90 protein-coding genes and 1 riboswitch (1 of these 91 running past the window's edge) are annotated in these 115343 nt (G+C 52.0%); of the genes, 67 read left to right on the plus strand and 23 right to left on the minus strand.

The features are described from left to right. The first annotated feature begins 541 nt into the window (after window positions 1–541). Window positions 542–1846, plus strand: coding sequence for an Nramp family divalent metal transporter (locus IEY53_RS18640; protein WP_189027624.1), 1305 nt, complete (start codon window positions 542–544; stop codon window positions 1844–1846). Between the two features lie 122 nt (window positions 1847–1968). Here the strand turns inward: IEY53_RS18640 and IEY53_RS18645 are convergent, their stop codons facing one another. The 3 genes from IEY53_RS18645 to IEY53_RS18655 form a co-directional block, all read right to left on the minus strand. After that, entirely contained in the window at window positions 1969–3276 is a 1308-nt protein-coding gene (locus IEY53_RS18645; RefSeq protein ID WP_189027626.1) for an ABC transporter substrate-binding protein, read from the minus strand. Between the two features lie 105 nt (window positions 3277–3381). After that, window positions 3382–4218, minus strand: coding sequence for a carbohydrate ABC transporter permease (locus IEY53_RS18650; protein ID WP_189027628.1), 837 nt, complete (start codon window positions 4216–4218; stop codon window positions 3382–3384). Beyond that, window positions 4218–5108: a carbohydrate ABC transporter permease gene (locus tag IEY53_RS18655; RefSeq protein WP_189027630.1), complete on the minus strand. Its 891-nt coding sequence runs from the start codon at window positions 5106–5108 to the stop codon at window positions 4218–4220. The genes IEY53_RS18650 and IEY53_RS18655 overlap by 1 nt, the downstream gene beginning before the upstream one ends. 79 nt (window positions 5109–5187) lie before the next feature. Here IEY53_RS18655 and IEY53_RS18660 point away from each other — a divergent pair, with 79 nt between their 5' ends. From IEY53_RS18660 to IEY53_RS18690, 7 genes are all read left to right on the plus strand, one after another. Beyond that, window positions 5188–7095, plus strand: a complete 1908-nt coding sequence (locus IEY53_RS18660; protein ID WP_229696228.1) for a sensor histidine kinase — start codon at window positions 5188–5190, stop codon at window positions 7093–7095. Then, complete coding sequence (locus IEY53_RS18665) at window positions 7092–8666, plus strand: response regulator (RefSeq protein WP_189027632.1); 1575 nt, start codon at window positions 7092–7094, stop codon at window positions 8664–8666. The genes IEY53_RS18660 and IEY53_RS18665 overlap by 4 nt, the downstream gene beginning before the upstream one ends. Window positions 8667–8770: 104 nt before the next feature. Continuing rightward, complete coding sequence (locus IEY53_RS18670; RefSeq protein ID WP_229696233.1) at window positions 8771–9511, plus strand: ABC transporter ATP-binding protein; 741 nt, start codon at window positions 8771–8773, stop codon at window positions 9509–9511. Further along, window positions 9508–10350 (plus strand): DUF2705 family protein, encoded by an 843-nt coding sequence (locus tag IEY53_RS18675; RefSeq protein ID WP_189027634.1) that lies wholly within the window; start codon window positions 9508–9510, stop codon window positions 10348–10350. Before IEY53_RS18670 ends, IEY53_RS18675 begins: the two co-directional genes overlap by 4 nt. A gap of 15 nt (window positions 10351–10365) precedes the next feature. Beyond that, window positions 10366–11136: an ABC transporter permease gene (locus tag IEY53_RS18680; protein ID WP_189027636.1), complete on the plus strand. Its 771-nt coding sequence runs from the start codon at window positions 10366–10368 to the stop codon at window positions 11134–11136. Window positions 11137–11156: 20 nt separating this feature from the next. Beyond that, window positions 11157–11864, plus strand: coding sequence for a response regulator transcription factor (locus tag IEY53_RS18685; RefSeq protein ID WP_308424234.1), 708 nt, complete (start codon window positions 11157–11159; stop codon window positions 11862–11864). Further along, the gene (locus IEY53_RS18690; protein ID WP_189027638.1) at window positions 11843–13321 is read left to right on the plus strand and encodes a HAMP domain-containing sensor histidine kinase; all 1479 of its coding nucleotides are present in this window, start codon (window positions 11843–11845) and stop codon (window positions 13319–13321) included. Before IEY53_RS18685 ends, IEY53_RS18690 begins: the two co-directional genes overlap by 22 nt. On the opposite strand, the gene IEY53_RS18695 is transcribed toward IEY53_RS18690, so the two are convergent. The 4 genes from IEY53_RS18695 to IEY53_RS18710 all read right to left on the minus strand — a co-directional run bounded on the left by IEY53_RS18695 (window position 13291) and on the right by IEY53_RS18710 (window position 18171). Beyond that, on the minus strand, window positions 13291–14706 hold the full coding sequence (locus IEY53_RS18695; protein WP_189027640.1) for a sensor histidine kinase: 1416 nt from the start codon (window positions 14704–14706) through the stop codon (window positions 13291–13293). The two genes, IEY53_RS18690 and IEY53_RS18695, sit on opposite strands and share 31 nt — an antisense overlap. Next, window positions 14703–15395: a response regulator transcription factor gene (locus IEY53_RS18700; protein WP_189027642.1), complete on the minus strand. Its 693-nt coding sequence runs from the start codon at window positions 15393–15395 to the stop codon at window positions 14703–14705. Before IEY53_RS18700 ends, IEY53_RS18695 begins: the two co-directional genes overlap by 4 nt. Before the next feature lie 15 nt (window positions 15396–15410). After that, on the minus strand, window positions 15411–16880 hold the full coding sequence (locus tag IEY53_RS18705) for an FG-GAP repeat domain-containing protein (RefSeq protein WP_189027644.1): 1470 nt from the start codon (window positions 16878–16880) through the stop codon (window positions 15411–15413). 160 nt (window positions 16881–17040) lie between these two features. Next, a complete protein-coding gene (locus IEY53_RS18710; RefSeq protein ID WP_189027646.1) occupies window positions 17041–18171 on the minus strand; it encodes an N-acetylmuramoyl-L-alanine amidase family protein in 1131 nt (376 codons plus the stop codon). A gap of 256 nt (window positions 18172–18427) precedes the next feature. Here IEY53_RS18710 and IEY53_RS18715 point away from each other — a divergent pair, with 256 nt between their 5' ends. Together IEY53_RS18715 and IEY53_RS18720 are read left to right on the plus strand one after the other, a co-directional pair. Further along, complete coding sequence (locus IEY53_RS18715; RefSeq protein ID WP_189027648.1) at window positions 18428–19435, plus strand: TIR domain-containing protein; 1008 nt, start codon at window positions 18428–18430, stop codon at window positions 19433–19435. Then, window positions 19432–19668 (plus strand): hypothetical protein, encoded by a 237-nt coding sequence (locus IEY53_RS18720; RefSeq protein ID WP_189027649.1) that lies wholly within the window; start codon window positions 19432–19434, stop codon window positions 19666–19668. The genes IEY53_RS18715 and IEY53_RS18720 overlap by 4 nt, the downstream gene beginning before the upstream one ends. Before the next feature lie 69 nt (window positions 19669–19737). On the opposite strand, the gene IEY53_RS18725 is transcribed toward IEY53_RS18720, so the two are convergent. Further along, window positions 19738–20838, minus strand: coding sequence for an LLM class flavin-dependent oxidoreductase (locus IEY53_RS18725; protein ID WP_189027651.1), 1101 nt, complete (start codon window positions 20836–20838; stop codon window positions 19738–19740). Between the two features lie 172 nt (window positions 20839–21010). Between IEY53_RS18725 and IEY53_RS18730 the strand changes: the two genes are divergently transcribed. Beyond that, a complete protein-coding gene (locus IEY53_RS18730) occupies window positions 21011–21949 on the plus strand; it encodes a DoxX-like family protein (RefSeq protein WP_189027653.1) in 939 nt (312 codons plus the stop codon). Continuing rightward, entirely contained in the window at window positions 21946–22626 is a 681-nt protein-coding gene (locus IEY53_RS18735; RefSeq protein ID WP_189027655.1) for a DUF4166 domain-containing protein, read from the plus strand. Before IEY53_RS18730 ends, IEY53_RS18735 begins: the two co-directional genes overlap by 4 nt. Before the next feature lie 117 nt (window positions 22627–22743). On the opposite strand, the gene IEY53_RS18740 is transcribed toward IEY53_RS18735, so the two are convergent. Both IEY53_RS18740 and IEY53_RS18745 read right to left on the minus strand, forming a co-directional pair. Then, window positions 22744–23142: a hypothetical protein gene (locus tag IEY53_RS18740; protein WP_189027657.1), complete on the minus strand. Its 399-nt coding sequence runs from the start codon at window positions 23140–23142 to the stop codon at window positions 22744–22746. A 35-nt stretch (window positions 23143–23177) separates the two neighbouring features. Then, window positions 23178–23852 carry a hypothetical protein gene (locus IEY53_RS18745; RefSeq protein ID WP_189027659.1) on the minus strand — a complete coding sequence of 225 codons (675 nt, stop codon included), beginning with the start codon at window positions 23850–23852 and terminating at the stop codon, window positions 23178–23180. 552 nt (window positions 23853–24404) lie between these two features. Here IEY53_RS18745 and IEY53_RS18750 point away from each other — a divergent pair. The 7 genes from IEY53_RS18750 (at window position 24405) to deoC (ending at window position 33350) form a co-directional block, all read left to right on the plus strand. Beyond that, window positions 24405–25079: a Na-translocating system protein MpsC family protein gene (locus IEY53_RS18750; RefSeq protein WP_189027661.1), complete on the plus strand. Its 675-nt coding sequence runs from the start codon at window positions 24405–24407 to the stop codon at window positions 25077–25079. Window positions 25080–25223: 144 nt separating this feature from the next. Continuing rightward, window positions 25224–25607 (plus strand): response regulator, encoded by a 384-nt coding sequence (locus IEY53_RS18755; protein WP_189027663.1) that lies wholly within the window; start codon window positions 25224–25226, stop codon window positions 25605–25607. Window positions 25608–25828: 221 nt separating this feature from the next. Beyond that, complete coding sequence (locus tag IEY53_RS18760; protein ID WP_268240794.1) at window positions 25829–28111, plus strand: PAS domain-containing hybrid sensor histidine kinase/response regulator; 2283 nt, start codon at window positions 25829–25831, stop codon at window positions 28109–28111. Between the two features lie 445 nt (window positions 28112–28556). After that, window positions 28557–29633, plus strand: a complete 1077-nt coding sequence (locus IEY53_RS18765; RefSeq protein ID WP_189027667.1) for a bifunctional 3-deoxy-7-phosphoheptulonate synthase/chorismate mutase — start codon at window positions 28557–28559, stop codon at window positions 29631–29633. Window positions 29634–29828: 195 nt separating this feature from the next. After that, the gene (locus IEY53_RS18770; RefSeq protein WP_268240795.1) at window positions 29829–31280 is read left to right on the plus strand and encodes a SulP family inorganic anion transporter; all 1452 of its coding nucleotides are present in this window, start codon (window positions 29829–29831) and stop codon (window positions 31278–31280) included. A gap of 234 nt (window positions 31281–31514) precedes the next feature. After that, a complete protein-coding gene (locus IEY53_RS35915) occupies window positions 31515–32510 on the plus strand; it encodes a GNAT family N-acetyltransferase (RefSeq protein ID WP_308424235.1) in 996 nt (331 codons plus the stop codon). Window positions 32511–32672: 162 nt separating this feature from the next. Then, complete coding sequence (gene deoC, locus IEY53_RS18780; protein WP_189027669.1) at window positions 32673–33350, plus strand: deoxyribose-phosphate aldolase; 678 nt, start codon at window positions 32673–32675, stop codon at window positions 33348–33350. A 106-nt stretch (window positions 33351–33456) separates the two neighbouring features. Here the strand turns inward: deoC and IEY53_RS18785 are convergent, their stop codons facing one another. From IEY53_RS18785 to IEY53_RS18795, 3 genes are read right to left on the minus strand one after another with little or no spacing between them, the layout of a single operon-like run. Further along, window positions 33457–34737, minus strand: a complete 1281-nt coding sequence (locus IEY53_RS18785; protein ID WP_189027671.1) for a glycoside hydrolase family 125 protein — start codon at window positions 34735–34737, stop codon at window positions 33457–33459. A 29-nt stretch (window positions 34738–34766) separates the two neighbouring features. Then, window positions 34767–35822: a glycosyl hydrolase-related protein gene (locus tag IEY53_RS18790; protein WP_189027673.1), complete on the minus strand. Its 1056-nt coding sequence runs from the start codon at window positions 35820–35822 to the stop codon at window positions 34767–34769. 32 nt (window positions 35823–35854) lie between these two features. Next, on the minus strand, window positions 35855–36085 hold the full coding sequence (locus IEY53_RS18795; RefSeq protein WP_189027675.1) for a glycoside hydrolase family 38 N-terminal domain-containing protein: 231 nt from the start codon (window positions 36083–36085) through the stop codon (window positions 35855–35857). Between the two features lie 313 nt (window positions 36086–36398). On the opposite strand from IEY53_RS18795, the gene IEY53_RS18800 reads away from it, so the two are divergent. The 5 genes from IEY53_RS18800 to IEY53_RS18820 are packed head-to-tail and all read left to right on the plus strand — an operon-like array spanning window position 36399 to window position 41177. After that, window positions 36399–37352, plus strand: coding sequence for an ABC transporter permease (locus IEY53_RS18800; RefSeq protein ID WP_189027677.1), 954 nt, complete (start codon window positions 36399–36401; stop codon window positions 37350–37352). A 16-nt stretch (window positions 37353–37368) separates the two neighbouring features. Further along, window positions 37369–38280 carry a carbohydrate ABC transporter permease gene (locus tag IEY53_RS18805; protein ID WP_189027679.1) on the plus strand — a complete coding sequence of 304 codons (912 nt, stop codon included), beginning with the start codon at window positions 37369–37371 and terminating at the stop codon, window positions 38278–38280. 38 nt (window positions 38281–38318) lie between these two features. Next, on the plus strand, window positions 38319–39935 hold the full coding sequence (locus IEY53_RS18810; RefSeq protein WP_189027681.1) for an extracellular solute-binding protein: 1617 nt from the start codon (window positions 38319–38321) through the stop codon (window positions 39933–39935). 15 nt (window positions 39936–39950) lie between these two features. After that, window positions 39951–40157: a glycosyl hydrolase-related protein gene (locus IEY53_RS18815; protein ID WP_189027816.1), complete on the plus strand. Its 207-nt coding sequence runs from the start codon at window positions 39951–39953 to the stop codon at window positions 40155–40157. A 3-nt stretch (window positions 40158–40160) separates the two neighbouring features. Then, window positions 40161–41177, plus strand: a complete 1017-nt coding sequence (locus tag IEY53_RS18820) for a glycoside hydrolase family 130 protein (RefSeq protein WP_189027683.1) — start codon at window positions 40161–40163, stop codon at window positions 41175–41177. Window positions 41178–41208: 31 nt separating this feature from the next. Here IEY53_RS18820 and IEY53_RS18825 read toward each other — a convergent pair whose 3' ends face one another. Further along, window positions 41209–43536 (minus strand): helix-turn-helix domain-containing protein, encoded by a 2328-nt coding sequence (locus IEY53_RS18825; RefSeq protein WP_189027685.1) that lies wholly within the window; start codon window positions 43534–43536, stop codon window positions 41209–41211. Between the two features lie 158 nt (window positions 43537–43694). Here IEY53_RS18825 and IEY53_RS18830 point away from each other — a divergent pair, with 158 nt between their 5' ends. The 6 genes from IEY53_RS18830 (at window position 43695) to IEY53_RS18855 (ending at window position 50208) form a co-directional block, all read left to right on the plus strand. Beyond that, window positions 43695–44795 carry an amidohydrolase/deacetylase family metallohydrolase gene (locus IEY53_RS18830; RefSeq protein WP_189027687.1) on the plus strand — a complete coding sequence of 367 codons (1101 nt, stop codon included), beginning with the start codon at window positions 43695–43697 and terminating at the stop codon, window positions 44793–44795. Further along, a complete protein-coding gene (locus tag IEY53_RS18835) occupies window positions 44773–45885 on the plus strand; it encodes a DgaE family pyridoxal phosphate-dependent ammonia lyase (protein ID WP_189027689.1) in 1113 nt (370 codons plus the stop codon). Before IEY53_RS18830 ends, IEY53_RS18835 begins: the two co-directional genes overlap by 23 nt. After that, on the plus strand, window positions 45878–46633 hold the full coding sequence (gene dagF, locus IEY53_RS18840) for a 2-dehydro-3-deoxy-phosphogluconate aldolase (RefSeq protein ID WP_189027691.1): 756 nt from the start codon (window positions 45878–45880) through the stop codon (window positions 46631–46633). The genes IEY53_RS18835 and dagF overlap by 8 nt, the downstream gene beginning before the upstream one ends. After that, window positions 46626–47639: a sugar kinase gene (locus tag IEY53_RS18845; protein WP_189027693.1), complete on the plus strand. Its 1014-nt coding sequence runs from the start codon at window positions 46626–46628 to the stop codon at window positions 47637–47639. The genes dagF and IEY53_RS18845 overlap by 8 nt, the downstream gene beginning before the upstream one ends. Next, the gene (locus IEY53_RS18850) at window positions 47626–48372 is read left to right on the plus strand and encodes a GntR family transcriptional regulator (RefSeq protein ID WP_189027695.1); all 747 of its coding nucleotides are present in this window, start codon (window positions 47626–47628) and stop codon (window positions 48370–48372) included. The genes IEY53_RS18845 and IEY53_RS18850 overlap by 14 nt, the downstream gene beginning before the upstream one ends. Before the next feature lie 543 nt (window positions 48373–48915). Further along, window positions 48916–50208 (plus strand): homocysteine synthase, encoded by a 1293-nt coding sequence (locus IEY53_RS18855; RefSeq protein WP_189027697.1) that lies wholly within the window; start codon window positions 48916–48918, stop codon window positions 50206–50208. A gap of 184 nt (window positions 50209–50392) precedes the next feature. Here the strand turns inward: IEY53_RS18855 and IEY53_RS18860 are convergent, their stop codons facing one another. Further along, window positions 50393–51805, minus strand: a complete 1413-nt coding sequence (locus IEY53_RS18860; RefSeq protein ID WP_189027699.1) for an alpha/beta hydrolase family protein — start codon at window positions 51803–51805, stop codon at window positions 50393–50395. A 165-nt stretch (window positions 51806–51970) separates the two neighbouring features. Between IEY53_RS18860 and IEY53_RS18865 the strand changes: the two genes are divergently transcribed. The 4 genes from IEY53_RS18865 to IEY53_RS18880 all read left to right on the plus strand — a co-directional run bounded on the left by IEY53_RS18865 (window position 51971) and on the right by IEY53_RS18880 (window position 57149). Further along, window positions 51971–53002 carry a hypothetical protein gene (locus IEY53_RS18865; protein ID WP_189027701.1) on the plus strand — a complete coding sequence of 344 codons (1032 nt, stop codon included), beginning with the start codon at window positions 51971–51973 and terminating at the stop codon, window positions 53000–53002. A 767-nt stretch (window positions 53003–53769) separates the two neighbouring features. Continuing rightward, window positions 53770–55740 (plus strand): heavy metal translocating P-type ATPase, encoded by a 1971-nt coding sequence (locus IEY53_RS18870; RefSeq protein WP_189027703.1) that lies wholly within the window; start codon window positions 53770–53772, stop codon window positions 55738–55740. A 156-nt stretch (window positions 55741–55896) separates the two neighbouring features. Further along, window positions 55897–56838 (plus strand): thioredoxin-disulfide reductase, encoded by a 942-nt coding sequence (gene trxB / locus IEY53_RS18875; protein ID WP_189027705.1) that lies wholly within the window; start codon window positions 55897–55899, stop codon window positions 56836–56838. A 77-nt stretch (window positions 56839–56915) separates the two neighbouring features. Next, window positions 56916–57149: a glutaredoxin family protein gene (locus tag IEY53_RS18880; RefSeq protein ID WP_189027707.1), complete on the plus strand. Its 234-nt coding sequence runs from the start codon at window positions 56916–56918 to the stop codon at window positions 57147–57149. Window positions 57150–57971: 822 nt separating this feature from the next. Here the strand turns inward: IEY53_RS18880 and IEY53_RS18885 are convergent. Then, window positions 57972–61073, minus strand: a complete 3102-nt coding sequence (locus IEY53_RS18885; RefSeq protein ID WP_189027709.1) for a hybrid sensor histidine kinase/response regulator — start codon at window positions 61071–61073, stop codon at window positions 57972–57974. A gap of 155 nt (window positions 61074–61228) precedes the next feature. Here IEY53_RS18885 and IEY53_RS18890 point away from each other — a divergent pair, with 155 nt between their 5' ends. After that, window positions 61229–62281, plus strand: coding sequence for a C40 family peptidase (locus IEY53_RS18890; protein WP_189027711.1), 1053 nt, complete (start codon window positions 61229–61231; stop codon window positions 62279–62281). Window positions 62282–62434: 153 nt separating this feature from the next. Here IEY53_RS18890 and IEY53_RS18895 read toward each other — a convergent pair whose 3' ends face one another. Then, complete coding sequence (locus tag IEY53_RS18895; RefSeq protein WP_189027713.1) at window positions 62435–62629, minus strand: hypothetical protein; 195 nt, start codon at window positions 62627–62629, stop codon at window positions 62435–62437. Window positions 62630–63061: 432 nt separating this feature from the next. Here IEY53_RS18895 and IEY53_RS18900 point away from each other — a divergent pair, with 432 nt between their 5' ends. Further along, on the plus strand, window positions 63062–63520 hold the full coding sequence (locus IEY53_RS18900; protein ID WP_189027715.1) for a hypothetical protein: 459 nt from the start codon (window positions 63062–63064) through the stop codon (window positions 63518–63520). 65 nt (window positions 63521–63585) lie between these two features. Here the strand turns inward: IEY53_RS18900 and IEY53_RS18905 are convergent, their stop codons facing one another. Then, entirely contained in the window at window positions 63586–64746 is a 1161-nt protein-coding gene (locus IEY53_RS18905) for an ROK family transcriptional regulator (protein ID WP_189027717.1), read from the minus strand. Window positions 64747–65017: 271 nt separating this feature from the next. Between IEY53_RS18905 and xylA the strand changes: the two genes are divergently transcribed. The 17 genes from xylA (at window position 65018) to IEY53_RS18990 (ending at window position 94493) form a co-directional block, all read left to right on the plus strand. Further along, window positions 65018–66334, plus strand: a complete 1317-nt coding sequence (gene xylA, locus IEY53_RS18910; protein ID WP_189027718.1) for a xylose isomerase — start codon at window positions 65018–65020, stop codon at window positions 66332–66334. Between the two features lie 139 nt (window positions 66335–66473). Beyond that, window positions 66474–67970, plus strand: a complete 1497-nt coding sequence (xylB, locus tag IEY53_RS18915; protein WP_189027720.1) for a xylulokinase — start codon at window positions 66474–66476, stop codon at window positions 67968–67970. Between the two features lie 162 nt (window positions 67971–68132). Continuing rightward, window positions 68133–69920, plus strand: a complete 1788-nt coding sequence (locus IEY53_RS18920; protein ID WP_189027722.1) for a sensor histidine kinase — start codon at window positions 68133–68135, stop codon at window positions 69918–69920. After that, entirely contained in the window at window positions 69917–71467 is a 1551-nt protein-coding gene (locus IEY53_RS18925; RefSeq protein ID WP_189027724.1) for a response regulator transcription factor, read from the plus strand. Before IEY53_RS18920 ends, IEY53_RS18925 begins: the two co-directional genes overlap by 4 nt. Before the next feature lie 126 nt (window positions 71468–71593). Next, window positions 71594–72175 (plus strand): TetR/AcrR family transcriptional regulator, encoded by a 582-nt coding sequence (locus IEY53_RS18930; RefSeq protein ID WP_189027726.1) that lies wholly within the window; start codon window positions 71594–71596, stop codon window positions 72173–72175. Window positions 72176–72196: 21 nt separating this feature from the next. After that, entirely contained in the window at window positions 72197–72619 is a 423-nt protein-coding gene (locus tag IEY53_RS18935; RefSeq protein ID WP_189027728.1) for a GNAT family N-acetyltransferase, read from the plus strand. Between the two features lie 558 nt (window positions 72620–73177). Further along, window positions 73178–74158, plus strand: coding sequence for an ABC transporter permease (locus IEY53_RS18940; protein WP_189027730.1), 981 nt, complete (start codon window positions 73178–73180; stop codon window positions 74156–74158). Window positions 74159–74227: 69 nt separating this feature from the next. Then, the gene (locus tag IEY53_RS18945) at window positions 74228–75133 is read left to right on the plus strand and encodes a carbohydrate ABC transporter permease (RefSeq protein WP_189027732.1); all 906 of its coding nucleotides are present in this window, start codon (window positions 74228–74230) and stop codon (window positions 75131–75133) included. A 147-nt stretch (window positions 75134–75280) separates the two neighbouring features. Beyond that, window positions 75281–77026, plus strand: coding sequence for an ABC transporter substrate-binding protein (locus IEY53_RS18950; RefSeq protein WP_189027734.1), 1746 nt, complete (start codon window positions 75281–75283; stop codon window positions 77024–77026). Between the two features lie 146 nt (window positions 77027–77172). Then, the gene (locus tag IEY53_RS18955; RefSeq protein ID WP_189027736.1) at window positions 77173–79536 is read left to right on the plus strand and encodes a glycoside hydrolase family 95 protein; all 2364 of its coding nucleotides are present in this window, start codon (window positions 77173–77175) and stop codon (window positions 79534–79536) included. A 278-nt stretch (window positions 79537–79814) separates the two neighbouring features. After that, window positions 79815–80954 (plus strand): transglutaminase domain-containing protein, encoded by a 1140-nt coding sequence (locus IEY53_RS18960; RefSeq protein WP_189027738.1) that lies wholly within the window; start codon window positions 79815–79817, stop codon window positions 80952–80954. A 186-nt stretch (window positions 80955–81140) separates the two neighbouring features. Further along, window positions 81141–82181, plus strand: a complete 1041-nt coding sequence (locus IEY53_RS18965; RefSeq protein ID WP_189027740.1) for a LacI family DNA-binding transcriptional regulator — start codon at window positions 81141–81143, stop codon at window positions 82179–82181. Window positions 82182–82259: 78 nt separating this feature from the next. Next, window positions 82260–84674, plus strand: coding sequence for a hypothetical protein (locus IEY53_RS18970; RefSeq protein WP_189027741.1), 2415 nt, complete (start codon window positions 82260–82262; stop codon window positions 84672–84674). Window positions 84675–84799: 125 nt separating this feature from the next. Continuing rightward, on the plus strand, window positions 84800–86200 hold the full coding sequence (locus tag IEY53_RS18975) for an extracellular solute-binding protein (protein WP_189027743.1): 1401 nt from the start codon (window positions 84800–84802) through the stop codon (window positions 86198–86200). A 33-nt stretch (window positions 86201–86233) separates the two neighbouring features. Continuing rightward, a complete protein-coding gene (locus IEY53_RS18980; RefSeq protein ID WP_189027745.1) occupies window positions 86234–87211 on the plus strand; it encodes a carbohydrate ABC transporter permease in 978 nt (325 codons plus the stop codon). Next, window positions 87212–88090, plus strand: coding sequence for a carbohydrate ABC transporter permease (locus IEY53_RS18985; protein ID WP_189027747.1), 879 nt, complete (start codon window positions 87212–87214; stop codon window positions 88088–88090). It abuts the gene before it with no gap. A 19-nt stretch (window positions 88091–88109) separates the two neighbouring features. After that, the gene (locus IEY53_RS18990; protein ID WP_189027749.1) at window positions 88110–94493 is read left to right on the plus strand and encodes an S-layer homology domain-containing protein; all 6384 of its coding nucleotides are present in this window, start codon (window positions 88110–88112) and stop codon (window positions 94491–94493) included. A 417-nt stretch (window positions 94494–94910) separates the two neighbouring features. On the opposite strand, the gene IEY53_RS18995 is transcribed toward IEY53_RS18990, so the two are convergent. Beyond that, the gene (locus IEY53_RS18995) at window positions 94911–96389 is read right to left on the minus strand and encodes an amino acid permease (RefSeq protein WP_189027751.1); all 1479 of its coding nucleotides are present in this window, start codon (window positions 96387–96389) and stop codon (window positions 94911–94913) included. 148 nt (window positions 96390–96537) lie between these two features. After that, a riboswitch (Lysine riboswitch) is annotated at window positions 96538–96745 on the minus strand. Window positions 96746–96855: 110 nt separating this feature from the next. Beyond that, window positions 96856–97992, minus strand: coding sequence for a conserved virulence factor C family protein (locus IEY53_RS19000; RefSeq protein ID WP_189027753.1), 1137 nt, complete (start codon window positions 97990–97992; stop codon window positions 96856–96858). 241 nt (window positions 97993–98233) lie between these two features. Here IEY53_RS19000 and IEY53_RS19005 point away from each other — a divergent pair, with 241 nt between their 5' ends. Then, entirely contained in the window at window positions 98234–99229 is a 996-nt protein-coding gene (locus IEY53_RS19005; protein WP_189027755.1) for an MBL fold metallo-hydrolase, read from the plus strand. Window positions 99230–99336: 107 nt separating this feature from the next. Beyond that, window positions 99337–100962: an ABC-F family ATP-binding cassette domain-containing protein gene (locus tag IEY53_RS19010; RefSeq protein WP_189027757.1), complete on the plus strand. Its 1626-nt coding sequence runs from the start codon at window positions 99337–99339 to the stop codon at window positions 100960–100962. Between the two features lie 90 nt (window positions 100963–101052). On the opposite strand, the gene IEY53_RS19015 is transcribed toward IEY53_RS19010, so the two are convergent. After that, complete coding sequence (locus IEY53_RS19015; RefSeq protein ID WP_189027759.1) at window positions 101053–101238, minus strand: hypothetical protein; 186 nt, start codon at window positions 101236–101238, stop codon at window positions 101053–101055. Window positions 101239–101388: 150 nt separating this feature from the next. Here IEY53_RS19015 and IEY53_RS19020 point away from each other — a divergent pair, with 150 nt between their 5' ends. Both IEY53_RS19020 and IEY53_RS19025 read left to right on the plus strand, forming a co-directional pair. Beyond that, window positions 101389–102258, plus strand: coding sequence for a cation diffusion facilitator family transporter (locus IEY53_RS19020; RefSeq protein ID WP_189027761.1), 870 nt, complete (start codon window positions 101389–101391; stop codon window positions 102256–102258). A 214-nt stretch (window positions 102259–102472) separates the two neighbouring features. Further along, a complete protein-coding gene (locus IEY53_RS19025) occupies window positions 102473–103303 on the plus strand; it encodes a C40 family peptidase (protein ID WP_189027763.1) in 831 nt (276 codons plus the stop codon). A 240-nt stretch (window positions 103304–103543) separates the two neighbouring features. Here IEY53_RS19025 and IEY53_RS19030 read toward each other — a convergent pair whose 3' ends face one another. Beyond that, window positions 103544–103957: a hypothetical protein gene (locus IEY53_RS19030; RefSeq protein ID WP_189027764.1), complete on the minus strand. Its 414-nt coding sequence runs from the start codon at window positions 103955–103957 to the stop codon at window positions 103544–103546. A gap of 339 nt (window positions 103958–104296) precedes the next feature. After that, on the minus strand, window positions 104297–104464 hold the full coding sequence (locus tag IEY53_RS19035) for a DUF1328 domain-containing protein (protein WP_189027766.1): 168 nt from the start codon (window positions 104462–104464) through the stop codon (window positions 104297–104299). Window positions 104465–104654: 190 nt separating this feature from the next. Here IEY53_RS19035 and IEY53_RS19040 point away from each other — a divergent pair, with 190 nt between their 5' ends. From IEY53_RS19040 to IEY53_RS19085, 10 genes are all read left to right on the plus strand, one after another. Further along, window positions 104655–105161, plus strand: coding sequence for a DUF948 domain-containing protein (locus IEY53_RS19040; RefSeq protein ID WP_189027768.1), 507 nt, complete (start codon window positions 104655–104657; stop codon window positions 105159–105161). A gap of 65 nt (window positions 105162–105226) precedes the next feature. Then, complete coding sequence (locus tag IEY53_RS19045) at window positions 105227–105760, plus strand: hypothetical protein (protein WP_189027770.1); 534 nt, start codon at window positions 105227–105229, stop codon at window positions 105758–105760. Window positions 105761–105853: 93 nt separating this feature from the next. After that, window positions 105854–106201 (plus strand): YflT domain-containing protein, encoded by a 348-nt coding sequence (locus tag IEY53_RS19050; RefSeq protein WP_189027771.1) that lies wholly within the window; start codon window positions 105854–105856, stop codon window positions 106199–106201. A gap of 213 nt (window positions 106202–106414) precedes the next feature. Next, window positions 106415–107587, plus strand: a complete 1173-nt coding sequence (locus IEY53_RS19055) for a SpoIIE family protein phosphatase (protein WP_189027773.1) — start codon at window positions 106415–106417, stop codon at window positions 107585–107587. Next, window positions 107584–111258: a response regulator gene (locus tag IEY53_RS19060; RefSeq protein WP_189027775.1), complete on the plus strand. Its 3675-nt coding sequence runs from the start codon at window positions 107584–107586 to the stop codon at window positions 111256–111258. Before IEY53_RS19055 ends, IEY53_RS19060 begins: the two co-directional genes overlap by 4 nt. 83 nt (window positions 111259–111341) lie before the next feature. Beyond that, the gene (locus IEY53_RS19065; RefSeq protein ID WP_189027777.1) at window positions 111342–112211 is read left to right on the plus strand and encodes a CheR family methyltransferase; all 870 of its coding nucleotides are present in this window, start codon (window positions 111342–111344) and stop codon (window positions 112209–112211) included. Window positions 112212–112228: 17 nt separating this feature from the next. Beyond that, window positions 112229–113899 carry a hybrid sensor histidine kinase/response regulator gene (locus tag IEY53_RS19070; RefSeq protein ID WP_189027779.1) on the plus strand — a complete coding sequence of 557 codons (1671 nt, stop codon included), beginning with the start codon at window positions 112229–112231 and terminating at the stop codon, window positions 113897–113899. 97 nt (window positions 113900–113996) lie between these two features. Further along, window positions 113997–114335, plus strand: coding sequence for an STAS domain-containing protein (locus IEY53_RS19075; protein ID WP_189027780.1), 339 nt, complete (start codon window positions 113997–113999; stop codon window positions 114333–114335). A gap of 18 nt (window positions 114336–114353) precedes the next feature. After that, entirely contained in the window at window positions 114354–114806 is a 453-nt protein-coding gene (gene rsbW / locus IEY53_RS19080) for an anti-sigma B factor RsbW (RefSeq protein WP_189027782.1), read from the plus strand. Beyond that, window positions 114803–115343 carry the 5' portion of a sigma-70 family RNA polymerase sigma factor gene (locus tag IEY53_RS19085; RefSeq protein WP_189027784.1) on the plus strand. The gene runs 230 nt beyond the window's last position, so only the first 541 of its 771 coding nucleotides appear in the window; its start codon is at window positions 114803–114805; its stop codon lies beyond the right edge, outside the window. Before rsbW ends, IEY53_RS19085 begins: the two co-directional genes overlap by 4 nt.

The raw sequence follows: 115343 nt of genomic DNA on the forward strand, positions 1-115343 counted from the left end.
TTTTGCAAGAATGAATGTGGTTGTGTCCAAATTTAGGGGGTTAATCCGAAAATGCCTTAGAATGAAGCGATCCCGGGGAATCGAGCCTCATGGAAGGCAAAAATGCCTTAGAATGAAGCGATCCCGGGGAATCGAGCCTCCTGGAAGGCAAAAATGCCTTAGAATGACGCGATCCCGGGGAATCGAGCCTCCTGGAAGGCAAGAAAATGCCTCAGAATCGCGCGATCCCGGGGAATCGAGCCTCCTGGAAGGCAAAAATGCCTTAAAATTGCGCGATCCCGGGGAATCGAGCCTCCTGGAAGGCAAAAATGCCTTAGAATCGCGCGATCCCGGGGAATCGAGCCAGCCATCGGCAGAGCTATCCCCAAATGGGTTAATTCATCGGGGGGATCTGCCCGGCAATCCATCCTGAAAGTGAAATGAAAATAATGAAAACATATTTACATTCTACATTAGAAGGATTATAATCAATTTATAAAAGTTGCACTAGGGAAACTTTCGTGTGTATAGACAACTTTTCCCGGCAAGAGGAGGGATTAACATGCTGGAACAAAATGCAGCAGAATCGAAAATAATCAATACGCATCATAAAGCACATAAAAATACAATATCGGCACAAGCCGTGCTGAATGGGGACATCAAAGGCCTCAAAAGGCTGCTTCCTTTCCTGGGCCCGGCCTTTATCGCCGCAGTGGCGTATTTGGACCCCGGCAACTTTGGCACTAATATAACCGCAGGGTCAAAATATGGCTACCTTCTGTTATGGGTCATTGCCGCTTCCAATTTAATGGCTGTGCTTATACAGTCATTGTCTGCCAAGCTGGGGATTGCCACCGGCAAAAATTTGCCGGAGGTTGCCCGGGAGCGATTCCCGAAGAGCGTATCCATCTTTCTGTGGATTCAGAGTGAGCTCGTCATCATCGCCACGGATCTGGCCGAGTTTATCGGGGCGGCCTTGGGGCTGTATCTGCTGTTCGATATCCCGATGCTACCGGCTGCACTGATTACGGCTGTGGGGTCATTTGCCATTCTGGAGCTTCAGCGGCGGGGGTACCGTTCATTGGAGGCTGGAATTGCCGCTATGGTGCTGATCGTCGTTTTGGCCTTTGCTTTTCAGGTCATTGTAGCCAAGCCTGATCTCGGCGCGGTAGCGGCGGGGATATTTACTCCAAGCTTCGAGGGTGTAGACAGCATTATGCTGGCGGCCGGAATCCTGGGCGCAACGGTGATGCCGCATGCGATCTATCTCCATTCGTCCCTTACCCAAAACCGGGTGGTCGGCAAAGACGAGGCAGAGAAGAAACAGATCTTTAAGCTGGAATTCATTGATATTCTTATCGCCATGCTGATTGCGGGTGCAGTCAATATGGCAATGATTGTCGTATCCGCTGCTTTATTTTTTAAAAATGGTCTGGTCGTTGAAGATCTCGATGTAGCCTTTCACCAGTTCAGTCAGCTGGCAGGTCCGGTAACGGCGATTGCGTTCGGACTGGGGTTGCTGATCGCCGGACTGTCGAGTTCTTCCGTAGGAACGATGGCGGGTGATGTGGTCATGCAGGGCTTCATTAATAAAAGAATCAATCTGTACCTCCGGCGGGCGATTACAACCATACCACCGCTTGTGATTATCTTTTTGGGGGTCAATGCGACGGATGCGCTCGTTATGAGCCAGGTGGTGTTGTCTTTCGGGATCGCCTTTGCACTGATTCCTTTGGTTATATTTACAAGCAACCGCCAGATTATGGGCGGCCTGGTCAATCACCGGGTGACCTCTTTTCTGGGCTGGATGATTTCCGGCCTGGTGGTGACCTTGAATTTATTCCTGGTGTACGAAATGCTGGTATAAGTCTAACCAGGATAACCATTGAAAGTCCGGCACAAAGGAATTATTCCAATTAATCTAATCATTTGAATAAAAATGAAGCCGTCCCGCAGCCATGAATAGCTGCCGGGACGGCTTTTTGTCTATTATTGCTTCACAATATCCTGTACGGCTTGATCCAACTCCTCCAGAAGTTGATCGCGCTTGATCTGGCCGCCGAGATACTCCTGCATGGCTGCGCCGAAGCCTTGCGTTACACCGTCGGGGAACATATCCCAGTTCCAGCCGAGGGCAGTGGAGGATTTCTCCTGGACGGCACTGGCGACTTGGCCGATGTCTTCCGTCTGGGTTTCAATGTTGGTTTCGGCGGGAATGAATTTGAATTCCTTCGTCAGATAGGTCTGGCCGGTTTCTGAAGTGACCATCCAGTTCAGGAAGGCTTTGGCTTCTTCGGGATGTTCGGATTTGCTGTTGACGATATAGTTATTCGGCACACCGACGAGAATTGAACCTTCTTTATCGCTGATCGGGAGGGGGAGGATGCCCAGCTCCAATGCCGGATCAATCTTGTCGATATCTCCTTGGGTCCAGTTGCCTTGGAGCATCATCGCCGCTTTGCCGGAAGCAAAGTCCGCGATTTGAGTGGCATAGTCGGTGGTCATCTTGCTGTCTTGGGCATTGTCAAAAATAACATCAACCAAATCCAGCCATTGCTTGAAAACGGCATCGTCCTTGATTGTTTGTGTTCCGGCCTTGACATTGTCAATGAATTGCTTCGGATCAGGCTGATTGGCCAGCGCCACGTTGACCAGATGCATCCCCATGGACCACCACTCATTGGTAGCTTCAAAAGGGGTGATTCCGGCCGCCTTTAGCTTCTCCACAGTATCTTTCAACTGAGGCAGCGTCTTGGGTTCTTCGGTAATCCCGGCTTGTTCGAATAAGGCTTTGTTATAGATTAAGCCATAACCCTCTACATTCATCGGCATGCCGTACAGCTTGCCGTCTACGGTTGCGGGAACTTTGGCACTGGCAATCAGGTCCTTGGCCCATGGCTCATCCGATAAATCGGTGGCCCGGTCCAAATAAGGAACGAGTGCCGTGAAGCCGCCGTTGTTAAAAATCTCGGGCTCCGAGCCGGAGGCAATCTCCGCTTTGAGCAAGGCACCGTAATCCTCGCCCCCGCCATGGGTTTCCACTTCGACTTTGATGCCGGTCTCCTCCTCATATTCCTCGGCGAGCGCATTCAGCTGCTCGGCGATCTCCACCTTGAACTGGAACATTTTGATCGTTACATCTTTAGCCGGGGCCGCAGTTGCTTCCACCGCCGCCGATTTCTTTGATGTGTTGTCAGCGCTCTCATTTGCTGCGGAATTCGTATTGCCACCGTTTCCGCATCCTGCGATAATAAGAGTGCAAACGATTGCAGATAAAAATGAAAGTTTTCTCTTCATAGAATAACCTCCCTGTTTTTTCTTTTTTTGTACTCTGTCATCGTAAAGCAAACCACCGTGGACTTACACTTAAATTTTTGCTGGAAAAGGTGGATATTATTGCGGTCATCCTTTAATGGATCCGGCCGTCACTCCTTCTACAATGTAGTTTTGCAGCGACAGGAAGAAGAGCAGTATGGGAGTAATGGCCATGACCAGACCCGCCAGTGCCAAGTCCCATTTCTTCGTGTATTGACCAAAAAATTTGGTCACAGCTACAGGCAACGTGGTCAGATCCTTATTCCCGCCAATGACCAGCACCGGCAGCAGATAGTCATTCCAGATCCATAAAGTATTCAGGATGATTACGGTAACAATGATGGGCAGCAGCAGCGGGAAGACAATCCGGAAAAAAACGCCATAGGGGTTGGAGCCATCCACACGGGCCGCCTCCTCCAGCTCATAGGGGACTGTCTTGATAAAGCCGTGGAACAGAAACACCGACAGCGGCATCCCGAAGCCGAGATAGCAGGCCACGATTCCATACAGCTCGCCGCGCAGCTCCAGCATACTAATGACCCGTACCAATTGCAGCATCAGGGACTGGAACGGAATAATCATTGCCGAGATCAGCAGCATGAATACGAATGCGTTGAAGCGCGACGGCTTGCGGACAATCTGATACGCGGCCATGGAGCTGAACAGGACAATAAAAATGACACTCAAGATGGTGATTTGCAGTGAGTTCCAGAAGGCTTGCGGAAAATCAATGGCTGCCCACACCTTCGAATAATTCTCCCACTGAACAGCTTTCGGAAAGGAAGCTGCATCCACCAGGATCTCCTTAAGCCCCTTCACCGAATTCGTCAATACGAGGTAAAAAGGGGAGAGAAAGACCAGGGCCAGAAGGACGGCGGCGATTTCCAGAATAAAGGTGCTTGGGCGGTATCTGCTGCTGTTCATTAGGCTGACACCTCTTTTCTTTTGGTAATCCAGACTTGGGTGACGGTAATCAGAGAGACTGCGAAGAAGAAAAGCAACGCTTTGGCTGTTCCAAGACCGTAGCGGTTGTTAATAAGCGCTTCCGCATAGATGTTGTAGGCGAGCGATTGGGTGGAGGTTCCCGGACCGCCTTTCGTGAGCGACAGATTAAGGTCGAACATTTTAAAGGCGTTCGAGGTGGTCAGGAACAGGCAGATGGTAATCGCCGGCATGATTAAAGGGACATACACGCTTTTGAACAATTGGGGAGCGCGTGCACCGTCAATTTTTGCCGCTTCAATCAGATCCTTGGGAATACCGGCAAGAGCGGCAATGTAAATAACCATCATGTAGCCTGCGGTCTGCCAGACAAAAACTATGACAAGACCCCAGAATCCGGTACCTGGTGTACCCAGCCATGGCAGCTCAAAGAAATGGATGCCCGTCATTTCGCCGATGGTGGCGAAGCCTTTGGTGAAGATAAACTGCCAGATGTAGCCCAGCAGGATACCGCCGATCACATTGGGCATAAAAAATATCGTCCGCAGCAGCTTCTTGGTCTTCAGGGCCGTCATCAGCACAAAAGCGAGCAGAAGCGCCAGGATATTGGCGGCAAGCACCGATACAGCTGTGAAACGGAGTGTGAAATACAGCGATTCCCAGAACTTGTCATCCTTCGTGAAGATCCGTCTCCAGTTGGCTGAGCCGGTCCAGACCGCTTTGTCGAGATCCAGGCCATTCCAGTCAGTGGAAGAATAGTAGAAGCCGAGAATGAATGGTGCGACCACAATGGTCAGAAAAAAGATCAGGCAGGGTCCCAGAAAGACGATTTGCTGTCCCCAGCCTTTAGGCATGTGCAGAGCTTTTCTCATAAGGAATCTCCTTTTTTAGAATTTGGCGGGTTCTCATGTTAATTATAAAAAGGCAGCCATGACACCAACACTCAATTTGATGTTCATAAAAGTGGATTATATTGCAGCTCCAAGCGGGCGGCAGGAAATTGAAGGGAGGACCGAAATGTTCCGAAACAGTATCCGGACCCGGCTGATGGCCCTTGTGCTTCTGGCCACGGTCATTCCGTCAGGTATTTCTGTCACGTTCTCGTATCTGTATACCAAGGAGTCGGTAACCGAACAGGCCGTGAAGCAAAATAGGAAGCTGCTGACGCTTGGGGAGGCCAATCTCAGCAGCTACTTCAGTGGCATTAACGAGAGGGCCTTGTCACTGTACAGCGGCATCAATGTCCCGGGTTCGTTCTACACGGCTCTTTTAACCGCCAAAGATCCGGACGACCCGGCAGCAGCGGCTCTTCCTGACAACCGGGGAGTGATGTCGACCCAGCTGTACAATCTGTTCCTCTCTGACCGGAACATCTATCAGATCCATTTGTTTGTCCGGGTTGGGGAGCAGTCCAATTTGCTGTTGGGAGGATTGTTCCGCCGGGAGCGAAATGACTTGTATCGACCTATGCCCGGTCCCGGCAATTCCAACCGGCCTTTCGTGGAGCGGACGCATTTGGATCATCAATACGGGGTGAAGTCCGGTTTTCCGAATCTGAAATCAGGTACGGTTCCAGTCTTCACAGCACATTTCCCCATCTACAGGACACCAAGCGACGAGGTGCTGGCTGATCTGTCCATCGACTACCGGCTCAGCGGCCTGGAGGACATCGCGAAGTCAATGTATGGTCCGGACACAGAGCGCCTGTATGTGCTGAATGAGCAAGGGGAAGCTCTGTATGCTTCAGACCCGGATTGGATCGGGAAGGAGGTCACGGCAGGCTGGAGTAATCTTCCGCCTGGAGTGGAGAGTGGACATCTGGCCTGGAACGAGGATGATTTTCAGGGGATTGTCATGTTCAGGCATATGGACTCTCCGCTGTTCAAAGGTGATATTATCAAGCTCGTACCCTACGGGGACCTGTACAGTGATGCCAGAACGATCACCCGGGTCAGCACCGGCATCGGTATTGTGTTCCTTATTCTCGGCGGAATTACGGCGGTGCTGATTTCCATCGGTTTCACAAGACCGATCAAGAAGCTGATTTCTTTTACCCAGAAGGTTCAGATCGGGCAGCTAGACGCCTATATGGATGCCGAACGGGAGGATGAATTCGGGCTGCTGACCCGCAAAATCACCGGAATGACACAGACCATCAACAATCTGATCGTGAAGGAGTACCGTCTGGAGATTGCCAATAAGACTAATCAGCTTAAAGCTCTCCAAGCCCAGGTTCATCCGCATTTTCTGTATAATGCGCTGCAATCCATCGCAAGTTTATCCTTGCGTTACAATGCGCCTAAGGTGTACGATCTCATCTATTCACTGGGCAGCATGATGCGCTATTCGATGAATACCGAACGGACCCGGGTACCGCTGCGGGATGAACTGGAGCATGTGGAGCATTACATCATGCTGCAGCAGGAAAGATTCGGCGAGGAGAATGTGCGGCTTGACATGGAGATTGCGGAAGAGGCGCTTTGTATTCATGTTCCCAAAATGATGCTGCAGCCGATTGTCGAGAATATCTTCAAGCACGGGTTCGCAGACGGAATACGCCACGGAGTGATCTTTGTAAGCTGCATACTGGATGCGGAAGGAAGACTTGCGGTTACCGTCAGGGACAACGGCAAGGGAATTACGCCGGAGCGGCTGGAAGAGATTGAAGCCGGGCTGATGATTCTTGGCAGAACGGAGGTTGAAGAAATTGGACTGCGCAATGTGCTGGCCAGAATCCGGCTGCAAATGAACGAAGAGGCAAAGATGCTGCTGCAGGGAGACAGCGGGAATGGGGTCACGGTTCGATTGCTTATTCCGCTGGACAAGGATAACGGAGAACAAAGGAGCGGGGAATCATGAAGGTGCTGATTGTAGACGATGAGAAGCATGTGCGGGAAGCGGTCCGCTATTTTGTCCCCTGGGAGAAGCACGGGATTAAAGACATCTATGAAGCAACCAATGGGCAGGAGGCGATAGCCATCATTCTTGAGCAGCAGCCGGCCATCGTCTTTACGGATATGCGGATGCCGCTGGTGGATGGGGCAGAGCTGCTGGAATGGCTGCATGGGCATGCTCCGCACACCAAAACCATTGTGATCAGCGGGTATCAGGATTTCAATTATGTAAAGCCGGCCATTGTTTACGGAGGGATGGATTATTTGCTCAAGCCTTTGAACAGCAGGCAGTTGATTGAAGCCGCCGAGCGTGCTTTTCAGTTGTGGCAGGAGGAGAAGCGGGAACGGGAACGGGTCTGCCGCCAAAATATTCAGCTCAATGTGCTGCGTCCTTTGTATTGGGACAAGGTACTGTCCGATCTGGTTTCCGGAAATGCCTCATTCCCAGAGCTTGAAGTATCATTGTCCGCTGAATTTGGCATGAGCAGGAAGGCAGACCGCTGTCGGGTGGCAGTTTGTTCTCTTCAGGCCGGGGGCTGCCGGCTCCTGCAAAGATTTCAAGGCGATGTACAACTGGCATCTTTTGTACTGGCCAATGTCTGCAACGAGATTATGGCTCCGCATAGAAGCGGATATGCCTTTCGCTGCTGGCAAACCGGCGTTGATATCGCCATTCTGAGCTGGGATGGAGTGGATAAAATAGAGCAGCAGCTGCATCAGATGAACGAATCCTTCCAGCGGGTCTACGGCGTCCAGATGGAATTTGGGCTCAGCCGGGTTCATGCTTTTCCGCAAGGGCTGCAAGCGGCGTTTGAACAAGCCCGGCAAGGTCTTAGTGAACGTAATCTCCTGCACAAAGAAGGGCGGATTCATCTCTTCAGGGAAGCAGCCCGGGCGAGTGGATCTGAGAAGGACTGCGCCTTTCAAGCTCCACTGGAACCGTTAAGAATTGCTTTGTTATCCGGTGATCCTGAACGTATGGGACGGACTGTTGATGAATGGGCACAGCACCTCTCCGCGAGAACAACGCTGACGGAGGCAGGGTTTAACCGCCTGCATGAAGATCTCCGTTCTGTGTTTCTTCGCCGGAATCCGGAAGAAGAGGTTCATTTCGAGTTGTGCTACGATGAGCAAGGATGGTTCTCACTGGAGGGCTGGCGGGAACAGCTCAAGGCGCAACTGCTGAGGTTAACCAAAGAGAGCAGGCTCACCCAGACACCGGACAGCAGGCTGGTGCTGGAGATCCGCGATTATCTGGATCAGAATTACCATCAGGAGATGACGCTGCAGCATATCGCCGAACGCTTTTTTGTCAGCAGGGAGAATATCTCGCGCAAGTACAAGCAGGTAACCGAAGAGAACCTGTCCGACTACTTAACCCGGCTTAGAATCAGTAAGGCCAAGCTCCTGCTGCAAAATACGGAGTTGCGGCTGGCGCAAATTGCTGAACTGGTTGGTTATGAGGATGAGAAGTATTTTAGCCGCGTCTTCAAGAAAGCTACCGGTCAGACGCCAAGAGACTCCCGCAAGGGCTGACCCGGGAGAATTTAAGAGCAGGATGAGATTGGAATGTTTCTGTGCCCATTTTATAAAATCTTTATAAATCCCCTCTAAGCTGTTCTCAGGAGGGGATTTTTGTGATGAGACAAGAGATGATTCTTGAAGTTGGCGGTGTAACCAAAACAGCCGGACGCAGAACCTTGGTGAAGGAGCTGTCATTTGGCGTTAGGCCCGGAGAGGTCTGCGGGTTCGTCGGGCCCAACGGAGCAGGCAAAACAACGCTGATCCGCATGATTACCGGCTTGATTAAGCCGGACAGCGGACAGATCAGGATAGATGGGGTGGATGTCCGTCAAGACCGGATAGCGGCCTTGTCCCGGGTAGGGGCGATTGTGGAATCGCCAATCTTTTTTCCATATATGTCAGGAAGGGGTAATCTGCTGAATCTGGCCCGGCTGCATGGGAACTTGCACACTTCCGCGCAGCGAAAAGCACGTGTAGAGGAAGTGCTGGCCATTGTTGACTTGAGCGGACGGGGGAGTGACAAGGTGAAGACCTATTCACTGGGCATGAAGCAGCGGCTGGGCATCGCGCAAGCCCTGCTTGGCTCGCCCAAGCTGATTATTCTGGATGAGCCTGCGAACGGTCTCGATCCGATGGGCATCCGGGATTTGCGCAATCTGATTCTGAAGCTGCGCGACGAACAAGGGATCAGCTTCTTCATCTCCAGTCATCTTCTGGATGAGCTGCAGCGGATATGCAGCCGGTTCGTCATCATCAAAGAGGGCGGTATGGTCTGGCAGGGAACCAGCGGGGAATGGGTGGATATCGCCGGCACACGCGGACTGGAAGAGCATTTTGTGGAGTTGATGACCCGGTGAGAGCCCTATTCATTAGTGAACTTGAACGCTTGTGGAAACGCAAGCTCATCTGGATGATGTTTGCTGCCATCCCGCTGATCGTATATGCAACCGCCAGATATTACGCCGTACATAATCTGCAGGTACCGTTAGACAGTCCGGAGTTTGTCACATCCGGCAACTTTCCGGTGATGGCGCTGATTGAGCAGTTGATCGTCGTCTTTAATTTGGTGTCGCTGGTGCTGCTGACCTTATCCTTTACCGAAGAATATCGTACCGGCCAGCTGCGGATGGTTCTGCTGCGGGCGTTCACCGTTGGCCAGCTGTTCCGAGCCAAGGCGGCGGCGTATCTTGTGACGATCAGTTTATTTTTTGCCGCTTATCTGGGCGTGTCGGTGGCTGTGGGCTTTCAGATGTTTGACAGCTCCGAAACGACCCGGCTGTTCCATCATGTTTCACCGGCAGGTCCGGGCGAGGTTATGGGTTACACCTTGAAATATTACGGGATTTCGCTGCTGACGGTTGTGGGCATGGGCAGTGCCATGCTGGCCCTTGCGGTAATATGTCACACTACGACGGCGGCTATTGGCTTTGGCGTAGGAATTCTTTTGCTGTCGATAGGGTATCCGCTGGTGTATTTGACCTTCAATACAGTCCTGAATTTGCAGCTTCCGGCACAGCTGGCCTTTTTGTCCCTAACACAAATTCAATATGAGGGGATTGCCTACCTATTGGCTGACAGCTCCATGGGGCCCGGGCCGTATTTCCCGCTTTTTGCCCTGGCCGTTGTGGCCGGTTATGTTCTGCTGTGTGCCGGGGGCGCCTGCCTGGCATTTACCCGAAGAGACCGCTGGATCTAGAAAGGATGCGAAACAATGAACTCATTAATCCAAAGTGAATGGCAGCGGATGTGGAAACGCAAAAAAACGCTGATCAGCCTGATTCTGTTCACCGCTATCGTCTTGTTTGACTGCCTGTTTCTGGGGGTGCAGCGTTTTGGCGCCTTCGATAATATTCATACGGCTCCATTAACAGCCCAGAATTTCTCCGTATTTTTGCTGAAAGAGGTCTCATTTCTGCTGACGCTGATTGTAGCGCCGCTGCTGATTGTGGACAGCATCAACGGAGAATATACGGCTGGCCAGCTGCGCCTGGTGTTGATCCGGCCGATTTCCTTTGCCCGGCTGTTTGCCGCCAAATGGCTGAATCTGGCATTCATGCTGCTGCTGTTTACAGCCATAACATTTATGATCGGGGAGTTTGCCGGACATCTGCTGAAGCCGGCTGCGGATTCCGTCCGTTATTTAAATCCGGCTCAGGTATATGACCGTTCCGAAGCTTTTATCTACGCGCTGCAGAGCTATGGGCTTTTTTATCTGATTGTACTGGCTGAGCTAAGTCTGGTAGGTCTGGTCAGCAGCTTGATGCCGAATGCATTAGTCTCCTTTTTTGTATCCCTGGGCGTGCTGATCGGGGCGCTGTATATCTCGGATACGCTTGGATTTTTCCTGATGAGTGCTTCAGTGATTTTCCAATTAATGGCCGGAAGTTATGCGGCTCCTTTCTATGGGCCAGTCCTGGTCTGCACAGGTATCGGTTTCCTTGCTACAATGGGAGTATGGCAGCGAAGAAGCTGGACCCGATAATCCAGCGAGTCCGGAAGGGAATGAGAGTAATGAAAGGCAACACTATTCTGGTTGTTGATGATGAGGCGGAGATTGTCTCGATGATCAAGCAATCGCTGGAGAACGAAGGCAGTGAAGTGATTACGGCAGGCGATGGCCGGCAGGCTCTGGAGCAGCTGCACCGTAACCCGGATCTGATTATTCTGGATGTCATGATGCCGGCCTTAAATGGATTCGAGCTGTGCCAGATGATCCGGGACGAAGTGAGTTGTCCGATCCTGTTTGTCAGCGCGAAGCAAAAAGAGGCCGACCGTATCCAGGGCCTGTCCATCGGCGGCGATGATTATATCACCAAACCGTTCAGCCTGCGGGAACTGAAGGCCCGGGTTGCCGCACATTTGCGGCAGAACCAGCGGCTTTTGGCCGGGAATGTCCATCGGCGTGTTCTCCGTTACGGGTTCCTCCAGCTTGACCTGCAAGGCCGCGAAGTCAGAATCCGCCAGCAGTCCATCCCTTTCACCGCCAGGGAGTTTGATATTATGGAGCTGCTCGCTCTGCATCCGGGGCAGGTATTCTCCAAGGACCAGCTTTATGAGAAAATCTGGGGACTCGAAGCCGTGGGGGATTCGAATACCATTACGGAGCATGTGAAGAAAATCCGGGCCAAGCTTGGTGTGGCAGACCCGCAGAGCAATTATATTACAACAGTATGGGGAGTCGGTTACAAGTGGGAAGCAATTCCTTCATAGAACGGTACACGATCAAGAAGCAGCTGATCCTCACTTTCCTGATGATTTTGGGCTCCAGTCTGGTGATGACTGTGATCACGATACTCGCCGGTGTATCCTGGCTGATCTCGAACGATGGGATGCAGCCTGCAAATTATTATGAGCGGCAAATTCCGGCCATCATCCGCTATGTGCAGCAGCAGCAGGGCGCCTTGCTTTTGCCGCAGGCCCGTACGGGTCTGGAGCAGATCATTCCGCTCAGCGGCATCCGGTACCAGGTGCTTAATGCGGATGGTGAGGTGCAGTACGGCACCGTTTCGGAGCAGTTAATTAAAGGCAAACAAGAGCTGCTCCGTTCGCTGAATACAACCGAGCTGCTCGATTCCACAGTGGGGTTTGGCGGGAGTTACGCCAGAATGATTCCGGTGGCGACAGCGGAAGGAGATTTGAAAGGGGCGCTGGTGCTGCTGTATAAGCTGCAGATGTCTGCCGACAGCCCATCCGCCCATTTGCTGCAGCTTGTGGGTGCTGGTGTGCTGGTGTGTTCGCCTTTTATCTACATTGCTTTGTTCACCACCCTGTTTGCTTCCCGTCTGGGCAGACGGATTCTCCGGCCTGTCCAGGAGCTGATCCAAGCCTCGGAGCGCATCCGCAGGCAGGATCTGGATGTGCCGATCACCTATAATGCCAATAATGAGATCGGCAGGCTGTCACAGGCCTTTGAAGCGATGCGCCGGGAATTGAAGGATTCCCTCCTGCGCGAATGGAGGCTGGAGCAGGAGCGGCGTGACCTGATGGATGCGATTGCCCACGATTTCCGTACGCCGATGACCATTATACAGGGGAATGTGGAGCTGCTCGAAGAAGCGGGGGCGCTCCCGGAGGAGAAACGGATGTCCCATTTGAACATCATCGAGCATAATGTGAAGCGGGTCAACCGGCTGATTCAGGACATTCTCGCGGTTTCGGAGAAGGAGCTGGATTATTTTCCGCTCATGCTTGCCGAAGTGGATGTTAAGACTTTTCTGGAAATGAAGGAGAGGGAGATTCAATATTTGGGCAAGCCGCGGCAAATTGTCTGCACAGTGACCCTTGAAGAGCGGCGCAGACATCCGGGCAGCCCGGCTCTGCTGGACGTCCAAAGAATTGCTCAGGTGCTCGACAATATTGTGGCCAACAGTCTCCGCTTCCTGCCGGACGGGGGAGAGCTGGCTTTGCGGGCCATCCTTGAAGAGGAGCGGCTCACCCTGCAGATTAGAGACTCCGGGCCCGGCTTCGCGGTGGAGGACATCCCGTTTCTCTTTGATAAATTCTATAAAGGCGTCCAGGGTCAGACGGGCCTTGGGCTCTACACCGCCCGGATGATTGTCCGCAAGCACGGCGGTACCATTCAGGCAGAGAACCTGCCGGATGGCGGTGCCTGTGTTACGTTTACGGTCAGTATCGGTCAGGACGAGGACTCGGGCTGTGGTCCCTGATGCAGCGGAAGCTCGACTGTAACCACGGTTCCTTTCATAGGCTCGCTGCGGATGGAGAGCCGTCCCCCGTGCAATTCTATAATTTCTTTACAGATAGCAAGGCCCAGTCCGCTGCCGGACTGGCGCGATTTGCCTTTATAGAATTTGGTGCCGAGCTTCGCCAGATCCTCCGGCTGAATGCCCTCGCCGTTATCGGCTACGGTCACGGCAACCTGGCCGCCGCTGAAAGAGGCGGTGATGCGGACAAAGCCCTGGACTGGCGTGAATTTGAAAGCATTATCCAGCAGATTGACGAAAACCTGCTTCAACCGGTTGAAATCCCCATACACCGGGAGCGGCTGCTCCGGGATTTCGGCATAGAGGTGGATCTGTTTGGGTTGTCCGCGATAGCGGAATTGCAGATGCAGCTCCTCAAGCAGTTTGCGCAGATCATAGATCAGCGGCTCCAGCTGCATTTCACCAGCCTGGAATTTGGAGAAATCCAGCAAATCTTCAACGAGGCCGATCAGCCGGTCGGTTTCCCCGGTCATCACTTCAAGCCCCTGCAAAGTCTCTTCCTTATCAGACAAGTCACCAACCAGCAGCGTTTCGCCCCAGCCTTTAATAGAGGTGAGGGGGGTGCGCAGCTCATGGGTGACTGAGGAAATAAAGTCATATTTCATTTTTTCACTTTTGCCCAATTCTTCGGACATGTAGTTCAACGTGACAGCCAGCGTGCCGATCTCATCGTCATACCGCTTCTGCGCCCTGACATTGAAATTGCCGGTAGCCATTTTTTGGGCGATCTCGGTTAATTGCTGAATCGGCCCGACAATCCGTTTGGCAATCAGCAGGCTGAGCACGAACCCAAAGGCGATCACACCCAGTCCGACCCACGCAGCATTGATGGCAATCTTGAGAATCACTTCGTATAAAGGCTCGGCAGAAACAGAGAAGCGCAATATGCCTATGGTGGTATCGTATTCCCTCAAGGGAACCGATACGGCCAGAATACGTTCACCCTGAACGGGTGTTATGCTCCGGAACGTTCCGATATGGTTGTCCTGTGCGGACGTTACATCGGGCGTTTCAATATGCTCTTTGCTGGCGAACCCGAATGAATTGATGATGACGGCACCCGACGGATCCAGCACCTCAACCTTGCTGCTCTCTTCACGGGACAGATTCTCCAGGATATACCTGGCTCTTTCATTGATGGAGTACCCCTCCAGATACTTGTTGAAAAAAGTGGCGGAGGTCGAGGCCCGGGAGGTCAGGGTGTCCATGGCGGTGCCTAAATAATAGGAATGAATACCGAAAATAAAGATGCCTTCCAGGAGCAGGACAATCAGGAGCAGGACGATGGTGATGTAGCTGACAAGTCTTACCTTAATCCCTTTCTTCAACGCTCCGCCCTCCACAGATAGCCATAACCCCACACGGTTTCCAAATATTGCGGACTGGCGGAATCCTGGCCGATTTTTTGGCGGATCCGGCTAATATTGACGTCTACTATCTTGAGCTCACCGATGAAGTATTGACCCCAAACCGAGGTGAGGATATCATCGCGGTTCACCGCTTTGTTGGGCTGTTCGATCAGCAGCTTCACAATCGAGAACTCTGTAGGCGTAAGCGGGATTTCCTTCCCGTTCTTCAACAGCCGCCGCTCCTCCAGCCGCAACGTGAAAGGAGGGAGCTCCAAAAAGTTCTCCTGCCGGGGAGCATCCAGCGGATAGATCCGGCGAAAAAGAGATCTCACCCGGGCCACCAGCTCTACCGGACTAAAAGGTTTAACCACATAGTCATCAGCCCCCGATTCAAGACCCATGACCTTATCTACTTCCTGGCTTTTGGCGGTCAGCATGATGATGCCGAGCCGGGGATTGTCCTGACGGAGCTGCTGGCATACATCGAAGCCGCTGATACCGGGGAGCATGAGATCCAGGATGGCAATATCCAGGTCTTGCTGCACCTTGGCGACGACCAGCGCGTCCTCGCCCGTAGCAGCTTCAACCACCTCGAACCCTTCACGCTTCAGATTGATGCGAATAAAATCGCGGATTGGTTTCTCATCCTCCAGTATCAGCACTTTCATGATGTGCCCTCCTTGTTATTCTGTGTCCTTGCCAGGGGTTCCGGCCAGCTTCATTACTTCATCCATCGTAAGCTTGCGCTGTTGATATTCCTGAAGAGCGGTGCCTGACAGCTTGCCGGTTTCGCTGGCCGAAGGCAATACGGCTACAATGATGTCCGATGCTGCAGGATCCTCGGCATTCGGGATTTCGTACAGCATCTTATAGGAAGCCTGCTCGGCCTGCAGCTTGACCTCGGCGGCAGCCCAGTCTTTCTTGGGAAGCAGCCGCAAGCTTAAGAGCGGGGCGGTCTTTCCGGTCTTCGCATCACGGTAGCTGAATTGCAGATTCTCCCAAGGCATCGGGGATTCTACAGGGGTTTCCAGCGTGTATAGTCCGGCCCAGTTTTTTGGAATATGGAAGTTGAATCCCCATCTGTCGAATTGCTCCTGAATAAAGATCAGCTTCGACTGTCCGTCCCATTGATAATATTTGCTGATAAAAGGCGTTGCGAGCGGTGCGAAGCTCTCCATGCCTGCAGGAGCAATCAGAAATCCTACCTCATTAATTCCGTCAGCGTTAATGTCCTTGCTGTACAGGGGATAGTCTTTTATTGCCATATTATTCTCCCCGAGCACTCTGGCCTGTGTAGGCTTCAAGGGCGTCAGCACGACATCCTTGCTCTCTGCAAGCTCCGTCCGGTGATAATCTTCTGATGACAGTATATCAGTAAACAGCCCTTTTTCCCATGCAAGCAGTGCTGTGTAGGAGGAGTGGGCACCGACGGCCACATCCACATACAACCCTGTACCTGTCTTAGAGACCTTCCCGAACTGCACCTGGATCACCGTTCCGTCGATACTTTGGTTGGATAAGACCTGTAATTGTCCGTTGCCAAGACGCAGCAGCTGTACACTGGCCCCGGGCTGGGTATCACTGGAGAACGTATTCTGAAACAAAGCGATTTCGGTCTGGCCTTCTCCCGTGATATCCCCGACAAAGAGGTAGTCGTACGGTTGTTTCGTAATTTCGGTCAGCTTCTCCTGGTTCATACTGTATACCTGCAGCTCATTGCTGAGGGCCTCGCCTCCACTGAAGCCAAGCAGCAGATCTGCCTTGCCGTCCCCGGTCACATCGGCAAACTGCACATCTGCAAGCTCGCTGCCGACTCCGGCTATAGTTTCCACCAGGGTCCATTTATTCTGTTTTTGAGTCAGCACTACGGTTTTGATCTCATAATCGGTTTTGTCTGTTTTGTAAAAAGCGATGATCTCATCCTGCCCATCCTGGTCCAGATCCTGCAGTTGAATAGCACTGCCCGATGCGGAGTTGACCGGTACCGTCAGGTGGGAATTTGCGGGGAGAAAGGGTTTGACAATTTCGGTGATATTTCCATCGGAGTTTCCTTGTGAAGGGGCCCGCAGCAGGTCGCTGGGGGTTTCTGAAACATTGCAGCCTGTAGCCAGAACCGCCAATAATAAAAGGGTAGTTAACCTGGAAGTTTTCATAAGTATAATCTCCTTTGTTTCATCTTTTGCTAGTATATCCCAAAAGGGTCCGCAAAGTAGTTTCAAAAAGGTAAAGGCATCGTATCCTTTGTCATTAGGATCGATGCCCTCCAGGTTTGGAAGCTATTCATAGATGGATGTTTTTGTGGAATGATTGTCCCTAACGGCTAAAGTAGTCGGCCAGTCCGTCAGCAATAGCCCGGGCGGCCTTTCGCTGATAAGCGCGTTTGCGGACCACCGATTCATCGTGCGGATTGGAGAGAAAACCGAGCTCCACCAAGGTGGAAGGGATCTGATTCTCCCTGAGAATATGGTAATCGCCAAAGGAAATGCCGTTGCTCCTCAGGCCGATGCCTTGTCCCAATTGGGTCTCAATAGCCCGCGCCAGCCGCATATCCTTCCCCTCCGAATAAAAAAACGTCAAGATTCCCGACACCCGTTTGGGCGAGGAGTTATAGTGGATGCTTACAAAAGCATCAGCTCCCAGGCTTTCACTGACCTGCACACGCCGGGAAAGCGATGGCTTCTGGTCCCCGGTCCGGGTCATCTCCACCCGCGCGCCCGCCGCCTGGAGATAGTCACGGACATAAAAGGCCGTTTGCAGATTCAAATCCTTCTCCATAGTGTTATAGGTGGTACCGAGCATTCCCGGATCGCTGCCGCCATGGCCGGGATCAAGAACAATCAGCTTCCCGCGCAGACCGCCGGTGCTCTTGGCCGAACTCTTGACGGAGCTGCTTGAAGAAGATCCGCTATTGAGGTATTGTGCCGCGACCCAGCCAGTCTCGCCGCTAGCCGTACGGATTTTGGCCCAGCCGCTCTGATGCCGCAGAACCGTCACCTTATCGGCTGCCTGCAAAGAACCAAGTACCGCGTAGCTGGTCCCCGGACCGCCACGGATGCGGAGGGAACCGGCGGCAACTGTGGCTTTAGCTGTGCCACCCCCGGCTGTGGAGACCTTTACAGCAGTTGTAGATGACGAAGAGGCCGCCGCACCTGAGGTCTTGGCGGAGCCGCTCACCGGCTTCAGATAGTATCCCGCCACCCAACCCGTTGTTGTCCGGGAGTTAATCTTCGCCCAGCCGTGTTGTTCATCGGTGACGGTAACCAGCTCACCGCTTTTGATGGAACCTTTCACAGGGGCATCCTTGGCCGGTTCGCTGCGTACATTTAAAGAGTCTGCATATACTTTGGCTGTGTAGCTTCCTGCTGCAGCCGCCTGGGCAGGCAACAGCCCTGTTATCATAAATAGGCACAAGGCGAGTGCAGCGATGTTTAGGATGTTTTTCATGGCAACCTCGCTTCCGGGAGTATTCTAGGAATGATCCTATAAAAAGACCAACCGTAGCTCTTTTACCCATTATCGCAGATTAAGAACAAAATTTACTTCAAATTCGTACTACTGGCTCAAATTGTTAGGCAGGTTGACAGGCTTGCCCTTACCGCTAAAATGTGGTATTGCCGCGGCGGGATATATTGCCCTTTGCCGGAAGGTCAAATGGATGTATAATTATTCCATATTGGAAAGAGGATAAAGGAGCACTGCAGTGACTAAACCTAAGCTATTCATTGGATCTTCCAGAGAATCCATCCGTTATGCCAGAGCCATACACGAACAGCTGAAATGGGATGCTGAGGTGCATCCCTGGTACGCAGGCGCTTTTCACGCGAATGAATATACGATGGAGGCGCTGGAGCGGAATCTGGATGAAAGTGATTTTGCCGTATTTGTGTTCTCGCCGGATGATGTGGCCAGGATTCGCGGCAAATATTACTATGTAACCCGGGATAATACCCAATTCGAAATGGGCTTGTTCTGGGGCAGATTGCGCCGCAGCCGGGTATTCTGTCTGCTGCCGGATCAAGTGACGGTCCGGGACGACCTGATTCCCGGCGAGAACATCGAAGCGTATCATCTGTTATCCGATTTGACGGGGCTTACTCCGCTTACCTATGAACTGTCCCATAATAATAAGACGGCGGCTGTGGATGTCAGCTGTGGCAAGATTATTGACAGCATTCATGAGCACGGCAGCTTCCGTGACCCGGTCAGGGAGATCGGACAGCTGAAGCAGGAACTTAGGCGCAAAGAAAGTATCCTTCATTTTTTTTGGCAATATAATAGTTATATCACGGTGCCGCAAGATAAGGAACGGTACGGCGCGCTCAGCGAAGCCATCCGGAATTCATTTCTGCCTCCCGAACACTGCCGCGTGATAGGTGCAGCCCTTTGGCAGGCGCAGGAGGATGAAGGTCTGGTGCACGTAGGAGGCAATGTCGGGCGCGGCCATTCCTACCCGTTTGCCATGAAGGGCAATCCCGGCAAACGGCCCAGTGTGGTGGAGGCATTTCTAACGAGTGAATGGACTTTTTTTCAGCGCACCGAAGTTGCCGAGGTATATATCCTGTGCTATCCTTTAGGTAAGAGGCATGTCCTGTCGGTCCACTTTTCGGGAACTGACGGATTGTCACTGGAGGATCTGGCGGCGGTTGTCGAGCATAACCGGGACTTATTCCGTACCATCAATCATTTGGTAGGAGGGGATTCAGCATGAAGAATATCAAAGGCGTTATTCATCTATCCGGTGCTGTTCGCCGAGCTGCAGGTGGTCATGGCGGAGGAAGCAACGAGGACAGAAGCCGATCCAAACGCAAGGCCGGCACCAGCCATCCGGCCCAGCCATCAGGGGCGAAGGTCTACACGGCACCATCGCTGGAAGGCGGAGACGAAGAATACAAGAAATTAATCAGCGGGAAGGTAGACAACAACAAACCTTCTTTTGCCTAAATAGACAAGGGGTCCTCCAAGCCGATGGCTGAAGGACCCCTTTTTTTGCAAGCGGGTAAAGATAAGAGCTTATTGCGGGATAGAGGTGCTGCCGGTTCTGGCGGCAATCTCCCGCCGCACCACGGGCGCGACCTCCGTTGCCAGCAATTCAATCGCGGCTGCCACCTTCGAGAAGGGCAGGCCTCCGATGTCCAGTTGGATCATGAAGCGGCTATGGCCAAACAACTCGTATTGGTACAGGATCTTCTCGATAATCTGCTCCGGGCTGCCGACGGCCAAGGTGTTATCCGGCGCAGCAGCTCCCGCAAATTCGCTGCGGGTGACCCGGTATTCCTGTCCGGGCTTTGGACTGATCGAATTGCGGTAGCTGCAGTAATAAGGATAGTATTCATCGAGCGCCTGCTGCGGAGTTTTGGCGATATAGCCGTGACTTGTGACGGCGATCTTCAGCGCGTCGGCGGAATGGCCTGCTTCAAGGCCTGCACGCCGATAGGTTTCGGCAAGTGCCCGGAAGGGCCACGGGTCGCCGTTCAGAATAGCGATGGCCATACCGGTGCCAAGGGTTCCGGCTTTCTCGGCGCTTTCGGGTGAACCGCCTACGCCGATCCAGAGCGGAAGCTTGTGCTGGAGGGGCCGCGGTGCAATCTCGGCGTTCTTCAAGGCAGAGCGGAACGACCCGCTCCAGTTCATGACCTCATGCTGGTTCAGCTCCAGCAGCAAATGGATATTCTCCTCGAAAAGGCGGTGATAGTCCTCCAGTTCATACCCGAATAAAGGAAAAGACTCCACAAAAGCGCCGCGTCCGGACATGATCTCGGCTCGTCCATCCGACAACAGATCCAGGGTGGCGAAATCCTCAAAGACCCGCACGGGATCAATTGTGCTCAGTACGGTTGTGGCGCTGGTCAGCTTGATCCTGCGGGTGACCTGTGAGATTGCCGCCAGGACAACCGGTACCGAAGAGATCACAAAATCGAGCCGGTGATGTTCACCGACGCCGAACACATCCAGCCCGGCTTCATCCGCCAGCTTGGCTGCAGCAATGACTTCATCCAGACGCTGCTTGGGACTGATCTTTTGCCCGGTATGGCAATCGGGTACGATGTCTCCAAGTGTATAGATCCCGAATTCAAATTCTGGTGTTGCGCCTTGATTGACTTCCTTATTCATCTACATAACTCCTCATTATTTATATTGTTCATGTATTCATACGGCAGGGCCGTCGTGTTAGAATTAGGACATTAGTATAGCATATCAACTTACAAAATGTAAGTTCATGAGCAAATGTTTATATTTTGTCACTTGTATACTGCCAGGTGTGCGGCGAAGGGAGCTTATCACTATGTCATCTTCGAGCAGTAAACCTATCTATGTAGAAATCTTGATAAAGGCCGGGATGCAGGAGCTGTGGGACAAAACCCAGGACCCCCGGCAGCATGAGCAGTGGGATCTGAGATTCTCCCGCATAGAATATCTTCCCCGCACCGGGGCCGATGCGCCCCAGCGTTTCCGCTACAGCACCAAGATCGGCTTTGGGCTGAGTATCTCCGGGGAGGGGGAAACCTCCGGCCGGCTTTTGAACGAACAGGAACGGATCTCTTCGCTGAAATTTGGCTCAGAGCAGCAGATTTCACTGATTAGCGTCGGCAGCGGGTACTGGAAATATGTACAGGAGACGGAAGGGGTCCGCTTTCTGACGCTGTACAACTACAAAACACGGTTTGGCCGGGCAGGCCAATGGCTGGATCGGGTCTGTTTCCGGCCCTTGATGGGCTGGGCTACCGCCTGGAGCTTCGACTGCCTGCGGCTGTGGCTGGAACGTCAGATTCCTCCTGCGGAGTCGCTGCGCAAAAGCCTGACCCATGCCCTGTCCACCTTGCTGCTGGCTATGATCTGGATCTACCAGGGGCTGGTGCCGAAGCTGCTCGTGCCGGATAGCGGAGAGATGGAGATGCTGCGCGGCATACCGGTTCTGCAAGGTTATGAGCAGATAGTGCTGACGGGAATTGGGGTGGGCGAGATCCTGTTCGGTTTAGCTCACCTGTTATGGAACAGGCACAAGTGGCTATACCTGCTGAACATCATCGGGCTGCTGGTGCTGGGGTTTGGGGCGATAAGCAACGCCAGTGTGTATGTAGCCCCCTTTAATCCCGTTTCCCTGAACCTGGCGATGATCGGGCTGGCAGTAACTGCTATGCTGTCGCTGCAGAATCTGCCAAGCGCGCGGGCCTGCATCCGGGTGAAAGGCTCTTCAGCAGCTGAAAGGAGGGAATCCACATGACTTCAATCTATAAGCGGGTATTAGGCGCAGATTTCTCCAGGCTACATCCCATGATCCAGCAGAGGTTCGGTTTTGACAGCACGGACGGCGTGGCTTCGGTCGGCACCGGTATCATGGAACGGGTGTGGTACGGCAGAGCGTACACACTTCCGTTTCTGTACCTCGGGACCTGGCGGAATATCATGTTTCCCGAACGTGGAGAGAATGTGCCGTTCACCATCCATAACTATGCTTACCGGGATCATTTGAACCGGGAGACCGTGACCTGGATTCGCGAATACCATTTTGGTGGACGAAAAAGACGTTTCGATGCCACGATGATCTACAGTGAGCAGCGGCAGAAGATTGTGGATTACTTGGGTACCCACCAGCATCTGGCTGTGGACATTGATATGTCCGTAACCGGCCAAGGCGGTATCCGGCTGCGGTCAGGCGAGCAGCGTTTCTATGAAGGCCGGGTAGCATTCCGCTTTCCGATGGCCTTTTCCGGCATTGCCGATGTTCACGAATGGTATGATGAGAAGCTGCAAATGTTCCGAATCCAAGTAGCCGTCACCAACACATTCTGGGGCCCCCTGTTTGGGTATGAGGGGCGTTTCCATGCCGCTTATCCAGAGGTTCAGGCCGGAGATATCCCGGCTTATGTGAAGCCGGTTCGCGAGGAGCGGCGGGAATAAGCCGGTGGACTTGGACACTCAAAGTGGAGCTTCGCGAACGAAACGTTGTTTGGGTCGCTCTTGTCCCCAGATTTTATTTATTCTCCTTAGCGTGAAAATCCGGGAGGGAGGCGACCGCTACCGCTTTTCCGCGGGTCGTTCCGTCCTCCTCTTCATTGTAGATACCCTAGAAGTCAGTAAAGCTCTTGGCGGCTTGCCTTCCAACTGGGCTTTTTTCGCAAGAACCGGATATCCAAAGGCAATTTTGCCTTCCAACCGGGCTTTTTTCGCTAGAACCGCGTATTCAAAGGCAATTTTGCCTTTCAACCGGGCTTTTGCCACTATAGTGACATATTCAAAGGCAATTTTGCCTTTCAATCGGGCTTTTATCACTATAGTGGCATATTCAAAGGCATAGTCCTGATAGAGTTTTTTGAGGTGGGTTTGCATATAAGTTGAAGTACCAAGCGCTATACTTAATAAGTATGAATGTGAAACATGATTACTCTTCTGACCACGCACAATTCTATAACCCATTTACTCCTTTAATCTCGCGTAGAGGTAACCACGCCTTACAATACACCGTTCATTCCACCAAATATCCGGCCAAAAACATTAAAACCTATCATGATAAGAGATAATATAATGGCTATTGGTAGAATAACTATAAATTGCATTTTGTTTTTCGGAATGGTAAGCAACAAAACAACGGTCATGATTAGATATATCCCCATAAGCAATGGAACTAAATAGTAATGATGGTGAATGGGTAAGTAAGCGTTACGTAATTCAAACCCTTCTGACAGCAATACTGTGACTGGAAGGGCCGAAACCATACTAGAAAACAATCCGCTGCCACGCGCATACCACATAATATAAGCACAAACAGGAGAAACCGCCGCGCATATACTCCAAAACACAATTTCTCTTTCCGGGAAAAAATGTAGCACAAACGTTGTGTAAAGATAATAAACGGTAAGCATCGACCCAAAAAAGGCGAATATTTTTGCAGCCGCTAATTTGGGGGAATAGCTGAAAACAGATAAAAGTGTTGCAACAAATACCCATATCCCCAGCCGTCCACCGATGTCGTCCAAGATGGGGTTGATATTCGGATTATCCACAAGTTTTGCTGCTAAACCCAAAATAACTCCGGTAATCATTGCATTTACTATTGAAAAAACTTTTTGATTGGTAGTTGATTTGTTCTCAACTCTAATCTGATTTAATTTGTTATATATCCCCATTGTACCCCTCCAATAAGTTCAGCTGGGTTCGCTTCGAAGCCTGCGTTGCAGGTGATTATGCCAAAGTTTATACCACCTACCGCACAGGTTTCAAGGAAATGTTCACGGTAAGCAAAGTATTATCCCCAGCCATAGCCGCTGAACATGTTGCCTTGTCGGTCAGGAAAACGCTGCTCCAGCCGGCATGACCACCGTTTCGATGAAAATTAATAGCATGAAACTGAATATTAATGGAATCATAACTACTATGGATACATCACCCTTCATCCGGACGGTATGACTTACATCCCGCTGCGTTACCTGGGAGAACACTTGTAGCTTGAGCATGGAATATGGGAATATATCCATAGCATCGAAGGATTGGGACACCGGTGGGAATGAAGCCGGAGGGCCCCAATCTTTTGTTCATATTTAACAAATGGATGAAATTTTGTGTGTACGAAGTCTGTAGAAGATATTATACTAAGTTAACGAACCGTTATTTCAGCAGGCGGAGCGTCTCCCCTAGTTAGTAGTATATAGAACAGTGAATATAATGCTGGAGGAAGATGAATGAGCACTACTGAACTTACAAGCCAGCTTTCCAGTTACACGGGAAGACTGCTACGGGAACGTTTTGGGAAAGGTCCTGAGTCGATCTATGCTTCGATTGGACAGCAATGTATCGCTCTGCACATCCGTAATTTTATCGGACCTGTGGAGAGATTCCTGTTGAATAAAGAAGAAGAGCAGGCCTTCCGCTACACGCGCGAGCTGCTGATGAAGTCGCTGCTTCCCGAGTTGTCAGCCTATTTGAAGGACGAGATGTCCATCGAGGTTGGCGAGCTTTTTTATGATTGGGGCATTCACAATGCCTCGGGTATGATCGTTGCACTGATTAAGGCCGAGGGAGTAGAGGTCGATGATTATGTGGGACGGGAAGAGGTTCATGCCCAGATTAATGAAGTAAGCAGGAAGGTGCAGAAAGAACCGGAATTTACAGATTCCTGGTGGCTGAATCCGCGCACCCTGATTATTAAACGTGAAGGCATTCTGATTCCGCTGGAGAAAGAGCTGATTGCTCTGGGGTATGAGAATACTTTGAAGACGACAAAAAGAAAGATGGAGAAGCGATACCTGGAAGATACAACTACCATTGCCCCGATGCTTCGCAAAGAGCTCTCCGACATTTATGTCGATTGGGACTTTGATAAAGATACTAGCGTAATAGCGTATACTTTTCTATAACAGTATAGATGAGGTGGAAATGAGTCGGACATGATGATGCGCCGAACATAAGCCGAAGAAAGGGGGAAGCTCCCCTTTCTTCGGCTTTTTCATTTTTGCACATAGGTTTAGCGTGATCGGGGGATTGTAAGGAGGATTGATTAAATGGAGGGATACAACAAGGCGGTGTTATATGTTGAAGACAACCCGCTGAACATGGCACTCATGCATCATATCTTCAAGAAAAATCTGTCCTCGGTACAATTGCTGAAAGCGGAGACGGCAGAACAGGGCCTGGAAATTGCTGCGCGGGAGCAACCGGATCTGATTATTCTGGATATTGGCCTTCCCGGCCTGAATGGATATGAGGCAATGGAATATTTGCAAAGCAATGAAGACACGCGTCATATTCCGGTGCTGGCTACCAGCGCGTTTGCACAGGCCTCGGATATGGAAAGGGCCAGCTCGGCCGGCTTTGCCGATTATATTACCAAACCGTTTCAAGTGAAAACCATCACGGATTCCGTCAAAAAACTGCTGGGCGGCTAAAGCGATTCTTTCCGGATGGAACCGGGTAAAAGATTCAAGCAGCACTCTGGGGGGAGAGGCTCTGTTTGACAGCGGGGTCCAAGTGGACAAAGGCCTGGCTGCAGTTGCTGAAATGTCTGATAATGTCTGATATTGTATTTGACTTTAGCCCAAATATACCAGATATTATTATTAAGAATTTTAAATATCAGTTAAGTTCCAGAGACTTTTAATTTCCACAAATGGGCGGTGGATATAAGTTGAGACAGCATACGCAAGGAGATTCCCGGTTTGAACAGTTGATGAGGACGGCAACAGTTGGAGTGGCGTTTCTATCGCTGGAACAAAAATGGATAAGCTTGGATTCTGTTGTCTCCGGTCTGCTCGGCTATGCGCAGGAGAAGATAGCAGGAGTCGATTTCAGAGATCTGCTTGGTGATGACGAATCCAAAGAATTACATAACCAAAAGATGGGGGCTCTGGATGCCGGAGAAATCCCCTTTTTTGAGTGTGAATTGATGCTGTTAAACGCTGACGGACGGCCTGTGTCTTTGCTGGTGCGAATGATGCTCGTGGGCGATCCGCTTACGGCCAAGCCCCTTTATTATATGGTTCACCTGGCTGCCATTCCGGATGAGGAAGAGGGCGCTGGCCCCCAAGACTCATGGGATGAGCTGTATCCGTTAATTGTCGGCAATATGAGGGAAATTGTGTATATGTCCACACCTGAACATCTTTGCACTTATTGTTCACCCTCCGTACAGGAGGTACTGGGGTATGAGCAGGAGGAACTGATCGGGCGGGATATCAGGGGACTGATTCATGCCGATGATTTTTTGAGTCTGGAGCTTCCGGAGACCTCTATTTCCTCAAGCCTTCACCTGCGTATCCGGCATGTGGATGGGCATTATGTGTGGATTGAATTCACTATGCGTATGGTTAAAGGAAGCCGGGGCAGGACTTTGCTTGCTGTGGGCCGTGACATTACCGGACGTAAAAAGGTGGAGCAACAGCTGCAGGAATCGATAGAGCGCTATACTTCCCTCAAAAAGTATAATCACGATGCTGTCGTTTCTGTTGACCTAGAGGGGAAAATTATTAACGGTAACGAAAAAACTTGTGAATTGACAGGTTACAGCATCCCCGAGCTGAGTGGTACCAGCGTGTCCATTATTGTCGGTGCTGAGGGATTGGAGAATATCAGACAATATTCGGGAGATGGCAATACCGGAGTGCGGAGCATTAATGCCGTATACCATAAAGAGGGCCCTACGCTGGAAGTTCTGACCACCATTGCGCCTATTGTCATCAACAATGAAAAGGTCGGGTTTTATCTCATTATCAAGGATATTACCGAGCAGAAGAAGCTGCTGATTGCCAAAGAAACGGCCGAATATACCAATCAGGCCAAAAGTGAATTCCTGGCGATGATGAGCCATGAAATCCGCACTCCGATGAACGGGGTCATCGGAATGACGGATCTGCTGCTGGAGATGAGCGAGCCGTCGTCGATACAGCGGGAATACCTGGAGATTATCCGCCAGAGCGGGGAGACGCTCCTGTCGATCATCAATGATATCCTGGATTTCTCCAAGATTGAAGCGGGCAAAACCGTATTGCATGAGGAACGGTTTCCGGTTCGTTTCCTGATTATGTCCACGTTGGATGTGCTGAAGCAGAAGGCGGATACCAAGAGACTGAGCATTGAGATGGATGTCAGTCCTGAAGTGCCGGAATATCTGGTTGGGGATGGGGAACGGCTGAAGCAAATTCTGCTGAACCTGGTCGGCAATGCCATCAAGTTTACCTACACAGGCGGTGTAACCTTGGGAGTGGGGGTTAAGGAGAAGGAAGGCAACAATATTACTCTCCATTTCTCCGTAGCCGATACAGGAATTGGCATCCCTGAAGAGTACCATAGCCGGTTGTTTGAGCCGTTTTATCAGCTGGATCATTTTATGAACCGCAGGCATGAAGGAACGGGCCTTGGACTGGCCATCACGAAGAAGCTTGTAGAACTGATGGACGGGAATATTACTCTTTTGAAAGGCAGTAAATCCGGGTCCACCTTTGTGTTCACGGCGGTGCTCCGGCAGGATTCACAACATCCTCTGGCAGAACAAATGACTTCTTCCGTGAATGAGCCTGTGTCGAGTGGACGCCCATTGCGAATTCTGGTGGCTGAAGACAATGAGATCAATCAAATTGTGCTTCAGAAGATTCTGGAGAAGCGGGGGTACGAGGTCGAGGTAGCCGGTGACGGGATGGAAGTGGTGCAACGCATCAGCTATGCCGCCTATGATCTGATTTTTATGGATGTGCAGATGCCGAGAATGAACGGGCTTGAAGCGACCAGAATTATTAAGGAAAGCCTGCCGCCGGACAAGCGGCCGGTGATTATCGCGGTGACGGCGAATGCCTTGAAGGGGGACCGTGAGTTCTGTCTTCAGTCGGGGATGGATGAGTATATCAGCAAACCGGTTAAGAGTGAGACCATTACCCAAATGATCCGCAAGTTTTTCTGAGACTTGCCGCAGCTTTGTTCTAAATTCACTGCGTTAAAGCTAACAAGCGTTACAATGATGTCTTGCATGTCAAGCGCTTTTTGATTAATATAGCAGAAACTGGTGTGAGATACACTGAAGATACAGACATGGACAATGACGAAGAGAGTAAGTGCCAGTACCGCTCATAACAGGGAAGGCGTGCCGAAGACTGAGAGCACCCTCATGAGACGATTGCGCACCGAAGTTCACTTCCGAGTCGGTCCCCTGAACGGCTTTGCCGCAGTAGCGGCAGGTAGAAGTAAGGAGACCCGCCCCCCGCGTTAACGGGTGAAAGACAGAGCGATTTGCGGGAATTTTTGCAAGTAGAGCTCTAAATTAGGGTGGTACCACGGCTCCTCGTCCCTTGCGGCGGGGGGCCTTTTTTGCGTTTATATTCCAAGCAAACAAAAGGGAGTGGATCGTAATGAGTAATGTGGAACTTGAGGGTCTGAGAGCACGGCTGGACGAGATTAACGGGCAGCTGCTGACGTTGATCTCCGAACGGGCTGAAATTGTCCAGGAGATAGGCGTCGTTAAAGAAAAGCAGGGGGTACCCAAATTCGACCCGGAACGGGAAAAGCAAATGCTGGAGAAGCTGGTAGCGGGCAACAAGGGACCTTTTACGAACGGAACCATTCGTACGCTCTTTAAGCAAATATTCTCTGCATCGCTGGATCTGCAAAGCACCGAGCATAAGAAATCGCTGCTTGTCGCCCGTAAAAGCCATGAGGAGGATACCGTGATTGTTCTGCCGGGAGATGTTACAGTTGGCGGCTCCTCGTCGCTAATGGTCGCGGGTCCATGTTCGGTGGAGAGTGAGCTGCAGACCCGTACGGTTGCTGCGGCACTGCAGCGGGCCGGTGTTAAAGTTATGCGCGGCGGTGCTTTCAAGCCCCGGACCTCTCCTTATGACTTCCAGGGACTGGGCATGGACGGCCTGAGAATACTGCGGGAAGCGGCCAGTGAATACGGGCTGCTGACGATCAGCGAGATTGTGGACCCCCGCCATATCGATGAGGCCCTGGATTATGTGGATGTGATCCAGGTTGGCGCACGCAACATGCATAACTTTGAGCTGCTCAAAGCAGTCGGCGAAGTGAATAAGCCGGTGCTGCTGAAACGCGGATTATCCGCTACGCTTGATGAATTCGTACATGCGGCCGAATATATCATGTCACGCGGCAATACTCAGGTTATGCTGATTGAACGCGGTATCCGTACTTATGAGAAATCGACCCGCAACACCCTGGATATTTCGGCTGTGCCTATACTCAAACAGGAGTGTCACCTGCCTGTGCTGGTCGATGTTACCCACTCTACGGGACGCAAGGACATCCTGATTCCTTGTGCCAAAGCTGCGCTTGCAGCCGGAGCGGACGGCATAATGGTTGAAGTGCATCCCGATCCGGCTACCGCCTTGTCGGATGCTGCGCAGCAGCTCAATATTGATGAATTCAATACCTTCTTCAATGAGGTGAAGGCTTCCGGTCTTTACCGGTAACTAAATATTTAGAATTTGGGATAAAACTGCAGGATTCGGCAGGAAACTGCATATATAAGCGCTTACAAGGGTGTGGTAGCTTTTTGTGAAGGTGAAGGCGGGTCGGGTACAATGATGGACATTGGCATTGCACCGGACCCGGGGGTTCTCAAGGAGGCCCTTATCAACCTAAACCACACAGGAGGAAAGAAGAATTTGAAACCATTACAATCGAATAATGGGTGGTTTTCCAACACCCGAAGCGATATTTTATCGGGGATGACCGTAGCGGTTGCCCTCATTCCCGAAGCTATCGCTTTTTCCATTCTCGCGGGAGTCAGTCCGATGGTAGGCTTGTACGCATCTTTTTGCATTGCCGTTGTGACCGCAATCGCCGGGGGAAGGCCGGGAATGATCTCGGCGGCGACCGGTGCCATGGCGTTGCTGGTCGGCGGCCTTGTGCTGCAGCACGGCGTCGAGTATTTGTTTGCGGCGACGGTTCTGGCCGGGATCATTCAAATATTGATGGGGATGCTGAAGCTGGGCAGATTCATTACTTTTCTGCCGCAGCCGGTCATGACCGGTTTTGTTAACGCATTGGCCATTCTGATCTTTATGGCCCAGCTCGTTCATTTTAAAGGACAAGGCTGGCTCATGTATGGTCTGGTCGCTCTAACACTGGTGATTATTTATACGGTTCCCAAATTTACCAAAGCTGTGCCGTCTGCACTTGTGGCGATTATAGTAGTTTCTGTTCTCAGCATTGCGTTGAACCTTAACGTGAGTACTGTCGGGGATATGGGCGAGATCACTGCTGCGCTGCCGATGTTTCATCTGCCGCAGGCGCCGTTCACCCTGGAGACCCTGTGGATTATTTTACCGTATTCCTTGTCGCTGGCCGTTGTCGGTCTGCTCGAATCCCTAATGACTGCGACATTGATTGATGACATTACGGGTACCGGCAGTGACAAGAACCGGGAGGCGAAGGGGCAGGGGCTTGCAAATGTCGTCACCGGATTCTTCGGCGGGATGGCCGGGTGCGCAATGATCGGGCAGTCGATGGTCAATATGAAGTCGGGCGGAAGAACCCGCATGTCCACGCTGGTCTCGGGGATATTCCTGCTTTTTCTTATTCTTGTACTTGGCGATGTAGTCAAGCAGATCCCGATGGCCGCCTTGGTCGGAGTCATGATTATGGTCTGTATCAGTACCTTTGAATGGGGATCGCTCCCGTCGCTGGTCCGTGTTCCATTAAGTGACGCACTCGTGATGATCGTCACGGTAGTTACAGTAGTGGTTACGGATAACCTGTCGATCGGAGTGTTGTTCGGAGTCCTGCTCAGTGCCCTGACCTTCGCCTGGAAGATTGCGTCTATCCGTCTGACGGTTCAGGAAGCTCATGCTTCCACCACCTATACGGTGACCGGGCAGCTTTTCTTCGGGACGACCAGCCATTTTATTCAAGAGTTCCGGTACGACAGCGATCCGGCAGAGGTCAGCATCGATTTCTCTCATTCACATGTGTGGGACCAGTCAGCCGTGAATGCCATTGCCAAGGTCATTGGCAAATACCGTGAGCGCGGAACCAAGGTAACCATTACCGGCCTGAACGAAGACAGCAACCGCCTCGTTCAGCGGGTGGGCCTTGCGTTATCCGGTGAACATTAGATCAGGACCCGTTGCGAAAGAGCGTTATGTGTGACCGATCCTCAGTTTAATATGCCGCTTTGTAACGTCCCGTTTGCCCGCCAGGGCAGCCGGGGCGTTTTCTGTGTTATCCGGGAGTAGAGTTTGGTTATGATCATTTTTTATCGGGGGGAATCGCAGCAAGACTGTTATGCTTAATAGACAGGACACCCTCTGCGGAGGGTTATTCATTGTCTGACAAGGGGGGGAATGTCTATGGATCAGCAGTTGAGCCAGAAGGTTGAGAATGCGGTTTTTTGGGCCAGGCATCATCTGAATGCCACCGGGTACACTTTGAAATGTTTGGGATTTGTGGAGGATGCGTACGAAAGAAGCAACGGCATTGAAATGTTCGGCGGAGACACTGCAGCAGAGTCTGCCGAGTTATATGAGGCCCATAGGAATCGGGGCATGCCGCCAAAAGGTTCATTTGTATTCTATTCCTGTTCAGGTCTTGTTGAAGGGGTGCTTAGACATTGGGGACATGTCGGTCTGGCCCTGGACCCTGGCGAAGTCATTCATGCCTGGGACAAGGTGCGAATTGACTCCTATCTGGAGATTGAACAGCTGACCCCTGCGCCGGGCTGGTCGAGGCCTGTATTTATCGGCTGGGTGCCGGTAGAACGTCTGTTGGCAGGCAGTCGGGTGAGGGAATGGGAGCAATCCTTTACCATTGATTGTGGGGACATTCTACTGCGTGAATACCGGATGCAGGATGTGGATGCGTTGGTTGCGTTGACCCGCCAGCCGGAGATTGCCGGGTTTCTCCCGGATTGGAATGTGCCGAAGGCACAGCGGGCCGAATGGATGATGAATTACGAGATCCCCGGCAACCGTGAGTTCCTGCAGGCTGCGGATGAAGAGGAAAGTATTGCCGGGATGTCGCTGCGGCTGGGGATAATCTCCAAAGAGTCAGGAGAATTCATAGGCTGGTGCTGCACCAGAATCAAGGAAGAACTGCCGGAGCCGAACCGGGAGGTCATGTATGCCCTATCGGCCAGGCACCGGAACAAGGGATATATGACCCAGGCTGTTCTGGGACTATGCAAATATCTGTTCGGGCATACCGATGTAGAGGAGCTGAATGCTATCGCGCTGACACGGAACCCCGCATCGTCCAGAGTGCTTGTGAAAGCCGGATTTGTCTTTGAGCAGACGCTGGAGCTGGAGAATCAGAGCTATCATTGCTACAAACTTCGTAAAAAGGGTTGAACTATTCCTTCCCGCCGGAGGTGGCAGCGGCTTGCTTTCACTAAGGATAGAGCTTCGCTAACGGAAGCCGGCTTGTCCGGCCCGGCTTTCCAAAGCGGAGTTCTATTGGTATGATAACTAGGGTGAGTACATCTACTACCGAAGATGATGGAGGAATAAACAATGAGTGAAATTACATTATCGGGAATCATTGACCATACGCTGCTTAAGGCGGATGCGCGTCAGGAAGATATCATTAAACTGGCAGAAGAGGCGAAGTCCTATAAATTTGCCTCTGTCTGCGTGAACCCGGCATGGGTGAGTACGGCATATGAGGTGTTGAAGGATACGCCTGAGGTTAAAGTCTGTACAGTCATCGGCTTCCCGCTGGGCGCTTCAACTTCCGAAACCAAAGCCTTTGAAACGACAAACGCCATTGCGAACGGTGCGGGTGAAGTGGATATGGTGATCAACATCGGTGCCCTCAAGGCAGGCAATGATGAGTTGGTGAGAAATGATATAACGGCAGTGGTTGAAGCAGCCAAGGGCAAAGCGTTGACCAAGGTCATCATTGAGACCTGCCTGCTTAGTGAAGAAGAAAAAGTTCGTGCCTGCAAGCTGGCCGTGGAAGCCGGAGCGGATTTCGTAAAGACTTCCACCGGATTCTCCACAGGCGGGGCAACCAAAGAAGATATCGCTTTGATGCGTGCTACGGTGGGACCTGATATTGGCGTCAAAGCCTCCGGCGGTGTACGCAGCGCCGAAGATGCCCTGGTTATGGTTGGAGCAGGAGCAACACGGATCGGCACTAGCGGCGGCGTAGCCATTGCCAAAGGTGAACAGAGCCAAAGCGGTTACTAAGCGGAAAGAGCAAGAACAATTAAAGAAACGGCAACGCAGTCCCTGGATGAGGACGACGTTGCCGTTTCTTTTTTTGGACAGAGAGTGATATTGGGGCTGCAGGTGCCTAGACTAATCCTTGATCCATAGCCTTGCTGATCAGTGTGGCAAAAAGACTATTGGACCAGGCGAACCACTCCCGCGAGAAATCGGAGGGGTTGTCCGGGTGGAAACCTTCATGCATATAACCGGTATCCGCGTCGGTACGGATCAGCATGTCGATCAGCTGCTTGATTTCCTCTTCATTGTCTGCCGTGAGCGCCTGCATGGACAATGCCATATGCCACACGTAACCTCCGGGCGTATGCGGACTGCCGATACCCTTGGCATATTGGCCTTCAAAATAGAAGGGATTGTCGAAGCTGAGGGCAAACCGGCGGGTATTTTGATAAATGGGGTCTTCCACACCCACATACCCGATATAAGGAATCGACAGCAGTCCCGGCGTCCCCGCATCGTCCATGAGCGAATAGTTGCCGTAGCCGTCGGTTTCATAGGCATAGATGCGACCATATTTCGGATGGTTCACGATGCCGTAAGTGCGGATGCCAAAGTCGATTTCCTTGCGTAACTGTGCGGCCTGGGCGGCCAGTCTTTCATCTTTATAGATTTCACTTGCGATCTCCCGGATGTATCCCAGAATAACAACGGCGAACATGTTGGAAGGAATGTTATACCCGAACTCGCAGCTGTCGTCGCTGGGACGAAAGCCGGACCAGCTCATCCCGGTATAATTGACAGGCATGCCGCGTCCGTTATTCTGTAAAGTCTCCGTGTCCTTCAGTGTCTGGCGTACAAAATAATAAGGGGATTGCTCCCCATGCCGCTGCTCGGTCCGGATGACGTGTACGATGGAAGTCAGCGCCTGGTAGCAGGCGGCATCAAATATGCCGGTTTGCCCTGCTTCCTTCCAGTACATGTAGGCAAGCTGCACCACAAAGCATAGCGAATCCAGCTCATATTTGCGCTCCCACATCCACGGATTCAGCTGGCAGTCATCGGTATCCCTGTAATGCTTATCGCTGGCCGTTTCATTAAAGGCATTGGTATAAGGATCAATATTGACATAGAACATCTGGCGGGCAATCAGGCCGCCGATGATGCGCTGCAGCTCGGGGTCCTCCTTGGCAAACGGAATATAGTGGCGGACCTGTTCTGTGGAATCGCGCAGCCACATGGCGGGGATATCCCCGGTAAAAACAAAGGTGGTACCGTCGTCCAGCAGCTTGGTTGTGGTCTCCAGTGTATTCGGAAAGCAGTTCCGGAACAGCTTTTGCAGCTTGGGGTGATGGGCGAGCCGCTCATCCGATTCACTTAAATACCGGGTGATGGAAGCTGGCAGGTTCATAATCGAATTCCTCCTGTAAGAATGATAGTTTAGGGTTGAAGCGGGCTTAGGGCATAAGAGATAATCCGGGCTTTGCCTACGGTTGTATGAAATTTCCCTTGGTCAACGTGCACAGGGCTTTTGCGGCGCTCCAAGATGTCGCTGGTGTATAGGCCTTCCAGCGGAAAATAAGTCTGAACGGCAAGCTCCCGGTCCTCATGCGCCAGATTGTACCACCGCAAAAGGACATCATCATGCTCCTGTGACATTTTGAATGCGGAAAGCGCGAGAGAGCGGCCCTCCCAGCACAGCGGCTGATAGGTGGCGGGCAATGGACCTTGCTGCCATTCCGTCTGAAGCCCAAACCATGGTGCCTGATACTGGTAAGCCCAGGCAAAAGTCTCCGCCTCAATGGCATTCCCGGAGTGGGGACAAACTGCAAACTCCACAGTGTGTTCACCCAGACACTGGGCTTCCGGCGTCGGAAAGACGCCCCAGTCTCCGAGCTCCGATACACAACGCAGCAGGGTTACGGCGATTGTATTCATCCCGTCGCGAAGCACTTCATATTCATTAAGGCCTTTATTGGCAACAGTCAGGCCAGCCTTGCTGCCGGATACACTGACAAAGGCCTGCTGATGCTGGGCATGGCTCGGATTCATCCAGTCGGCAGCCGGATGAATATCACGTTCTGCCACCTCAAAGACCGAATCGGCCAGATGCGAAGCTGCCGCAAGACCGGTCGGGAACAGGACACGAAGCCGGTGATCTTTAGCCTGATTCACAAAAGAGGATGAGACCAGCAGCCCTTTGCCGCTTGCTTCCAGACTGACTCTGGTCATGATGCGCAGCGGCAGATGCTCGGAAGCTCTTAAAGCTTGGCGTTGCCGGAAGGGAATCATCCTGCGTTTCTCCTCTTCAAATGAGGCATCCGCTGCCGCAGGGATGCTCCAGTCATGCACGATTTCGTAAGTGATACGATAAGGCTCATGCTCGACAAGCGAAATACGGGCAGGCAGCCCCTTCGTAGTCAGCGGAATATCATTATCCGGCTGGCGGAATATATATTCGTTGCCCAGATCGCCGCAATCTTCGTAGATCCCCAAGTTATCAAAGGTTTTCCCGCTCTGTTTGTCAGTTAGCCGGTAGGAGCCATAGCCTCTCTTTTCTCCGGAAAGACCTGAAGATAGTCTTCAATAATAATGGTTTGTCCGTCCAGGTGAAAATAACGGTAACGTTCATCGTTCTCCAGCGTATTCAGCAGCTCATTCATCAGCTCGGTCAGCAGAACATGATGGTGCTCATAAGGCATGTACCATTCCCGGTCCCAGTGGGTGTGGGAGATCAGGTGAGCGGTTGTGCGGGTCATGACAATTTCCTCCTAATCCTCAGCGAATCCTATAGTCGGGCGTTCGTAGCAAATATTTGCACATCTCCCCGGCGATCACAATATGTAACTTTTGCAGCTGGCCGGGCAGTTCATAATTTACACATTTTTTGCAGGTGTGTTCCGGGGCGGGAATAAATAGCTTTATTGCGTCAAGGGCTGTCACACCGCGATTGTTGCCGGCCACCCGATGACAATGCAGATCTTACATATTTACGGTGTCAGCTGTGGTTGTCTAGACTTTGGGATGTAAGCGTTAGCAGGAAACAATAAACGAATAGAGAGGAGGGGAAGAATGAGGGGGAAAAGACAGCTTGCCGTATCCGGCAACCCTTCTTTGAAGAACAAGTCCCTAGGCAAAAGAGTCTTGCAGAACTGGGAGCTTTATCTGTTCATGGCTCCCGCACTGCTGTATTTCCTCGTATTTCATTACGGTCCGATGTACGGCATCCAGATTGCTTTTAAGAACTTTGTTCCTTCCAAAGGAATTACGGGCAGTCCATGGGTCGGGTTTGATCATTTCGAACGTTTTTTCAATTCCTATTATTTCTGGGATCTGCTCTGGAATACATTCAGCATCAGCTTCTACGAGTTGGCCATCGGGTTTCCTTTGCCGATTATTTTGGCGCTGGCGTTTAACGAGGTTCGGACCGGGCCTTTCAAAAAAACAGTCCAGACGGTCACTTATGCACCACATTTCATCTCTGTAGTTGTTATGGCGGGGATGATCATTACATTCCTGTCGCCATCCAGCGGTATCATTATCCGGGTGATCGAAGGGCTCGGCTTTACGCCGGCGGCTTTTCTGACAGATCCGGCCTGGTTTAAAACAGTGTATGTGATGTCGGGTGTGTGGCAAAGTACGGGCTGGGGAACGATTATTTACCTGGCTGCCTTGTCCGGGGTCGATCCGCAACTTCATGAAGCTGCAATTGTAGACGGCGCAAGCCGCTTTAAGCGGATGCTGCACATTAACCTGCCGACCATTGTGCCGACCATTACCATTATGCTGATCCTGAACATGGGTAATATTCTGGGTCTGGGTTTTGAGAAAATCCTGCTGCTGCAAAACTCGCTTAATATGGAGGCGTCGGATGTAATATCCACCTATGTGTACCGTGCGGGTCTGGTGAACGCCCAATACAGCTTCTCGACAGCGGTCGGCCTGTTTAACTCCGTTGTAAACGTTATGCTGCTGGTCACTGTGAACAAGATTGCCAGACGCACCAGTGAGAACAGCCTCTGGTAGAAAGGAGTTGAAATCTATGGTTACTGCCCTGAAGGAGTCCAAAGGCGACAAATTATTTCTGGTGAGCACCTATATTTACCTGTGCCTTGCGCTGGTTGTGGTCATTTATCCGCTCATTTATATTCTCAGCGCTTCGATCAGCGACCCGCAAGATGTCAATTCAGGAGCCATGTGGCTTTTTCCCAAGAATCTGACCCTGGACGGATACAAGCTAGTGTTTGAAAATCCTAAGATATGGAATGGGTACTTAAATACCATTATCTATACGGTGATCGGGACGCTGCTGAATCTAGTGGTCACCTTGCCGGCATCTTATGCCCTCAGCAGATCGGATTTTGTCGGCCGGCAATTTTTTATGGGTTTTATTCTCTTCACGATGTTTTTCAGCGGGGGACTGGTGCCGACCTATCTTTTAATCAAAAACCTGGGTCTGATCAACAGTATGGGGGCGTTGATTCTGCCAGTTGCCGCTTCGGTGTGGAATATTGTGGTCGCCCGGACGTTTTTTCAGTCAACTATTCCCAAAGAACTGCAGGAAGCGGCACATATCGACGGGTGTACCAATCTGAGGCTGTTTATCCGGATTATTCTGCCGTTGTCCGCACCGATTGTCGCCGTTATGGCTCTGTTCTATGGGGTGGGGCATTGGAACAGCTATTTCCCGTCCCTGATCTATTTGAATGATGAGACCAAATATCCGCTGCAAATGGTTTTGCGGCAAATTCTCGTCCTCCAGGAAATGTCGGCGGAAACAACCGGCGCTGCGATCAGCGGGGAGGTGGCCATGGCCATGAATTCCAAGGCGGAGACCGCATCGCTGGTCAAATATGGAGTCATTGTAGTCTCCACCCTGCCGATTATTGCCGTGTATCCGTTTCTTCAACGCTACTTTGTCCAAGGTGTGATGATTGGCTCGGTCAAGGGCTAGGCAAACAGAATTCTATTCTCAAGAAGGAGGAATTATTGATGCAGATAACAAGTAAACCCTGGAAGCTGGTGCTGAGCGGAGCGATGGTCCTGACACTCCTGGCCGGCTGCGGCACATCCAATACAGCGGAGAACACAGGCGAGGGCACGGGTGGTGAGGTTACTGTCAGTAAAGAAGGGTTCCCTATTGTGGACAAGCCGGTCACTCTGTCGCTGATGGCCCCTGACGTCGGTATTCAGAACTGGGAGGATATGGTGGTCCTTCAGCAGATGAAAGAGAAGACCGGCATTACTCTTGAATACCGCAACGCCCCGAAGGACAGCTTTGAAACGAAAAAGAACCTGGTGTTCGCCAGCGGAGATTATCCGGATATCTTGTATGCCGCAGGTTTGACTACCGCAGAACAGATGAACTACGGAGAACAGGGGATTCTGATCCCGCTGGAAGAACTCATTGAGGAATACGCGCCGAATTTCAAAGCTCTCCTGGAGGAGAACCCCGATGTCCGCAAGTCGATCACTGCGCCGGACGGACATATCTATTCCCTGCCCGTCGTGGAGATGAGCCAGCATTGGTACCGGAACCCGCTGTGGTATAACGGCGATTTCCTCAAAGCCCTTAAGATTGACAAGCTCCCTGAAACAACCGAGGAATTGTACACCTATCTGAAGCGTGTCAAAGAGGAGGACCCGAACGGGAACGGCGTGGCGGATGAGATTCCACTTTCCTCGGTTACGGTAACCTCAGCCAATCTGCGGGATATCCGCACCTGGCTGCTTGGGGCTTTTGGCATTTATGAGGAAGAAATCTATGTGGATGACGCGGATAAAGTGCATTATACGCCAATGGAAGAAGGCTACAAGGAATATCTGACCTTCATGAACCGCCTGTGGTCCGAAGAACTGCTGGATCATGAGAGCTTCTCACAGACCGCAGAACAGAAAAAAGCCAAGGCGCAGAACAACCGGGTCGGGCTATTCTCCGATTGGCATGCCTACATGACCAAAGGCGGAGAGCCTTCCACGGAAGATCCGATGTTTGCCCCTGTGAAAAGCGATAGCGTCGATAAACCTGCCATAGCCAAGAACAGAGGCATTACAACCGGAGCGTTTGCGATTACGGAAAGTAATCCGGAGCCGGAAGCCTCCATGCGGTGGGTGGATTATCTGTATTCCTATGAAGGCGCAATGTTCTTCAACAAAGGTCCGGAGGGGATGCTCTGGGAGTACACGGATAAAGATGCGAGAGTCAAGAAATACCTGCCTGTACCTGATGGAAAAGAGATGGAAGACTACCGGGCCACCCTGACCCCGAACTATGGAATTCCTGCACCTACGCTTTCTATGGATGATATCAACAAAGGGTTGAAGACGGATTTTGATCTGTGGGTAGAACAAGAGACACAGACAAAGTTGCTGGACAAAGGGGCACGGATTCCTTTTCCTTCCTTATTCCTGACTGTGGAGGAGCAGACCGAGATTAACAGCCTGAATTCCGATCTGAGCACCTACGTGAAACAGATGGAGGCCAAGTTCATTACCGGAGCCGAGCCGTTCGCCAATTGGGACGCTTATGTAGACACTGTCAAGAAAATGGGCGGTGAACGGGTAGCGGAAATTAACCAGGCCGCTTATGACCGCTGGAAATCAAACTAGGGAGGCACCGGGACGATTCTCAGACTATACGAGTCTGCGGGCGGAAGAGGTACGGCTACCATAGATTGGATGACGGGGAAGATCCAAGCCTATTCGGTTAACCTGCTGGAGCAGGAGACCGGCCCCCTGCAAGCGGAAGCTGGAACCCTGACTCTTTTTTTTCAGCCATACGAAGTCAAAACGATAAAAATCAACCACAATCCACACGCTCAGGAGGCATAGCCCATGAAAATTACCAGGCATCCGCAAAATCCGATTGTAGTCCCCGGAGGTTATGAATGGCGTAAAGTAACTGTCTTCAACCCTGCCGTTATTATCGACAACGGCAAATTCTATATGATTGAGCGCACAGCAGGATCACTTACGCCATGCAAGAATTTCTTGGGTCTGCTGGAGAGCGGGGACGGCGTGAACTTCACGCATGTCAAAGAGGAGCCGATTGTGACCCCCGATATGCTGGGTTTCCCTTACGGCAGCGTGCAGGACCCCCGGATTGTCAAAATTGACGGCACCTTTTATTTGAATTACGCTTTGCGCCCCTGTGCGATGAGTTATTATCCGACAGGTGCCGGGGTACCGGAGCGTTCAATTTCGGAGTATCCGGATGGCTGGGGGGAAGAAGAGGGGCATTGGCTGACCCGCTCTTCAATCCTGAAGTCGGACAATCTGCTTGACTGGACGTTTGTGGGGGACACGACGCCGCTGGATATCAACGACCGGGACAACATCCTGTTCCCGGAGAAAATCAATGGCAAGTTCGTGCTGCTGCGCCGGCCGGAGGAATATGTGGGTGAAGCCTACGGAACGGAAAAGGCGGCGATGTGGATTACCTATTCCGAGGATCTGATCCATTGGGAAGAACCGAAGCTGCTGGCCAAAGCGGAAAACCAGGCTTGGGAGTCACGGAAAATCGGCGGCTCGACACCCCCTGTGCGGACAGACCAGGGCTGGCTGGTGCTCTACCACGGTGTTGATGAGAACATCGTATACCGGGTGGGAGCCATGCTGCTGGACCTGGACAACCCGGAGATTATCCTTGCGCGAACCCGCAACTTTATCATGGAACCGGAAACATACTACGAGAAGTTCGGGTATCAAATTCCGAATGTCGTCTTCCCTACCGGAAATGTCGTCAAGGATGGACTGCTGTACATTTATTATGGAGTAACGGATACAGCAATTGCGCTGGCCACCGTCCCGCTGGACGAGCTGGTGGATTATATATTGAACGAGCCGCAATAAAATTGCGGCTTTATCTTTGTTTCAATCCGGGTTATTTCGCCACCGAACCTTTAATAGTATGCTGCTTGCGGTATTGGCCCGGCGTCAAACCCGTCTCCTTCTTGAATTTGCGGATGAAATTCGGCGCATCCAGATAACCTACCTGTTCAATGATTTCCTTGAGCGGCGCACTGGTGCTCTCAAGCAGCCGGATCACTTCATCCACACGGCGCTGCCAGATATATTGCGAGAAGTTGTTGCCTGTTTTGTCTTTGAAGCTGCGGCTCAGATAAGAGGTGGAGATAGAGTACTTCAGGGCAACATGTTCCAGACTGAGGGTGTAATCTGCGAATTGCTGATCCACATAAGCTACGATGTCCTCAATCAGTGAAGACTCCTGAGTTTCCGTATTCCGCTGGACCTGCTGACAGATTCGGGCTGCCAGGGACAACAGTCTGCTCTCCAATTCTTCAAGAGTCTCAAAGGCCGTCAAAGCAGGCATATCCGCGAATACTTCATTCATGCCAAGCTCGGAGGCCGTCCGCAGAAAGGTATTCAGCAGATCGAAGCAGATGCAGCGCAGCAGGTGAACCGGGAGCGGCTCATCCTTGACCGTGTCGATGGTGTCGGCAATCATCTCACGGGCGACGGATTCATTGCCCTGCTTGAGACTTTGCTCCAGCTTCAGCATGGATTTGCGGGGAATCCAGAAGCTTCCCGTAGCCGGTGAAGTCAATTCTGCCAGCTGTTCAAAATAGGTTACGTGTCCGCTGCGTCTGATCATCCGGTGCTCCAGAGCGGTTGCTGCCTCAATAAAGGACTGGTTCAGCCGGGCCAGATCACGGTATGCGGTTCCGACACCAATCTTGGGCACAAGCCGGGAATTTCCGTTGATGACTTCCTGAACCGCCTCAATAACTTCCTCAATCCGGCTTTGTGCTGGTTGGTTGTCATAACCGGATAAGGAGATGATCAAGGCAAACTGGTTGTCGGCGGAGAATTCAACCCCAAAGATTTGGGCTGTAAGGCCCGGCAAATGCATGCTGCTGAACATTTCCTGCAGCAAATGGCGTTCGTTCCAGGAGGTCTCACCCTCAAGAGCATCATCCCAGGACAGGATAACCGCGAAATACAGGCCATGACCCTGCGGATGCTCAAATCCTGCACGGTGGATCATCTGTTCAATTTCGGGATCATCCGGCTTGCCGTGTTTTAGCAGCAGCAGCAGGCACTGATTGCGGACAAAAGGCTCCTGCATGTCAATTCTGGCGCTGTAATCCTGGATTGTCTGCCGGATCCATTCCCATTCATTGCGAGTTTTGTGGGCGTCAGTATTATTGCTTCTCAGCTTGGCAAGCTCCATCAGGTCCTTAATGGGGTGGTATTGCCGTTTGGCCAGCAGCAGGGCGGCGATGATCCCGGTGATCACCGCAATGCCGAACACCAGCACAATCAAGGTCTGGACATGGGCGACCCGGCTGAAGAATTGATAGCTTGGCATTGTGGTCACATAGGTCCAGTCGTTCTGCTCGGAACGGACAGAGACGACAGAATGCTGCTCTCCGTCCAGAACCAGGTTGTGGATACCCGGCTCCAGGCTGGACAAGCGGCTTAATTCGTCTTTGGCAAGACTTACGCCGCGGCTGTTCGCGGTGAGCACCCCGCCGGACTGGTTAAAAATATAGCTGCTGCCGGAAAAGTCGCTGAGGATGGAATCCATCACCCCGGTAAGTTTGGATTCCTTCATCAGATAAACCACGGTGCCATAGGGGAACGGATCATTTGGTTTAATGGGGACGAGCAGGGCCAGCATCGTGTCGCGGCGGGAGTTGACCGTTACATTCTCAGCCGAACGCATCAGCGGCTGCCTGGTCTCATTAAGATCATGCAGCAGCTCTTCCTGTGACCAGTGCTCGAACTGGTAAAATGAATTGAAGGTCACCTTCAGATCCGTCAGGCCGCGGTAGGAATAGATGTTGGTATCCTCATGAAAATAAAGAAACAGATCCTCAACGATGCTGTTGCTGGCTTTGTAATTGGCCAATGCTTGAATGGCCTCCATGCTGTAATAAGGATGCTGTACCATGTAAGGAGTCAGGTGCTTGTCAAAGGCGATTCTGCTGGAAGTCTCCTGCAGCTCGGTCATACGGGCATCAATCGTCAGCTTGACCTGATTCAATTGATTCACATTGGACTGCTCAATCTCCACGCGGAGGCCCTTAACAGCGTTTTCATATACAAATATAGTTACGCCGGTCAAAGGGATCAGGAACATCAGAATATAGGAGAAGGCATATTTCAACAGCAGTCTGGATTTAAAATGATCCCAATTCAACGGGAACCTGGATACTATGGATGACTTGAGTACCTTTTTTAGCATATGGATAGTCCCCTCCAGTATATAAGGTGCAGAAAATAAGGCGCAGAAAAAATATTTTATAAAACATTATAACATTATAATCATTAAAATGTTATGATGTAGGAACAATATTCTGTCAAAAGGAACATTAAATCTGACAGGGGAAAGAGATGGGGAGAGTGAGCGAGGTAACTGTGCTGCGCAATTTGCGGCTCGTGAACGGGCAGGCTGTCGATATTGCCGTTCAGGGCGGGATAATCACAGAGATCGCAGAAGCCGGTCAAGCGGCAGGGGAACGCGGCTTTGACGGTTCAGGGATGTACGTTTCCAGCGGCTGGATTGACCTGCACGTCCATGCAGTACCGGATTTTGACCCTTATGGCGATGAAATTGATGAGATCGGTGTGAATCAGGGGGTTACAATGATTGTGGATGCAGGGAGCTGTGGTTCGGACCGGATCGGGGCTTTTTATGCTGAGAGTGCCCGGGCCATGACGAAAGTCTATGCTTTTCTGAACATTTCGAGAATCGGTCTCCGGCAGACGGATGAGCTGTCCCGTCTTGAATGGGTCGACCGGGATAAAGTAGTGCAGGCCGTCTCCGCTTATCCGGAGTTTATTGTCGGTCTAAAGGCGCGGATCAGCCAAAGTGTAGTCAAGGAGAACGGAATTGTGCCTCTGAAGCTGGCACGGGAGATGTCGGCCATGACGAAGCTTCCATTAATGGTGCATATTGGTTCAGGCCCGCCGGCTATCGGCGAGGTGCTGGAACTGCTGGGAAACAGGGATATTATCACTCATTATCTTAATGGGAAATCCAATAATTTATTGGATGAGGCAGGCCAACCCCTGCAAGGACTGCTGGATGCTATCGGCCGGGGGGTTCATCTTGATGTGGGGCACGGGACCGCAAGCTTCTCTTTTGCCGTTGCTGAACAGGCCAAAGCCGCCCATATTGGGCTGAATACCATCAGTACCGATATATACCGGAACAACCGGATTCACGGCCCTGTCTACAGCATGTCGAATGTGTTGTCGAAATTTCTATATCTGGGCTACAGCCTTGAAGAGATTATCCGTGCGGTCACCTGGAATGCGGCAGCTTGGCTGAACAAACCGGAGCTTGCCGGGATCAGGGTAGGAGCGCAGGCCAATCTGACCTTGTTCACTTTGGAAGAAGGCAGAAAGATACTGACGGATTCGGAAGGGGAAACCCGCGAAGCCAGCCACTATATTGAAGCTAAGGGAGTGTTTGCAAATGGATCGCTCATTACATGCTAGGTATGGATTGAAGCGTGTAGTTAATGCAAGTGGAAGAATGAGTATCCTCGGTGTCTCCGCCCCGACGGATACCGTCATGGAGGCCATGAAGCAAGGGGGCCAGCACTATGTGGAGATTGCCGATCTCGTCGACAAGGCTGGAGAGTTCATTGCGGGTATTCTGGGCTCCGAAGGGGCGGTCGTGGTCAATTCGGCTTCCAGCGGAATTGCGCTGTCAGTAGCGGCAATAGTTACCGGCGGAGACCGGCGGAGAAGCCTGCGGCTTCATCAAGAGCCGATACACAAGAATGAGATTATTATGCTGAAGGGACACAATGTTCAGTATGGCGCCCCCGTGGAGACCATGGTTTTCCTGGGCGGCGGCCGGGTAGTCGAGGTTGGTTATGCCAATGAAGGACGCAAGGAGCATATTGAAGAGGCCATCTGCGACAGTACGGCTGCCATTCTTTACGTTAAGTCGCATCACACTGTCCAGAAGAACATGATTTCTGTGGAGGAAGCCTGGGAGGTTGCCGAGCGCCGGGGCGTGCCGCTGATCGTTGATGCCGCCGCAGAAGAGGATATTCTTAAATATGTGAAGGTTTCCGATCTGGCTATCTACAGCGGTTCCAAGGCGATTGAAGGTCCTACGTCCGGGATTATCGGGGGCAAAAAGAAATATGTAGAGTGGGTAAAGGTGCAGCTTCACGGTATAGGCCGAAGCATGAAGGTCGGCAAGGAAACCACCTTCGGGTTGCTTCAGGCACTGGAAGAATATCAGCACAAGGCGGATAACAGCGCTCAGGAGAAAGCGGCGCTGGAAGCTCTTCAGCCGCTGTCCGGGCTGCCAGGTTTAGCTGTTACCGTCGTTCAGGATGAGGCCGGCAGAGCCATCTACCGTGGACGGGTACAGATTGATGCCGCGGCTGCCGGAATGGATGCCCAAAAAGTGAATGACCTGCTGCGCGAGGGGGAAATTGCTGTGTATACCCGAGATTATGGTGTGAAGCAGGGGTACTTCGATATCGATCCAAGGTCGCTGCAGGGGGATGACCTGGAGGTTATTGTCAGCAGAATCAAAGAAATCGTGGGAGGAAAAAGATATGTCTAAACCGTACCCTTTTTTGTATAACAATAAAGCGGCGTTGAATGTGCTGGCAGGCAGCATGGAGAATGCGGCAGAGATCTATGCTGCTGCGGAGGGACATGTGCTTGTGGGCGTGCTTTCCAAAAATTATGCCACTGCGGAAGAAGCTGCGGCTGCCATGAAGGAGTATGGCAAGCTTATCCGGGATGCGGTATCCATTGGCCTTGGAGCAGGCGACAACCGCCAGGCAGCAGTAGTAGCGGAGATCGCCAGAAGCTATGGGGGAAGTCATATTAATCAGGTGTTTCCGGCAGTCGGAGCTACCCGGGCCAATCTGGGGACCCGTGACAGCTGGATCAACAGTCTGGTCTCGCCCAGCGGGCGGGTGGGGTACGTCAATATCTCTACAGGCCCGGTCAGTGCGGGGACGGAAGCGAAGGCCATTATCCCCGTTGAGGCTGCCATTGCGCTGGTGCGGGACATGGGCGGGAATGCGCTCAAATATTTCCCGATGCAGGGACTGAAGCTGGAAGAAGAGTATCGTGCAGTAGCCAAAGCGTGCGGGCAGGAAGGATTTGCCCTGGAGCCTACGGGCGGCATTGATATGGATAATTTCGGGCCCATTGTGGAAATCGCGCTTGAGGCAGGTGTGCCTCAGGTTATACCTCATGTCTACTCCTCGATTATAGATGCGGCAACGGGGAATACAAACGTACAGGATGTAAAGGTATTATATGAAAAGCTGAAGTCGCTGGTGGATCAATATGTCTAAAGTTGCTGCATTTGGCGAGGTTATGATGCGGCTGCAGGTGCCGGGTTATGAGACACTGGAAAAAAGCAGCAGGCTTGATTATTCCTTTTCGGGCAGCGGCGTTAACGTTGCGGCTGCGCTGGCCCGGTATGGTCATACCGGATATATCATTACCACCCTTCCGGATACCCCGGTCGGCGACGCTGCCCTGGCCTATCTGCGCAAGCTTGGTATAGACACGGCTTATGTGAACAGGGGCGGCAAGCAGCTCGGAATGTATTTTCTTGAAAATGGTTTTGGCGTCCGTCCGGGCCGGGTAACCTATTCGGACCGGCGGGGCAGCAGCTTTAATACGTCTCCCCTGAAGAGTTATGAAGCGGCGGCCATTGCTTCCCATATTGAGGTCCTGCATTTATGCGGCATCACGCTGGCGATGAATGACAATGTGCGCCTCCAGATGAAGCAGCTGGCAACCGAGGTTAAGGGCGCGGGCGGCAAGGTGGTCTTTGACTGCAACTATCGTCCATCGCTGTGGGGGGACGACGGTTATGCCAAAGCCCGTCCGCATTATGAAGACCTGCTGGAGCTGGCGGATATAGCGATGATGAACGAGAAGGACGCAGAGTGTATCCTTGGCATCCGGGTAGGGGAATATGATAGAATAACACAGTTGAAACAAGCGATTCCAGAAGTGGCGAGACGGTTTCGGTTACAGACTGTCGCCGGTACCCACCGGGAAATTAACGGAGATAATACGCATTCTTTAACCGGATACATCTATACAGGGGAGACCTTCAGGTTTTCCAGGAAGCTGACCTTTTCTGTTCATGACCGGATTGGTGCCGGAGATGCTTTTGCCAGCGCCGTTATCCATGGCGAATTAAAGGGTGACGTTTCCCAGCACACAGTTGACAGGGCAGCGGCTGCGGCCATGCTGGCCCATACGGTTGCAGGGGATACGGCGCTTTTTACGGAGGCTGAGGTGTCTCGGGTCTTGACGGATCATATTGGAGATGTGGAAAGGTAGTGAGAGACCGGTGTCCCTTACACGCAAGAAAGGTCCTTTATATCAGCAAATTAAGAAAATCCTCAAAGACAGGATTTTGCACGGCGTGTATCCGCTGGGCAGCAGTATCCCTTCCGAGCCGCAGCTGGAGCAGGAATTTAATGTGAGCAAAATGACTGTCCGCAATGCGGTTCAGGAGCTGTCCCAGGAAGGGTATGTGGAGAAGAGAAGCGGCATTGGAACGATTGTGAAGCGCAATACGTCCTTTTTCAAGCTCTCCAAGGGTAAAAAATTTACGGAGCTTCTGGTGGAAGAGGGCCATAAGCTTGAGAAAAGACTGCTTGCCTCAGAGCTTGTTGCCAATGAAGCCGGAACGGATGATTATGAACGGTTCGGCCCTTATTGCCAGCGGATTGAACGTCTCTACATGCTGGACGGGCAGCCCTATATTCACTTTATTCATTTCCTGACCCCAGCCGCTTTGGGCAGAGGAGGAATCGGAGAGCTGGGCGCGGATTTTCAATCGCTCTACGATTTTCTCGAAGAGAGGGATATCCTCTTGGAGAACTTCAAGGACCGTTTCTTCGTGGAGCCGGCCTCATTCGAGACCTGTCAGCTGCTGGAGCTTCCGGAAGGGGCACATGTTCTCAAACGATTGCGGAATTCCTACGATGGAGAAGGCCTGCTGATTGAATACAGCATCGGATGTTACAACACGCAGCTACATCACTATCTGGTCAGTTACGATACCTGAGCAAGAAGTGATTCAGCGGGTCGGATGGCAAAGCCCTGCTTGGCCTTGCGTTGCTTGGTCATGCGTTGTCTTGCGTTGCTTGGCCTTACGTTGCTTTGGCTTGCTTGGCTCCCGACCTGGGGGCGAATCCGTCTTTAGACTGCACTTTGTACATCAGGTTGAGAGTAAACGGGGCTCATTTTCAATTAGACTGTATTTTATGCAGCAGAACAAGGATGACTGGCCGGAAAACGCCTATATTCTAAATTTCCACTGTACAAAATACATCACAATCAACTTTTAAGCTCTTTCGGAGCGATTTGGCTGTACTAAATACACCAGACGTTTGCGACTAAGGCAGGGTACACAGGTTTATGCTGATAATTGGAACTATTTGATAATTGGGGCTATTTGAGACTCCGGCCATGGTGGCCGGAGTCTTTTTCATAATTCCTACCGGGATAATGAGAATATGTCTTTTCAAATGTCAAGGTTTGTGAGAGAATAGGAACAATTCTTATTGTTAAAGATTTCTAATCTTAAGATTCAAGGGAGGAAATACCATTGTCAGAAGAACGCAAGCTGTCGTTTGAAACGTTGGCTGTTCATGCCGGCCAGGAGATTGACCCGACTACTTTAGCCCGTGCGGTGCCTCTTTATCAGACTACTTCCTACGGCTTCCGGGATGCTGAGCATGCAGCCAACCTGTTCGCCCTTAAGGAATTCGGCAATATTTATACCCGTCTGATGAATCCGACCACAGATGTGTTTGAACAGCGCCTGGCTGCACTTGAAGGCGGAGCGGGTGCACTTGCCACAGCTTCCGGGGCAGCGGCTATTTCCTTCTCCATTCTCAATATTGCTGGCGCCGGGGATGAGATCGTATCTTCAGCCAGCCTGTATGGCGGTACGTATAACCTGTTCTCCACCACGCTGCCGAAGCTGGGCATCAAAGTGAATTTTGTGGATTCGGATAACCCGGAGAATTTCCGCAATGCCATTACGGACAAGACGAAAGCGCTGTATGCCGAAACTATCGGCAACCCGCAGGGAAATGTGCTGGATATTGAAGCGGTAGCAGCCATTGCCCATGAGCATGGTATTCCGCTCATTGTGGACAATACGTTCCCGAGTCCCTACCTGCTGCGTCCTATCGAATTCGGGGCCGACATTGTGGTGCATTCCGCAACCAAATTCATCGGCGGTCATGGTACATCCATCGGCGGCATTATTGTAGACGCCGGGAAGTTCGACTGGAAGGCCAGCGGCAAATTCCCGGGCCTGACGGAGCCGGACCCCAGCTATCACGGCGTAGTTTATACGGAAGCTGTTGGCCCGATTGCCTATATTATCAAAGCACGGGTGCAATTGCTGCGTGATTTGGGGGCGGCGATCTCGCCTTTTAACTCCTGGCTGCTGCTGCAAGGTCTGGAGACGCTGCATCTCCGTCTGGAGCGCCACAGCCAGAACGCGCTGAAGGTAGCGCAGTATCTGGAAGCCCATAACGATGTGGAATGGGTGAGTTATGCGGGTCTGCCCAGCCATCCTTCCTACGAGCTTGCGCAAAAATATCTGCCCAAAGGCCAGGGAGCCATTCTCACCTTTGGCATCAAAGGCGGAAGCGAGGCGGGGCGCAAGCTGATCGAAAATGTGAAGCTGTTCTCCCACCTTGCGAATGTCGGGGATTCCAAGTCGCTCATCATTCATCCGGCCAGCACCACACACCAGCAGTTGTCCGACGAAGAACAAATCACGGCGGGGGTTACGCCTGAGCTGCTTCGTCTGTCGATCGGAACCGAATCCATCGACGATATTCTCTATGATCTGGAGCAGGCGATTGCCGCCAGCCAGCAATAGAGCAAAAGGGATATAGAGCAGCGATTCTCCGGGTAACGGGAGAATCGCTGCTTTAGGTTTTTGGATCAACTGTGGCGGGAGAAGGCAGGTAGGAGTATTTTGGTGCTTTGGTGCTTCACCCTTCAAAATTCAGCCAGGCACCGGTATGGACGCTCCGGAAAAGGAACGTTGTTCATAGCGCTGCTTAGCGTTTCAATATAAAGTCTGCAATATCGTCCAGCACAACCTGGGCCACACTGCCGGGCTTGCTGTATTCTGCGACCGTTCCCGCACCGGCTCCTTCATAATCCACAAAGAAATGATTAAGTCCAGGGTACAGCTTGAACTGGGCGTTAGTTTTGCTTTTGAACAACTCCTGCCACATCACGTAATCTTTATCCGCATAGACCTGAAAGTCATCCTGTCCTTGAAGTACCAGCAGCGGTTTGGTTAGAGCGGCGGCAACATCCGTTGTTTTGTGCTCGTCCATCTCTTTGAAATAATAGGCAGGAACCCCGAGCACCGTGCTGGTCATTGCCTGCGCATCAGTCATGCCGGCCAGCTGGTCGGCCTTTTTTCTTTCTTGGGCCAGAAAGTCCTTGCCCGCTTGCTTGTTGGGGTCATTGTCATCCAGTGTGGCAAGAACAGCGTAATTCTGATCGAACATAATATCGAGCAGCGAACGCGGCGAACCGGCAAGCAGCACCAATCCGGCAAAATCTCCTCCTTCGGCATCGATCCGCGGCGCAAGCATGCCGCCAAGGCTGTGTCCGATGATGTACACGCGGGAAGGGTCAATGCGCGGATCGTTTTTCAGCAGTCTGGCCGCAGCGATGGCATCCTCTACCGTTTCTTCCTTGACGGTGATCTTGGCCGCGCTTTCCGGAGTGAACGTGCTGCCATAAGTATAGGTCCGCTTGTCATACCGAAGAACAGCGATGCCTTGCTCTGCGAGGCTGTAGGCAATGTCCCGGAAAGGCTTGTAGCCATAGACTGTCTCGTCACGGTCGCTTGGACCGGAGCCATGTACCAATACTACGGCAGGGAGCAGACCAGGTGCTGACTTCGGCAGGGTCAAGGTGCCGGGCAGTGCATACGCACTTCCTTTGCCTACGATGGCCGCTTCTTCAACCACACCGGACGGCAGCGGTAGACTCGGAGGACTCTGCTGTGCTGTCTGCGGCATCCCTGAGGCGGCTGTAATTGAGGCAACAGTTCCGCCGGCAGGGAAATCCGTGGCTGCGCCCAGTATTTCCTTGAAAAAGGCGAGCGGCACATAGACACGCCCTTGCTTGAGGACAGAGGCAGGCGTGAAGCTGCGCTTAACCTCCTGGACAGTCGCCGTACCGCTGCCGATTGTTGTACGTACGGCCGCGTCTCCGGAGGCCAAAAGAAGCTCTTTCATATCCGCGCTGGGGCTGACCTTCCAGCCCAGCTTCTCCGCAGCGGCTCTAACGGGTACCATAAGCGCAGATCCGCTTAGATAAGGGGCTGCATCCTTGAAGTCAACTTCGCTTCCATTCACAGACACGGTAAAACGTTCCGCTGCGCCCCAGGCTGTAGGGGTTTGTATCAGCAACAGCAGTACAGCAAGCGTTGCGATCCATCCTTTTTTCATACTTGATCTTCCTCCTCTTCTATAGTCTTCAGCAATAATACGTTTGGGATTCGCAGATTGTTTCCTTCTTCTGTAAATGATTTCGCTGCCTGCTGCAGATTCACTTCATCCGTCGTGTATTCGCTTGCATAATTCGGGGGAAGCCCCCGTATCTATAATTGAAGCATGATCCTGCCGGTGGGCTTTTTGAGGCTAAGGACGAAAGACCGGCAGGAATCAGAAAGCCGAAAAAAGGTGGGTGCGGAAATGAAGGGTGAACGCCAGCAGCAGAATGGTTTGCGTAGCAGGGAAGAACGCCCGTTAATGTATAATGAAGGTGCAAATACGGGCCAAGAACACAAGGCGGCATTTCTGATCCTGCGGGAAGGCCGGGAGGAACGGACGGTTCCGCCAGCAGACAGACGGCTGCCCGCTGGACCTTGCCTGATCCGGAGCGAGACCTGGCTCCTGGCCCCGAAGCTTGCAGAACTATACGCAAGCTGGCTCTTCGCGGAGGAAGAGCCGCTCGCTGAACGGCTGCTGCAGCGAATGTACTATCGGCTGCGCGCGGAAGCCTCGGCGCTGCTGGAATCGCCGGACGGTGACTGGGCAGCCGTCACCGTGTTGTTTACGCCGGAGCTGGCGGCCCGGCGTTCCCGGCTGGCGGCGCTTCAGGACGCGCAGCTTGAAGCGCTGTTCACGGCGCTCGCGGAGCGGCAGCGCCGGGGCGGCGACTGCCGCCTGGATCTGCTGGCGCCGTATCCCGCCAGCGCGGCCGAATTCGCGGCGATGCGCGAATTCATCGAGACCGTGGCCGAACAGACGCTCGGCCACGCTTACGCGGCAGCCTGCCGCATCGGGGCGCTGATCGCCCCCGAAACGCAGCAGGCGGCCGCCGGGGAAATCGCGCGTATTGCCGATTTCCTCGTGCTGGACGGCGCGGCGGGCGGAGCCGCACCGGAGAGCGCCGCCGCGGAGGGCTTCGCCCGCTCGACTTCGCTGGCCCTGGCCGCCGTGCGGCGCGTCAAGCCGGCGGCGGTTGTGTTCGCCGCGGGGCCCTCGGCGGCGAAGGCGCTGGCCGATCTGTACCGGATCGGCTGCAGCGGGGTCTTTTGCAGCGCTGCTCAGCGGACCGAAGCGCTGCTGCGCGCGGCCAGCCTGACCTGGGACGCGCGCGCTGAACAACATCTGCCATGTCCGCGTGGCTTTCGCCGCTGATTGCCCTGAGGGTGTTGTCTTTGGGCGTCTAGGTTATACGGAGTTTCGCCCTCCGCAGCCAGCCTGTAAATTCGTCGCTACTTCTGTGCTGTGTATAGCCAGGATTTTGCCGATTGCCGGATTTAAGGTCGTTAATGGGCCTGGCAGCGCACCTGGTCAGGGAGGAGAACGGTTCTGATGTATTTCGTGCAGCATAATCGCTCTGGAAAGGCCCAAAGGTCCATTCTAGTGTATTTCGTACACTGGAAAAGTAGTAAACATGCTCTTTCAGCATTTTCTGATGCAGAAAATGCTGTCTACTCGAAAATAGGGTGGGTTAGCCCGCCTTCTGATGTACTAAATGCAGGCTAAAGACACACAATTCCGATTAGGGACGCAGGGCCTGCCGCCACGCTGAAGGATTCACCGAAAACACCAAACAGCGATTCTCCCGTTATTGGAGAATCGCTGTTTTTACGTTTTGTTGAGGTGTCCCGCTGTTTTCACCCGTTTCGTCGACGAATAACCTTCATGGACAATCAGGTACATTTCCCTTGTTTACTTTTACGGAAAAGGTGGTATATTAAAGATATAAGTTGCACTAAGGAAATATAGTTGCGTTATTGCAACAATGATTATCATTCTCATTTCCCATAGTTATCTGTCATGCTGTCCCGGCTAAGCCGGGGCAGCATGTGTCATTTTAGGGGTCTTAATAATGGCTCTCATTCTCAGTCGATGGCAAGCAAACTGACTTTCACAAAACTTATCAGGAAGGTGATTTTATTATGCAAGCTACATCCAAACGTTTACCGGTCCGTACAGCCGCTCAAAAAGGGGCGAACCAGCCGCGTGCGCCGAAGCCGCGCCGCTTCGATCCGAAGGCGATGCTGAGCAACTCCGAGATGCAGGCGGCACTGGGCAGCGGTCTGCTGATGCTGATCGCCTGGGCTGCGGGAAGCTGGTCTGAGCTGCTCTCCATTGTGCTGTATGTGGTCTCCTATGCTGTCGGAGGCTGGAGCAAGGCGAAGGAGGGAGTAGAGACGCTGGTCAAGGAACGCGATCTCGACGTCAACCTGCTGATGATTGCCGCTGCCTTGGGAGCCGCCTCCATCGGGTACTGGAATGAAGGGGCGATGCTGATCTTCATCTTTGCGCTTAGCGGTGCGCTGGAGAGCTACACGATGGAGCGCAGCAAGAAGGATATCTCCTCCCTGCTTGCCCTGAAGCCGGCCATGGCCATCCGCATTGAACAAGGCAGGATGAACGAGGTTGCCATTGATCAGCTGTCGGTAGGGGATTTGCTGCTGGTCCGTCCCGGTGAGCTGATCCCGGCCGACGGCACCGTATACCAGGGAGCCTCATCTGTCGACCAGGCTTCCATAACCGGTGAGTCTCTTCCCGTAGAGAAAAGTACAGGCAGTGAAGTGTTTGCCGGCACCGTGAACGGAGAAGGACCGCTGTACATTGAAGTGACTACCGCTGCGGAGCACAGTCTATTCTCCAAAATTATCAGGATGGTCGAAGAAGCGGAGACCAAAGTGCCTGATTCACAGCATTTGATCAAACGGGTGGAAGCTGTTTATGCCAAAGTTGTGGTAGGGGCAACGCTGGTGTTGATCCTTCTGCCGCCGCTGCTGCTGGACTGGAGCTGGAGTGCCACATTCTATAAAGCTATGGTATTTCTCGTTGTAGCTTCCCCTTGCGCCTTGGTGTCGTCCATTATGCCGGCAATGTTGTCCGCCATCTCCAAAAGTGCCCGCAAAGGCATTTTGTTTAAAGGCGGAGTGCATCTGGAAAATATGGCGCGGACGTCCGTAGTTGCTTTTGACAAGACCGGTACGCTGACTGAAGGCACGCCGCAGGTAACCGACTTTATTGCGGGCGAAGGATATGACCGTGATGAATTGCTGGCTGTCAGTGCATCGATCGAGAAGTTGTCCCGCCATCCGCTGGCGGAGGCGGTTGTGCGGAAAGCAGAGGAAGAAGGCCTTCTGCTGCGCAGTGTTCAGGAGAGCCAAGCGGTAACCGGCTGGGGGATCGAAGGCAACGTGGATGGACAGCTGTGGCGGATCGGCAAGTCCACCCTGCTGGATCAACCGGCTGCGGCGTCCCCGGAGCTAGCGGACCGGGAGTATTGGCTCAGCCTGCGGGAGCAGCTGGAGGCAGAGGGCAAGACGGTCTCGTTGCTTTTGGACGGAGAGCGGGTTGCCGGGATGATTGCTTTGCAGGACACAGTCCGCTTGCAGGCGGAGACGGCGGTGCGCAAGCTGCAGAAGCTCGGCATCAAAGTGGCGATGCTCACCGGGGACCGGGCGGCTACAGCGGATGTTATCGCAGACGCAACAGGTGTAGATCTTGTATTCTCGAACTTGCTGCCGGAAGATAAGGTAACACATATCAAAGCACTGCGGGAACAATACGGCCATGTCGTTATGGTCGGTGACGGGGTCAACGATGCGCCGGCATTGGCCACGGCCACTGTCGGCATGGGGATGGGGATGAAGGGCAGCGGAGCAGCACTGGAGATTGCCGACGTTGTGCTGATGAACGACAATATTGAAGAGATTGCTTCAACTATTTCCCTGGCCCGCCGTTCACAGCGAATTGTAAAGCAGAATATGATTTTTGCGGTCACGGTGATCGGCGTGCTGATGATCAGTAATTTTGTGCAAGGCATCGCTTTGCCTTTTGGCGTCATAGGCCATGAGGGCAGTACCATATTGGTGATTCTGAATGGATTAAGGCTGCTGCGTTAAAACATTTCTAAAAATTGAATTGTTCACAAAATAGTTCTTTAAGGAGGAGTCTGGCATATTGACAGATTCCCTTTCTTTTATCATAATAAGTACTACATTATAATTATTTTAAATAAGAACTGGCGCTAAGCCGTCCGTCACAAGGAGGATAAAGTCATGTATAAATCTATTATTATCGGTACCGGACCGGCCGGATTGACCGCTGCGATCTATTTGGCCCGCGCCAATCTGAGCCCGCTCGTGATTGAAGGGCCACAGCCAGGGGGACAGCTGACCACCACTACGGAAGTGGAGAATTTCCCGGGATTTCCTGAAGGGATTATGGGTCCGGATCTGATGGACAATATGCGCAAGCAAGCTGAACGTTTCGGTGCCGAATTCCGCACAGGCTGGGTGAACAGCGTGGAGCTGGGTGAACGTCCGTTCAAGCTGAACGTTGAAGGCATGGGCGTGCTGGAAACCGATACCCTTATCCTTTCCACCGGCGCAACAGCCAAATATTTGGGTATTCCCGGTGAGCAGGACAATGTGGGACGCGGTGTCAGCACCTGCGCCACTTGTGACGGATTTTTCTTCCGCAATAAAGAAATCGTGGTTGTAGGCGGCGGCGACTCAGCGCTGGAGGAAGCCGGCTTCCTGACCCGTTTTGCTTCAAAAGTAACACTTGTGCACCGCCGCAGTGAACTGCGCGCCTCCAAAATCATGCAGGACCGTGTACGCGATAATGCCAAGGTGACTTGGGGACTGAACCGCACTCCGCTGGAAGTGGTATCCGGCGAGAAGGGTGTAAGCGGATTGAAGGTGCTGAACAATGAAACCGGACAGGAAGAGGTTATTGAAGCGGCCGGTGTGTTCGTAGCCATTGGCCATCACCCGAACACAGCATTCCTGGGCGGACAGATTACTACGGATGCGAACGGTTATATCGTAACGAACCCAGGCACCTCTGAAACGAATATCCCGGGCGTCTTCGCTTGCGGTGACGTACAGGATACCCGGTACAGACAAGCGATCACTGCAGCCGGCAGCGGATGTATGGCAGCTATGGATGCCGAGAAATATATCGAAAGCCTGGAGCACAGCGCAGTCATTCTGTAACTTTTGAATCGCAAGCACTCCGGTGCTACAATAGATAGCAATTGTACAAAGATCAATATTCGGGAGGAGAATCAGAAATGGAAAATGTAATTGTGTACACCTCGACCAATTGCCCGCATTGCCGTCAAGTCAAAAGCTTCCTGAGCGAAAAAGGTGTCGCTTATGAGGAACGCAACATTGAGCAGAGCGATGATTTCGCACAGCAGGTGTGGGATATGGGCCTCAGAGCCGTACCGGTCACTGTAATCGGCGAGCATAGAATCGTCGGCATGAACAAAACGCAATTCGACAAAGCTTTGGCAACTGTCTAACCGGGATTCCGGTATACCAAGGGGGTGTCCTGCAGCCAGAGATGGCTGCTTGGGACACCCCTTTTAGTCGGATAGACATTTGTATCTGTAACCAACCTCCGACCAAGAAAAGTGCCGGCCAACCTTTTCAACAATACTCTTGTGGACACTCAGCCAGTTGGGGGGGCTAACGCTCCAGTGCATTTAGTGCAGCCAAATCGCTCGGGGAGGGGCTCGAACGTCCATTCTGATGTATTTTGTACATTAGAAATATCTAAAATATCGAAATTTAGGCCCGTTCTGCCTTTTCTGATGCACTAAATACAGCCAAATCGTAAAAAAGCCAACTTTGTCCGCGTTCCGATGCACAAAATGCAGTCAAACCAAAGAGTTATCTAATTACCGGCTCACTACTAGGCAATCAACCAGCAATCATCCAGTAATGATCCGGCCTAATGCACACTGCAATCATCCGGCCCTCCCGGTTACGCACAGCTGACATCAGTTATCAATTGCGGTAACTCTATTTCCGAAGTAACGATGGCCATGTCCGCTAAAGCCCAAGTGCCCAAGGCTGCTGGCGACCGGGAGGTTACGGTGAATCTGGAAGGCATAGGATGCTCGAGGCCGGTTGGCTTTCGCCGGCCCATTAACCGCTGAAGCCAAAGGCCAGCGGAGTCCAAACGCAAAGGAGCGATTCTCCGGTAACGGGAGAATCGCTCCTTTGTTGACTTTTAAGGTTTTTTTAGAATACAGAAGGGCTGTCTCTGTTGTAGAAATTCACTTATGGGACAGCCTTTGCATGTTCCTTATAGTCGGCTGTGGAGAAAAGAGCAGTTAAAGCTACCTTTTGTGATCAGGAATTGCAAAAGAAACGGTCGTTCCTTCTCCCGGCTCACTTTGAATCACGAGGCCATTCCCATAGAGCTGCCTAAGTCTCCGGTCGGTATTCAGCAGCCCAATCCCCTTCTCCGGGGAAGGGTTCAGTATATCTGCGACCTGTTCGGTGCTCATTCCTTTGCCGTTGTCAATGATTTCGAATAAGGTGCTGCCGTTCGACTGGCTGATCCGGATCAGCAGTATTCCGCCTTTGGCACGGCTGAGCAAGCCATGGCGGACCGCGTTCTCGACCAGGGGCTGAATGGTAAGCGGCGGCAGGCGAAGATGCAGATGATGTTCCACTTCCCATTGGACAGTCAGGCGCTCCTCAAAGCGCTCTTTTTCAATATATAGATAAGCCTCTATGAGCTCCAGCTCATGAGTGAGCGGAACAAGCTGCTCCAGATTGGCAAAATTAAAGCTGATTCTCAGGTAAGAAGAGAAGGCTTCACCCAGCTTACGCATCCGCTGTGTGTCCAGCTCACTCAAGGCCATCAGGGAGTTTAACGTGTTGAACAAAAAATGCGGCTGAATTTGCGCCTGCAGATAAGCAGCCTCCATGCGCAGCCGCTCATCGACAGACTGCTTCAGCTTGGTCAGCGACCAGACCCGGTACTTCAGCTCCAGAGCATCTACAGGTTTGATGATGTAATCATTGGCCCCGGACTGGAAACCGTTGTATATATCCTCATACTGGCTTCTGGCGGTCAGCAGCAGAATGGGCAGCTCGGAAATGGCGAACCGCTCCCGGATTTTCCTTGTCAATTCGTAGCCCGACATCTGCGGCATCATCACATCGGCAATCACCAGGTCCCACTGCCTGCTGCCAAGCAGCGTGAGGGCTTCCTTGCCCGAGAGGGCAGGAACCAGATGATAAGGTTCTGCGGAAAGGATGCTGGCCAGTACCTCCAGATTTACCGGATCATCATCGACAGCCAGGATGTTCAGATGTCCTTCGGGGGCAGGCTGGGCAAGCTGTTGATTCTCCAGAACAACCGACAAAGCAGCGGCATCGGCAACGTATTCGAGGATGGGCATGGCAGAGAGGTTCTGGGAGCCTTCCTCGGGAGACGCCGGTTCGTTAGGGAAGCTGGCCGGATCGTACAAAGGCAGAGTGAAGGTGAATGTCGACCCTGCCCCCGGACTGGACTGCACTGTCAGCTCTCCGCCGTGCAATTCAACAAGCTCTTTACAGATGCTTAAGCCTAATCCAATTCCTCCGCCGTCGCTGAGACCATTTGCACCTTGCTCATACCGCCGCATAATACGGGCACCTGTCTCGCTGTCCATCCCGGCTCCGGTATCGGACACATGAATGAAGGCAAACTCTCCCCGGGATTCGGCTGTAATGGAAACCACCCCGGCCTCCGTATATTTGATTGCGTTATGGACCAGGTTGAACAGAATCTGGACCAGGCGTTTCTCATCCGCCACTACAGCCGGAAAGACTTCGGGTATATCCACCTGCAGCTGCAGCGGTTTGCCCCTCGTCATATACCCAAGCATGTCCATTACTCCGGAAGCAGCTGATTGGATGTGCAGTTTCTCCCGGTACAGGCGGATTTGGTTATCCTGAAGCCGCACCATGTCCAGCAGATCGTTCAGCAGATGCGACATCCGGCGGCTGATCGTAAGGAGCAGATTGAGATCATGATTGCTTTTTGGACTTAGGGATTCTTGCTCATTGGAAGCAATCGTCTGGGCAATATTGATAATGCCATGCAGCGGTGTGCGCAGCTCATGGGAGGTGTTGGCCAGAAATTCATCCTTCTTTTTGTCGGCCAGCCTGAGCTGCTCGTTCAGCTTGGTGTTCTCCTGGGCATTGCGGAAATAACGCTTGAACCAATAGGAGGAGAACACGACGATAGCCGCAATCATATCAAAGGGATAAAAGGTGCTGGCGATCAGACCTCTGCTTTGCAGGACACCCCAGGCAACACTTGAGGTGACGCTTGAGGCGGCAAGAAGCAGGAATAGGGCATCCTGCTTTTTTTGCCTCATTAATTTAATAAATAAATAGAGCACCCGTATGACCGGAAGCAAGTACAACAAGGTAAAGAGGCCAAGGACTCTAAATATAGAATGCATAGGTGCAAGCAAAAGATAGACCGAATACAGCGCGACCACCAAGGATATAGCTTGAAATATCCTGCTGATTTTTGGGCTGGGCATAAAGCTCTCTGCGAGCAACATCATGAAATAGGTAAGAGAGATATAAGACAGCAGCTTGATTTTGATGGCCCATGTAAAATTGACCGGCAGCCAGATCTGCAGCAGGGAATCATGATCGGATACGATGGAAATGCCCACACAGAGCAGCAGCAGGGCAAAGATAGCCAGAGCTTTGTAACGCCGGTTAAACAAGTACAAAATGACAGCATATAAGGAGTGCAGCAGCATGATCGCAAACGTAAACAGCTGAAATCCGATGGAGTACATACGCTCGGAATCAATGGCAGCCTGGGAACCAAAATTAATGGATTTTACAATCCCCCCATTGGAAGGGTTGTCAAAATTAGCAGCTTGGACAATCAGCTCAATGATGCCCTGGTTGTTAGCCTGATGAGAGGCGGTATATGAGGTCACCCTGGGTTTATAGTTCTCCGGCAGCTCAGCCAGCACACCAAACGGTTTCTCAGGTTTGCCGTTGATGATTAGCTTGGAGGAAGATTGTATTTTCTTAATCCAGAACCCATAAGGCTGCTCAAGGGGCTGATCAATCAGTATCCGGAGTCTGTAGGTTCCATACCCGTAGGAAGAAGTAGTTTTGGGATCCGAAAAGCTGCTCTGCCAATCACCAGGGACCTGAAGATAGCTGGGGGGTTGAAGGGATGTTGTATCCACACGGTCAAGAAGCTGTTCAGGATAAAACTCCCACTCTCCATCCAGCACAATTGAGCGTGAGTTCTCGAAGTCCCAGCCGCGCATGTCCAGCACGCCTTTAACGGCAATGGGCTGCTCCAGAGGAGAGTTATTAAGGTACCAAACCATCCGCATACTGAAGATGACGACCAGAAAAAGAATGAAAATGATAATAGTTTTGAGTTTGAATTTTGTATGTTTCATAGCTGATTACATTCGACATTTTATGCGGTTTTCCTTTTTTTCTGACACTCAGCGAGAATTCACTGTGACCCTCCCCAAATTTTGGCACAAAACTATTGGTGGGGTTCCTCGTAATAATAAGTGAATTTATCCAATTTGGGTGAGGAGATGACAACATGAGGATGAATACCAAAGCTTTGCTGCTATTGCTGTTTGCTGCTGCGGGGGGGACGCTCCCGGCACCGCAGACACAGGCGGCAGCTACAACTCCGGCTTCGGCTTCGGCGGTCGAGGCGATCTATCTGGATGGCCAGCCGTTCCGGACGGAAATCCAGCCGCAGCTGATGGATGGAACGGTGATGGTGCCCATGCGCGGGTTATTTGAAGAACTGGGTGCAGAGATTTCCTGGAACAACCACACCAAAACGGTGAGTGCGGCCAAAGGGAAACGGGTGTTTACTTACCGCATAGGGGAACGGACTGCCGATATAAATGGAACTAGCATAAGTGTCAATGTTCCGGGGCAAATAACCGGTGGTTATACGCTGATGCCGCTGCGTATAATCAGTGAAACGTTCGGAGGTACGGTCAAGTGGGAGGCGGCGACCCGGACGGTCCGGATATCGTCTCCGATTCAAGGGGAGGCCACCATTCGGTATGGGGTTAATCTTCGCAGCAATCCGGAGGCTGCGGACAGCTCCAGGGTGCTGCGAATGCTGCCTGCGGGCGAGAAGGTTCAGGTTATCCATGAGGCGGATGCAGGCTGGCTGGAGGTGCGAACATCGTCAGGCGAGACCGGATACATATCGGCAAAACCCAAATACAGCGATTATACAAGCGATACGCTGGCCAAGCGGCAGGGAGAGGCGTTGCTGACTTACGGCGAGAAGTTTCTGGGAACCCCCTACGAGTTTGGGGCGGCGGTAGATCAGACGGGAACGTTTGACTGTTCATCTTTTGTCCTGCATGTGTTCAAAGAGGTCTTGTCGGTGGAGCTTCCGCGTGTCTCCTACAATCAGGCCAAGGAAGGAACTCCGGTCGGGCTTAATGATCTGCGTCCGGGGGATCTGCTGTTCTTCAGCGCACGTGGTCTCGACATTGGCCATGTGGCCATCTATGCGGGGGACAACCGGATTCTGCATACGTATTCCAAGGAGCTCGGCGTTCATTATGAGACGCTGGATGCCAAGTGGAAGGGACGGTTTACGGCGGCCCGGCGGGTATTCTAGAGTTCTGCTGGAGCAGGATGCAACAAAGGGGCGGACCATTGGGTCTGCCTCTTTTTGCGCAGCTGTCAATAAATGTGAGAGAATAACATAGGTATACAGGCAGCTGCAGGGCAGCTCTGAAGGATAACGGGGTACAACCGCTTAAGGGTAAGCTTAGGTGAGAGATGTTATGAGCTGAAAAATAACATACACGGCGACGCCGGAGCCGATCAGCATAAAACCCGATTTCTTTCTGGACTGGAACAGGCGCAGCACGCCAAGGCTGATTAAAGGAGCGATAATGAGCAAAAACAGCAGCACTGTGATGAACATTTGTGCCGAAATGTCAGACGTATCAACATAGGTCATGAACTCTCTCTCCATTTCAGAAAAAAGGGTGATCTTGCGCAGTGATTAATGTCACACTTGCATGAAATTTATTATATCGGATTTCTCTTCATTTGGCTGTACCTATTGCGGGGCTAAATACGTCAATTTTACGTCTGTTTGGACAGTGTGCGATTCTTTCCCAGTGTTGACGGCGATTTCGCTCACCCGTAGAGCTTGGCTTGTTTTGCCCACTGGGTTATCCGATTTTGCTATAGGGAAATCCGCCCTTTAAATCCACGGGTGGGCCTCTTTCGTCCATTTTAGAGGGAATCATACCCGTTAAAATCGTCAAAAACACTTAAATTAAGCCTTTTTAGAAAAATAGCGGGTGTATTTCCCTGTAACGTTCAAGTTCATAGCGATAGCTTACAATTAACGGGTGTAATTCCCTTCCGAAGCGGAGTGATAATCTTGATAAGAATAATAATGTCAGTTATTTTTCTGAATTTACTGGGATATTCATTTTGGGTGCCACAGCAATCTATGGGGACAACTCAACCAGCCTTTGAAGTCAACATCGAAGGTCCTCAAAAAGTCTCAGCTAATGAAGAGTTTACAGTCGCAGCAGATTTTAAAGTGAACATCAAAGGGAAACTAATCCTTACCAGCAGAAAACAATTATTTATTTATTCGATTAAGGATAGCAGCGGGAAGTTGATTAACTCATATGCGGTTAATGATGCGGGTGTAAGCAGAAGCCTCTCAGCCGGTGAGGTCATTATAGAGGGATATAAATATAAAATTAAGGAACCGGGAGTTTATGAGATTTCGGCAACGGCTGAATTCACTCTGGATAAGGATGGGGAGAGCAAAAACTATAAAATTGTGACTGAATCTAAAAAGGTGGAGGTTACAGAATCTGCTGAATAATGACCAGTCATGGCAACACATAAAACGCCGCAAAGCCCTGGAAAAGCTGTGCGGCGTTTATGCTTCTACAACGTTACCCGCGTACGCCCGAGAAAATGCATAACCGCCGTGAACCCGGCACCGATCACCGTGCCGCGGCTGCCCAGCTTGGAGAAGGTAATCTCCAGCTGCTGCTTATGGTAGGGGAGCGTCCGCTCCGCGACGACCCGGCGCAGCGGCTCACCGAGCCAAGCTTCCGCTTCCGACAAAGCCCCGCCGATGACGATCAGCTCCGGGTTGAAGCTGTTGATCAGATTGGTGACGCCTATGCCCAGATACTCGCCGATGGTCCTGAAGTGGCGCAGGGTATCCTCTTGCTGATCCAGTGCATAACGAACCAGCTCAGGCGTAGTCCGTGCCGGCAGATTCAGCCCTGGATTGTCATAGGTCCTCTCCGAGGCGTACAGCTCCCAGCAGCCCCGGCTGCCACAGCTGCACGGCTTGCCTTCGGCTTCAATAGTCATATGCCCGGTCTCCCCGGCATACCCCCGCGCACCTTTGTACAGCTCCCCGCCGATAATAATGCCGGACCCAATCCCCGAACCTGCGCTGATGTACAGCAGATGGCGTACATCCTGCGCCGCTCCGAAATTCAGCTCGCCTTGCGCCCCGGCGTTCGCCTCATTGTCAATGGTAACCGGCACTGAAAATTCCTGCTCCAGCAAACCCCGCAGATCGACCATCTCCCAGCCCAGGTTGGGGGCGAACAGCACTACACCTTGCTCATCGACCATGCCCGGGACGCCCACGCCGATGCCGACGATCCCATAGTGCGAATCAGGTGCGCTGCCGATCAACTCCGCAATAATACGTTTCATTTGTTCCAGCACATAAGGCAAATGATGATTCTCCAAATCAACCTCGCATTCCTTAAGGACATGCCCTCCCAGATCGCAGAGAACAGCTGTCAACTGCCTGACCCGAAGCTCAATGCCGATCACACAACCCGCCCTGTCGTTAAAATGCAGAATCAGCGGCTTGCGCCCCCCGCTGGATTCGCCGGGGCCTACTTCATTCACCAGCTCTTCGCTGCACAGTTCAGCTACCAGATTGGATACGGTGGCTTTATTGAGTCCGGTGATCTCCGAGACACGGGCACGTGACAAGGGAGCATGCTTCCGGATGGTATGCAGAATAAGCGATTTATTTATTTTTTTAACCAGCGCCTGGTCACCGGTAATCTTCACAAGCACACTTCCTTTTTGGTAACGTTCTCAAGAGTAGTACGTTCCTTAGTCTAGTCGGGAGGGGCGGAAATTGCAATACATGTTGCCGATGTGCAATCCATCGTCCAAGGCTGCAGCTACCGTTAACAGGGGATAGAATGCTGCTCCTCTGCAGAGGTTATGTAAAAGTTCTCTGAAACTTTGTTTAACCAATATACAAAGTTCAAAAGATGTGTTAAGATGATGCTGTAAACGCTTGCGGGCGCAGTACAATTATGAGGAGGATTATCAAATGGCTTATTTTGAATCCGTGAACAAAGTTTCTTACGAGGGAAGCCGTTCCACCAACCCTTATGCATTTAAATTCTACAATCCGAAAGAAATCGTAGCAGGCAAAACTATGGAAGAGCATCTTCGTTTTGCTATGGCTTATTGGCATACATTAACTGCGGGCGGTTCCGATCCGTTCGGCGCAGAAACGGCAGTACGCAGCTGGGATAAACTGAGCGGACTGGACAAAGCGAAAGCACGCGCTGAAGCTGCCTTTGAATTCATGGAGAAGATGGACCTGCCATTCTTCTGCTTCCACGATGTGGATATCGCCCCTGAAGGAGCATCCTTGCGGGAATTCTACAGCAACATTGACACCATCGTGGACATTCTTGCCCAAGGCATGAAGACTTCCGGCAAAAAGCTGCTCTGGAACACAGCCAACATGTTCACGAACCCGCGTTATATGCACGGTGCAGGCTCTACCTGCAACGCCGATGTGTTCGCACATGCAGCTGCCCAAGTGAAGAAGGGGCTCGAAGTGGGTAAACAGCTCGGAGCTGAGAACTATGTATTCTGGGGCGGCCGCGAAGGCTACGAAACCTTGCTGAATACAGACCTGGGCCTTGAGCTTGACAACATTGCCCGCCTGTTCACTCTGGCGGTAGATTATGCCAAGGAAATCGGCTTTGACGCCCAATTCCTGATCGAACCGAAACCGAAAGAGCCAACCAAACACCAATATGACTTCGATGCGGCTACAACGATTTCATTCCTGCAAAAATACGGCCTCGACAAGCACTTCAAGCTGAACCTTGAAGCGAACCATGCTACACTTGCCGGCCATACCTTCGAGCATGAGCTTCGTGTAGCGCGGATCAACGGCATGCTCGGCTCGCTGGATGCGAACCAAGGCGACACCCTGCTGGGCTGGGATACGGATGAATTCCCGGTGAACATTTACGATGCTACGCTTACCCTGTATGAAGTGTTGAAGAACGATGGTCTGGGCAAAGGCGGCATTAACTTTGATGCCAAAGTACGCCGTCCTTCCTTCGAGCCGGAAGACTTGTTCCTGGCACACATTGCCGGAATGGATACTTATGCCAAGGGCTTGAAAGTAGCGGCGAAGCTGATTGAAGACCGCGTATTCGATGAGTTCATCGACAACCGTTACAGCAGCTTCAATGAAGGTGTTGGCGCCGACATCGTATCCGGCAAAGCCACCTTGGCTTCACTGGCTGAATACGCGCTGAACAACGAGAATCCGCGCCCTAACCAATCGGGACGCCAAGAGCTGCTCAAAGCCACATTGAACCAATACATCCTGGCTGAGTAGTCTCGAAAGAGCCAATACACTGCAACGGGGGGTTGCTGAAGAAAGCATTCTTCAGCGGCCCTTTTTTTCAAATCCAGGAAATGGCTTGGTACTGGCTGAGGCCTTATAAGTTGTATTCTATTTTGTAGGAGGAAAATCCATGAAATATGTTATCGGTGTCGATTTGGGTACAAGCGCAGTCAAGACGGTGTTGGTGGACCCGCAGGGCAAGGTGGCCTTTGAACATTCTGAAGCTTATCCGCTGAGCAGACCAAAGCCGAACTGGAGTGAGCAAAATCCTGAAGACTGGGTGCAAGGCACACTTACCAGCTTGCGCCGTCTGATTGAAATTTCCGGCATAGAGCCGTCACAAGTGGACGGTCTCAGCTTCTCGGGCCAAATGCATGGCCTGGTATTAGTGGATGCACAGGGCCAGGTGCTACGCCCGGCGATTCTCTGGAATGATACGCGCACGACCGCGCAGTGCCGGAAGATTGAGCAGACCCTTGGCACGAAGTTGATTGAGATTGCCCGCAACCGTGCGCTGGAAGGTTTTACTCTGCCGAAGATCCTGTGGGTTCAGGAGAACGAGCCGGAAATATTCGCACAGGCGGAGCTCTTCCTGCTGCCCAAGGACTACGTACGTTACCGGCTGACCGGAGAGTATGGAATGGATTATTCGGATGCAGCCGGCACATTGCTGCTGGACGTAGGTGCCAAAGTGTGGAGCCCGGAAATTGCAGGAGCCTTTGGCTTGCCGCTGTCTATCTGCCCGAAACTCGTGGAATCCTTCGATCAGACCGGAACGCTGCTGCCTGAAATTGCCGGGCAATCCGGACTCCTGGTTTCGACCAAAGTATTCGCCGGTGGTGCGGACAATGCTTGCGGTGCGCTTGGCGCAGGTATTCTGGGTGAAGGCCGGACAATGTGCAGTATCGGAACCTCCGGTGTGGTGCTTTCCTATGAGAGCAATAAGGAATTGAATCTGGAAGGCAAGGTGCATTTCTTCAACCATGGGGAGAAGGATGCTTACTATATTATGGGTGTTACGCTTGCAGCCGGGCACAGCCTGACCTGGTTCAAAGAGACGTTCGCTGCAGAGAAAAACTTCGATGAATTGCTGCAGGGCATCGGCGCCATTCCGGCAGGCAGCGGCGGCCTGCTGTTCACGCCTTATATTTCCGGCGAGCGGACACCGCATCCCGATGCGAATATCCGCGGCAGCTTCATCGGCATGGATTCGGGCCATACCCTGGACCACTTTACCCGTTCCGTACTGGAAGGCATTACGTTCTCTCTGCGCGAATCCATCGAGATCGTTCGTGATTCCGGCAAGGAAATTACGGAGATTGTAGCGATCGGCGGCGGTGCCAAGAATGAGACCTGGCTACAGATGCAGGCGGATATTTTTGGCGCATCCATTGTGCGTCTTGCGAGTGAGCAGGGACCGGCAATGGGAGCAGCGATGCTGGCGGCGTATGGCAGCGGCTGGTTTGCTTCACTGGGTGAATGTGCCGAAGCTTTTATCCATTCTGCCGATGTCTATCGTCCCGATCCTGAGCAAGTGGAGCTGTATAACGGGTTGTTCTCCCTTTATCAAGAAGTGTACGGCCAGACCCGTGAGCTGAATGACAAACTGGCGGCTTACCGGAAATAGAGCACCGCTCTGCAGTAATGGCTGTTTGATTTTGGCAAGAAGAGCCTTTCGCGGTCTGCGGAGGGCTTTTGTTGCCGTTTTCATAAATTTTATGTAATCTATGGGTATCTCCAGGCGGAAGCCTTACCGAGAAAAAGATAGGGTCATGGGAGGCGCAAAGCCATGTTTCGCTGGTTCGTCAATTTGATGAATGATATTAAGATCCGCAATAAGCTGCTGCTTGCTTTTTTCGGGGTGACGATGCTTCCGTTGCTGCTGGTGGGCGGGTATCTGACGTTTGAGATGCGCACGATGGCTTTTGACAATGCGGTGGAACAGGCCTCAATCAATGTGGACCGGGTCCGCAAAAGAACAGAAGAAGTGATTGGCGTATCCCAGGATATTTCCTACCGTCTGAGCAATGATGCCCGGCTGAAAAAGCTGGCTGTGAGCCAATATGAGAGTATTTATAACGTTGTAGAGGCCTACCGCGATTATACAGATATCCGTGAGTATTTAAGACTTTATACTGAAATAGCCAACATCCGGTTGTACACGGATAATTCGACGCTGCTTAATAACTGGGAGCTGATCAATCCCACACCTGCGATCAGGGAGAGTGACTGGTACCAGACCGCGCAGCGGTATGACAGCATGATCGGCTGGGAGTACATTGAGGATGAGCGCGATCGCCGCAAATATTTAAGCCTGATCCGTAAAATCAAACTGGAAGGCTCCTCCAAAACCGGCGTCCTTGTCATCAATGTCAACAGCAGCAAGCTGACTTCGATTCTGAATCAGGAATCTTTTGATACGATGATTGTAGACGACCAGAATAACATTATCGCCTCGAACCGCCCTCAGAGGGCAGGCAAAAAGCTGCTCGATTTCGCCTTCGACACCAAGCTGCTGGGCCTGGGCAGCGGAAGCTATGAAGCGGATGTGGACGGCGAACCTTCCAAAATTGTTATTGAAGAGCTTAGACCCGAGCAAAGCCGCAACGGGCTGCGGGTGATTTCTGTGTTTGCCATTGACAGCATCGTTAAGGAACCAAACCGGGTTATTAAGCTGTCTCTGACAGTGATAGCGGTCAGTGTGGTTCTGGCTTTCCTGCTGATCTTCAGCTTCTCCTCCTTGTTCTCCCGGCGCCTGCTCCATCTCAGCAGACATATTAACCGGGTGGGTACCGGGGATTTCGATGCTACGCTGCAGATTGACGGCAAAGATGAGATTGCCCTGCTCGCCCGGCAGTTCAATTCAATGGTTCGCAGCATTCATGATCTGATGGTCGAGGTGCAGGAATCGAATGAGCAGAACAGTCTGCTCGAACAGAAACAGAATGATATTCGTTTTAAAATGCTGGCCAGCCAGATCAATCCGCATTTTCTGTTCAATGCACTGGAAGCGATCCGTATGGAGGCCCATATGAAAGGGCAGAAGGAAATCGCGCGGGTTGTAAGACTGCTCGGCAAAATGATGCGCAGCAATCTGGAGATCGGACGCAGCAAAATTCCGCTTAAGCAGGAGCTGGATATGGTCGGCTGTTATTTGGATATTCAGCAATTCCGCTATGAGGAGCGGTTAAAATATCAATTTATCTTGGACCCTGGCATTGAATCGCTCACCATGCCGCCGCTAATTGTGCAGCCTCTAGTGGAGAATGCGGTGATCCATGGACTGGACAACATGATGGAGGGGGCGGTGGTGACGGTGAATATCAAGCAGGAGAAAGATCATGCTGTCTTTACTATTACGGATAACGGAGCCGGAATTACCCCGGACAGGCTGGAGCAGATCCGGAATACTCTTGAAATTCGGGAAGAGCAGGAAGGGGCGCGGATCGGACTGCGCAATGTGCATGACCGGTTGAAGTTATCCTACGGCGACGCTTATGGACTGAATATCGAGAGCCGATTGAATGAAGGAACGGTTATTATGTTCCGTATTCCAATGGAGGACACAAATCTATGATCAAAGTATTGATTGTTGACGATGAGCCGAAGCTGCGGGAGGGTCTTAGGGCTCTCATTCCATGGGAAGAGCTTGGTTATACGGTGGTGGCAACGGCAGCCAACGGTTTGCAGGCGCTGGAGAAATACCATACCTGCCACCCGGAGCTGATTGTAGCGGATATCCGTATGCCCGGGATGGATGGTCTGGAGCTGATTGCCGAGCTGCGGGAAAAAGGCTCCAACTGTCATGTGCTTATTCTGAGCGGGTATGCCGACTTTGAATATGCGAAGCGGGCGATTGCCCATCGTATCGACGGGTATTTACTGAAGCCGGTGGATGAAGAAGAGATGGTCTCTTATCTGATAGAGCTTAGGGACACCATTGCCCAGGAAGGCCGGTTTAGCCGCTGGAATGAAGAGGAGCCTGCCCGCAACCGGGAGATGCTGCTGCGGGCATTGCTGCAGCCGGCATCTGCGGAGGAGGGCGAGGATGATCCGGCCAAGCACGTGGCTGCCCTGGGTCTAAAACCGGGCCATGTCGAAGTCGTCCTGCTTGAACTGCTTGCCCCTTCGGGCAGCGGAGAGGAAGATGAACGGGCTGTTAAGGCTGCTGTAGAGCAGCATTTTGGCAGCAGCGGAGAGCGGCTATTCTTTACGCTGCCGCCGTATATGGGGCTGCTGCTCCAGGAGCCGCTGCAGGGGGAACAGGAATGGGAGCAGCTGATGGAGGAGCTTTCCGGCTTGATCCGCCGGAAGGGGTATGACTTCAGCGCGGCAACGGGAGGGACAGTACCCGGACCGGAAGAGGCCGCGTTGTCCTTTCAGGTGGCGCGTGAGCTGCTGCGCCGGGCATTTTTTTTCCGCAAAGGGATTCTGATCAGCGCCGATCTTTCCGGCATGCTGTTTGCCGGAGTGCTGGAGGAACGGGCCGAAGAGGGGCAGGATGCGGAGAGCCGGCTCCTGTTGGCCGTTGAAACCGGAAACCGCGCGGCTATTGAGCCGCTGGTCAAGGTGATCTGTGCAGATCTGCTGGCTTCGGGCAGTGAAGAGCAGCGGATCAAAGACACGTTTGTGCGGATTCTCAGTACGGTGCTGGCCCGGCTCGAACCGGTCTATCCGGAGATCCGCAGCAACGCCGCTAAGCATTCTCCGCCGATCGGCGAGCTCTATCAGAGCCATTATCTGGCGGATCTGCAAGAGCAGGTTGTCAATTTCCTGGCGGAGATTGCCGATCAGATGTCCAGCGGCGGCAAAGGGAACGAGATCAAAAAAATCACCGAGCTGATTCACCGCCGCTACAATGAGAACCTGAAGCTTGAGACCTTATCCGAACTGTTCAGCTACAACAGCGCTTATCTGGGCAAGATGTTCAAGAACACCACCGGTGAATATTTCAATACGTATGTAGACAAAGTGAGGATTGAGAAAGCTAAGGAATTCCTGGCGCAAGGTATGAAGGTGTACGAGGTAGCCGAGAAGGTAGGCTATATGAACCCTGATTATTTCAACGCGAAATTCCGCAAATATGTGGGCACCTCTCCCAGTTCTTTTCGTAAAAACAACTGATTCTCTATTGACGTTATACTAAACAGCGCATCCGCAGCCAATTGTGAATGCGTTGTTTTTCTTGTAATTGACATAATCGGTGATCCTGTGCGATGATTACCTGACGATCGTCAGGGAGGTGGAGATATGACTGCAAATGCAATCCTCAAGGCGGCTCTGGCGCAATTCGCCGAGTTAGGTTTTGAAGGAGCATCACTGGCAGGCATCGCGCAGGTTGTCGGAATTAAGAAGCAATCGATTGCCACCTATTTTACCAAGAAAGAGGAGTTGTTCTTCGCGGTTTTTCAAGCGATGTCCCGGCACTACATTGAATTCCTGGCACAATTGCACGGGAGTCTGCAGGCAGAACCGGCAGAACAACGGCTTCGGACTGTAGTCTTCTCGAACTACCGCTACAAGGTGGAGCATCCGGAGCTGACCGCTTTTTACAAGCGGGCGGTGCAGTTTCCACCGCCTTTCTTTCAGGACGTGCTGCAGCAGCAGATTGCGGAAATGGAACAACGGTCCTCTATGCTCTACAGGGATATTTTTGAGCAGGGGATCAGGACAGGAGATATCAGACAACAACAGACAGACAGTCTTTTGGCGGCGTTTTATTGCCTGCTGGACGGAATTGCGATGCAGATGTTTTTTTACCCTCCAGAAGAGTTTGAACGACGTTTGGAGGATATTTGGTCCATTTTCTGGACAGGTATCCGAAAGATCTAATCCATAGAGAGGATGATTGGCGTGGACGCTGTGCGTATTGTAACGGAAGAACAATTGCAGGAAGCTTTTCGGATCAGAACGGAGGTGTTCGTCGAGGAGCAGGGGGTACCGTTGGCCGATGAATTTGATGAGCATGAGCAGGACGCGGAACACATTCTGGTCTATTATGAGGGACAGCCTGCAGGTACCGCCAGACTCCGGACTGTAGAGGGGTGGGCCAAGCTCGAACGGATCTGCCTGCGGCCACAATACCGCAAGTATGGGCTGGGTACTTTTATCATCAGGACACTGGAGGCGATGGCAGCTGAGCGCGGACTTAGCCAAGCGAAGCTGCACGGACAGCAGCAGGCCGAAGGTTTTTATCAGAAGCTGGGTTATTCCACCAGTTCTCCAGTGTTTATGGAGGATGGTATTCCACACGTGCTGATGGTAAAAAACCTATAATTCTTTACCTCTATACTTGGCAGATTCCTTTGAGGCTGCCTGAGGACATGGAATCTTCGCTTGTACGCGTGGCGGACTACAGATCCGCTATTTCGCCCATTTCGAGACTATTTCTGCTTTGCCGGACTACAGATCCGTTATTTACTTCAAATGTGCTCCAAAAGGAGGGTTTGGAAGCAGATAAGGTCTTTCCAGTCCGCTTAACACAAAAATTCGGATGTTTCGCCCAAATAAGGTCTCTCCAGTCCGCTTCTATCGCCTCCGACCACCGTTCACTTATTGAACGCTGGCTCGGGGGCATATTTGGTTACGGGGTTAAGTATTAAACATGTGAATTAGACATGGGCTTAAGGAAGGGGTTAATCCCTGAGATATCAAGTGTTTTTGAAAATTCGAAGTTTCAGCAAATTCATGCGTGGTTTCAGCGTTTTTCAACAATGTATCCGCTTCATTACACCCTCAAATCTCTAATTTTCACCTGATTTTAAGTCGAATTAGTGGGGTACTGCAATCGCTTACAGATGAATTAAAATATAAACATAGAGAGGAGGGGGCTTTATGAAAGCGGAAACAGTTACTGCTCAAATCCCGCCGGATACCCGAAAGCGCAACAAAAAGCCTGCTTCAGGGGGACGGTTTTGGAAAACCTTCAAGAATCAAAAATATTTGTACATGATGTCGATTCCCTTTGTAATCTGGGCATTCGTCTTCAGTTATCTTCCGTTATGGGGCTGGACGATGGCGTTCCAGAAGTACAAGCCCGCGCGCAGCTTTTTTGAACAGGAATGGGTAGGGTTCGAACACTTTAAGACGCTGTTCAGCGATACGCAATTCCTGCTGGCACTGCGGAACACGCTGGCGATGAGCTCTATGGGCCTGGTCGCAGGCTTTATTTTTCCGATAACGTTTGCAATCTTACTAAATGAGGTGCGTCTCGGCATATTCAAGCGATTTGCTCAGACCGTCTCGTATTTGCCCCACTTTGTATCATGGGTCGTGGCAGCGGGCATTGTAACTAAAATGCTGTCCAGTGAAAATGGTCTTGTAAACGATATCTTGTTAGGAATAGGCTTTATTGACGCTCCTGTCCAGTTTATGGCCCAGGGCCATCTCTTCTGGGGGATTGTCACCTTATCGGATGTGTGGAAAGAAACCGGATGGAACGCGATTATTTATCTTGCGGCTATTTCGGGTATCGGGCCTGAACTTTACGAAGCGGCCCGTGTGGACGGCGCCAGCAGGCTCCGCCAGGTATGGCATATTACATTGCCGGGTATCCGCCCGACCATTATCGTCCTGCTGATCATGTCGATTGGTAACTTGCTCAATATCGGCTTTGAGAAGCAATTCCTGCTGCAAAATAACCTCGTTACCGATTATGCGCAAGTGCTTGATCTATACTCTTTGAAATATGGGTTAGGCATGGCGAGATATTCCTACGGTACCGCAATTAATATATTCAATTCTGTGATCAGTGTAGTTCTGCTGTTTACGATTAATGGACTTTTCAAACGCACAACTAAAGAGAGCCTTCTGTAGGATACGGAGGCCCCCTTTACTCAGGTCGTGGCAGCAAATTGCCCTTTTCATGAAAGGAGAACGTTACCCATGGGAAATACATCCATCACAGGCAAGTCCTGGCCGGACCGGATTTTTGATTTCATTGTGTATACTGTGGTATTGTTCGTGGTTGGGATCACGATCTACCCGTTTCTGAACGTGCTTGCGATCTCGCTGAATGATTCAGTGGATAGTGTACGCGGCGGCATCACCATCTATCCCCGGGAATTTACCTGGGACAATTACTTGAAGATTTTTACCTTCTCGGGACTCATGACCGGGTTCAAAATATCGGCTTTACGGACAGTCATCGGAACCCTGCTTGGATTGCTCAGTGCCTCCATGCTCGCGTTTACAATCAGCCGTCCTGACTTCCAAGGCCGCAAGTTCGTCTCTACCTTCCTGGCGTTGACCATGTATGTATCGGGGGGGTTGATTCCGATCTACATGCTGATCAAGGATCTGCATATGATGAACAGCTTTGCAGTCTACGTCCTGCCTGGTTTGGTTAGTGCCTTCAACGTGTTTGTCATCCGCTCTTTCATCGACGGTTTGCCTTATGCGCTGCAGGAATCGGCGAAGCTGGACGGAGCCAATGATTTCACAATCTACTGGCGTGTCATTCTGCCGCTCATGAAGCCGGCGCTGGCCACCATCTCGCTGTTCCTGGCGGTAGGCCAATGGAATGCCTGGCTCGATACGTATCTATATAACGGGTCCAGTCCTAACCTGACTACGCTGCAATTCGAATTGATGAAAGTTCTGCAGACTACAACCAGTGGGAATGGAGGCGATTACCGCTCCAATATTGCTTCACTGGCTTCCAATCAGGTGTCACCGGAATCGCTTAAAATGGCGATTACGATCGTTGTAACCGTCCCAATCCTGCTGGTCTACCCGTTCATTCAGAAGTATTTCGTCAAAGGCATGACGCTTGGAGCCGTGAAGAGCTAGTCACTGCTTCAGTGACAGGGGGGAGCTTAGTCTCCCCTCTCATTCAAACCAAATGTGTATCCGTTTTCTTTTGGATAATCAGGCATGGGTATAACAGGACTTCACCTGTGATACGATAGATAAACAATTTTAAGGAGGGTTTATTTCATGGCAAGTAACAGACAAATAAAAGCCAAAGCTTCGGCAATCACGCTCACTTCCGTTATGATGCTAGGTTTGCTCGCAGGCTGCGGCGGTAACAACGGTAATACAGCCGGGAATACAGGCGGCAATGCCGCGAATTCGGGGAATGCTGCCAACACGGCTGCCGATACTTCCCCGCTAAATATGACTTTCTTCAGTTCAGACCCTAACCCGAACTGGACGGGGATGCAGGATGAAGTGGGTAAAGTTCTTACCGAAAAGACAGGCGTAACACTGGAAGCTGAATTTGCGGTAGGTGATCCTGGCCAAAAGGTAGCCCTGATTGCAGCCAGCGGCGAATACCCGGATCTGATCAGTGCGAAGACCGACATCAGCAAGCTGGTGGATGCAGGCGCAATGCTGGATCTGACGGACCTGATTGAAAAACATGCTCCTAACATCAAAAAAGTACTTGGCGAAGAAGGCCTGAAACGTTCACGTTACAGTGATGATGACCATGCGATTTATGCTATTCCTACCTATGCAGGTGTGGATAACAAATATTTTGATGCCGGCGGCGGATTTGAACTTCAGCACCGTGCCGTGAAAGAAGCCGGATATCCGGAAATCAAGACGGTTCAGGATTTCGAGAACGTCATCAAGGCGTATCTTGAGAAACATCCAACCGATGAGAACGGCAACAAAAACATCGGCCTGACCCTGAATGCAGACGACTGGTATATGTACATTACGGTAACCAACCCGGCATTTATTACTACAGGTTCTCCTGACGATGGCGAATATGCGATCGATATCGATACGCAAGAAGTAACATATCACTTCCGCCGCCCGGCGGAAAAAGAATATTTCCGCTGGCTCAACCATATGAACGACATCGGATTGCTTGATCCGGAGAGCTTCGTTCAGAAGTATGACCAGTACAAAGCCAAAATTGCTACCGGCCGTGTCATTGGTCTGATCGATCAGGATTGGGGTTATGGCGATGGAGAAAGAGCGCTGAAAGCCGAAGGCAAGCTGGATCAAGGATATGGTCACTATCCTGTAACTTTGTCTGAGGAGTATAAGGAAGCTTCCTTCTGGCCTACAGGTTTCATGGGTGGCAACGGAATCGGGATCAGCGTAGATGCTGAAGATCCGGTACGTGCCATTAAGTTCCTGGACTACCTGGCTTCCGATGAAGGCCAAGTGCTGATTAACTGGGGGATCGAAGGCAAGCACTACAACGTCGTTGACGGCAAACGTGTCATTCCTGAAGATGTAAATGACCGTAAATATAATGACACCACCAATTTCCAAAAAGAAACCGGACTGGGCAATGTAGGCTCAAACTACGCACTGCTTAGCGCTCACTATGGCGATGGCGTGTTAGACCCAACCGGCAGCTACTACACTACCCGTTTCCCTGAACAAGTAACAGCAGGCTACAATGCGGTAGAAAAAGAAACACTGGCAGCTTACAAAGCCAACACCTGGAAAGATTTATTCCCTAAGGAAGAGGAATTCAAGGTTAAGCCTTGGGGCGCTGCCTGGAACATCACGATCCCTGGCGACAGCGAAATTGTCGTACTTGACAACAAGCTGAAGGATATTACTTGGAAACGGATTCCGGAAGCCATTCTGTCCAAACCGGCTGATTTTGATAAAGTCTGGGATGCCTACCTGGCAGAACTTGATAAAGCCGGTGTAGAGAAGGCTGAAGATTTACGTGAAGAGCTGGTTAAACAACGTGTGAAACTGTGGAATGAGTAATTAATCGTTGCCCATACAAAAAGCATGAAGAGGCGGGAAGTCCGAACGAAAGTCCGGGCTTCCCGCCGATTGCTGTTTACCCTGTATAACCAGGAAAGTATCGTTTATAATTTGAACATAACTAAGACAGGGCAGGAGGCATATACGTGGGAGAGAGCAGGAACACCGGGCGGCAAGAGCTGTGGTACAAGAGGCCGGCCGCCGTATGGGAAGAGGCGCTGCCGGTGGGTAACGGCCGGCTCGGAGGGATGATCTTCGGCGGAGTAGAAGAGGAACTGATCCAGTTAAATGAGGACACCCTGTGGTCGGGTTTCCCGCGCGATAAAGCCAATTATGAAGCGCTGCGGTATTTGGCTCCGGCCAAGCAGCTGGTGGCGGAGGGGAAATACAAGGAAGCTGAAGCGCTGATTGATGCCAGGATGCTCGGCAGCCGTACGGAATCCTACCAACCGCTTGGAGATTTGCGGATCAGATTCGACCTCGCAGGTCCTGTAGAGGATTACCGCAGAGAGCTGGATTTGGAGCAGGCATTGGCAGCCGTGTCCTATACCGCCGGAGGCATTAGAATAGTGCGCGAAGTATTGGCCAGCAGACCCGATGAGCTAATAGCTGTCCATATCCGTGCAGAGGGCAGAGAGGGAATGAACATACTGCCGGATTTCTCGGCGGAACTGACTTCGCCCCATCCCTTCGCCCTGGAGGTGACCCCGGAAGGAACACTGATCATGACCAGCCGCGCCCCGTCACATGTGGCTGATAATTATGTAGGCGATCATCCGCGGTCCGTATTATATGAAGAAGGCCTTGGCATAAGTTATGCTGTTGCCTTGGAGATCCGCACGGATGGCGGCGTTTGTACGGCGGAGAACGGACGTCTGTCGGTTACCGGTGCACACTCCGTTACCCTTCGTCTGGCGGCGGCAACCGATTATGCCGGGTATGACCGGATGCCGGGAAGCGAGGGCACGCTGCCTTCGGAGTATTGTCTGAACCAGTTGGCTGCATCCTCCAAAGGATATACAGAGCTGAAGCAGCAGCATATCTTGGATCATCAAGACTTGTTCAACCGCGTGAAGCTTGCGCTTGTACCTGCTACTTCCCGGGCGGAGCTGCCAACCGATGATCGGCTGGCACAGTACCGCGAAGGACAAGCAGATCCTGCACTGGAAGCGCTGCTGTTCCAGTATGGCCGCTATCTGATGATCGCAGGCTCACGGCCGGGCACGCAGGCTCTGAATCTGCAAGGCATCTGGAATCCGCGGATTCAGCCGCCGTGGAACAGCAACTATACCACGAACATTAATGCCGAAATGAATTATTGGCCGGCCGAGCTGTGCGGATTAGGTGAATGCCATGAACCTTTAATGGACTTAATTACGGAGCTTAGCATTACCGGGAGCCGCACTGCAAATATTCACTATGCAGCACGCGGTTGGGCCGTTCATCACAATACGGACCTCTGGCGGATGTCTACCCCTTCCGACGGACTGTCCATGTGGGCATTCTGGCCGATGGGCGGCGTTTGGCTTTCCCGGCACCTGTGGGAACGTTACGCCTTCCGCCCGGACAGGGATTTTCTGCAAGACACGGCATATCCTCTGCTTAAGGGAGCCGCTTTGTTCTGTCTGGACTTTCTGGTAGAGCTTCCGGATGGCCGGCTGACTACGGGCTTGTCCACGTCACCGGAGAATGTCTTTCTGACCGCCGAAGGGGAAGCTTGCAGCGTGTCTGCCGGCTCGGCTATGGATATGTCGCTGGTTGCCGAATTGTTCTCCCACTGTATTCAGGCTGCGGAAATTCTGGATACGGAGCCTGAGTTCCGCGAGGAATTAATCTCTAAGCGGGCACGTCTTGCCCATCCGGGGATCGCTCCGGACGGGCGGATGCGGGAATGGAACGAGGATTTTGCCGAGAAGGAACTCGGACACCGTCATGTCTCCCATCTGTATGACCTGTATCCGGGCAATGTGATCAGCCCCGGCCAGACGCCGGAGCTGGCGGCTGCGGCTGCCTTGTCGCTGGAGAAACGTCTGGAATCCGGCGGAGGACACACCGGATGGAGCGCCTCCTGGCTGCTTAATCTGTATGCCAGGCTGCAAGAAGGCGAAAAAGCCTACCGCTGTGTGCGGCGGATTCTGGAGGCTGCCACGCTGCCGAATCTATTCGGCAACCACCCGCCCTTCCAGATCGACGGCAATTTCGGCGCTGCGGCAGGCATCGCCGAAATGCTGCTCCAGAGTCACCAGAACGGGCTGGAGCTTTTGCCGGCGCTTCCGGAGAGCTGGAGCGAGGGAGAGGTCAGAGGGCTTAGAGCACGCGGCGGTTTTATCGTTGATATGGAGTGGAGCGGCGGCAGGTTAACACGGGCGCTGCTGACTTCGACACATGGGCAGCCGTGCCGCGTATACAGCAGTCAGCCGCTGACGCTGCAAAGACCGGACGGAACGTGCAGCGATACAGCTGACGTTTTTGAGACTATCGCCGGAGAGACGTATATTCTAATACCGTAAAATGAACCTCAAAGACTGCTTCGCAGCAGAATGTTCTGCGGGAGGCAGTCTTTTTATTCTGCGGACTTATTAGCCGGGTGTGCCGGACCGATAATAGTAACAGAACAATTTGGAATGAAGACAACAGCGGCCGGAAGTCTTAAACATTCACCGTAGTGACAAGCGAATCTTACTACACAAATTATAGGCGTTTAATCAAGGTATGACGCATCTAATAGTAGAGGATAAATGATAAATAAAGCCGATTTCAATATACAGCTGCAGGAGGCAAGGCATATATGAGGAAGAGACGTCTACCATTGGCCAAAGCGATTGTAGGGGGGATGATCATTGCTGCAGCGATTCCGCCGGCGGTGTACTGGGGCTGGGATTACGCCTATGCGGCCACTACTTCGTCATCACTGCGCTCAGTGAGTGAGATGACGAGCCGGCTTACCGGTGCCATGACCAACCGCAGAGAGACTATAACCTTTACTTTTGAAGGGAAGACCGCTAACCTGAAGGCCCAGTTGCAGAAGGCTGTAGACCAGGCGATGGCAAGCGACCCTTACTTATATTATATTGTCGACAGTTACGGCTATTCTTACCGGGGAAGCACCCGCAGTGCAAAGGTGACGATTCAGGTGAAATACCGGGAGACGCTGGAGCAGACCGCTTTTGTGAACAAGCGGGTCAAAGCGGCGGTTAAGCAGATGATTACTCCGGGAATGAATCCCCATCAGAAAGTCAAGGCCATCCATGACTGGGTGGTGCTGCAGCTTAAATACGACACCTCTTACCGCAAATACACTGCCTATGAAGCGCTGCAGACTGGCAGCGCCGTATGCCAGGGGTATTCGCTGCTCACCTACAAATTGCTGCTGGAAGCGGGCATCCCGAATAAAATTGTAGAAGGAACCGCGAAGCCGGAGGGAGGACGCAGCCAGTCGCATGCCTGGAATCTGGTGCTGCTGGATGGGCGGTGGTATCACCTCGATACCACCTGGGATGACCCGCTGCCCGACAAAGCAGGGGCTGTCAGCACATCGTATTACATGAGAACCGATGCCCAGCTGCGGCGCGATCATACCTGGGTTAAATCCTACCCGGCAACTTCGGAGAGTTATCCTCAAACGTTGTCCGGGCTGGTGAAGAAAGGCGGAAAGGACACTGCGGTCTACCGGCAACTTCAGACCGAGCTACAGTACGGGTTGTATGAAGAAGAGCGAGTGGTCAGCTCCGCAGCCGGGATGGTTAAGCTGGCGGATATTGCGGCGGCTAAGGGAGATCAGTCCATATTATTCCGGTACCGGGGCAGCACAAGACAACTGGAAAAAGATCTGCAGGAGCTGTACACGCTGGGCTTGAACAAGTTGTCATATTCGACTACTCCTTTTGATAATACCGGCGATTTGAAGGTGTTTGTAACCTGGAAATAACCGGACCGGCTGCCGGAAGAAGTTTTCTTGGGACAGCCGGGGACCCTGGATCCGTGGGGAGATATTTTTTTCGTGAAAGGGCTTGCAAAAAAACAAAAGCCTGTGGTATATTTTAACTGTAATTTTTATCTAAACGTTTAGATTATGGCTGATGGTTGGCTGGGATACTTGGACAGGAGAATGGCAATGAGCAAAATCAGTATAAAGGATATCGCCCTCAAGGCAAATGTATCGATCGCTACGGTATCCTATGTGCTTAACGGCACCCGGAATGTGCGGCCTGAGACCCGCAGACGTGTGGAGGCAGCGATCGAAGAGATGAATTATAAACCCAACGATATCGCCAAAAGTCTGAAGCGGCAGCATACGAACACCATCGGTGTCATTGCGGAGGACATTACAGTGTTCAACGCACCGGATATTATAGACGGAATCAATGATTTCGGGGACCGGCATGATCTGCATATTCTACTGGTGAATCTGCGGCTGGATAAAAGGATCGGCCGTAATTTCAACGATGTGACGGCGTATCGGAAGTATGCTGCCAATGCCGTATCGGAGCTGCTGAGCAAGCAGGTGGACGGGATTATTTATATCGGTGTACATACACGTGATTTGACAGGATTAATCGACACCGAGGGGAAGCCGATTGTATACACCTACGGTTATACCAAGGATGATGTGTCCATCCAGTACAATGATGAGCAGGCTTCTTATGAAGCTATGGCTTACCTGATCAGCCAGGGGCATAGCAGAATTGCGATTATCAGCGGCCTGATGGATTCGATTCCTTCCAGGCTGCGGCTGAACGGCTACTACCGGGCAGTTACCGAGTTCCAGCTGCCGTTTGATCCGCTGCTGATCAAGATGGGGGATTGGGAGCGGGAGAGCGGCTTCCGTCTGGCCGCCGAGCTTCTGGCGATGCCGGAACCGCCGACCGCCATTCTGTCGATGAACGATGTAATGGCAGTTGGGGTTCTCCAGGCTGCAGCGGCCCAAGGCTTCAAGGTGCCGGAAGATGTGTCTGTAATGGGCTTCGACAACAGGGAGTTCAGCGATTACCTCACCCCCCGGATCACCACAATGAATCTTCCGCTGCATGAGATGGGGTACCAGGCGATTGAGACACTGTATCAGATCATTAACGGAAAAACATCCGATACACGGTTGCCGCCGCAATGCCAATTAATTGAAAGGGATTCTGTAGCTGCCCCCAGAACAAAGTGAAGGATCGGGCTAATACTCAATTATGGATTACAATTTAAACGTTTAAATTAAGAGGTCGGCAGGTGAAAGGGTGGCGGTATGACCAAACTTAGCAATGAGAAATACAGGCTGGAGTTCAATGAACACGGTGCCCTGCAAACCTTGGTATTGCAGGATGACCCCCATGCCATGAACTGGGTGGTGGACCCCGCTTATCTGGACAAGCTGGGATATCCCGATCAGGACAAGCTGTTCGGGGAATGGACGCTGCAGATGGACGGGAAAGAGGTGCAAAGCACCGCTTTGCAGCCGAAGATCGTGCGGGAAGGGGAGCACCGCGTTACGGTTGAATTTAACCATGAGCCTCTCTCGCTGAGACTTGAATATACGCTCGAGCAGGGTCGGCTGCTCTGGACGGTTGAAGCGCAGAACCGTTCGGACAGGCCGGTTACCCTGAACGGGCTGCATGTCTGGTTTCCGCTGTCCTCCATCATGTTCAGAGATAAGAATGTGCTGCGCAATATGCATGAATCCTGCGCAGTGTTCACTCATCTCGGGGGAGATTTTACGAAATTCGCAGCCGTGCGGCGCAGCAACGAAGCCCCGCATTTAGGGGTGTACGGTATCGAAGGCAGAACAGCTGCGGCAGGCACGTATTGCCGTTATAAGAATGCTTTTCTTGAGCAGGTCTCGCCCTCTCTTGACGGTCTGCTCTTCCACCGGCTCTCCTTGGTGGAGGATGGGCGCTCCATGGCGGAATCGGCAGCAGCCGACTGGATCTATGGTAACGCTTACTATCCGCTTGAGCTTGAAGCCGGGCGGCTGGTCCGCTGGACATATGTCATGTTGCCCTTCCGGAACATGGACGATTTCTACCTCCGGGGACAGGAGCTCGGGCATCCCCGCTGGACCTATACACCGGCGTTGCCCCGTGAAGGTGTCTTTCGGGCGGAGCTTGATCTCCCTGAAGGAGTATCCCTGAGCAAGCTGCGCCTGGTCAGTGCTCCAGCCGGTACCGGGGACCTCCGGGAAGAGGAGATTACACACCGGCTGCAGCCGGTGAATGAAGCTGGCGGGCGTTACAGGCTGTCACTGCCCCGTCACGAAGCCGGAGAACACAAGCTGGAGCTGTTCCTGGAGGACGGAAGGACGGATATCCTCGTCTGGAACGTGCTGGAGCCGATTCGGACCATGCTCGGCAAGCGGGCAGAGTGGCTGACTGCGAACAGCTACCTTGGAGAGGAGGCAGCTGAACGGCCGCATGCCTTCCGCCCCTTGTCCAACCAAGGGGAATCCCTGGGGAAGGTGGCCTTCCTGCTGATGAACAACAGGATGTCTACCGCAGTGCCGGAGCAGGTAGCCAAAGCGGAGGCGGCAGCGGTGCATGACATCAGGCAGCACTGGTTCGAGGCCGGCGACTTTTCGAGGCCGCGTCCGTTGTATGGCGATTTCTACCGTATCTATGATTTTGACTACATCGGTCATGTGTTTTATTTGTTATCGCAGATGGATGAGGATCTGCTTAAGCTGCATTCTCCCAAGGTATATCTGCAATGGGCCGCCGAGGTCATGTGCCTGCGGCTGGACCCGGAGTGCCACCCGGGACCCCGGGAGAAGGCGGAGAGCCGGCTTAACGGCATTTTTATCCTGTACCTGGAGGATTTGCTGCAGGCCCTGCAGCAAGCGGGTCTTACAGTGTGGCAGGAGCGCCTTCTGAAGCTGTGGGAAGGCTTCGGCAGAACGCTGGCGATGGACGCGCGGGGATACAGCGGAGCCATTACGGAGCATTTCTATGACAATGCCGGATTTGGTCCGACCTGCGAGACGTTGTGCCGCCTGGGGATTATGGATGAGGCCGGACGGTACGGTCAATTGGTGCTGGCCAATATCGGTTTCAGCAATGATTACCGGCTCCAGAATCCTGACCGCTGGTGGGAGGCGTTGTCGCCCATGATTCATTCCCTCTGGGGAGGGCTTGTGTCAGCTTCGGCACTGGCCGCTTACGAGCATTTGGGCAATCCGCAATATCTGGAAGCGGCATACCGTTCTACAGTCGCAGTATTTCATTGCTATGACTGGAATGTACGCTCAACTCCCCGCCGTCTCCAGCCCGGGGAAGCAGCTTCCACCTACAGCGTGTCGGCGCCCAATCTGAATATGCCCAAACTGTCGCGGAACCGCTTCGGTCAGTCGGTATTTGTCAGTGCGGAGGACCCGCTGTTCGCCTCCCTCTTCTCGGAATTGTCCGGTGATGACTGGGACATGGGCGAAGAGCTGGCGGCCTATCTACTCGGATTCGGAACTACCGCCTACCTTTACAGAGACAGCCGCGGAATTATGCGCTGTGTGAACGGCGACTTGACGGAGGAAGAAGGAGGCTTGACCATCACCAGCTATGCGGCTTATCCTTCCCGTTACGTGCTGCTGGAGGACGGGCTGGATTACCGGCTGCCGCAAGGCTCCCTGCAATCCCGGGTCCAGCTCAAAGATGGTAAATTCCGCATGCTGGAATAATCCGGTGCGGTTGTCCGGCCGGCTTTAATGACTTGATTGGATTCTGTTTTCTAAGATAAACGTTTAGAAGCAAGACTGGCGTTTACCTTGAAATGATAGCTTCACCACAAAGGGAGGACACAAAAATGAAGTTTGGGAAACGTAAGCTGGTTATGTCTCTTGCATTAACGATGGCGCTCTCTAGTCTTGCAGGCTGTTCAGGCAATGGGGGCAATGAGTCCGGCGGCAATGCGGCTCCTGCGTCACCCGCCGGCAACGGAGGGGAGGCAACCAAAGATATCACGCTGGAGCTGCTGTATTGGGGAGATGATGTTCAGAAAAAGCTGGTGGAGGCTACTGCGGAGAAGTACACCGCCGAAACGGGAGTCAAGATCAACGCCCAGGTGCTGCCGGCAGACGGCTCCTTCGATACCTTCATCCAGACCCGGCTGGAATCCGGGGAATTGCCGGACATCAGCTACATGGGGGAAGGCGACATTCAGAAATACAATGAAATGGGCATTCTTGAGGACATCACTGATCTGATGACTAATGGCAGCATTCCGGAGAAATTACCGGCTATCACCATCCATTCCCCTGAGCAGAAGGTTATCGGCGTAGGTCTGTCCAACCAGATGGAGCTGCTGTTCTACAGCAAATCCAAATTTGATGCAGCCGGCGTGCCTTACCCTCCAAGCAAGGTTGAGGAAGCTTGGGATTGGGACACTTTTCTGGCTAATGCGAAGAAGCTGACCACGGATACCAAAGGCAATACGGCTGCCGACAGCGGTTTTGATGCTTCAATGACAGAGAACTACGGAATCGGAGTCACAGCAGGCCGTGAATTTCATCATTTTTGGGCCGCATATGCCAATGGGGGCGGTGTGGTATCGCCGGATGGAGCAGAATTCCAGTGGGATTCCCCGAAGAGTGCCGAGGGCATTCAACGATTGGCCGATCTGGCCAATAAGGACAAAGTATCTTCAGCTTTTACGTATACCTGGAATTCCGGGATTGGTTCAGCCGTGGATGCGCTTAGCGGAGGTTATGCCATGGTCATCAGCGGTTCCTGGGACCTCGCCAACATCAATGGCAATGAGGATATCGGGGTAGGTGTACTTCCCAAAATGGAGAAAGCGGTTACTATGAACTGCGGTGCGCCACTCGTCGTCTACAATACCTCCAAACACAAGGAAGAAGCCAAGAAATTCTATGCCTACATGGTCAATCCGGAGAATAGTCTGGAGCTGCTCAAGACAGGGGCCTGGCTGCCTAACCAAGCGGACTGGTATACGGATGCCGCACTTGTTGAGAAATGGACCGCTGATCTGCCGGAAAGCGCCAAGGAGACCATTCTCAGCTACGCCACGACCAAAGACGCCATTGTCCAGTGGCCTGCCTATTATGTTCCTGCTTATCTCAAGATGAATACCGAATACGAGAAATCCATCGACCAGGCCTTGTCCGGCCAGAAAAGTGTAAAGGACGTCTATGATTCTATCATGCCGGCCATCAAGCAATTATGGGAGAGCGGCAAAGTATCTTAATTAAGCTTTCATTTGAAAAGAGGGCTATGGCTTATGAACCCAGAGAGCAAAACCGGTACGGCACCGGTTCCAGTCAAAAAGCAGATCGCCGGTTCCTCCAAGGAGGCGGTCGCCGGATATTTATTTGCAGCACCGGCCATTCTCGGTTTCCTCATCCTGACACTGTATCCGATGCTGGCCAGCTTATATTACAGCTTTCATAAAATTACGATTATGAGCGGCAGCCAGGTGATGGAATGGATCGGACTGGACAACTTCCGGTATATCTTCACCAATACAAGCTCTGAATTTAAGAAATCCATTACGGTGACGCTTCTGTATGCTTTCATCAATGTGGCGCTTGTGATCGGCTTTTGCCTGATCGTCGCCCTCCTGCTGAACCGCAAGTTCATCGGCAGAAATATGCTGCGCGCCATCTTTTTCCTGCCGTCTGTCGTGCCGATGCTGGCGACAACGATCGTGTGGCAGATGCTGCTCCAGAACCAGGCCAAAGGCGGGCTGCTCAACTGGCTGATGCTGCAGCTGGGTGTTGCTCCGGTGGATTTCCTGAACGATCCGGTGCGGATCTTTGAAACCCTGTTCATTATGAGCCTGTGGACCTGCGGAGGTACGATCGTTGTCTTTATTGCCACCCTGCAGGATGTGCCGGGAGAACTTCTGGAAGCCATCGAGATGGATGGAGGCAATGCCTGGCACAAGTTCCTGAAGGTCACCTATCCGACGATCAAGCCGGTGCTCTTTTTCCAGCTGATTATGTGTATGATGACCTCGATACAGATTTACACCCAAAGTGTTGTGCTGTCCCGAAACGGCGGACCCGACCGGATGACCTATTTTATTAACGTCATGATCTATGATCATTCCTTTGTTCAGACGGGTATGCGCGGACTGGCTTCCGCAGAGGCCTGGGTCGTCTTCCTGATTACGATGCTCATCACGGGAGTGCTCTTCTACTTTCAGGGTGCCTTCAAAAAGGATGATTCCATGGGCAAAAGAAAGCGGGTGCGGTAAATGGCGGCCTCACAAACCCTCCATTATGCAAGTATTAAGAAAGCAAAAAATAAAACAAAAGCAATAAATGCCGGGCTGATTCTGCTGTCCTGCCTGCTAGGGGTGGTCTTTGCGTTTCCGCTGTATTGGCTGCTGCGCGGGGCTTTTGTAAACCACTCGGAGATTCTGGCCCGTCCGCCGGTATTTTTCCCCGGGCAGCTGAATATGGACAACTTCAAGCTGGGGCTGGAGCGTATTCAATTCCTCCGCCAGTTATGGAACTCTGTCAGCATTGTGGTTCCGTATGTGATCGGTACGGTGCTGACGACCAGTTTTGCCGGTTATGCCTTTGCCAAGCTGCGGTTTCCGCTGCGCGGCATGTGGTTCGTGCTTGTCATCAGCACCATGATGCTGCCAAGCGCAGTCACCCTGCTGCCGCAGTACTCCATGTATACGTCGATGGGGCTGGCGGGCAAGCCGGCACTGATCATTCCCGCCTTTTTCTGCGCGGGAGGCAATGCGTATTTCGTATTTTTGCTGCGGCAGTTCTTCATGACGATTCCGGTTGAACTCAGTGAAGCGGCGAAGATTGACGGTGCGGGCTACTTCCGCATTTATTCCCGGATTATGCTGCCGCTCATCCGTCCGGCCATGATTGTAGTCGCTCTCTTCAGCTTTATCAACTGCTGGAACGAATTTTTCTATACGATGATCTATTTGAAATCGGAGGCGGATTATACGCTCCCGATGGGTCTGTATATCGTTAACGGGATGCGTATCCCGAACTATGAGCAGGTCATGGCGCTGGCCCTGATCGTAACGGCTCCCTGTCTGGTGTTTTTCCTGATTGGCAACAAATATTTTGTGGAAGGTATTACGTTGACCGGCATCAAGGGATAAATAAGGAGGAGATTCAGGGATGGTAACGAGGCAAAGATGGTACAGCAAAGCTTGTGTGGCAACTTTATGTGCAGCGGTCGTGATGGGTACCGGCGGGATGCCGGTATCGGCCAACTATACGACGGATTTTGACCATAAGGGAGTAGGAACCGACTATGGACAACCCGTATGGAAAGACGGCAATACGATCATCCGCGAAGGGGTGGACTTCAGCCAGGCAACGATCGGGGAAATGATGGAGGCGATCGAGGCCTTCGATTTTGACAAATTCGCCAAGGATAACGCCGATCTGCCGTGGCTGGATGCGCTGCTTGTGAATGAAGGGGTGATCCCCGATGATGTGAACGATGAGGGTGGAGCCAATACGCTTCTCAGCCGGGGCAACGCCCTGTATATGAAGACGCAGGACAACACGAAGCTGGGTTTTGTCGGCACCGTCCATTATGCCGATACGCTTAACCAGGACACGATGTACCAGATCACGCTCTCTACCGGCGGCGTGAACGAGCAGAAGGACTCACGCAAAAACTACCCCAGCCATATGAATCAGACCTATACCAGCGGGGGCCTTGAGATTAACCAGCGCAAATTCATCTCCAGCAACAACAGCGCTGTAACGCTGCTGCAGCTTAAGAATCCTACAGCCGGAGAGCTGAAGCTGACGGTAACGGTTAAATCCCCGTTTGTATCCCAAGCAGAACAGGATGAGCTGGTTGGCTACAGAGTAGCGGCTCCGCTGATGATCGGCAAGGCCGGGCAAAAAGTAGTAGAAGCCATGTCCTATGTAGATGTGCATCTGAGCGGAGACGGCATGACCCCATCCGGAAACACACTGGTCAAAGAAATCACGGTTCCTGCGGGAGGTACTGTAGACCAGAAGGTGGTTATGGGCTGGCTTGCGGAGGAGATTCCCGGCTCGAAGGCGGATTATGAGGAATTCAAATCCGCAGCGGGCAACGAAGAGGCTTTTGGCACTCAAGTCAAGGCCTACAACGAGTGGTGGGCCGACAACATTCCTTATATCGATATTCCTGATGAAAATGTAAAAAAGGTGCTCTACTACCGCTGGTGGTGTAACCGCTTTAATCTGCTGGAAGCCAATATTCCCGGCAATGACTGGCAGTTCCCGATGAACATGGAAGGGGTGCTCGGCTATAACAACGGCATCACGGTAAGTGTGCCGTGGGCGCTGCAGGATCTCAAATGGCTCCGTGATCCGTCCTATGCCTACGGAACCTGGCTGGCACAAGGGGAATACTCCGAGAATAAGAACTACAAGAACAACCCCGGACGCCCGAATATCTGGACCTGGGACATGATGCAGAACACCTCGCAGGTAGGCTGGGAGGCTTACAAAATTTACGGCGGCGGACCGGAATTGCTGAAGAAGTTCGCGGACTATTCGGCAAATGATGTGACGGGAACCCTGCAGCATTTTAAAGGCACGAATCCGAATCTGGTGTACTACAATCATGGCCCGATCACCGGCAACGATGGCGATACGGTATCGATGCACTGGAACGGCGGCGGCAACTTTGCCCGGCTGGACGGCTCAGCGACGACTTATGCCAACGCAGTGGCGGCAGCTAACATGTACGGGCAGCTTGGCGATACGGCGGGCAGAGACCGCATGAATACCATTGCCGGGAATATTCAGCAGGCTATTTTGTCGGAGATGTGGTACGGCAAGGCTGACTTCGACGGCGACGGGAAGGCCGATACGAATGGAACAGGCAGCTTTTTGCATAAAAAAATAGTCGGCGGCCAGGATGTGTTCAACCCGTGGCGGGATAACAATATGTTCGTGTTCAACTTCGGCGTGGTGCCGACGGAAGGACAAGCCGGATATCAAGCGGATTATTTAACGCAGCTGTCCGATTACGGCGACCCGAATTACTATCCGGTCTTTCCATTCTTTACGGCGGATCAGCACAGCATCATGAAGCGGGTAGAGGATTTCAAAAACGGCAAGACGGATGCCTTCGGCACGGACCAGTTCGCCTGGTGCAATTTCGGCAACTATATCAACACGGTCCGGGCGTCCCTGCGCCATTATCCGGTGAAGAATATCGACAGCAGTGTCTACCAGACTTTGTTTGACTGGGGCGCATGGCTGCATACGGTGGAACCGGGCAATACCGATCACCTGGATTCCAATGAATTCTTCTGGCTGGAGGATTATTTCTTCGGCACGCCTTGGACCAAGGACAATCCGCCCAATCCGAGCGGCAACATGGTACGGGCCTGGATTCACCACGATACGCTTGGCATGATGAATTACACGGTGCTGGAGGACATGGCCGGTATTCAGCCGAGAACGGATGAGAAGATTGAGCTATGGCCGCTTGAAGTGGACTATGACCATTTTGCGGTAGACAATGTGCGTTACCATGATGCCGATCTGTCCATCGTCTGGCAGGACCCGGCCAAATATAGTGATGCGAACCCGTATTACAAAGGAATTCCTGTAGGTTATTCGCTGTTCATTAACGGCGAATTGGTAATGACAGCCGATGAAATGTCGCATTTGATCTATGATACGGCCACAGGCAAGGTGGAGAAGCCGGCACAACAGGTTGCCGGGGCGGTTGGCGACAATTCGCAGACGGCCATCCTGTTCGAGAAGGGCAGTGCTACGGCACTTGCTACAGCCGATGCAACCTCTCTTACCGGCAATGTCAAAACTGTAGATATGTTTAACAAAGCGGGGGTTGACCTTGAGCATGACGGTGAGAATCTGGCCACTGCTGCGGGAACTACCGTTGAGACAACCTATATCGAGAATGGTTCAGATCTCCGCAATCTGGCGGACGGTTCAACCATCGCTTCCATCAATCATACCTCCAATACCGCTTTGTTCGGGGAATCCCCGAATGCGGAAGATGCAATCACCTTTAAACTGGGCGGTGAGCAGACGGTAGACAATGTGAAGGTGTACTTCTACAATGACCGCATGCTGAACGGTTATGGGACACCGCAGACCTTCGGCGTGGAATATCTGGATGCCGACGGTGTGACCTGGAAGCCTGTAGAGGGACAGTCCCGCTACCCGGATTATGTGGCCTCCAACTATAACAATGTAGAATTCCAGGCCGTGAACACTTCGGCACTGCGTGTCCGTGTGACGCATTCTCCGGAGCTTGCGACAGGCATCAAGGAGATTCAGATTTATCACAATAACCTGAATGTGACGCCGGACGCCAACCGGGCTCCAAAGGTTATAGTGGACTCTCCTGTCAAGGTAGAGCAGGGTGTGCCGCTGACCCTGGTACCGGCCATCACGGATGACGGACTGCCTAGCGGTAAGCTCACCTACAAGTGGGAGCGTACTGCAGGGGAAGGTGAAGTAGAAGAGCTCCAGACGGATCAGGCGGTCCTGAAAGCAATCTTCAAAGCGACGGGCGAATATACGTACCGCCTAACGGTCAGCGACGGAGACAAGGTGACCTCAATTGAGGTTCCGGTGACTGTGTTTGTGGCCACCGCCGAGCTGTCGGAGATGGTCTCGCGTTATGCGGACAAGGCTTCCGGACGAATTGTGCGGAACCCGGAAGACTTCATTCCGGAGACCTGGACAGCGCTGCAGGCCGAATTGACTGACGCCAAGGCGCTGCTCTCCAAGGGTAGCTATACTCCGGCGGAGATCAAGGAGGCTACCGATCAGCTGCGTGTTGCCATCGGTGCTCTGAGATACCGGAATGCGGGCCTGTTGGCTACACCAAGCGCTTCCTACACCTCGGCCTGGGAGTCGGTCTATGGGGTGAACGACGGATACATTCCTTATACTTCGGCCAGTATCGGGAATGGTGAAGTAGAGAAACAATACGGGAACTGGGGCGGGCCAGGCGACAGCCACTGGGTGCAGTATACCTGGAGCAAGCCGGTGAGCCTGTCTGGCAGCTCGATCTATTTCTACGATGATGGCGGCGGTATACAGGTGCCGGCCAGCTACAGCTTTGAATATTGGGATGAGGTTTCCGGCACTTTTGTTCCGGTCACCGGAATGAGCGGGCAGGACAAGAAGAAGGACGCCTTTAATGAAGTGACCTTTGATGAGGTGAAGACGGATAAACTCCGGCTGATCCTGAACAAAAGCTCAGCCGGAGCATGGACCGGGGTCAAGGAATGGCGGGCCCTCTCCGCCAAGCCGGAAGGTGAAGCTCCTCCCGAGGGGGCGCATGGGGCCATTGTAAGTATTGAGCAGATTGCTGTGAACACAACGATTAATGTCGTGCCGGTGCTTCCATCCAAGGTTACCGTAACCTATGCCGACCAAACGAAGGGTCTGGCAGATGTGGTATGGGACGAGATTCCGCTGAACAAGTTGTCTATTGCCACAGATTTTGTTCTGTTCGGCAAGGTCACAGGAACTGATGTGCCGGCGAGTGTCCGCATCAGTGTGAAATACGACAAAACCCGGTTAAAAACAGCCATTGATACCGCCGGAGCTCCGGAGGTCAATGAAGAGAACTACAGCGGAACCCCGGAACAATGGGCCGCGCTGCAAGCCGCGCTGGTAACGGCACGGGCTGTATACGGGGATGAGGGTGCCACTGAAGGCGATATCAACAATGCGTACAACGCCCTCAAAGCGGCGTACGAAGCACTGACTCCGGCAGCAGGCAATGATGCGCTGATTACGGGAATTACGATTCCCGGCGGCGTGCTCGATCAGGTGGGCCTGGAGATCATTGTGCCGGAAACCACTACACTGGAACAGTTAAAAGAAGGATTGACCGTGCGGGAGGGAGTTACCCTGGCGGTCTATCAAGAGGATGGCCTTACACCCGCCGAGCTGCTGCAGACCGGCTTTAAGGTGGCGGTGACCGGTCAGGACGGGGCACAGTCCCGTACGTATACCTTGACTCTCGCTGCCGTGAATCCGCCGGTGCTTACGGAACGGCTGAAGGCGAAGCTGGCCGAGGCACAGGCCCTGGATATGAAGCTGTATACGGCAGCCAGCCAGGAGGCGCTGGCCGCCGCACTGGCACACGCCAAGCAGCTGCTGGACCGCACAGGCGCATCCCAATCGGAGATTGATGCGGCCGAGGCACAGCTTGCCGCTGCCGTAGAAGGGCTGCAGCTGCTGCCAAGTGCGCAGCCAAGCCCGGTGCCTACTGCGACGCCGCAGCCGTCGTCCGTACCGACCCCCGCAACCGGCGGCAGCGGTGACGGTGGGTATACGCCAGTAGCCACGCCTAAGCCAAGCGCAGCGGCGACAGCGGTGCCTGCTGCCGTAAGTTCAGGCAGCATCGTACTGCAGCCGGTGACCGGTGCGGATGGCACGGTCAAGGTGGTGCTGGCCGCCGCCGACATTGAGGCGGCAGTCAAGGGCGCAACCGGCGGCACGCTGTCGGTTGTGATCAAGGCAGCGGCAGGCGCGAAGCAGACCGCTGTGGAACTTCCGCTGCAGGCGCTGGCCGCAGCGCAGGGCGTACAGATCGTCCGGCTGGAAGCAGGGGCGGCCACAGCGGCAATGCCGCAGAGCTTCCTGAAGGCGCTGGCCGATCAGGGAGGCCGGAGCCTTCAGCTGACCTTTGCTCCTGTGGAACGGGCCAAGCTGCCCCTGCAGCTGGGCAGTCAGCCGGGAGCTGAGGCAGCTGTCAGCATCCAGCTTAGTGTGGACGGCGTGGCATTGCCTGCTGATTCACTGGCCGGGCAAGGACCGAAAGCCTTGCTTCCATATCCCCTCAAAGCAGGTGAGAAGGCGCATCAGGTGGTTGCTTATCAGGTAGGCAGTTCCGGACAAGCAGAGGTGTCCGGCAGCAGCCGTTATGATTCCGATTCTGCAGCACTGGCCACCACTTTGAATCAGAACGGAATCTACGTTGCCCTTTATGCGCAGGTATCCTTCCCGGACATTGCTCCGGCAGCCTGGGCGGTAGAGAGCATCGAGGCACTTGCGGCCCGCGGTGCTATACAGGGAACGCCTGATGGCCGCTTCCACCCCGGCGGCAGTGTAACACGGGCGGAGTATATCAGCATTCTGATGAAAACCTTTGATCTGCTGGATGAGACGGCCGTCAGCTCTTTCGGGGATGTTAAGGAAGCTGCGTGGTACAGTGCAGCGGCTGCCAGTGCGCAGAAGCTGGGTATCGTGCAGGGAAAGACAGACGGAACCTTTGGCGGGAATGAGCGCATCACACGCCAGGAGATGGCCGTGATGACCTACCGGCTGGCGCAGCTTGCCAAGCTTCCGCTGGAGGGTACAGCCGGTCAACAGCCGGCTATAGCGTTTCAGGATGTGAGCCAGCTGCCGTCTTATGCAGCCGAAGCGGTGACAGCGATGGCCCGCGGCGGATTGATTAACGGCATGGCCGAAGGCAAGTTCGAGCCAAATGGTGTGGCAACACGGGCACAGGCCGCGGCCATCATCTACCGGCTGCTTGGTCTGACACCGTAATGCCAAAGGGACTCCGGTCCTGGCAGCGGGTAGAACCCCCGGGTCATCGGGCACGATGATAATCGATATATGAGATTATCCCTTAAGTAGAATAGTAGTCCCTCGAGGACTACACAAAAGAAGCAGCGATTCTCCGGTTCAATGGAGGATCGCTGCTTTGTTTTGTTTGTAGGGTGGATTGCGGCTTCGATCTTAATGAGTCACTTCACTGCACTTTATACATCAGGCACAGCGTCAACCCGGCTCATTTTCACTTTGACTGCATTTGCTGCATCAGGAATTGCAGAAAGGGCCGATAAACGCCGGTTGTCTGAATTTCCACTGTATAAAATACATCAGAATGGAATTTTGAACCATTCCAGAGCGATTCTACTGCACTAAATACATTAGAACTGCTTTAAGAATACTTGACTACTGCTAGCCCTCGTGTGTGCTCAGATCACACTTATCCAGCGGGACAATGCTGCTTTTTCTGAACCAGCCATAGCCGAGCCAGATCAATGCGAACAGCGGAAGGCTCACATAGGAGACAAGAATCCCGTACCAATCGATACGGCCTCCGGTGAAGGCGCCGAGATTCTGACCCAGGATGGCAACGATGCACAGCACAAGGGCAAACAGCGGACCAAACGGGAACCATCTAGCCCGGTAAGGCAGTTCATCCAGCGAGTGTCCCTGTGCGACGAACGCGCGGCGGAAACGATAATGGCAGACGGCAATGCCCAGCCAGTTGATGAAGCCGCACATCCCTGAGGCGTTGAGCAGCCAGTTGTACACCGCGCCATCCCCGAAGAAGGAGGCCAGAAAGGCCAGCATGCCGACGGCTGTGGTGACGAGCAGCGCGCCGACGGGAACCCCGCGGCGGTTGAGCTTGCCCAGTGCGCGAGGGGCCATGCCGTCCTTGGCCATGGCATACAGCACCCGGGTAGAAGCGTACATTCCGGAGTTGCCGGCAGAGAGGACGGAGCTAAGGATGACCGCATTCATCACGGAAGCTGCAATGGCAAGTCCGGCTTTGTTGAACACAATCGTGAACGGGCTGACACCGATATCATCAATGCCGCCGCGCAGCAGGTCGGGATTGGTATAAGGAATCAGCAGCCCGATGACCAGGATGGCCAGAATATAGAAGATAAGGATGCGCCAGAAGACCTGACGGATGGCCAGCGGCACATTGCGGCGCGGGTTCTCGCTTTCCCCGGCAGCGACGCCAACCAGCTCGGTTCCCTGGAAAGAAAATCCTGCTGCCATGAAGACCCCGACGAAGGCGAAGAAGCCGCCGTGGAAAGCTGTGCCGCCCAGCGTGAAGTTGCTGAAGCCTGTGGCCTCGCCGCCCATGATCCCGAAGATCATCAGAACTCCGACAACGAGGAATACAATAACAGTAATGATCTTGATAATGGCGAACCAGTATTCCGATTCACCGTATCCCCGCGAGGACAGGAAGTTCAGGCCGAACATCAAGAGCAGGAAGACCAGGCTCCAGAGGAAGGACGGGCTGTCCGGGAACCAGTATTTAATGATGACCGTTGCGGCAGACAGCTCGGCTGCGATGGTAACCGCCCAGTTGTACCAGAAGTTCCAGCCAATGGCGAAGCCGAAGGCCGGGCTGACGAAACGCGTGCCGTAGGTGCTGAAAGAGCCGGAATCCGGCAAATAAGTCGCCAGCTCTCCAAGACTGGTCATAAGGAAATAGACCATAATCCCGACAGCCGTATAGGCCAATAGTGCGCCTCCCGGGCCCGAAGAAGCAATGGCTCCGCCGCTGGCGAGGAACAGGCCGGTTCCGATGGAACCGCCGAGCGCGATCATGGTTAAATGTCTGGCCTTGAATGTTTTTTTGAGGCCGGGGCTGCCGGCCTGGCTGCCCTTTACTCCTTGCTGCTTGCTGTTCATACAAATAGCTCCCCTTAATATGTGTTTGAGTTCATGAACGTGAATAGGGAATGCTGAGCGATTTCTGACGAGGTTCACCTTCAAAAATGCACAAAAAACCGCAGACGGTATCTGCGGTTTGGTAGCTACAGCTCCGCCTCAACCTCCCTGAAAAGATAGCGCAACACGCTGCTTCCCGGCTTGTGCCAAAAAAGCAGTGTGACAGTTCCGTGCCTGTTCGGCAACGGCCCCAACCCGCACCGCTGTGAGAGCGGCGGTGCGGGTTTCGGCGGATATCCCTTTCGGCAGCGATTCACAGACGGCTCTTGAACGTCTCCACGCGCTTACTCTTCATATCCGCGACCTCTACCTCACCGGATGTGATGAGGCTATCTTTGAAACTTGCTTCATTCGTTTATAAACACAACAGAAATTAGTATAAAGCAACTTGTGTACCCAGGCAATGACAAATAACGGAAGGCTTATATTAATTGCGGCGGCGTTCAGACATTTGCTGCCAGACGGTGCCCGCAGCCTCTTCACCGGAAGCAATCCGCTCCAAAGCCATTCTGGCCTGCAGGCCAACCTCGAATTCAGGATCATCTGCTGCCAGCGTCAGCGCATCCTGAGCTTCGGCTGTGCCGACCTCATACAGGAAGCGGGCTGCCCGCCAGCGGACCAGCTTGCTGCTGTCGCCGAGCGCCGCTGTCATCACCGGGGTGGCGGCAGGGTCGCCGATGTCGGAGAGAGTATCGCCCGCAGTCCGCCGCACGGCGGGGGCGCTGTCCGCCATCGCTTCGTAGAGCAGCTCCATCGCTTCAGGGGTGCGCAGATCGCCCAGGTAGACCACAGCCAGCCTGCGGATCTGCAGCTTGGCATCATGCAGCGCGGCAGCAAGCTCCGGCAGCAGCTCTGCCGTTGGTGCAAGATCCTCCAGCGCAGCGTAGCGCATGCGCCAGTCCGCGCTCTTCAGGTCTCGCAGCAGCTCTTCCTGGGACCGCTTGTGCCGCTGCTCGACGAACTCGCCGGCGGTTCCGTGCGCAATGGCTTGCTGCACGAGGGAGTCGAGGCGTTCCTGCGGATACGCCGCTTCCAGCTCCTGCTCCACCTCGCGGGCGATCTCCGCGGGCTCGCCGTAGCGCACGCCGTAGTCGGTGAGCTTGCGCTCCTTGATCATCACGGCGCTGGCCACATCGGTCACCGCTTTGGTGAAGCGGCTCGCAAGTGCAATACGCTCTTCCTTTGCGCCGGTCTTGACCCGGATCTGAATCGGAATGCCGCGGAACATCTGCACGAACACCTGGGCTTCGCCGAAATGCGCTCCCGCATGCTCATCGGTCAGGTTGAGGTCGTCGGCCAGTCCTTCTCCGCTGCCGAAACGGCTTTGGACCTCGCGCAGAATGGCCGCCCAGTCGGCGCTGCCCTTGCGTTCCAGCGCCGCGAAATCGGCGGCATGGTAGATGCTGGTGACGCCCGGAATGCTCAGCATATCCCGCGCCCAGGCAGGGGCGGAACGCTGGCTCTCAGGCGTGTAGGTACGGCGGATGCCCGGCTCCAGACTTTCGTCTAGATGAAGCTTCATCGTATTTGGACTTGGCGTCGGTTCTATAAATGTAATCTTCATACGTGCTCCCCCTCATTTACGGCTGTGCACCGCTGTCTTTATCCGCATTTTACCTCATATCCTGTCCCGAACACAAAGCAGTGCGGGGGAATGCTGCGCTTAATTCGAATTTTAAACGGGTAAAAGTTGTATGATAAGGATGGCATCACTGACCACAGGTATCCGTTGCCGTGAATAAGACAAGGATAAGGAATAGCAGATGGATACCGGCCGGAAACCTTTTTAAAGGAGAGAGATTGTCATGCCCAAGATCCGTTACAATAATATAGATAATGTCAGTACCGATAAAACGTTAAAACAAATTCGTCAGTGGCGGGAGGAACGCCGCCGCAAGCGCAAGGATTATTCATATAGAGTACCCAATGTTCCGCCCAGACTTTCCTATTTGGCCGATAACCGGCTGGAAACTACCATTACCTGGATTGGACACTCGACGTTTTTTCTCCAATATGAAGGGATGAATATTATTACCGACCCGATCTGGGCCGGAAGGCTGGGGGTGGAGAAAAGAATCGGACCGCCGGGAATCCCGCTGGCAGAAATGCCGCCGATTGATCTGATCCTGATCTCGCATTCGCACTACGATCACCTGCACATCGCCTCCATCCGCAAATTGTACCGGGCGGAGACCCGAATTATTGTCCCGGTCGGGCTGAAGCGAAAAATGCTCCGCAAAGGCTTCCGCAACTGCGAGGAAATGCAGTGGTGGGAGGAGCTGACGCTCTCGAACATCAAGCTGTCCTTTGTGCCGACCCAGCACTGGTCACGCCGCACGCCTTTCGATACTAACACTTCGCATTGGGGCGGGTATGTGCTGGAACCGGCGCTGCCGCAGAACCATCCGGCGGCTGACGGCGGCGGTGAGAAGCACAAGCTGCCGCCTAATCTGTATTTTGCCGGGGACAGCGGTTATTTTCCCGGCTTCAAAGAGATTGGAAGCCGCTTTAAGGTCCACGTTGCCCTGATGCCGATTGGCGCTTACGAGCCGGAATGGTTCATGACCTCACAGCATGTGAACCCCGAGGAGGCGGTGCAGGCCTTCATCGATGTTGGCGCAGAGCTGATGATCCCGATGCATTTCGGAACCTTCAGGCTGGCCGACGATACGGCGCGGGAAGCTTTGGACCGGATGGAGATCGCCCGGGCCGGGCACGGGCTGGCGCAAGAACAGATTCGTACGCTGGATTATGGCGAAACACTGATTGTCCATCCTGAGGCTAGATCGGAGGGGCAATGAGGAAGAAACTGCGCATACCTGTTGGAATAGGCTATTTTACGGGCTATTGGCCGTGATTTTATGCTATAATGAGCCGGAACCCTAAGTGAAAAGGATGGTAATGCTTAATGATTAGTACAAGCGGCGTAACACTCCGCTACGGAAAACGCGCACTTTTTGAGGACGTAAACATAAAATTCACACCAGGTAACTGTTACGGTCTGATTGGTGCCAATGGTGCCGGCAAATCAACCTTTCTAAAAATTCTGTCGGGAGAGATTGAATCGAACTCCGGTGATGTTCATATCACACCGGGAGAACGGCTCGCTGTCCTTAAGCAGAATCACTTTGAATACGACGAGTTCCCGGTGCTGGAGACAGTGATTATGGGGCATACCCGCCTCTATGAAATCATGAAAGAAAAAGATGCCTTGTATGCCAAAAGCGACTTCTCCGAAGCCGACGGCCTGCGTGCCGGTGAGCTGGAGGGCGAATTCGCCGAGCTGAACGGCTGGGATGCCGAGCCGGATGCTGCGGCGATGCTGATTGGCCTCGGGATTATGCGCGAGCTGCATGACAAGACCATGTCTGAACTCAGCGGCAATGAAAAGGTGAGGGTGCTCCTGGCCCAAGCCCTGTTCGGGCGTCCAAACAACCTGCTGCTCGATGAGCCTACCAACCACTTGGATCTTGAATCCATTGGCTGGCTGGAGAACTTCCTTATGGACTATGAAGGCACTGTTATTGTCGTATCCCATGACCGTCACTTCCTGAACAAAGTATGTACGCATATCGCAGACATTGATTTTGGCAAAATTCAGATGTATGTCGGCAACTACGATTTCTGGTACGAGTCCAGTCAGCTGGCCCAAGCCCTGCAGCGGGATTCGAATAAGAAAAAGGAAGACAAGATCAAGGAATTGCAGGCCTTTATCCAGCGTTTCTCGGCCAATGCGTCCAAATCCAAACAGGCGACTTCACGTAAGAAGCAGCTGGAGAAAATTACACTGGAGGACATCCGTCCGTCCAACCGGAAATATCCGTTCCTCAACTTTAAGCCTGAGCGCGAAGCCGGTAAGCAATTGCTGACCATTAGCGGCCTCAGCAAAGCGGTTGACGGCGAGAAGATGCTGGATGAAATCAGCTTTGTGGTGAACAAAGGCGACAAGATTGCTTTTGTGGGACCATACTCCCAGCCGAAATCTCTGTTGTTTGACGTGATTATGGGGGAGAAGGAAGCGGATGCCGGAGAATATGCATGGGGGGTAACCACTACCCAGGCGTATTTCCCGAAAGACAACTCCAAATATTTTGACGGTGTGGAAATGAATCTGGTGGAATGGCTGCGCCAGTATTCCAAGGACCAGGATGAGACCTTCCTGCGCGGATTCCTGGGCCGGATGCTGTTTGCCGGGGAGGAAGCCTTGAAGAAGGCTAGTGTTTTGTCAGGGGGCGAGAAAGTTCGCTGCATGCTGGCCAAAATGATGCTGAACGGCGCAAACGTGCTTGTGTTCGATGAACCGACCAATCACTTGGATCTGGAATCCATCACGGCGCTGAACAACGGGCTGATCGATTTCGACGGCACCATTTTGTTCACTTCGCATGACCATCAGTTCATTCAGACGATTGCCAACCGGATTATCGAGATTACTCCAAACGGCTTGATCGACCGTTCGATGAGCTATGATGAATACCTGGAGAATCCCGAAATCAAGGAATTGCGCCAGCGTATGTATCCTGTAGAAGTATAACCGACATCTGAATATAAATAAGAAACGGCTGCGTCTTCCCTAAGGAATAACGCAGCCGTTCTTTGGTGTGGGGCTTCAAAATTAGCTGATTTAGGACCCGCCGGTACGGCGGCGCTGATTATTGGGCTTTTTGTTGTTTTGGCTTTTTAACGGTTTGGCGGAACCGGCCTGAAATGTAGAGCCGGGTTTGGCTGAAGACTGCTGTTTCTTCTGCTCCAGCTTTTTGCGGATGGCATCGGCCAAATTAACTTTTGGTTTTTCGTTGTTCTCGGTCATCATGTTACCTCCTTTGAAGCAAGTCCTTGGCTTTATTCTAAAGGTTTTTAAATGCGGCTACAAGGGCAAGAATAAATGAAAGCAATGTTTGCCGGACTGTGCGGGGGTGGTAATCATAAGTAATGGCAACAACAGGGGGAGTGGCTGGTTATGGCGGATATTTACGAAGATATACGAAAAGGCGAAAGAGGGGCCTGGATCAGCATTGGAGCTTATCTGATCCTGTCTTCTTTTAAGCTGGTGTGCGGCTATTGGTTTGCTTCGAGTGCGCTGCTGGCCGATGGCTTCAACAATCTGACAGATATTGTGGCTTCGGTGGCTGTATTGATCGGCCTGCGCATTTCGCGGAAACCGCCTGACGCCGATCATGCTTACGGGCATTTTCGTGCCGAGACGGTGGCGGCGCTGCTCGCATCTTTTATTATGGCCATGGTGGGAATTCAGGTAATTATTGAGGCCGTCCGTTCCATGTTCGAGGAGAGCAAGGGAATTCCGCAGATCTGGTCCGCCGGCGTAGCCTTGATCTGTGCCGTAGCTATGCTGGGTGTCTATGGGTATAACAAAAGACTGGCCCGGCAGATTAACAACAGTGCGCTGATGGCTGCGGCCAAGGATAACTTCTCCGATGCCATGGTGAGCATAGGGGCTGCCATCGGGATTATAGGGGCCCAGTTTGGTCTGCCGTGGGTCGACTCTGCGGCTGCGGTGCTGGTGGGTTTGCTGATTCTCAAAACGGCCTGGGATATTTTCCGGGATTCCACCTACCGGCTGACCGACGGGTTTGATGAGGACCGGCTGCTGGATTTGCGCAGTACCATCGCCCGTACACCCGGTGTGGAGAATATTAAAGATATGAAGGCACGTGTACATGGTAATCATGTTCTGGTGGATGTCATTGTGGAGGTGGATGCCGATCTTACTGTAATGGAAGGACATGACATCAGCGAGTCGATTGAAGAACGGATGCGCACCCTGCATAATACGATGAATGTACAGGTTCATATCGAACCTAAGTCGTAAGACACCGGACTGTATTTCCAATTTATTGAATTTAAAACCAAATGCAAGGAGAAATCAAGACTATAGACCTGTATTTTCCCATAAGTTGGCAAGCTTTTTTATGAAATTTGGGGCATGTTCCATATCCCGGGCAGGCCTATAATGAGGGCAGAAAGCAACAAGCGTTGCGCGCACCTTTGTTGGATTTCTCAATAAGCTTGTTCGGGGGAACGGAATGATCAACTCACATAAGCAACTTACCAGAGCACTATTGGTCTCAGCCGCAATTGCCGTTAACTTTGGAATGTTCAATCAGCCGTCGGCCTTTGCCGATTCGGCCCCTTCCAATACAGCAGCGACATCTGCACAAACAGCCATCATTGAGTCATCAGTGCGGCTTCGCGGGGCACCGTCCACCAGCGGAGAATTCATGAAGTACTTGAAAAAAGGCGAGATAGTGACTATTCTTGAGAAGACGAATAGTTATTGGTATAAAGTAAAAACTTCGAATGGGGATATCGGATTTACAAGCTCCGGAGACCGGTATATTTCGCTTCAAACCGGCAGTGGAAGTCCGGCACCGGCGCCATCGGTCCCGGCACCAGCGCCTTCGGCACCTTCCCAATCCGCAGTTATTGAACGTGTCATTACCGCTGGCATGGGGTATCTTGGCACACCGTATGAATTCGGTTCAAGCCGCAGCAGCACAAGCACCTTTGACTGCTCGGATTTTATCAGGCAAATTTTTCTTGATGCAGCGAATCTGAAGCTGCCTGCCGATTCACGGCAGCAAGGAGATTGGGTGAAGCAGAACAGTGCAGCGATTCAGGATATTTCCGGTCTGAAACGCGGAGATCTGATGTTCTTCATGAGCTACAGAGGCAGCTCGGCATCCGCTTATGCGGGCGTGAACAAGTCTACGGCCAGAATCACGCATGTAGCGATGTATCTGGGAGATGGACAGATTCTGCATACTTATTCCGCGTCTTCCGGTGGGGTAAGGGTAGATAAACTAAGCGCTTCTTGGATGAATCGATTCCTTTACGGGGGTTCGGTCATCCGCTAACATATACAAAATTTTGTTTTAAGAAGCGACAGCAGCACAAGTTTGTGACGGGTGAATAGGGCGGGCTTTATCGTGGGGCTATCCCTTCAGTAGAAATGTCTACTGAAGGGATAGCCTTTCCTGCGTTAGGGAATCTGAAAAAAGGCTGAACCTGACGAAATGAATCGTCGGGTCCAGCCTTTGGATTATGTACGCCTCACTGGAGGACGTAGCTTTGCTTAGAACGAGGTATAAGAAATCTTATGGGTTGATTACATAAGCAGAGGCTGGAACCTTGATCCATGCTTTTCCAAGCCAGGTGTAGATTTCTCTCCATTCGTTGCCCCATGTGTCAGTCATTACTACACCTGTAGTATCGATAGTTTGCGCACTAAGCCAGCCGGCTGGAGCAGCAGTGCTGTTCATGGAGAAGTGGAACGCTGCCAATTTGGTAATAATGATTTGCGGTGTAGCCGGTTTGAGGTCTTCAGGTGTGATCACAGTTTCGAACTCAGCATAAGTGGTTTTTGTTACAGTTGCCGGTGCTTCTGTAGCAGTAGTTCCTGGTGCAGGAGTGGGTGTAGCAGTTCCTGTTGTTACCTCTGCTGCGGATGCGGATGCTGCGATGGAAGCCATAAGGCCAACTGCTACTGTAAAACTTGCTATTTTTTTCATTTGTGTTCCTCCTAATAGTGGTTTGCGGCTTAGCGAATATTACCAAGCTCATTGATTGCTAATATCCTAGTAAACATAAAATGGGCACTATGAACCAATCCCTTTAAAATTTTTTATTTTCGAAAGTGACAACCTTATGGGAAAGGCCTATACTTTCAGCATAATGCATAGGATACTGCATAGAGAGGAGGTTCAGGAGGAGGGGGATTTGGAGCTGCTGCACGCGTTGTTTGGGATGTTCTTTTTTATCTAATTACATATTAATAGCCCGCTTATCCAGGAATATGGAAAACGGGCTGTCTTTAGCAAGCGAATGTGCTGCTTAATTGTACTTGAAAGTTACATAGACCTGCCTTTGCGCCCCATGAAGAGCGAAACCACAAAAAGCACCAGAAAGATAAAAAAGAGTACTTTGGCAATGCCTGCAGCGGCAGCCACCAAATTAAAGAACCCGAAGATACCGGCGATTAGAGCAATAACAAGCAGGATTACAGACCAACGTAACATGTGGGATCATCCTTTCCTCGTGCTGTTGTAGTCTTAGTTTAAACGGTCATCCAGGATTTGAAACACAGTTGCAAACGGCGGTTTGCGGGCATACAGCAAGTTGTTTCGGCGCCATTGGAGGGGGGTAACTATGCAGTAATCCGGCAGACACAGCCGCCGCTCAATTTAAGATTTGGAAGGGGATTCGGATATGATTATTGAACTTAGCGTAGCCCTGGCAGCTGTCGCATTCGCAGTACTTGTCTTCTTTTTAATTAAGACCCTGAAGTCGGCGAAGGATTCGCTCGACAAAGTCAGCCAAACGCTGCAAGAGGTCCAGAAGACCATTGATGAACTTACCTATGAGGTGAAGACAACCGTCAGACACGCCAATGATATAACAGCGGATGTGCAGAACAAGATTCAGAAGATTGATCCTATTATGGATTCCGTCAAAAACCTGGGCGATGTCCTGAGCGAGTTATCCCTAACGGTTAAAGAGGTGTCTGTCACAGTGATTGAGAAATTCCGTAAATCGCGGGAATTAAAGGACAAAGCTAAGGCTGTCTCGGTAGACAGTGCGCCGCTTACTCCTTCCGAAGAACGGACCATACAATCTTATGATGCTGTATACGACAAAAAAGGATCGGGAAAATTAAGTGCAGTTCTCAAAGGCGTAGATGTAGCTGCTACTCTTTGGAAGAAATACCGCCATTAGTATTTGAAGATGAAGCAGGTACTGCTGTGATGGCGGATTGAAGAAAAGAAAGGCGGGACAACAACATGACCATTGTCATCCTTTTGCTTAGTCTCCTTTCTCCCTATTTTGATGCCTCCACACAGAAGGAGCCCCTGCCGGAAGCTGTCATCTTCATGCAGCCCTCCGTCGTTTTGGCTTACCAGGACAACGTGCCTTCCGCTGCTTATCTAAACAGCTTTGAGTCTTTGGCGGGAGTGGCGCTTTATACAACGCAGGAAGACCTGGTGCTTACTAAGGGGGAGCCGCTTCGGATTGCTCCTGATCCTTGGCAGGAATGTCTGGAATACCAATATGCGGACATGTCGGCGGGAGTTTGTGGCGGAGTTGTGCTGTATGTACATGTGACTCCTTCGCAAGCCTTGCAGTATGGACTGGATCTAAACGGGGTGAAGCTGGACCCTGCCAGGAATAATCTGCACGAGCTGCTCGGCAGCCCCGATTTTGTAGCGGAAGATGGAGATGTCTACATGCGAGGGAATGTGGCCCTCAAAATCTACCGCAATATGCAGACAGGGGAGTGGGAAGGGATTGATTTGTTCGATGGTAATTCCTCCTAGTCCGTTTCATTTCCGTGAATTGCGTTTAAGTTAACATCAGTTGTCGTTTGTCACAGTGGACCCTTTATCCTTCAGAAGGAGAGTGAACACACTATGGATTCAATCCATGCACAGTCCTATGCAAAGATTGTGGAGAATGGCGTTCAGGCGATTGAAGAAGTAAACCGGCTGCGCGGGAGCGGCTACACCAAGGAAGATATCTACGTTATCAGCCATAATCAGGAACGCGAAGACCGTATCGTCGATGCAGCCGATACCAATGAGGTAGGCATGCATGAGGAAGGGTTGTTCGGCACCATTGCCAATCTTTTCCGTTCGCGGGGCGATGAGCTCCGTTCCAAGATTGTTTCTTTGGGATTTAGCGAAGCGGAAGCGGACTTTTATGAAAAAGAACTTGATATGGGCAAGGTTCTCGTCATTGCCAGCCGAACCTCGAGTTAGAACGGGTCGTTTGCGCGGGAGAGCTCATAGTCCAATAGCGTAACCTCCAGAACCACTAGGTGTAGTGGGGCTGGAGGTTACTTTGTTGAAGAAACAGGAATGTCTATGCCGGCCCGGCTCACTAATAGCACAGATCCGTCCAATATCGTATGATATAAATATAGAGCTTGCAGGGTTTTCGGAGAAAAAAATTATTTGTGTGAGGTGAAGAGGATGAGAATTTTAATCGTAGATGACAATCCCACTAACGTAATCATTATCCGTGAAATCCTGAAAAAAGAAGATTACCGGAATTTCATTACAGCATCTTCTGCCAAAGAGATGCTGTCACTGCTGGGTATCGGCTCCGAAAAAGGAGAGGAACAGCCCAAGCAGTCCAATATAGATTTAATTCTGCTCGATATGATGATGCCGGAAATGGATGGGATTGAGGCCTGCCGGGTAGTCCAGCAGTATGAGCAGCTGAAAGATATCCCGATTATTATGGTTACGGCTGTCGGAGATTCCAAGAAATTGGCGGAAGCCCTGGATGCCGGCGCCGTAGACTATGTCACGAAGCCCATTAATAAAGTGGAGCTGATGGCCAGAATCCGGCTGGCGCTCCGCCTGAAGCGGGAAAAAGACTGGCACAAGGAACGGGATCAGCGGATGCAGGATGAATTGAAGCTCGCGGCTTTGGTGCAGAATGCCGTACTCAGCTTGCCGCTGGTGGAGGACACTTTTGTAGTGCATGCGCTGTATCAACCTTCTTTTGAGCTGGCCGGCGATTTGTATGCCTGGTATCCCCTTGGCGATGGACGTTACGGCGTCATTCTGCTGGATATGATGGGGCACGGTATTTCGTCCTCGCTGTTTTGCATGTTTATCGCTTCGGTGCTGAAAGATACAGTAACTACGTATGTGGAGCCGGAAAAAGTGATTCAGGAGCTGAACCGGCGCTTTAACCAGCTTTATATTGAGAAGCAGCTGGTCCAGTATTATTTTACAGCCATTTATCTGGTTATAGATACCCGCATGAAGCGGATTGATTATATCAATGCCGGTCATCCCCCGGGGCTGTTCTTTGAAGGGGACGCCACGAAGCCGGTGCTGCTTGAGAGCAATTGCCACCCTGTCGGATTGTTTGACCGTATGGATGTGCAGCCGCAGAGCCTGAGTTATGAAGAAGAAGGTCATCTGGCGCTCTTCACAGACGGGTTGCTCGAGCTGGTCAAGGGTGAGCAGGAAGAACAGCTGGATTTCCTGGTGGAGCACCTCAGCGGTGGTCATGACTGGCAGGAAGAGGTTATGCGTACTGCTTTTTTCAATGATGATGCCGATGTGGAGCGCGATGATGACAAATGTCTGGTGTGGATATCACTTAAGAAGGGAACAGATAAGGAATGAAGATTAAAGCCAAGCTGCTGATCGGCTTTAGTGCGATGCTGGCCCTTATGCTTGCACTTACCTTGATTGGATATGACCGTCTGGATTATATGAATTCTCAGTTGGACGGCTTTCAGGAAAGATATTCCAAGGGGCGTTCTGCTTCAGGCATGCGCGGAGAAGTGAATGATATGGCGCGGATTCTGACGACATCTATGTTAAATGCCGATACTACGGTCGTTGAAGCCCAGAAGGCTGAAATTGAGAAGAAAATCACTGCTGCTAATACACATTTTGAGAATATCAAGGAAATGATGGTCTCGGCCAATGAGCAGCAGCTGGTCTCCAGAATATCCAGTGCTTATACCGGCTATCTGGACTATCAGAACAAAGCCCTTGCCCTAGTTGCGGAGGGGTATTTCCAGAACGCGAATACCCTCCGCGACAGTACGGGGCAAGTAGTTCAGGATGAGGTGCTGAACAGCTTGAATGCCTTGTCCGATTACAATGCTTTTGTGATGGATGAGGAGAGCACAAAGTCCAGAGAGGCCTATGAAAGCTCTATCCAGATGGTAACTTTAATGATGGTTCTGGGGCTGCTGCTGGGGCTGGGAGTCGTCCTGTGGATCATTCCGAGCATCACCCGGGGTCTGAATGTTGTATCTATGATGATCTCAAGCTTCGGCAACGGCAAACTCAGAGCCATCCGCAGGATTAAGGTGACTTCCAAAGATGAGATCGGCGAGGTGGCCCGCGTCTTTAAGGAGATGGCCGAGGACATTCAAGAGAAGCAGGAGCTGGAGAAGGCCTATACACAGGCCCAAAGCGACCAGTCCTGGCTGAATGCCAACGTGGCCCGGATTACCGAGCTGCTGCGGGGTGTTAATTCACTGGATCAGGTATCGCAGACCTTCATCAGCGAGTTCACGCCGGTGCTGGGCGCCCATTATGGTGTTGTATATCTGAAGGACAGCCAGAGCCCTGACCTGCTTAGCAGCTATGGTTACTATGCAAGCGATACGGAGCACAAACCGAAGCAGAGCTTTGAAATCGGCGAGGGACTGATCGGGCAAAGTGCGCTGGACAAAACACCGATCCGTCTGGAGAAGGCGCCGGACGGTTATGTTTCGGTGGTTTCCGGCTTCGGAGATGCTCAGCCGAACAACATATCCATTTATCCCATTTTGTTCGATGATGAAGTTCTGGGAGTGATTGAATTTGCCTCATTTACTCCGTTCAGCTCTCTGCACAATGATCTTCTGAATCAGCTGGCCAGAAATCTGGGTGTGATCCTGAACAATATCAACCGCCGACTTACTGTTGAAGAACTGCTGCGGGAATCCCAGGCCCTTACCGAAGAGCTGCAATGCCAGTCGGAAGAGCTGCAGACCCAGCAGGAGGAACTCCGCCGCTCCAACGAGAACCTGGAGGAACAGACAGAGGCGCTCAAACGTTCCGAAGAGCTGCTGCAGCGCCAGCAGGAAGAGCTGGAGCATTATAATACCGAGCTGATCTCCAAAACCCGTGCATTGGAAGAACAGGTGCAGGAGGTTGAGGAGAAAAAGGATGAAATTGAACATGCCCGCAGCCAGCTGGAGAAGCAGGCGATGCAGCTGGCCGTTACCAGCAAGTACAAATCGGAGTTCCTGGCCAATATGTCGCATGAGCTGCGGACGCCGCTGAACAGTCTGCTGATTCTCTCCCAATTGCTGACCGAGAACAAGGAGGGCAATTTAAGCGAGAAGCAGGTGGAGTTTGCCCACACGATTTATATGTCGGGTGCAGATTTGCTTAAGATGATTGATGAAATTCTCGATCTATCCAAAGTGGATGCCGGCAAGATGGAGCTTAGCTATGAAGAGGTTATGATGGGCGAGCTGAAGACCTTCGTGAAGCAGAATTTTGCACCCCTGGCCTCCAAGAAGGGATTGTCCCTGCGTCTTACCTTCAATGAACCGCTGCCGGACAGCCTGTATACGGACAGCCACCGGCTGAAGCAGGTGCTGCGCAATTTATTGTCCAATGCCTTTAAATTTACAAGTGAAGGTGCTGTAGATTTCATAGTAAGCCGTGCAGATCATGCCCATTTGCCAAAATATCTGCCACAGGAGACTGAATATATCGCCATTGCGGTAAAAGACAGCGGGATTGGAATTCCGGCTGACAAAATGGATCTGGTGTTCGAGGCCTTCCAGCAGGTGGACGGAACAACCAGCCGCAAATACGGTGGCACAGGACTTGGGTTGTCCATCAGCCGTGAACTGGCCCGTCTTATGGGCGGGGCAATCGTGCTGGAATCGCGTGAGGGGCAGGGAAGCATCTTTACCCTCTATTTGCCCGTTAAAGGCAATCAAAACCTCTTGCCTGGCGGAGCGGTAGCAGCAGCAACCCGGGAAGCCGCTGCTCTGAGCGAATTTGTGGAGGATCTGCTGCCTTCCCGCACTTCAGCGGGCACGGAACCCCCGGCTCCACAGGTACAGGCAGTGATCGAAGATGACCGTGAGGAGTTATCCTCCAATGATAAAGTATTGTTGATTATTGAAGATGATGAGAAATTTGCCAGTATATTGCTGGGTATGGCCCGCAGCCGCGGCTTTAAGGGACTGGTGGCACTTCAGGGAGATACCGGCCTGCACATGGCCAAGACTTACTTGCCGGATGCCATTATCCTGGACATTCAGCTGCCGGTGATGGACGGGTGGTCAATTCTCAGGGAACTCAAGGGCTCGTCGCAGACCCGCCACATTCCTGTCCATGTTATTTCTGTCAATGATGAGGTCAAACAGGGCCTGATGATGGGGGCGATGGCCTACTTAAGAAAACCATCCTCCAAAGAAGCGCTGGAGCGGGCGTTCTCGCAAATTGAGAATTATACGGCCAGCGCGCTTAAGCATCTGCTTATCGTGGAGGATGACGATATCCAGCGCCGCTCCATTATGGAGCTGATTGGACATGATGATGTTGCGATCACGGCCGTCTCCACGGGACAGGAGGCTTTGACGGAACTGCGGAAGCAAAGATATGATTGTATGGTACTGGATTTGATGCTGGGGGATATGAACGGCTTTGAACTGCTGGACCAGATTCGGGATGATGAGGAACTGAATGATCTGCCGATCATTATCTATACCGGCAAGGATCTCGACAGCAAGGAAGAGACAAGGCTGCGGAAATATGCAGAATCCATTATTATTAAAGATGTGCGTTCCCCGGAAAGACTGCTGGACGAGACGACCTTGTTCCTGCACCGGGTGGAAGCCAATCTTCCTGAAGATAAGCGTAAAATTCTGCAAAAGCTCCATAATAAAGAGGAATTATTCGACGGCAAAAAAATATTGCTTGTGGATGATGATATCCGCAATGTCTTTGCCCTCTCCAGTGTGCTGGAAGGGTATAACATGGAGGTCAAATTTGCGGAGAATGGCCGCGAGGCCCTTGATATCCTTGTGAATCAGGAGGATTTTGATCTCGTACTGATGGATATGATGATGCCGGAGATGGATGGATACGAGGCGATGCGCCGCATCCGCCAGATGCCGCAGTACCAGAAGCTGCCGATTATCGCGCTTACAGCCAAGGCTATGAAAGAGGATCGTGCCAAGTGTATTGAGGCCGGAGCCTCGGATTATATGAAAAAACCGATCGGGACTGATCAACTTCTTTCGTTAATGCGGGTGTGGTTGTATTCGTAACCCCGATTTTGGGGTAATACTTTTACAGATCGAACAAACAGCCAATCCAGATGTAGGAAAGGGCGGCAAGGGAGCCGGTTAATATGACAGCAATGGATCGCAGATATGATGAGCCGCCTTTAAATTTGAGTGGCAAAAACGAACTGGAGCAGATTGAAATTGAACTGCTGCTTGACGGGGTACATCGATTGTATGGATATGATTTCCGGAATTATGCGCTGCCATCTCTAAAACGGCGGATTTGGCATCATGTTCATGCGGAGAATGTTCCAACCATATCTGCGCTGCAGGAGAAGGTGCTGCACGACCGTGCCTGCTTTGAACGTTTTATCTACAGTCTTTCTATACCGGTTACCGAAATGTTCAGAGACCCCGGATTATTTTTAACATTCCGCCAAAAGGTTATTCCCTTGCTGCGTACCTATCCGTATATCCGGATCTGGCATGCCGGCTGCTCTACAGGGGAAGAGGTCTATTCCATGGCCATTCTGTTGCATGAGGAAGGGCTGTATGACAAGGCCCGCATCTATGCCACTGATATGAATGACCGGTCCCTGCAGCAGGCCAAGGAAGGCGTGTACGAGATTGGAAAGATGAAACAATACACCAAAAATTATCTGGAGGCGGGCGGGACCCGCGCGTTCTCGGAATATTATACAGCGAAATACAATTCGGTGATTCTGCAGCCGTATTTACGCAAAAATATTATTTTTGCCGAGCATAACCTGGCTACAGACACCTCCTTTAATGAATTTAATGTGATCTTTTGCCGCAATGTGATGATCTATTTCAATGATGAGCTCCGGGACCATGTTCATGGCCTGTTCCATGAGAGTCTAAGCCGTTTCGGAGTCCTTGTTCTCGGATCGAAAGAATCGATCCATTTCACCAGGTACAGCGATAGCTATGAACCCCTGGACAGAGTGGAAAAAATTTACCGCAAAAATAAGTAGCGGGTTAGGAGGGTCCTATGGGGTTTCAAGAACCGATTCATATACTACTGGTTGACGACCGTCCTGAAAACTTGCTGGCACTGGAAGCTGTGCTTGAGAGTCAGCATTATGAACTTATTAAAGCTAACTCCGGTGAAGAAGCACTGCGTTGTTTGTTGAAATATGAGTTTGCAGTGATTGTTCTGGATGTTCAGATGCCGGGTATGGATGGGATCGAAACCGCCAAAATGATCAAGTCCAGGGACAAGACCAAGGATATTCCGATTATTTTTATTTCGGCCAACAACCGTGAAGCAGAGCATTTGTTTGCCGGTTATTCTGCCGGAGCCATTGATTATATGGTCAAACCGTTTATTCCCCAAATTTTGAAATCCAAAATCGAAGGCTTTGTCGATATGTATTTGACGAGCAAGAAACACCAGATGCAATCCATGCTGCTTCAGCAAAAAACGCAAGAGCTTGAAAGAATCAACGGAGAGCTGGTCAAGGCGAAGGAAGAGGCGGAAAGCGCCGCCAAGGCCAAGACGGAATTTCTAGCCATGATGAGCCATGAGATCCGCACACCGATGAACGGGGTCGTGGGCATGATTGATCTGCTGATGGAGACTGAACTGGCTGCGGAGCAGAAGGAATATACGGAAATTATCCGTAAAAGTGCCGATACACTGATCACCGTCATTAACGATATCCTTGATTTCACCAAAATGGAGTCAGGCAAAATGGAAATGGAAGAACAGTTGTTTGACCTCCGCTCCTGCATTCAAGAAGTCTTCAGCCTGTTCTCTGTGGAGGCAGGCAAGAAGAACCTGGAGCTCGCTTATTTCATTGACCAGAAGCTCCCCAGGCTTTTATATGGGGATATGGCGCGTCTGCGGCAGGTCTTAATTAATCTGGTGGCCAATGCAGTTAAGTTTACCAACCAGGGCGGAGTTTATTTGGTTGCTTCTAATATCCAATCCGCTGATAATAAACTGGTAGTGGAATTTACAGTGAAAGACACGGGGATCGGGATATCTCCGGAGAAGTGTGACCGGCTGTTTAAGCCGTTCTCCCAGCTTGATTCGTCCATGACGCGCAAATATGGAGGGACCGGCTTAGGACTTGCGATCTGTAAATCGCTTGTCGGGATGATGGGCGGCGATATTCGGGTGGAATCCATGGAGGAGAGGGGCGCAACCTTTGTCTTCACCATCCAGGCTGCATTGCCCGAGGATGAACTCGCCAGAGGTTTTCAGGAAGATGAACCGGAAGGGCCGGCGGCAACCGAGGAGGAGCGCAGCCGGGTGCTTATTGTCGATGACCATCCCATTAATCAGCGGCTGATGGTCAGCATGCTGGATAAGCTTGGTTTCGATGCGGATATCGCTGAAGACGGCAGGCAGGCAGTGCAGATGGCTTCCAAGCAGCGCTATGATTTTATCTTCATGGATTTACAAATGCCGGTAATGGACGGATTGGAAGCTACAGCCCAGATCCGCCAGGAGGGCAGCCTTAATGCCGCTGATGCTGTGATTATTGCCATGACCGCCAATGTGATGGAGGGCATTCAGAACCGCTGTATCGCATCGGGAATGGATGATTATATCAGCAAGCCGCTCAAACTGAGCAGCATCAAGCATATTATTTCCCGGTATTCGCGGCCGGATCCGTTGTTTATAGACAGGGGAACATCCCTTCATAATGCATAATCCAGCAAGTTCCAGTGTCTTGATTACTATTTTTTTGTTTCAAAAGTGCGCCTTTAGGGTTATTGGTAAAGAAAACGATGTTCAGGAGAGATTGTATATGAATACACATAAAAGCGAAAAGTTCCATGCAAGAACCGAGACACAAGGCAGTGTATGCACAGTGTTCCTAACCGGAGAGCTGGATTTATCCGTTGCTCCCGATTTCCGTTTGGTTATGGAGCCGCTTGTGGGTGACACCGGATTGGATCTGGTGATTAATCTCAAAGAACTGAAGTATATTGACAGTACAGGGATCGGAATTCTGCTTTCGATTCTGAAAGCAAGACACGGAATGGACGTTAAGTTTACGGTTGAGGAAGTTCCGCCGCAGATTCAGAAGCTGTTTGATATGACTGGTATCTCCAAGTTTTTTGCCCCCCAAGAGAACTCCCACTAGGAAAGGATCGAACTAAGAATGAGTGAAGATGTGCAAAAAGTAGTTCTTCGGTTACCTGCCAGCGCAGAATATGTCGATATTGTAAGATTGAATTTATATGGTATTGCCTCAAAAATGGGGTTCACGTATGAGGATATTGAAGATATGAAGGTGGCTGTATCGGAAGCCTGTAACAATTCCGTGCTCTATGCGTACGGGCAGGAAGACGGATTGGTGGATGTAATCTTTGAAGTGGGAGCCAGTGCCTTATCCATTACGGTCAAAGATGAGGGGGAGAGCTTTGACGGTTTGGAGTCATCCGGTGAGCGTCTGACGCTGCATGAAAAGGAGCTTAGCGACGTTCAAGTGGGTGGTTTGGGCTTTTATTTGATGCAGGCTCTAATGGATGACGTCAGCGTGGTAAGCGAAGCGGGGAGAGGGACGGTTGTTACCTTAACCAAGCGACTTAATTTCAGCGAGGAGAAAGTATGAATGAAAAAGTGACTCCCCCCGAGTCCATGAATGAAGCAGTGAGCCTGATCTGGGAATACCAGCAGAGTAAAGATAACGAAATTGCTACCGTGCTGATCAAGAAATATGAGCCTATGGTCAAAATGGCTGCCGGCAAGATTGCCCGCAATAGACCGGACTTGTATGAAGATTTGTATCAGGTAGGCCAGATGGCGCTTATCCGTTTACTGCAGCAATATGATATTAGCCTGGGTATTCCATTCGAACCCTATGCTATGAAAAGCATGATTGGACATATGAAAAACTTTCTGCGTGATAAATCCTGGTACATACAGGTTCCCAGACGGATTAAAGAAAAAGGCGCACTTGTGCAGCAAGCGATCGATGAGCTAACGATCCGGCTGGAGCGCTCTCCTGGAGTGGACGAAATTGCCCGCTACCTGGATCTTTCCGTTGAAGAAACTGTTGAAGTACTGGCTGGACGCGAATGTTACCATTATGTTTCCCTGGATTCCCCTCTTTCCCAGGAGGAGACGGGGGCTACGCTGGGTGAGCTGA

It is taken from the genome of Paenibacillus albidus (assembly GCF_014644435.1).
GTDB classification, from domain to species: domain Bacteria; phylum Bacillota; class Bacilli; order Paenibacillales; family Paenibacillaceae; genus Paenibacillus_AQ; species Paenibacillus_AQ albidus.

Excerpts from the sequence above, each read along its gene's own strand:
- IEY53_RS19015 (WP_189027759.1), bottom strand. The coding sequence starts at position 101,238 with ATGACCGAGAACAACGAAAAACCAAAAGTTAATTTGGCCGATGCCATC.
- IEY53_RS19010 (WP_189027757.1), top strand. The coding sequence starts at position 99,337 with ATGATTAGTACAAGCGGCGTAACACTCCGCTACGGAAAACGCGCACTT.
- IEY53_RS35915 (WP_308424235.1), top strand. The coding sequence starts at position 31,515 with ATGGATCAGCAGTTGAGCCAGAAGGTTGAGAATGCGGTTTTTTGGGCC.
- IEY53_RS18980 (WP_189027745.1), top strand. The coding sequence starts at position 86,234 with ATGAACCCAGAGAGCAAAACCGGTACGGCACCGGTTCCAGTCAAAAAG.
- IEY53_RS18885 (WP_189027709.1), bottom strand. The coding sequence starts at position 61,073 with ATGAAACATACAAAATTCAAACTCAAAACTATTATCATTTTCATTCTT.
- deoC (WP_189027669.1), top strand. The coding sequence starts at position 32,673 with ATGAGTGAAATTACATTATCGGGAATCATTGACCATACGCTGCTTAAG.
- IEY53_RS18765 (WP_189027667.1), top strand. The coding sequence starts at position 28,557 with ATGAGTAATGTGGAACTTGAGGGTCTGAGAGCACGGCTGGACGAGATT.
- IEY53_RS18725 (WP_189027651.1), bottom strand. The coding sequence starts at position 20,838 with ATGAATAAGGAAGTCAATCAAGGCGCAACACCAGAATTTGAATTCGGG.
- IEY53_RS19025 (WP_189027763.1), top strand. The coding sequence starts at position 102,473 with ATGATCAACTCACATAAGCAACTTACCAGAGCACTATTGGTCTCAGCC.
- trxB (WP_189027705.1), top strand. The coding sequence starts at position 55,897 with ATGTATAAATCTATTATTATCGGTACCGGACCGGCCGGATTGACCGCT.
- IEY53_RS18660 (WP_229696228.1), top strand. The coding sequence starts at position 5,188 with ATGTTCATAAAAGTGGATTATATTGCAGCTCCAAGCGGGCGGCAGGAA.
- IEY53_RS19020 (WP_189027761.1), top strand. The coding sequence starts at position 101,389 with ATGGCGGATATTTACGAAGATATACGAAAAGGCGAAAGAGGGGCCTGG.
- IEY53_RS18860 (WP_189027699.1), bottom strand. The coding sequence starts at position 51,805 with ATGAAAAAAGGATGGATCGCAACGCTTGCTGTACTGCTGTTGCTGATA.
- IEY53_RS18845 (WP_189027693.1), top strand. The coding sequence starts at position 46,626 with ATGTCTAAAGTTGCTGCATTTGGCGAGGTTATGATGCGGCTGCAGGTG.
- IEY53_RS18865 (WP_189027701.1), top strand. The coding sequence starts at position 51,971 with ATGATCCTGCCGGTGGGCTTTTTGAGGCTAAGGACGAAAGACCGGCAG.
- IEY53_RS19075 (WP_189027780.1), top strand. The coding sequence starts at position 113,997 with ATGAATACACATAAAAGCGAAAAGTTCCATGCAAGAACCGAGACACAA.
- IEY53_RS19060 (WP_189027775.1), top strand. The coding sequence starts at position 107,584 with ATGAAGATTAAAGCCAAGCTGCTGATCGGCTTTAGTGCGATGCTGGCC.
- IEY53_RS18925 (WP_189027724.1), top strand. The coding sequence starts at position 69,917 with ATGATCAAAGTATTGATTGTTGACGATGAGCCGAAGCTGCGGGAGGGT.
- IEY53_RS18800 (WP_189027677.1), top strand. The coding sequence starts at position 36,399 with ATGAGGGGGAAAAGACAGCTTGCCGTATCCGGCAACCCTTCTTTGAAG.
- IEY53_RS18965 (WP_189027740.1), top strand. The coding sequence starts at position 81,141 with ATGAGCAAAATCAGTATAAAGGATATCGCCCTCAAGGCAAATGTATCG.
- IEY53_RS18825 (WP_189027685.1), bottom strand. The coding sequence starts at position 43,536 with ATGCTAAAAAAGGTACTCAAGTCATCCATAGTATCCAGGTTCCCGTTG.
- IEY53_RS18805 (WP_189027679.1), top strand. The coding sequence starts at position 37,369 with ATGGTTACTGCCCTGAAGGAGTCCAAAGGCGACAAATTATTTCTGGTG.
- IEY53_RS18820 (WP_189027683.1), top strand. The coding sequence starts at position 40,161 with ATGAAAATTACCAGGCATCCGCAAAATCCGATTGTAGTCCCCGGAGGT.
- IEY53_RS18720 (WP_189027649.1), top strand. The coding sequence starts at position 19,432 with ATGAAGAATATCAAAGGCGTTATTCATCTATCCGGTGCTGTTCGCCGA.
- IEY53_RS18850 (WP_189027695.1), top strand. The coding sequence starts at position 47,626 with ATGTGGAAAGGTAGTGAGAGACCGGTGTCCCTTACACGCAAGAAAGGT.
- IEY53_RS19055 (WP_189027773.1), top strand. The coding sequence starts at position 106,415 with ATGAGAATTTTAATCGTAGATGACAATCCCACTAACGTAATCATTATC.
- xylB (WP_189027720.1), top strand. The coding sequence starts at position 66,474 with ATGAAATATGTTATCGGTGTCGATTTGGGTACAAGCGCAGTCAAGACG.
- IEY53_RS18640 (WP_189027624.1), top strand. The coding sequence starts at position 542 with ATGCTGGAACAAAATGCAGCAGAATCGAAAATAATCAATACGCATCAT.
- IEY53_RS18990 (WP_189027749.1), top strand. The coding sequence starts at position 88,110 with ATGGTAACGAGGCAAAGATGGTACAGCAAAGCTTGTGTGGCAACTTTA.
- IEY53_RS18975 (WP_189027743.1), top strand. The coding sequence starts at position 84,800 with ATGAAGTTTGGGAAACGTAAGCTGGTTATGTCTCTTGCATTAACGATG.
- xylA (WP_189027718.1), top strand. The coding sequence starts at position 65,018 with ATGGCTTATTTTGAATCCGTGAACAAAGTTTCTTACGAGGGAAGCCGT.
- IEY53_RS18930 (WP_189027726.1), top strand. The coding sequence starts at position 71,594 with ATGACTGCAAATGCAATCCTCAAGGCGGCTCTGGCGCAATTCGCCGAG.
- IEY53_RS18920 (WP_189027722.1), top strand. The coding sequence starts at position 68,133 with ATGTTTCGCTGGTTCGTCAATTTGATGAATGATATTAAGATCCGCAAT.
- IEY53_RS19065 (WP_189027777.1), top strand. The coding sequence starts at position 111,342 with ATGACAGCAATGGATCGCAGATATGATGAGCCGCCTTTAAATTTGAGT.
- IEY53_RS18745 (WP_189027659.1), bottom strand. The coding sequence starts at position 23,852 with ATGGGGATATATAACAAATTAAATCAGATTAGAGTTGAGAACAAATCA.
- IEY53_RS18890 (WP_189027711.1), top strand. The coding sequence starts at position 61,229 with ATGAGGATGAATACCAAAGCTTTGCTGCTATTGCTGTTTGCTGCTGCG.
- IEY53_RS19000 (WP_189027753.1), bottom strand. The coding sequence starts at position 97,992 with ATGAAGATTACATTTATAGAACCGACGCCAAGTCCAAATACGATGAAG.
- IEY53_RS18710 (WP_189027646.1), bottom strand. The coding sequence starts at position 18,171 with ATGAAAAACATCCTAAACATCGCTGCACTCGCCTTGTGCCTATTTATG.
- IEY53_RS18995 (WP_189027751.1), bottom strand. The coding sequence starts at position 96,389 with ATGAACAGCAAGCAGCAAGGAGTAAAGGGCAGCCAGGCCGGCAGCCCC.
- IEY53_RS19045 (WP_189027770.1), top strand. The coding sequence starts at position 105,227 with ATGACCATTGTCATCCTTTTGCTTAGTCTCCTTTCTCCCTATTTTGAT.
- IEY53_RS18795 (WP_189027675.1), bottom strand. The coding sequence starts at position 36,085 with ATGACCCGCACAACCGCTCACCTGATCTCCCACACCCACTGGGACCGG.
- IEY53_RS18670 (WP_229696233.1), top strand. The coding sequence starts at position 8,771 with ATGAGACAAGAGATGATTCTTGAAGTTGGCGGTGTAACCAAAACAGCC.
- rsbW (WP_189027782.1), top strand. The coding sequence starts at position 114,354 with ATGAGTGAAGATGTGCAAAAAGTAGTTCTTCGGTTACCTGCCAGCGCA.
- IEY53_RS18960 (WP_189027738.1), top strand. The coding sequence starts at position 79,815 with ATGAGGAAGAGACGTCTACCATTGGCCAAAGCGATTGTAGGGGGGATG.
- IEY53_RS18895 (WP_189027713.1), bottom strand. The coding sequence starts at position 62,629 with ATGACCTATGTTGATACGTCTGACATTTCGGCACAAATGTTCATCACA.
- IEY53_RS18655 (WP_189027630.1), bottom strand. The coding sequence starts at position 5,108 with ATGAGAAAAGCTCTGCACATGCCTAAAGGCTGGGGACAGCAAATCGTC.
- IEY53_RS18785 (WP_189027671.1), bottom strand. The coding sequence starts at position 34,737 with ATGAACCTGCCAGCTTCCATCACCCGGTATTTAAGTGAATCGGATGAG.
- IEY53_RS18685 (WP_308424234.1), top strand. The coding sequence starts at position 11,157 with ATGAGAGTAATGAAAGGCAACACTATTCTGGTTGTTGATGATGAGGCG.
- IEY53_RS19035 (WP_189027766.1), bottom strand. The coding sequence starts at position 104,464 with ATGTTACGTTGGTCTGTAATCCTGCTTGTTATTGCTCTAATCGCCGGT.
- IEY53_RS18700 (WP_189027642.1), bottom strand. The coding sequence starts at position 15,395 with ATGAAAGTGCTGATACTGGAGGATGAGAAACCAATCCGCGATTTTATT.
- dagF (WP_189027691.1), top strand. The coding sequence starts at position 45,878 with ATGTCTAAACCGTACCCTTTTTTGTATAACAATAAAGCGGCGTTGAAT.
- IEY53_RS18870 (WP_189027703.1), top strand. The coding sequence starts at position 53,770 with ATGCAAGCTACATCCAAACGTTTACCGGTCCGTACAGCCGCTCAAAAA.
- IEY53_RS18835 (WP_189027689.1), top strand. The coding sequence starts at position 44,773 with ATGGATCGCTCATTACATGCTAGGTATGGATTGAAGCGTGTAGTTAAT.
- IEY53_RS18750 (WP_189027661.1), top strand. The coding sequence starts at position 24,405 with ATGAGCACTACTGAACTTACAAGCCAGCTTTCCAGTTACACGGGAAGA.
- IEY53_RS18665 (WP_189027632.1), top strand. The coding sequence starts at position 7,092 with ATGAAGGTGCTGATTGTAGACGATGAGAAGCATGTGCGGGAAGCGGTC.
- IEY53_RS19040 (WP_189027768.1), top strand. The coding sequence starts at position 104,655 with ATGATTATTGAACTTAGCGTAGCCCTGGCAGCTGTCGCATTCGCAGTA.
- IEY53_RS18645 (WP_189027626.1), bottom strand. The coding sequence starts at position 3,276 with ATGAAGAGAAAACTTTCATTTTTATCTGCAATCGTTTGCACTCTTATT.
- IEY53_RS18760 (WP_268240794.1), top strand. The coding sequence starts at position 25,829 with ATGGGCGGTGGATATAAGTTGAGACAGCATACGCAAGGAGATTCCCGG.
- IEY53_RS18735 (WP_189027655.1), top strand. The coding sequence starts at position 21,946 with ATGACTTCAATCTATAAGCGGGTATTAGGCGCAGATTTCTCCAGGCTA.
- IEY53_RS18705 (WP_189027644.1), bottom strand. The coding sequence starts at position 16,880 with ATGAAAACTTCCAGGTTAACTACCCTTTTATTATTGGCGGTTCTGGCT.
- IEY53_RS18880 (WP_189027707.1), top strand. The coding sequence starts at position 56,916 with ATGGAAAATGTAATTGTGTACACCTCGACCAATTGCCCGCATTGCCGT.
- IEY53_RS18985 (WP_189027747.1), top strand. The coding sequence starts at position 87,212 with ATGGCGGCCTCACAAACCCTCCATTATGCAAGTATTAAGAAAGCAAAA.
- IEY53_RS18730 (WP_189027653.1), top strand. The coding sequence starts at position 21,011 with ATGTCATCTTCGAGCAGTAAACCTATCTATGTAGAAATCTTGATAAAG.
- IEY53_RS19050 (WP_189027771.1), top strand. The coding sequence starts at position 105,854 with ATGGATTCAATCCATGCACAGTCCTATGCAAAGATTGTGGAGAATGGC.
- IEY53_RS19030 (WP_189027764.1), bottom strand. The coding sequence starts at position 103,957 with ATGAAAAAAATAGCAAGTTTTACAGTAGCAGTTGGCCTTATGGCTTCC.
- IEY53_RS19070 (WP_189027779.1), top strand. The coding sequence starts at position 112,229 with ATGGGGTTTCAAGAACCGATTCATATACTACTGGTTGACGACCGTCCT.
- IEY53_RS18950 (WP_189027734.1), top strand. The coding sequence starts at position 75,281 with ATGGCAAGTAACAGACAAATAAAAGCCAAAGCTTCGGCAATCACGCTC.
- IEY53_RS19005 (WP_189027755.1), top strand. The coding sequence starts at position 98,234 with ATGCCCAAGATCCGTTACAATAATATAGATAATGTCAGTACCGATAAA.
- IEY53_RS18740 (WP_189027657.1), bottom strand. The coding sequence starts at position 23,142 with ATGGGTTATAGAATTGTGCGTGGTCAGAAGAGTAATCATGTTTCACAT.
- IEY53_RS18810 (WP_189027681.1), top strand. The coding sequence starts at position 38,319 with ATGCAGATAACAAGTAAACCCTGGAAGCTGGTGCTGAGCGGAGCGATG.
- IEY53_RS18940 (WP_189027730.1), top strand. The coding sequence starts at position 73,178 with ATGAAAGCGGAAACAGTTACTGCTCAAATCCCGCCGGATACCCGAAAG.
- IEY53_RS18650 (WP_189027628.1), bottom strand. The coding sequence starts at position 4,218 with ATGAACAGCAGCAGATACCGCCCAAGCACCTTTATTCTGGAAATCGCC.
- IEY53_RS18755 (WP_189027663.1), top strand. The coding sequence starts at position 25,224 with ATGGAGGGATACAACAAGGCGGTGTTATATGTTGAAGACAACCCGCTG.
- IEY53_RS18945 (WP_189027732.1), top strand. The coding sequence starts at position 74,228 with ATGGGAAATACATCCATCACAGGCAAGTCCTGGCCGGACCGGATTTTT.
- IEY53_RS18970 (WP_189027741.1), top strand. The coding sequence starts at position 82,260 with ATGACCAAACTTAGCAATGAGAAATACAGGCTGGAGTTCAATGAACAC.
- IEY53_RS18680 (WP_189027636.1), top strand. The coding sequence starts at position 10,366 with ATGAACTCATTAATCCAAAGTGAATGGCAGCGGATGTGGAAACGCAAA.